The sequence below is a fragment of the Streptococcus mitis genome (assembly GCA_001560895.1).
In the GTDB taxonomy this organism is placed as follows: Bacteria; Bacillota; Bacilli; order Lactobacillales; family Streptococcaceae; genus Streptococcus; species Streptococcus mitis_Q.
Map to the genome: position 1 here is coordinate 1,009,729 of CP014326.1, position 115,343 is coordinate 1,125,071.

The following is a 115,343-nucleotide window of genomic DNA, read 5'->3' on the forward strand; positions in this document are numbered from 1 at the left end:
GCAGGCAAAAGACTTTCTAGAATGCAGTGGATATGAAGTAGACAGAAGCTTTTTCGGAAGTGAAGACGGCGAAGCGATTCTCTACAGAAAAAAAGGTGCCGAAGATTGGCATTTCTTGTGTTACTTAGACCCAATATTTTTAGAGATTGAAGATGTAGAGGGATATGTTAAAGAAGAGGTTGAAGAGATTCAATAGTCAACCAAAGTTCCTTGTGAGTATGGACCTTTGCTAGTAAAAGCGTCAAAACGTTGTAACGAACGGGGTTAAGAAAACCCTTGAGTGTAAGCCTTTTTCTTGTTTAGAGGGAAAGTATTAGAGTAACCGCTCATAATTTATATTAGATTTGATAACTTATTTGAGACAGATTTTACTTCTATAAATACTGTGAAAATTTTTTAATGCCAAAGATTTAAAGTTACTGTGTTAAAAATCCTCTCCATTTTTAAACTAATATATTATAAAAAGTAGTTGACACAAGTGTAACACCTGTGATAGAATTAACTAGAGGTGAAGAAAATGGCAACTGATAAAAATAGAATAATGATTAGCTTGGATGATAAAAATTTAGAGAAACTTGAAAATTTAGTAGAAGATGCTAGAGATAGAAGAGGAATGCGTTTAACAAAATCCCAAGTTATAGAATTACTCCTAAATACCGTTGATTATTTCGATGATATTATGGGAGCTATTTACTCAAAAAAATAACAGCAAAATTGCTATTATTTTTTTACAACAAGGTGCAACACTAGTGATATAGGAGTGATAAAATGGCTGTTTATATTAGACAAAGTAAAATGCCAAGTGAGGTTTCAATTAATAAATACAATGCTCAAGTAGGAGCTTACTTACAAGGAGAAGAAGTTGTTTTATATCAATCTTTTTCTGAAATAAAACAGTTAACAAGCGATGATACAGTTGTAGATTATATAACGGAGACCAGAGCATTATTAAAAATGATGGGGTTAAACGTTCCGGTTTACGACTATCCTATTGAGCTTAAAGAGTTTTATGGTCGAAAGATTTATGCAGGCGTTTTAGGAGAGATTGTAAATATACCTGATAATTGGGGAAAATTTATTAAACCTAAAGCTGGTTCAAAAGTCTTTACTGGAAGAGTTGTTAATGGTACTCGAGATTTGATAGGTATTGGTCTACCTTTCGACTATCCTATCTGGATTAGTGAAGTTGTAGAATTCATAGCAGAATGGCGGTGTTTTGTGTTAGATGGTCAAGTATTAGATGTTCGACCCTATACAGGTGATTATCATGCACAATTTGATCCTAGTGTAATTGATGAAGCCATATCATGTTGGAAAGATGCGCCAGTCGCTTATGGGCTAGATATCGGTGTTACTCGTGATGGCAGAACACTTGTTGTTGAAGTGAATGATGGTTATGCATTGGGAAATTATGGCCTATCTCCTTTAAACTCAATCAATTTTCATAAAGCTAGATGGAAAGAAATGGTAAAACCTTATTTTGAAAAAAATGATGTTTTTACTATGCCTAAAAATGAAAATATAAGTTTCTAAAAAGGAACAGAAGTAAATCTGTGCGTGACTGCAACAAGTAAGTTGCAGTTTTTTGTTTTGAATAATGATATAATAGGTTAAGAAAATAATGAAAGCGCTATATATTTGAAGATTGATTAGGAAAGCAGGAAGTATGGAAACCATCGATATGATTATTAAATCATCAACTGAATTTTATAACGATTTAAAAGCTGATGAACATAATAGATATCGTTCATAGGAGCATTGTTATTTACATTTTAAGACAGCTCGAAAACTATTGCATTTTGAATTATAACAAAGGAGTACTAACATGCCGAAATATACCGACGAAGATATTAGAAAATTAAATAAAATCACATTAAAAATTGCTGGTGATTATTTAGGTATAAGTTCACAGGCAGTTGCGATAGGTCTTAGAAACAATCTTCTTCCAATTGGTTTTGCTATTCATAACGAAGAAAGAGATAGACGTTTCACTGAGAGTTGGTCATATCATATTATCGCCGAAAGAATGATTTCATACAATCACGGTAAGCTATCAGAGATCCGTGTTGAAAATATTGAAACTAGTTTAGATAAAATTATAGAGGAATTTAACGGTTTAAAACAAGATTTACTTTTTATATTAAGCGAAAATGCAGAAGTGAATAATTAGAAGTTTTTGAATTTGCGTTTTCGCTTGGTAAATATAAAAACGGTGATGTAAAATATAAGGGTAAAGGTGTTTCAAATGAAGATGATAAAGACCTTTTCTAGAGAAGAACTCTATGAAGAAATCTGGGAGATAAGTGCGAAACAAGTTTCATTAAAATATGATTTAAGTTATTCTGACTTACTCAAGAAATGTAAAGAATTTGAAATTCCAATTCCAAAGGGTAGTTATTGGTATTGTAAGAATACTGGACAAGACTTAAGTGAACTTATCGTTCCATTACCACAAAATGACATAAATGAGATTCATATTGATAGAAAAAGTTTAAAGAACAGTAGAATTAAAGCTGCTAAACATAAAGAAGATAGTACGGAAGATAAAAAAGAAGATACTGTTAAACTTGATACAACTAGTATAAGAAGTTCACTATCATTCTTAGAGGACGATAAAATAGAGCGTATTATTGAAACAGTTTCAAATCTAAACCAGTCTCCAAATAAGAGATTACATAAATCTGTAGCTAATCTAAGGGATAAAATTGCAGAGTGGAATAAGAGGGAAAAAGCTGCTTCCTATCCTTACTTTGATTCTAGGCACAGATATAATGATTTAAAAGAACCTAAATTTGTAAAAATATTTCACTAAATTCTCTTCCTCGTTTATATCGCTTTTTGGATACACTAGTTACTGTAATTGAAAAAATCGGTGATAATGTAACTTCAAATTGGGATATTCAAATTGAAAAGGATATTGTTCGTTTTGAAGTTATAGAATCAACAGACAAAGTAAGTCATGAATTAACAAAAGAAGAAGCTAAAGAACTAGCAGAGTACAATGATAGCGTTAAGTTTAATAGATATGCTTTTAAACCAAGAATAAAGAAGTATGACTATATTCCAAATGGAAAATTTCGATTTAAGATAATAGATGGTAAATACATTAAAGATACTAAAGAATTCACACTTGAACAATCAATACCAGAAATAATTGTTTTAATTTACCAAGAGTATTATAAAGTTAAGAATTTACGACTTGAACGTGAAGAGAGAGAAAGACTATACGAAGAAGAACAAGAGCGAAAAAGAAAATTACAAAATAGAATCGAAGAAGAGAAGAAACGGACAATGTCTCTTCTTAATATGCTAGAAGATTTTCAAACAGCAAATGATTTAAGACTGATGGCTGATAAACTGGAGATAGTAGGGAAACTTAGTAAAGAGGAAATTGATTGGATGAGATCCAAAGCTGACTGGATCGACCCAATAGTTTCTTCAACAGACGAATTATTAGGAATCAGAAATCATGAAAATTCTAGAGAACAAAAAGAACAATATCTAAGTGAGAAAAGGTACTACTGGTAAATTTGTGTTTTTAGTTTTTACACATTTATTTTAAACGGCCATTTGATATAAGACAGTATATACACTCGTTAAAAAGTGTTATTTAAATGTTGATTCTATCATTTTCGTTCTATAATATATAAGTTTGCTAGCACCACATGTTGAGGCCGTATCACTGCTTGTACGAGCCAAGGAATCGGCGAGATAGAAGTAGATGCTACGCCCATGCGACACGGTGAGACCGAAGGTCGAGAAGGTGCCCTAGGGTATAGCTGTCGCAGAGTGAGGAGATTACGACGAAACGATACTGTAATAGCGAACCGCTGAATGTGTAAGCTTGTTTGTTAAATGTGGATAATCGTTCAAAGATCAGAAGGACTAGAGATGTATATGTTGGAATCATATTAAAATCCTTCTTAATAAAGATCTAGTCGCATTTGGGTCCTTAAAAGAAGGAAAAGAATTTGTATCTAAAATAACTGGATATACTCTAGAAAATGAAAATGATTTTGTTCAAGGTAATAAAGTAGAAATAACGAACATTTAGATGAAAGGTTTAGAGTAAACATGAGTCTCTTATTTGAAGAATTTAAAACCATTGGTTTCCATTTAAATCGAGTCGGAATTACACCGACACTGATGGGTTCTTTGGGATTGGAGTTTAGAACGAAAGAAAATTGGGGGCCGTCTGACATTGACATTCATGTGCCTGGTGATCCTAGAGGTTGGGAAGCACCTGATCATCTCAGAATTTATGACTGGGACAAGATAATGAAAGTGATGAAAGACTTAGGCTACGTCTTAATAGATATTCATGAGCATGAATTCCAAAAGGATAGAGTGAGTGTTGAATTTGGAAGTATCGATTCCTTACTTGATTTTGCAGGAGTTTCGGAATCGGATATAGGGCTTATTCACATTGAAGACATCACTTTTCGTCTTCCAAGTCTGGAGCAGTATCTAAGTATTTACAAAGCTTCTTCTCAAGACTCCTATCGAAATGATCACAATAACAATAAGGATTTTAAAAAGATCGAGTGGCTGGAAAGACATTTGTAAATTATCATATGAAAAGTAGTAAGTTGTAAGACTGGCAGCTATGTTATTTTTATCATCATTTTTATTGGTCATTTAATTTATACTATATTGGCTAGTAATAGAATTAGTAAAGAAAAGGATTTTAAATTTTAGATCAGCTTATCCATTATTGAAAGTAACGATTTGTTAATTAGGTGATTAATGTTAGAGAATTTTCAATTGTAATTTTAAGTGGAGTTATGAATGTCGTTTCTTTTGGAAGTAGTGATAATCTTTCCGTTCCACAGTATCATTTTAAAATGATTTTCATTACCTTTTGTTTATTAGTATAAAAGCAGAATATTACCACACGTCGAGTGTGTAAGTTTGTTAGAGAAACGCAGGTCTCACAAATGCATCATATCAAATGTGTAAGCTTGTTAGTGAAACGTAGCTAATCCTCAAAATAAAGAAATTAAAACTCCATTATTTTGAGATGACAACCTAAATTGGTTTTAAGGAGGTATTATATTGATAGAAAGCAGACCTGAGTTTGATAAAGTCACATCCTTTGATGAATTTAATAAATTCTATTGGTATCGGGATCGGGATGAACTTTCACAGATATGCAAGTCATTAGGGCTTGAATATATAGGTACAAAATAAGAACTCAATCATATTATTGAGCAGTACTTTAAGGGTAATTTGATTAAAAAATCATCAATAAAAAGGAAAAAGAAACAAGTAGAAGTCGTTGCCTTAGATACGCCCTTACTTGAATGTGGATTCTCCTTTAATACACACTTTAGAGAATATTTCGCAACTTTAACAGAGGTTTCCCCATTTAAATTTACTGCTGATATGGCGACTGCTTGGAGAAAAGTAAAAAAAGAACATGATTTGAATTTTACAATCCAAGATATGCTAAAAGTTTATTATGGAAATTCAGACTATGCCAAGTATGATCATTCGGTTTGTCAATGGAATCAATTTTTAAAGGATTTCTGTGCAGACGAAAATAGTCGTAACTACTCAAACAAGTTAAAAGTTGCATCTATTCTTTGGAAAGAAGTTAGAAATTCAAGTAATGAAAAAATTTATTCAAAAAATCTTTTGACTGAATATGCTGATAAAATAAAAGAGTATGGGAAGTAGAAAAATCAGTCTAAACCAATAGTTCACATGGAGGAATCTTATGCTTGGAGCAATTGTTGGAGATATTGTAGGTTCTGTTTACGAATGGAACAATATCAAAACGAAGGACTTTCCTTTATTTCGGAAAGACTGCTTTTTTACAGATGACACGGTTATGACCTGTGCTGTTGCAGAAGCGATTATGAATGGGGGACAAAAAGTCGACTTCATTGACGCGATGAAGAAATATGGCAGAATGTATCCGAATGCTGATTACGGTGATCGGTTTAATGCATGGCTAAACAGCGATAATCGTGAGCCTTATAATAGCTTTGGGAATGGATCAGCTATGCGTGTTTCTCCATGTGCTTGGGTCATGGACTGTAATGTCTATGAGAGAACTGGTACGTGGCCATCATCTAGAGGACTTGCGAGTCTTTCTGCAGAGGTAACTCATAATCATCCAGAAGGTGTCAAAGGTGCTATGGCTACAGCTGATTCTATCTTTCTGTGCCGTTTTTACTTTGGTGGTTATTGTAGAGAATATGAGCAACCAATTAATGACAATCATACAGAGTGTAAAAGACGGATTAAGGATTATATAGAGAAGACATATGGCTATAATCTATCTCAAACTTTAGATGAAATCCGTCCTAACTATCGTTTTAACGAAACATGTCAGGAAACTGTCCCTCAAGCCATTATCGCCTTTCTTGAGAGTACAGATTTCGAAGATGCGATAAGGAATGCCATTTCTCTTGGTGGCGATAGTGATACACTTGCTGCAATAACTGGTAGCATTGCAGAGGCAGGTTATGGTATTCCTGATTGGATCAAGGATAAGACCTACTCTTACTTGGATGAACCCTTAAAGGATGTAGTTATACGATGGGAAAATAGAATAAAAGCGTATCAATCTCCAGTACGTCAGATTTCTCTTTTCTGAGTTTTCATTGTATAATAGGGATACATTTAGTTTCATATAATGAAATATAAAGATTTCTAACGAAGATTAAGGAGAAAATTAATGGAAAAAGCAATGGTAATTATCAACCCTACCTCTGGTGGCGAGAAGGCTTTGAATTACAAAGATAAGCTGGAAAATAAAGCAAAAGAATACTTTGAGCACGTGGAAACCAAAATTACCGAAAAGGCGCTGGATGCAACACATTTTGCTGAGGAAGCTTCTAGTGAGCAGTACGATGCAGTGGTTGTGTTTGGTGGAGATGGGACTGTCAACGAAGTCATTTCGGGTATTGCTGAGAGAGACTACATTCCTAAGTTGGGTATTATCCCAGGCGGTACGGGTAACCTCATTACAAAACTGTTGGAAATCAATCAAGACATCGATGGCGCGATTGATGAACTCGATTTTAACTTAACCAATAAGATTGATATCGGTAAAGCGAATGACAATTATTTTGGTTATATCTTTAGTATCGGTTCTCTGCCTGAGGCGATTCACAATGTTGAAATCGAGGACAAGACAAAATTCGGTATTTTAGCCTATGCTGTAAACACCATGAAGTCTGTCATGACAGATCAGGTCTTTAACATTAAGGTTGAGACAGAAAATGGAAATTATATTGGTGAAGCGAGCCATGTTTTGGTTCTCTTGACAAATTACTTCGCTGACAAAAAAATCTTTGAAGAAAACAAGGACGGCTATGCCAATATTTTGATTCTGAAAGATGCGTCTCTATTCTCTAAATTATCCGTCATTCCTGATTTATTGAAAGGCGATGTTGTCGCAAATGATAATATCGAATATATCAAAGCGCGCAATATTAAAATCTCCTCTGATAGTGAATTGGAGTCAGACGTTGACGGCGATAAGTCAGATGACCTACCTGTAGAGATTAAGGTACTGGGCCAACATATTGAAGTATTTTCAAAACCGAAAGAGGAATAGTATATAGATAAAGCCTTTTTGAGGCTTTTTTGTATACTTAAAAAGATAGTTCTTTTAAAAATGGACTATTCTTGCAAATAGTTTACAAAAATAGTATACTGGATTTATTGTTTTTTTGAAAACGTTTGCGTAAAATTTAAATCAAAACTTTAGGAGACAAGTTAATGGAATTAAGTGCTATTTACCATAGGCCAGAGTCTGAGTTTGCCTATCTTTATAAGGATAAGAAACTTCATATTCGGATTCGAACTAAGAAAGGGGACATTAAAAGCATCAACTTGCATTACGGGGACCCTTTTATCTTTATGGAGGAGTTTTATCAAGATACAAAGGAAATGGTCAAGCTGACTTCCGACGCCTTATTTGACTATTGGCATGTTGAAGTTTCTGTTGACTTTGCGCGTATCCAGTATCTCTTTGAAGTCACAGATACAGAAGGCCAGAGCATTTTGTACGGCGATAAAGGCTGCGTGAAAAATTCTATAGAAAATCTTCATGCTATTGGAAATGGATTTAAACTACCTTATATTCATGAGATTGATGCCTGTCAGGTTCCCGACTGGGTTTCAAATACGGTATGGTATCAGATATTCCCTGAAAGATTTGCTAATGGAAATGCTCGATTAAACCCAGAAGGGACTTTAGATTGGGATTCATCTGTCACACCTAAGAGTGATGATTTCTTTGGTGGTGATTTACAGGGGATTATAGACCATCTGGATTATTTGCAAGACCTGGGCATTACTGGACTTTATCTTTGTCCTATCTTTGAATCTACGAGCAATCATAAGTACAATACGACAGATTACTTTGAAATTGACCGTCATTTTGGAGACAAGGAGACATTTCGGGATCTGGTCGAGCAAGCGCATCAGCGAGGTATGAAAATCATGCTGGATGCTGTCTTTAACCATATTGGTTCGCAATCTCCTCAATGGCAAGATGTTGTCCAAAATGGTGAACAGTCTGCTTACAAGGATTGGTTCCATATTCAACAATTCCCAGTGACGACTGAAAAGCTAGCCAATAAGAGAGAGTTACCCTATCATGCTTTTGGTTTCGAGGACTATATGCCTAAGCTAAATACAGCCAATCCAGAGATCAAGGATTATCTTTTAAAGGTTGCGACTTATTGGATTGAAGAGTTTGATATCGATGCTTGGCGTTTGGATGTGGCTAATGAGATTGACCATCAGTTCTGGAAGGATTTTCGCAAGGCAGTTTTAGCTAAAAAGCCTGATCTTTATATTTTAGGAGAAGTCTGGCATACGGCTCAGCCTTGGCTAAATGGAGATGAGTTCCATGCGGTCATGAATTATCCTTTATCTGATAGTATCAAGGACTATTTCTTACGAGGTGTTAAGAAAACGGATCAGTTCACCGATGAAATCAATGGGCAATCTATGTATTACAAGCAGCAGATTTCAGAAGTGATGTTTAATCTTCTAGATTCGCATGATACAGAACGTATTTTGTGGACGGCCAATGAAGACGCTCAACTGGTCAAGTCAGCCTTAGCCTTCCTCTTTTTACAAAAGGGAACACCGTGTATCTATTACGGAACAGAGTTATCCTTGACTGGAGGACCAGACCCAGATTGTCGTCGTTGTATGCCTTGGGAACGTGTATCAAGTGACAATGATATGCTGAACTTTATCAAGAAGCTAATCAAGATTCGCCAACATGCGTCAGCAACCATTCAGCACGGCATGTACAGCCTCCAAGAAATCAAAGCTGATGTACTAACCTTGCAATGGAATTACGATAACCAAGTCCTCAAAGCCATTTTCAACCAATCAAAAGAAGATTATCATTTACAAAAAGAAGCAGTTTCACTAGCAAGCAATTGCCAAGAATTGGAGAATCAGCTTGTCATCTCTCCAAAAGGATTTGTGATTTTTCATTAAAGAGCAATTATGAGCGACAGGAAAATTGTAGTATCGAGAGTATTTTATAAACAGACTATTTGTCGGCTTGCTACAATTGGTATATAATTTAACTTAAAGAAAATAGGAGGACTAATCGAATGGAATTAAAAGATTTTACAGAAAAAGAACAGGAAATGATTAAGAAGGGGCTGACTACGTCTAAGATTAGTGACAAGGAAACTGCTGAGAAGATTCTTGCACTCGTTCCACAAGACTTGATTAAGCGCATCCCATTTTTCGTCAGAAAACATGCTACGACACGTACGATTAAACGCATTTCAATTGAACATCCTGAACTCTACGCTGCAGCTCAAACAAGTGGTGAAATTCCAGAAAAAGAACGCGAGGAATTGTGTCAGATTATCACGACTATCTTTGAACAAAAGATGAATAAGCATAGTATTAAGTAGAGAATGAAGATATTTTTTATTGGCGGTCTAGGAAGCAATGTCTATCATAGCAAGGATTTTCTTCAAGAACTAGATTCACAGGTCTGTTTTCTAAATCCGTATGAAAGATTTTTTCAAAGCGAGTTAGATTTGAAATCATGGTTTAAAAATGAGATTGTGGAGGAAGAATCTATCTGTTTGATAGGCCATTCTCTTGGAGGAGATTTGGCTCGTTATCTCGCATCGGAATTTCATGAAGTGAAAAAACTGATTCTTTTGGATGGAGGCTATCTAGATTTAGATAAGATTTTACCTTTAGATACAGAGTTAGAGGAAGCTAAAAACTATATCGAATCTCAAGTTGTTTCGGACTTAGCTCTTCTTATTTCTAAAGAGAAATCTGAAGCAAAGCATTGGTCAGAAAATATGGAAGAAGCTGTAAGACAGTCTTATCACTGGAATGCGGAGTATAATAGATATGAGTTAGCTATAAATTCTGAAAATATAGAAGCGATTCTTCGACTACGGCGGAAAATCCAAGCTTTTAAGAGAGAAGTGGGGGATACCTTATTTATTAGTCCTCGCTATCCTAATGAAGCTAGATGGAGAGAGGAAGCCCTAAAAGAATTGCCAGACTATTTTGATACTATTTTTCTAGAGAACTTTGGCCATGAACTTTATACTGAAGCACCTAAAGAAATAGCTAGTCTAATTAATGAGTGGCTCTCTTGTTCTCATTGAGTTACTTATATTACTTGAAATGGTATAAGATTTAAATCTACAAGTCACTAAGTCTCATATAACAAAAAACGAACAGGCTCTTTTTCTGTCATTCAGAAGAGAACTTGTTCGTTTTTTCTTTTAAAACACGCGATATACGTATGGATTTTCTGGTTTATCGACTTTGGTAAAGCTGTCGATTTCCAAGGTTGGGAGATTTTGTTTGAGTTCTTTATGGTAGTGATTGATCAGTTTTCCTTTGGCTGTAATCCAGGTGTTATTTTCATACTGACGGGTATTTCCCTTAGTCAGCAATCCATACACACCGGAATCTGCGATACAGTGAATAATGCCGAAACGGAACAGAAATTGGCTATTGGCATGACTGGGGTCATTATAGACAAAGCCTGTGAACTGGACTGTCTTGCCCTCGAATTCATCTGGATAGTCGTAGATAGCCTCCATGACTTCCATATAGTTTTCATTCGTAATCTGAATGCTATCTTGGGACAAGTATTTATCCGCCGCTGTTCGCATTTCCTTTTCATAGGCTGTTTTTGAGAAATAAGAACTGGTATCTGGTTTCAAATATTGGCTTGTCGTCCCTTCACTGGTCTGAATGGCTTGATCCGTTCCTTCTGATAAGGGGAAATGATAGCCTTTGGCAGATACGGTCTGAGAATCCAAGCTAACAGTTGGGAAAGTTAAACCAACAACAATTGGAATTGCCAGAAGAGCAATACTTGTTACCTTCGCCAATCGGCTATTTAGATGACTGTGGATTTTGACTTGCTTCATCCAGATATACAATTGAACAATAGCCAATATAAAAGAAAGCACCATGGAAATATAGGCCAGATAGGAATAGTGCATGTTGATGTACTGGTTTAATTTGCCCGACAGATGGAGATAAATAGTCAGTTCAAAATAGCCAGCTAAAACTAAAAATCGAATCATAGGATGACTCCAATCAAGAGAGAATAGACTAAAACGACCAGAGTTACAATCGTTATGAAGTGACTGATAAATCGTGCTTTCAAGTAATTTTTCATCATGAGAATATTTTTAATATCCAGCATTGGGCCAATCACAAGAAAGGCCAGAACTGGTGCCAAACCGAAACTAGAAAGAAGAGACGCACCGATAAAGGCATCCGCCTCACTACAGAGTGAAAGAAGAAAGGCCAAAAGCATCAAGAGCAGGATGGCAAAAAGAGGGGTCGCACTGATAGAAGTCAAAATGCGTGTAGGAACGTAGACCTGTATAACAGAGGCAAAGAGACAGCCGAATACCAAATAACGCCCCGTATCAAAAAATTCATCAATGGCTTGCACAAAGACCTGAAAAACTTTTTTTGCAGGGCTAAAGTGAGAAAAATCATGCTCGTGACAAGCCAGACTATTTTCTTTTTGAATGGGTTCTTGCCAGAAAAATCCTAGAAAAATCCCAAGTATAACAGCCACAACAATGGATCCTAGAGCTCGTAACAGGGCGACATGGAAGGAGTTTCCAAAGGCAGAATAAGTCGCAAAAAGTACAATGGGATTGATAACAGGTGCTGTCACAAGAAAAGGAACGGCCGTGTAACTGGGAACCTTCTTTTCCAGAAAACGATTGATGATAGGGACAATCCCACATTCACAAGAGGGGAAAAGAATCCCAACGAAGGTCCCAAAAAAGATTCTCCCCCAACGATTTCGAGGGAGAAAATGATAAACTTTTTCAGGTGTGATATAGACCTCAATCAGCCCTGAGACAATACTTCCTATCAGCACGAAGGGGAGAGCTTCAATGATAATGGAGAGAAAAATAGCTCCAGTCTGAAGTACACTAGATGGGAGTTGTTGGAAAGCAGTCATCTAGTTTTTCTTTTCTGCTTTGGCTTTTTTCTCTTTGTCATCAGGGAAAGTGACTTGTTTCAAATCTGGGAGTTTAGCAAACTCTTCAAACATCTTGTCCAAGTCGTCTCGTTTTGTAAATTTTACAGCCATAGGTGTACCTCGATTCTAAATTCTACCTCTATTATACTATTATTTTGAGGAAAAGGGAAAAGTTAAAATTGAGTATCTAACGAATAATAGAGCTTGATAAAGCCTGATTAAGTCTGGTAGATTGAGAAAGTTTGACAAAAAAAGTAGATGGTGCTAGAATAACATTAACGAAAGATATTTGAGGGCAGAAAGGTTCCTGCCTCACCTTGAAAAAGGTATCTGAGATGCTGGGTACACCGACCAGCCAAATGTCCGTTATTTCAAAAGAGGGGCTTAAATGCCCCTTTTCTATTTAAAATTTCAAAATAGATTGCACCCACCGCAGGATCAGGCTTGCGGTTTTTTTATTTCGATAAAAATTAAAAAAGTCAGTGCGTTATTCCAGGACAGGAACATCTTCCAGAACTGGCTATTGTGTCTGATCCATTAAATACTTTTGATATCATGGCTTGGTTAAAAAAAGGCGGCAATGCTATATAAATAATACGTTATTTGCACCATAGAATATTGATATGAAGCAAATTTATTCTCCACATATTGTTTTTAAATACTGTAAGAGCTAATTTGAAACGATTAGCTTGTGGTATAATAGATTCATGGATAAAAAATATGAAAAAATCTCCCAGGATTTGGGAGTGACGTTAAAGCAAATCGATACCGTTCTAAGTTTGACAGCTGAAGGGGCGACAATTCCCTTCATCGCGCGTTACCGCAAGGACATGACTGGTAGTCTGGATGAGGTGGCGATTAAGGCCATTATCGACTTGGATAAAAGCTTGACTAACCTCAACGACCGTAAGGAAGCTGTCTTGGCTAAGATTCAAGAACAAGGCAAGTTGACCAAGGAATTGGAAGAGGCTATCTTAGCTGCTGAAAAATTAGCAGACGTAGAAGAACTCTATCTTCCTTATAAGGAAAAGCGTCGGACCAAGGCAACCATTGCCCGTGAAGCTGGGCTATTCCCACTTGCTCGTTTAATTTTGCAGAATGTAGCTGACTTAGAGAAAGAAGCTGAGAAGTTTGTTTGTGAAGGATTTGCGACAGGGAAGGAAGCTTTGGCTGGTGCAGTTGATATCTTGGTCGAAGCCTTATCGGAAGATGTGACACTGCGCGCTATGACTTATCAGGAGGTGTTGAGACACTCTAAACTTACTTCTCAAGTTAAGGATGAAAGCCTTGATGAAAAGCAGGTTTTTCAGATTTACTATGATTTTTCTGAGACAGTTGGAACTATGCAAGGTTATCGTACTTTGGCCCTCAATCGTGGGGAGAAGCTAGGGATTTTGAAAGTCGGTTTTGAACATGCTACGGACCGTATTCTAGCCTTCTTTGCTGCTCGTTTCAAGGTCAAAAATGCCTATATTGATGAAGTTGTCCAACAGTCAGTTAAGAAAAAGGTCTTGCCTGCTATCGAGCGACGCATTCGGACAGAATTAACTGAAAAGGCAGAGGAAGGGGCTATCCAACTCTTTTCTGATAATCTGCGCAATCTTCTCTTGGTTGCTCCGCTGAAAGGGCGCGTGGTTCTTGGATTTGACCCTGCCTTTCGTACAGGTGCCAAGCTAGCCGTTGTTGATGCAACTGGGAAAATGCTGACGACACAGGTTATTTATCCTGTCAAACCAGCATCTGCTCGCCAAATCGAAGAAGCCAAGAAAGATTTGGCATACTTGATTGGTCAATACGGCGTGGAAATTATTGCCATCGGAAATGGAACGGCTAGTCGTGAAAGTGAAGCCTTTGTGGCAGAAGTTCTTAAAAATTTTCCAGAAGTCAGCTATGTTATCGTCAATGAAAGTGGTGCTTCGGTCTATTCTGCCAGCGAACTTGCTCGTCAGGAGTTCCCAGACTTAACCGTTGAAAAGCGTTCTGCCATCTCTATCGCCCGTCGTTTGCAAGATCCCCTTGCTGAATTGGTCAAAATCGATCCTAAGTCAATTGGTGTTGGCCAATACCAGCATGATGTCAGTCAGAAGAAACTATCTGAAAGTCTGGACTTTGTCGTAGATACCGTGGTGAACCAAGTCGGTGTCAATATCAATACGGCCAGCCCAGCTCTTCTTTCCCATGTAGCTGGACTTAATAAAACCATTTCTGAAAATATTGTCAAATACCGTGAGGAAGAAGGAAAAATCACTTCACGCGCTCAAATCAAGAAAGTTCCTCGTCTGGGAGCCAAGGCTTTTGAGCAGGCTGCTGGTTTCCTTCGTATCCCTGAAAGTAGCAATATCCTTGATAATACAGGAGTTCATCCAGAAAATTATGCTGCCGTCAAGGAACTCTTCAAAATCTTGGATATCAAGGAACTGAACGAAGAGGCTCAAAGCAAACTCAAGTCGCTTTCAGTCAAGGAAATGGCGCAAGAGCTAGACCTTGGTCCTGAAACTCTTAAAGATATCATTGCAGATCTTCTCAAACCAGGTCGAGATTTCCGTGATTCCTTTGACGCACCTGTGCTTCGCCAAGATGTCCTAGATATTAAAGACTTAGTGGTTGGGCAGAAGCTAGAAGGAGTGGTGCGTAATGTCGTTGACTTCGGTGCCTTTGTTGATATCGGAATTCATGAGGACGGTTTGATTCACATATCCCATATGAGTCGCAAATTTATCAAACATCCCAGTCAAGTGGTGTCAGTTGGAGATTTGGTGACCGTTTGGGTTAAGAAAATCGATACTGAACGTGAAAAAGTCAATCTGTCGCTCCTGGCTCCAAATGAAACTGACTGATTACGTCAAGCAGGTTTCGCTAGAAGACTTCGGAAGACCTTTTATCCATCAAGCCCGGTGGAATTCTCGTCTACGTTCGACAGGTGGGCGATTTTTCCCTAAAGATGGGCATTTAGATTTTAACCCTAAGGTTTATCAAGAACTGGGTTTGGATGTTTTTAGGAAAATTGTCCGACATGAACTCTGTCATTATCACCTCTATTTTCAAGGGAAGGGCTATCAACACAAGGATCGGGATTTTAAGGAACTGTTGAAAGCAGTGGATGGGTTACGCTTTGTGCCACCCTTGCCCAATAGCAACTCCAAGCCAATCAAGCTTTATCGTTGTCAATCCTGCCAGCAAACTTATCATCGCAAACGAAGGATTGATACCAAACGCTATCGCTGTGGAATTTGTCTAGGCAAGTTGCTACTGATAAATCAGCCTGAGGACTGATGAAAGCCGAGCCTACCCGTGATATACTATGTCTAACCTAGCAGAAAGAGGAAATATCATGAACAGTAAATTTTATAAAATGAGACGAAATCGCATGATTTCAGGAGTTCTGGCAGGGTTGTCAGACAAGTGGAACTTTGATGTTACCCTTGTTCGTTTTCTATTTGCTATTTTTACAGTCGCAAACTTTGGACTTGGCGTGATTATCTATATTATACTAGCCTCTATCATGCCTACCAAGGAAGAAATCGAAGCAGAAATGTACGGAACAGGCCCACGTAAACGCAAAGAAGCCCAAGTCATTGACGATAATGAAGGATGGTTTTGGTGAGGTAGAAACAGTTATTTTACTGTTAGTCTATGAATTCGACTAATCTATTTTAAAACTTTTGAACCCTTGTATTTGCAAGGGTTTTCTTCTTGCCTTCTTTTTATGGTAAAATATTTCTGATAAAATATCTACATTTCCCCCAATCTTACAAAAATGTAAGATTAAAGTCTCTTTTGTAAGGTTAGGTTATGGCAAGCGGTCTTTTTTTGATGTAAACTAGACTCATAAAGAACAAAGGAGTAACATCATGAAACAAACCTTACATAAGAAAATAAGAAAACCAAGCCACAAAGATATCGAGCGTGTTCAGCTGGGATGCGCTATGATGCAAGCAACATTTCATTTGATGGGATATTAAGAAAGGAGATTCTCATGACACTTTTAGATGTAAAACACGTTCAAAAAATTTATAAAACACGTTTTCAGGGCAACCAAGTAGAAGCCCTCAAGGATATTCACTTTACCGTAGAAAAGGGCGACTACGTTGCTATCATGGGTGAGTCTGGTTCTGGTAAATCAACTCTTCTCAATATTCTAGCTATGCTGGATAAACCAAGTCGTGGGCAGGTTTACTTGAATGGAACTGACACCGCAACCATTAAAAATTCACAGGCTTCTAGCTTCCGTCGTGAAAAATTGGGATTTGTCTTCCAAGACTTTAACTTGCTAGATACTCTGTCTGTTAAGGACAATATCTTGCTTCCGCTTGTCTTGTCAAGAAGACCCATTACGGAAATGATGAAGAAATTGGTGGTGACAGCTGAGAATCTAGGCATCAACCAATTGCAAGAGAAGTACCCTTATGAGATTTCAGGTGGGCAGAAACAGCGTGTAGCAGTAGCCCGCGCCATCATCACAGAACCTGAAATTCTTCTTGCGGACGAACCGACAGGAGCTCTTGACTCCAAGTCATCTGCAGCCTTACTTGATGTCTTTGATGAAATCAATGAGCGCGGTCAAACCATTCTCATGGTAACCCACTCAACAGCAGCAGCTAGCAGAGCTAAACGTGTACTCTTTATCAAAGACGGCATTCTTTACAACCAAATCTACCGTGGAGAGAAGACAGAGCGTCAGATGTTCCAAGAAATCTCTGATACCTTGACTGTCATGGCAAGCGAGGTGAATTAGTATGTTTCGATTAACCAATAAGTTAGCGGTATCGAACTTGATTAAAAACCGAAAACTCTACTATCCTTTTGCGCTGGCTGTTCTCTTGGCAGTCACCGTCACCTATCTCTTTTACTCTCTAACCTTCAATCCCAAGATTTCGGAAATCCGTGGAGGTGAAACAATTCAAGCTACCCTTGGATTTGGTATGTTTGTCGTCACCCTTGCGTCAGCCATTATCGTCCTCTATGCCAATAGTTTTGTCATGAAAAACCGTTCCAAGGAACTGGGGATTTATGGCATGTTGGGCTTGGAGAAGCGTCATCTGATCGGTATGACCTTTAAAGAGTTGGTGCTATTTGGAATTCTAACTGTTGGAGCAGGAATCGGTATTGGAGCCTTGTTTGACAAGTTAATTTTCGCTTTCCTACTCAAACTGATGAAATTGAAGGTTGAACTGGTTTCTACCTTCCAGATGAAAGTTGTCATTACAGTACTTGTTGTCTTTGGCTTGATTTTTCTAGGGCTCATGTTCCTGAATGCCCTTCGAATCGCCCGTATGAATGCCCTCCAGCTTTCCCGTGAAAAAGCTAGTGGGGAGAAAAAAGGTCGTTTTCTACCTATTCAAACCATCCTTGGTTCCATTAGTTTAGGGATTGGCTATTATCTTGCCCTTACAGTAAAAGATCCCCTTACAGCCCTAACAACCTTTTTCCTAGCTGTTTTGCTGGTTATAATTGGCACCTATCTCTTGTTTAATGCAGGGATTACAGTCTTCCTACAAATTTTAAAGAAAAACAAAAAATACTATTACCAACCAAATAACCTTATCTCAGTGTCCAACTTGATTTTCCGTATGAAGAAAAATGCGGTTGGACTAGCAACTATCGCTATTTTGTCAACAATGGTCTTGGTAACCATGTCTGCAGCGACTAGTATTTTCAATGCCTCAGAAAGCTTTAAAAAAGTTCTAAATCCTCATGACTTTGGGGTTTCAGGGCAAAATGTTGAAAAAGAAGATTTGGACAAACTCTTAAGTCAGTTTGCAAGCGACAAAGGTTATAATATCAAAGAAAAAGAAGTTCTTCGTTACACTTACTTTGGTGTTGCGAACCAAGCAGGAAATAAGTTAACTATTTTTGAAAAAGGACAAAACCGTGTCCAACCCACAACAGTTTTCATGGTATTTGACCAAAAAGATTATGAAACTATGACTGGTCAAAAACTGTCTCTATCAGGAAATGAGGTCGGACTCTTTGCAAAGAATGAGGGAGTTAAAGAACAGAAAACTCTAACTCTGAATGATCATCAATTTTCTGTCAAAGAAGAATTTACTAAAGATTTCATTGTCAACCATGTCCCAAATCAGTTTAATATCTTGACTACTGATTACAATTACCTTGTTGTTCCTAATTTGCAAGCATTTTTGGATCAATTCCCAGATTCGGCTATCTATAATCAGTTTTACGGTGGCATGAATGTAAATGCCAGCGAAGAAGAACAACTCAAGGTTGCTGAAGAATATGAAAAATACCTCAATCAATTTAATGCTCAATTAAACACGGAAGGTAGCTATGTTTACGGTAGTAATCTATCAGATGCTAGTGCTCAGATGAGTGCCCTCTTTGGTGGTGTCTTCTTTATCGGTATTTTCCTATCCATTATCTTTATGATCGGAACTGTTCTGGTCATCTACTACAAACAAATTTCTGAAGGATATGAAGACCGTGAACGCTTTATTATCTTGCAGAAAGTCGGTTTGGATCAAAAGCAAATCAAGCAAACCATCAACAAACAGGTTTTAACTGTTTTCTTCCTTCCTTTGCTCTTTGCCTTCCTACATCTAGCCTTTGCCTACCATATGCTTAGCCTGATTCTAAAAGTGATAGGTGTACTGGATGCGACTATGATGTTGACAGTGACCTTGTCTATCTGCGCTATCTTCCTCATCGCCTATGTGCTGATTTTCATGATTACTTCAAGAAGTTATCGCAAGATTGTCCAAATGTAAAAAAAGATACCTCGACTTCAGAATCGAGGTATTTCTTGTGTTTTAAATGCTGAAAAGTTGTCCTAGCAGAAAGGTAACTCCCATGGTCAAGAGGCCAATAGCGAGATTCCGAATCATAGCTGTTTTGGTTGGGGCTTTTCCAAGTTTGGCACTAGTGTAACCAGTGAGAAGAAGGGCCACACCGACGATAAGGACGGTAGCAGGGATGCGGTATTCACTTGGGAAAATGGTCACTGACAGCATTGGTGGTAAGCTACCAAGGAAAAAAGCAACGAAGCTAGAAATGGCAGCGTGCCAAGGATTGGTAAACTCTTCATACTCAATCCCATATTTTTCCTCTACCAAAGCCTTGAGTGGATTTTTAAGAAAGGCCTTATTGGTCAAGAGTTGGGCAGAGGTTTCACATTCTCCATTTTGGATATAGGCAGCATAGAGGGATTTTTTGGCGAGTTCCATATCTTGGTCTAGCAAGAGTTGCTCACGCGCAACGGCCGCTTCCTCGGTATCTTTTTGAGTTGAAACGGATACATATTCTCCACCAGCCATTGAAAAGGCACCAGCTAAGATAGCTGCAAATCCTGATAAAAAGATAATCCAGATATTGGTCGTGGCACTGGCAACCCCGATAACCACACCAGCAATGGAAATAATCCCATCGTTTGCACCAAGAACACCCGCACGCAGGATATTTAAACGACCTGCAAAATTGGAATCAATTTCGTGATTTGTTTCTGACATATTATTCTCCTTTTTATCCAGTATAAAGGAAACAGATAATGAAATCAATCTTTTAAAAGTATCTGAAAAAAGTTGCACGATTTTAATGATATAAAAATGTCGACATCTTCTCTGATAGATGAAACACCGAAGATAAAGAGTATAGAATGGCATAAAAAATTTTAAATTAAATATGATAATCATTTTGTTCACTTTATAATCGTTTACAAGAGAATAATTAGTATTAAATCAAATAGAATCCAAATATTTTGCGAACTTTTTTATATTTTTTTCGTAAAATACTTTACAAGTTCTTAAAAACATGATATAGTAATAAAGCTTAGAAAATGAGATGATGTTTTCTAGCAAATATAAACCCGAGTAAAAAATGCCTACGGACAGGCAGGGTTGAATGCCGAAGCGTGGTTGAAAAACCACATTATTGATAGGGTTAAAAGCCTACTTTTATAAGTTGATGTTAGGATACTTGTCCTAATTCATAAATTTTTAGTGTGGTGAAAGCACACGTCATCTTGTGAAACGATCAATAAAGTACGTAATATTTGCTACTAGAGAGTTAGGAAACATCAGGAACAGACATACTCAAAAGAAACAAACATAAAAACGTCAGAAGATTGCAGAGCAGGTGAAAACCTGCTCTTTTTTCATGAGTCAACCTTTAGTTCCTTAGTTTTCATAAGGTCCTAAAAATATTGAAAGGAGTATGTCTTGAAGGAGTTAGATCAAAACCAAGCCCCAATTTATGAGGCCTTGGTGAAGTTACGCAAGAAAAGGATTGTTCCCTTTGATGTTCCAGGTCATAAGCGTGGACGAGGAAATCCAGAACTTGTTGAACTACTAGGAGAAAAATGTGTTGGAATTGATGTCAATTCGATGAAACCCTTGGATAATCTTGGTCACCCCATTTCGATTATTCGGGATGCAGAGGAGCTGGCTGCGAATGCTTTTGGAGCTAGCCATGCTTTTCTCATGATTGGTGGAACAACCTCATCGGTGCAGACTATGATTCTTTCCACCTGTAAGGCTGGAGATAAGATTATTCTGCCACGAAATGTCCACAAATCTGCTATTAATGCGCTGGTTCTATGTGGTGCCATTCCCATCTATATCGAGCTGAGTGTGGATCCTAAGATTGGTATCGCTTTAGGTCTTGAAAATGACCGAGTAGCCCAGGCCATAAAGGACCATCCAGATGCTAAGGCCATTTTGATTAACAATCCTACTTACTACGGAATCTGTTCAGACCTAAAGGGGTTGACAGAAGTGGCTCATGAAGCTGGTATGCTGGTTTTAGTAGATGAAGCCCACGGAGCGCATTTGCATTTTACTGATAAACTTCCAATTTCTGCTATGGATGCAGGGGCTGATATGGCAGCAGTTTCCATGCATAAGTCTGGTGGGAGTCTGACACAAAGTTCGCTTCTTTTAATCGGGGAGCAGATGAACCCTGAATACGTACGTCAGATTATCAATCTTACCCAGTCAACATCCGCCTCTTACTTATTGATGGCTAGTTTGGATATTTCGCGTCGCAACTTGGCTCTTCGTGGTAAAGAGTCGTTTGAGAAAGTCATTGAGCTATCCGAGTACGCTCGTCGTGAAATCAATGCCATAGGTGGCTACTATGCCTACTCAAAAGAGTTAATAGACGGAGTGTCCGTTTGCGATTTTGACGTGACCAAGTTGTCAGTTTACACTCAGGGTATTGGCTTAACAGGTATCGAGGTTTATGACCTCCTACGAGACGAATACGACATTCAGATTGAGTTTGGTGATATTGGCAATATCTTGGCCTATATTTCGATTGGTGACCGTATCCAAGACATCGAGCGCTTAGTCGGTGCTTTGGCTGATATCAAGAGACTCTATTCACGAGACGGGAAGGACTTGATAGCTGGAGAATATATCCAGCCCGAGTTAGTGCTGTCTCCACAAGAAGCCTTCTATTCAGAGAGAAAAAGTTTGTCTTTAGACGAATCTGTTGGACAAGTCTGTGGGGAATTTGTCATGTGCTATCCTCCAGGAATCCCTATTTTGGCTCCTGGAGAACGCATTACACGAGAAATTGTAGACTATATCCAATTTGCCAAGGAACGTGGTTGCTCCCTCCAAGGGACGGAAGATCCTGAGGTCAATCGCATCAACGTCATTAAGAGAAAGGAGAGCTAAATGGATTTATGGTTTTCTGAAGTTCATACTCCAGATGTGAAATTGTCCCTGAGAACAGCCAAGCAACTCTACGCTGGTAAAAGTGAATGGCAGGATATCGAAGTCTTGGATACGCCAGCTTTTGGTAAAATACTGATTTTAAATGGGCACGTCTTATTTTCAGATGCAGATGACTTTGTCTACAACGAAATGACAGTTCACGTTCCCATGGCTGTCCACCCAAATCCCAAGAAAGTCTTGGTTATTGGGGGTGGCGACGGAGGTGTTGCTCAAGTATTAACCCTCTATCCTGAACTGGAGCAAATCGATATTGTGGAACCAGATGAGATGTTGGTTGAGGTCTGTCGTGAGTATTTCCCAGACTTTGCCGCAGGGCTAGATGATCCTCGTGTTACCATTTACTACCAAAATGGGCTACGCTTTTTGCGAAACTGCGAAGATGATTACGATATTATCATCAACGATGCGACAGATCCCTTTGGACATACGGAAGGGCTCTTTACCAAGGAATTTTACGGCAATAGTTATCGAGCTCTAAAGGAAGATGGTATCATGATCTACCAGCATGGGAGTCCATTCTTTGACGAGGATGAGTCAGCTTGTCGAAGCATGCACCGTAAGGTCAATCAAGCCTTTCCAATCAGTCGGGTCTATCAGGCCCATATTCCAACCAGTCCAGCTGGCTATTGGTTGTTTGGATTTGCATCGAAAAAATACCACCCTGTCAAAGATTTTGACAAGGAAGGCTGGAAAAAACGTCAGCTTTTTACAGAATACTACACTGCAAACTTACATGTGGGAGCCTTTATGTTGCCCAAGTATGTTGAGGACATTTTAGAAGAAGAGGAAGGAAAAAAATGAGTCGTTTATTAGTTATTGGATGTGGGGGCGTTGCCCAAGTTGCTATTTCAAAGATTTGTCAGGATAGCGAAACGTTTAAAGAAATTATGATTGCTAGCCGTACCAAGTCAAAATGTGATGACTTGAAGGCTAAATTAGAAGGTAAAACAAGTACAAAGATTGAGACAGCTGCTCTTGATGCTGACAAGGTAGAAGAAGTGATTGCCTTGATTGAAAGCTACAAGCCAGAAGCCGTTTTGAACGTAGCGCTACCATACCAAGACTTGACTATTATGGATGCTTGTTTGGCTACAGGTGTCCACTATATCGACACAGCTAACTACGAGGCAGAGGATACAGAAGATCCTGAATGGCGTGCTATTTATGAGAAACGTTGTAAGGAACTTGGTTTTACAGCCTACTTTGACTACTCATGGCAATGGGCTTATCAAGAAAAATTCAAGGAAGCAGGCTTGACCGCTCTACTTGGTTCTGGTTTTGACCCAGGTGTGACTAGTGTCTTTTCAGCCTATGCCCTCAAACATTATTTTGATGAAATCCATTATATCGACATTTTGGACTGTAATGGTGGTGACCACGGTTATCCGTTTGCGACCAACTTTAACCCAGAAATTAATCTCCGTGAGGTTTCAGCACCAGGTTCTTACTGGGAAGATGGAAAATGGGTCGAAGTTGAAGCCATGTCTATCAAGCGTGAGTATGATTTTCCTCAGGTTGGACAAAAAGATATGTATCTCCTTCATCATGAAGAAATTGAATCATTGGCGAAAAATATTCCAGGTGTTAAACGGATTCGCTTCTTTATGACCTTTGGTCAATCTTATCTAACGCACATGAAATGCTTGGAAAACGTTGGTCTCCTTCGTACAGATGCTATTAACTTCAATGGACAAGACATTGTTCCGATTCAATTCTTAAAAGCCTTGCTTCCAGATCCAGCCAGCCTTGGGCCACGTACAGTTGGTAAAACCAATATTGGATGTATCTTTACAGGTGTCAAGGATGGTGTTGAAAAGACCATCTACATCTACAATGTCTGCGATCATCAGGAATGTTACACAGAAGTTGGTTCACAAGCTATTTCTTACACGACAGGCGTTCCAGCCATGATTGGGACAAAATTAGTCGTGAACGGTACTTGGAAACAAGCTGGAGTGTATAACCTTGAAGAATTGGATCCAGATCCATTCATGGAAGCTTTGAATGAGTATGGTTTGCCATGGGTTGTGGTTGAAAATCCACAAATGGTGGACTAATGAAGCTAGAACAAGTACCAACACCAGCCTATGTCATTGACTTGGCCAAGTTAGAAGCCAATTGCCGCATTCTACAATATGTTCAAGAAGAAGCTGGTTGCAAGGTTTTGCTTGCCCAGAAGGCGTATTCCCTTTATAAAACCTATCCCTTGATTAGCCAGTATCTCTCTGGTACAACAGCTAGTGGACTTTATGAAGCCAAATTGGCAAGGGAAGAATTTCCTGGTGAAGTTCATGTTTTTGCACCTGCTTTCAAGGATGCGGACTTGGAGGAATTGCTGGAGATAACAGACCATATCGTCTTTAACTCAGAGAGACAGTTGCGTAAACATGGGGCCCGTTGTCATGAAGCTGGTATCAGTGTCGGTCTACGCCTCAATCCTAAATGTTCAACGCAGGGTGACCACGCGCTCTATGACCCTTGTGCACCAGGCTCTCGTTTTGGAGTCACTCTAGACAAGATTCCGAGTGATTTGTTGGATTTGGTGGATGGACTTCATTTTCATACCCTTTGCGAGCAGGGAGCAGATGATTTACAGACAACTTTGAAAGCAGTAGAAGCGCAGTTTGGTTCCTACTTACATCAAGTCAAATGGCTCAATATGGGTGGTGGACATCATATTACAAGAGATGACTATGATGTGGACTTGTTGATTTCAGAAATCAAGCGTATCCGAGAAACTTATAATCTTGAAATCTATATCGAGCCAGGTGAAGCTATTGCGCTCAATGCGGGTTATCTAGCAACTGAGGTTTTGGATATTGTCGAAAACGGTATGGAGATTTTGGTTTTAGATGCCTCCGCGACCTGCCATATGCCTGATGTACTTGAGATGCCCTATCGTCCACCTTTGAGAAATGGCTTTGAGGCACAGGAAAAAGCCCATACCTATAGACTTTCTTCCAATACCTGCCTGACGGGTGATGTGATCGGCGATTATAGTTTTGAAAATCCAGTCCAAATCGGAGACAGACTTTATTTTGAAGATATGGCTATTTATTCCTTTGTCAAAAATAATACCTTCAACGGTATTGGGCTCCCAAGCCTCTATATCATGGATAAGAATGGAGATTGTGATTTGGTCAAAACTTTTGGTTATCAAGACTTTAAAGGGAGATTATCATGATAGAAACGCCAAAAAAATTAGGCTATCGCATGCCAGCAGAATATGACGCCCACCATGGTACCTTGATGATTTGGCCAACTCGACCAGGATCTTGGCCTTATCAAGGTAAGGCAGCCAAGAAGGCTTTTAGCCAGATTATCAAAACCATAGCAGAAGGGGAAAGAGTCTATCTTTTGGTAGAGCAAAATTACTTAGCTGAAGCCCAAGACTACCTTGGAGATAGCGTTGTTTATTTAGATATTCCGACCAATGATGCCTGGGCTCGAGATACAGGCCCAACCATTCTCGTCAATGATAAAAGAGAGAAATTGGCTGTCGATTGGGCTTTCAATGCTTGGGGCGGAGCTGTAGATGGTCTTTATCAAGATTATGAAGATGATGACCAAGTAGCTAGTCGTTTTGCTGAGGCCTTGGAAATGCCTGTTTATGATGCCAAACCTTTTGTCCTAGAAGGCGGAGCGATACATAGCGATGGTCAAGGAACGATTCTCGTGACTGAAAGTTGCTTGCTTAGTCCTGGCCGCAATCCTCACCTGACTAAAGAAGATATTGAAAAGACCTTACTAGAGAGCCTTGCTGCCGAAAAAGTTATCTGGCTTCCTTATGGTATTTATCAGGACGAAACCAATGAACATGTCGACAATGTTGCTGCCTTTGTTGGTCCTGCAGAGCTTGTTTTGGCTTGGACAGATGATCAAAACGATCCCCAGTATGCCATGTCAAAAGCAGATCTCGAACTCTTAGAACAGGAAACAGATGCAAAAGGTCGTCCCTTCACTATTCATAAATTGCCTATCCCTGCAGTTCGACAAGTTGTGACAGAAGAAGACCTACCAGGCTATTCCTACGAAGAAGGTGAAGAAGAGCGATACGCAGGTGAAAGACTTGCTGCTTCCTACGTCAATTTCTATATTGCTAACAAGGCAGTCTTGGTTCCCCAGTTTCAAGATAAAAATGACCAAGTGGCCTTGGAGATCCTCGGCAAGTGTTTCCCAGACCGTAAAGTTGTCGGAATACCAGCCAGAGATATTCTCTTAGGCGGTGGCAATATCCACTGTATCACCCAACAAATCCCAGAATAGGAGAAAAAGATGAGAAATGTAAGAGTTGCAGCCATTCAGATGCAATGTGCTAAGGATGTTGAAACGAATATTCAAACAGCTGAACGTTTAGTTCGACAAGCTGCTGATCAAGGAGCCCATATTATTCTCTTGCCCGAATTGTTTGAACGTCCCTATTTCTGTCAGGAGCGTCAGTATGACTACTACCAGTATGCTCAGTCGGTGGCAGAAAATACCGCTATTCAGCATTTTAAGGAGATTGCTAAGGAGTTGCAAGTTGTTTTACCAATCAGTTTCTATGAAAAAGATGGCAATGTTTTGTATAACTCTATCGCTGTCATTGATGCAGATGGGGAAGTGCTGGGCGTTTATCGAAAAACTCACATACCAGATGACCATTACTATCAAGAAAAGTTTTATTTCACACCTGGTAACACAGGCTTCAAGGTATGGGATACTCGCTATGCTAAGATTGGTATTGGTATCTGTTGGGATCAATGGTTCCCTGAAACAGCCCGTTGTCTTGCGTTAAATGGAGCAGAATTGCTCTTTTATCCAACAGCTATTGGCTCTGAGCCTATCCTAGATACGGACAGTTGTGGGCACTGGCAACGTACCATGCAAGGACATGCAGCAGCAAATATTGTTCCAGTTATTGCAGCCAATCGTTACGGTTTGGAAGAAGTAACTCCTAGCGAGGAAAATGGTGGACAGAGTTCCAGTCTTGACTTCTACGGCTCGTCCTTTATGACGGATGAAACAGGAGCTATTCTAGAGCGAGCTGAAAGACAAAGCGAAGCTGTTCTGTTAGCCACTTATGACCTTGACAAGGGAGCAAGCGAACGCCTGAACTGGGGTCTCTTTAGAGATAGAAGACCAGAAATGTATCAACGGATTACGGACTAGTAGGGGAGGAATGAGAGATTCATTGAGTATAACTTCTTATTAGCAACAGAAAAATACTATGTCATCTAGCAAGTAGATTTTGTATTTTAACTCTCTAAGGCTTTCTCGCGATTTTATGCGAGGAGCTTTTCTGTTTAAGCTTTATCAATAAAATATGCTATAATATCCACACCTCCCCCAGCAGTCCAATCTGTTAAATTGTGGAGCGAACTGCTTTTTGCTCGCTCCTTTTATATTTCGCCGATAAAGCGGTAATGTAGCTCGATTGGCACTTGACGATTTTTACCTAGTCCAGTTGGCTGGTGGACAACAATTTTGTCGATTAACTCGTTTACTAACTGTGTTGATATCGTTTCGACGTTGGTATACTGGCGAATAATTCGCATAAATCTGTCTATATTTTCTGTGGACTCTATCTGATTAGTTAAAATAGTTTGGAGTTCCTTAATTTGCTGATTGAGTTCAGTTTGTTCGGATTCATAATTGTCTGCTAATTTCTGAAATCGCTCATCGCTTATACCGTTAAGAAGTTGCTTTTCATAGAGTTTCTGCAGGATTATGTCAGTCTCTGTGTAACGTTTTGAGCTTGCTTTAGTTGTTTCTGTAAGCTATTTTGTTTCTTGTTTTCTCGAATATCGAAGCGAGATTTTAATTCCTCGAGCAACTTTTCTTCATCGAAATGGATGGCAGAGACCAGTTGCTGAAACTCATTTAAAATTAGCTCCTATAAAATTTCCTTTCGAAGATAGTGGGAGCCTGAACAAGTATCACCTACTCGATAGTAGTAGTGGCACTTGTAGTGGTCTAGATTGACATCATCTTTTTGTTGCGGACAAAAGCTCAACTTATGTCCATTTTCACAAAAGACGAGACCAGTGAAAATATTTTCATGCCCAGATTTATCTTTCCAGTTATGCCTCGGTTGAATGCGTTTATGTCCAAGCATTTTTCTTGTTAAAGCAAAATCTTCTTTCGAATTAATCGCCTCATGCCTGTCTGGAAAAATCAACCAATCCTCTCGAGGTCGTAGCCGATCATTCCACTGTTTGTAAGAAATCTTGGCTGTCATGAGATTGATAGTCGCTCCAGTGTATTCCTCTTTTTCGAGAATCTGATAAATCATCTGATTTTTCCAAAAATAAGGGTCACTTTCTAAAATGCGATAATTTGAAATCCCGAGTTTTTTCTCGTAGTTGGCTGGAGTCAGAATTTTATCCTTCCTTAATCCTCTTGCAATTTCTACCAAAGGCTTTCCTGAGAGGTATTCTTCAAAAATTCGCTTCACAATTTGACTAGCATATTCGTCCACTAGCCACTCTTTACGGTTGCCTGGATTGTTGAGATAGCCGTACAGGGCAATCCAACCAATCTTTTCGCCAGTCTTAGCTTTGGTGTACTTGGAGAGCTTTATTTTTTCGCTACACTGCAAGCTATACCAGTTATTAAAAAGTGAAACAAGCGGAGTCAAATATGCGTCTTGCGAATTGCGTTTCGAGCTATCCAGATTTTCATTTAAGGAAATAAAGCGGATATTTTTTGGACGGGAAAGTAATTTCAGTGAACTGCCCAGATAAGAGGTAGTCTCAACTGAGACGGCTTAAATCTTTTACTACAAAATTTGCAACTGCCAGACTCGACAAGGTTTAAAGCCTTTTGAAAGTCTGGGCGTTGAGAATTCGAACCCGAAAATCCATCGTCCAGAAAGAAGTACGGATTGATTAAACCTTCACGTTCCACAACCGGAGCTAAAATTTGCTTTTGGCTAGAGATGGAATTGCTTTCTCCTTCGTTAGCGTCTTCGGCGGATAAACTCCAAGTGGAGGTTTATTTTCCGGACCCTCATGCCCCATGGCAGCGTGGAACAAATGAAAATACAAATGGCTTATTACGAGAATACTTTCCTAAAGGAAGTGATTTGACAGATGTGGAGGAGACCGTCATTCAAGAGTGGGAGGATAAATTAAATCATAGATCAAGGGAATGTCTTAACTGGAAAACTCCTTATGAAGTATTTTATGATAAAATTGTACACTTAATTTGACAATTCAAGCTCAAAAAATTGCCTTCAATATGCTATAATATAGCTAAAATATAAATCCGAAGAGAGCTCTCTTTCTTAGTTATAAATATAACTAAGGAATTCTATTAGCTCCTTTTATGAAAAAAGTTGAGAGGATGACCAAGGTTATGAAGCAAGAGCTAGAGCGACTACTATCGCAGAAGGAAGAATTTTTAGTAGAGGGCGCACTAAACAAGAATAAACTGGCAGAACTGGCAAGACAGTATGATTCTATGTTACTCAATCTTTTGATGAGTGAGCCTACTATTTCAAACCACTTTTTCAGCATACTTAAAGAAGGTATCTTGGTTTTCAAAAAAGATACTTTTCTGCAGTTCCTCAATAATAAGGAGTTTTTGCCTGATAGCTTTACGACATACAAGACCAAGATTGGGCTTGCGACTAGTGATAATCGCTACTTGTCAGAAAATAATGAAGTTGTCCTCAATTTTCCTTATAAAGACTGTGTATTAGAAGGCGGGCAGATCAAGAACGATGCCAAACGTCAGGAGATTTTCTTTAACGAAACCCTTGCGCCAACGGAAATCAATCGCCTGTTGGATGATAAAGTGCTAACCAATTTTAAACGATTTGACGCCGATGGCGAGCATGAGGCGACAGAGTTTAAAGACACGGACAACCTGATTATTAAGGGGAATAATCTCATTGCTCTACATAGTTTGAAAAAGCGTTTTGCTGGCAAAATCAAGTTGATTTATATTGACCCTCCTTATAATACAGGCAGTGATAGTTTTGGGTATAATGACAGTTTTAATCATTCAACTTGGTTGACTTTTATGAAAAACCGACTTGAAGTTGCTAGGGAATTATTGTCGAAAGAGGGGGCAATATATGTTTCGATTGACGATAAAGAACAAGCCTATCTCAGAGTTTTGATGGATGAAATATTTGGAAAAGAAAACTTCTTAACTCAATTTAACTTTCAAGTTCGATATGCTGATAAGGCCATTGCAACAGAAACAATGTCATTTAAGCCGTTGATTGAATATACCCTTATGTATGCTAAAGACGCAACTCAGTTTGAAGCTATACAACCTACCGTTCCATATACCGATGATAAGTTTATGTGGCAAATTCAAGAATTAGAGTCAGGTAGAATGGAGGAAATTGCTGGTAATAAGGTTGAGATATTCGAGAAAGGGCAATGGAGTCTTAAAGAAGTGGAGCCGAATATGAATGCCTTAAAAGAAACGTGGATTTCGGGCTCTATTTATTCAAAGATGAGTTATGGTCAAGTCTATCAATCTATTGTCGAACCTCGTGTTGACATAGATGGTAATGGTGCACTGTATAAGATTTATGGACGTGGTGATGATGGTTTAGGGTACAGATACTATACCAATCCTCAAAAAGCAGGGGCATCTCGTGGAAAGATGTTTTCAGGAATGCCACTGGAGCGAAAAGAACAAATTTTGAATGGAGAGGCGGTAAAATTGTTGCCGATTGTTAACTTTGCTGATTTTGCAGGGGACTATGGCAATATTCGCCATGAGGGAGGTGTAGCACTGAATAGTGGAAAGAAACCTGAAAAACTATTGAAAACGCTACTAGATTATACAACCCGTGAGGGGGATATCATTTTAGATTTCTTCGGTGGTTCAGGTTCGACTGCTGCTACTGCACATAAAATGAAAAGACAGTATATTAGTATCGAACAAATGGATTATATCGAAGATAAAATCGTTACACGTTTAAACAATGTTATTCGAGGAGATTCGACAGGCGTTTCCAAAGATGTCAACTGGCAAGGCGGTGGTTCATTCGTTTATGCAGAATTGAAAAATGATGCTCAAGATTTTAAAGAGTCGATTTTGAAAGCAACCACGACCGAGGAATTGCTTGAATTATTCAATAAGGCAAAAACGTCATCCTTCCTTTCTTACCGTGTTGACCCTAAAAAATTGAAAGAAGCTGAGTTTAAAGAGTTGAGTTTGGCAGAACAAAAGCAGGTCTTGTCAGAACTTATCGATAATAATAACCTTTATGTTAATTATAGTGATATAGAGGATAGTAGCTTTGCTATCTCTTCACAAGAAAAAGCTCTTAACCGAGCCTTTTACGGGGAGGAGTAATCATGGAATTTCTATACGAAATCTATAACATGGCAAGTGCAAATGGTTTTATTGACTTCAAGGAAAATGTTCCAACTGAACTTGAGAAAAATCTCAAATACCCTCTTCGTGCCTACCAGAAGGAAGCCTTGGGGCGGTATTTACATTACAAGGAAGATACCAAAAATCGCTTGAGTCCCGAGCATGTCCTCTACAATATGGCGACAGGATCGGGCAAGACTCTTCTTATGGCCAGTCTCATTCTTGAAAAATATCAACAGGGGGAGCGCAACTTCATTTTCTTTGTAAATAATGAGAATATCTTGACGAAAACCCGTGATAACTTTTTGACAGCTGGAGCAAGCAAGTATCTCTTTGCAGAGAAAATCGTGCTCAATAATCAAGTTGTGCCTGTACGAGAGGTAACCGATTTTTCGGATAGTAATCCGAATGCTATTAACATTGTCTTTACGACTATTCAAAAGCTCCACCAAGATTTAAATACACCTAGAGAAAATCGCTTGTCTTATGAGCAGTTCGAAGATATTTCAGTTGTGCTTTTAGCCGACGAAGCTCACCACCTTAACGCAGGGCTAAACGCTGGCGAGAAAAAGGATAACACCAGCTGGACATCAACTATTGAAAACATTCAGAAGACGGCTAAAAAGTCTAGCCTATTAGAATTTACGGCGACCATTGACTTGAGCAATAAGGACATTGCCCAGAAGTACGAAAAGCATTTGCTTTATAAGTACGACCTGAAAGAGTTTCGTTTGGACAAGTATTCCAAGGATGTTCTTTTTCATCTGGTGGATAGTGATGCGTCGGCACGTATGCTTCAAGCTATTCTCATTAGCCAGTTCCGAAAGAAAATCGCTCTAAAAAACGGCATCAACTTGAAACCTCTGGTCATGTTCAAATCACAGAAGATTGCAGAGAGCAAGGGGAATCTGGATAGTTTTTTGGATTTGCTGACAAATCTAAGTGTTCAACAAATTGTCGCTCAGCGTGAGTTAGTCCAAGATGGCATTTTGAAACAAGCTTTTGACTTTTTTGATCAATCAGGGTTATCAGACCAAGATTTGATAGCAGAGCTACAAGAAGATTTTCGTCTCGAACGCCTGCTCTTGATTGATGGGAAAAATAAAACTAGCAATAGCTTGCTGGAATTGAATACACTTGAAAATCCTGAAAATGAGATTCGAGCGATTTTTGCTGTAGATATGCTCAACGAGGGCTGGGACGTACTGAATCTCTTCGATATTGTCCGTCTCTATGACACTCGTGATGGGAAAGTAACCAAGAATGGCTTTGTGGCGGGTTCAACGACTAACGCCGAAAAGCAATTGATTGGGCGTGGCGCTCGCTATTATCCATTTGTCTTTGGCGACAATCTAGATGAGAAATTCACTCGAAAATTCGATGAAAATGAGCTTCATGAACTGCGTGTCATTGAACAACTTCACTATCACTCTGCTAACAATCCAAGCTACATTTCCGAACTCAAGCAAGGCCTGCGTGAGTCTGGTATTTACGATGACCAAAATTTGGTAGAGCGTGAACTGCGACTGAAAGACAGTTTTAAGAAAACTCGCACTTATACGGACGGGCTTGTTTGGATGAATAAGCGTTTAAGTCGAAAAGAGCTGGTTGAAAAGCAGCAGCTATCTTTCTTGGATGATTCCATCATTCCGACTCGTTTTGAGGTGAGCTTGCCAACGCAGTCCAGCCGTGATATTAGTGCTTTTGAGGGAGATGATTTTGCTTTAGTGTCAGAAAATATCGTTAGCTTGCCGTACAAGTTTGGCAAGAAGATTGAACCACATATTGTTCGAGCTGCCATCAATCGAAATAAAGCCTATACCTTCGAAAACCTCATAAAGGTATTTCCTGGTTTGGCAAGCCTTGATGGTTTTATCACGATGTTACAAAACATTGACTTGATTATCGAGGGAGACAAAAAGTCGGTTGATAAACTGAGTCAAGAACACAAACTTTTTATCGTTGAAAAACTCTTACACTATATCGAAAAAGACTTGGTGGCACTTGAAGAACGATTTTATGGCTCAAATGAGTTTACGGCTTATAAGATTCAAGATTTGTTTGAAGAGAATATCAAGCGGAAATTCACAGTTAATCAGCAAAGCGATGCAGAGTTCGGATTGTCTCAGAAAAACCGCACAGAAACCCAGTATTTCGAAGATTTGGATACTTTTGATTGGTATGCTTATAATGACAACTTTGGAACTGACGAAGAAAAGATGCTAGTTCGAGTTATTAAGGAGCTGATGGCAGACTTGGAAGAAAAGTGGGAAGATATTTACCTACTTCGCAATGAAAAAGCTGTTAAGATTTATAACTTTGAAGATGGGCGTGCTTTCGAGCCAGACTTTCTGATGTTTGCGAATGATAAGAAAACGGGTAACGTCTCATGGCAGATTTTTATCGAACCAAAGGGTGGACAGTTCTTAGATAGCGACAATACTTTTGAGAATAGCAAGGAAGGCTGGAAACAGAAATTCCTTCGACAAATATCTGAACGAGATAAAGCTAGAACCCTGGTGGATGACGATCGTTACCGTATCATTGGCTTGCCGTTTTATAATCATGCGGTGAGCGAGGAGTTGGTGAAGGAAGCGTTGAGAGGATTGTAAATAATGGGTGAGATAGTTATATGATTTCAAGGATTGTTCTACAAAATTTCAAACGATTTACTTCTACGGAAATTTTATGCAATGGCGGTAAAAATATTTTTATCGGCGAAAATGGCGCAGGAAAATCAACGCTTCTCCAAGCCATTGGACTAGTGTTAAGCGGTAGTCATTCTCAAATTGAAAAAGTTAGCTTTGCTAGTCTAATGAACTCAACAGCTGTTTCGAAATTTTTAGCCGAAAAAGGGAATTTTAAACAACTTCCAGAGACCTTTATTGAGTTATATTTTGATGAGAATAATCCAGAAATAGCAGCAAATTACAAAATTGAAGGCGTTCATAATTCAAAAAAGATAAAGGCGTATGGAATTTGTCTGAAAATCACTCCCAATTCTGATTACCGTCAAGAAATTCAGGAAATTCTAACGGGCAACGCTTGGAACGTCTTTCCGTATGAATTTTACAAAGTTGAGTTTTTGACGTTTGCTGGAGAGTCGTACTTTTCTCACTCTAAGCCGTTCAAATTTTTGTATAGTACCGTTAACACAAGCTTGATAGATACAAATCAAGAAACTCGGAAAAGAATTGATGAGGTCTATTTGAGCTCTATTAATGAAACGAATCGAGCTAAGGTTAATAATAAATATAGAGAATCCTCACTTTCATTTATAAACGCTCTACGAGATGATAATTTAATAGAGTCAGTGGATTCGGAATTTACGCTACACTTCGAAGAATCTGAGAGAACTTTCAGAGACACTATTTCTGCTGCAAAAAACGGAGTGGATATTAAAAATCTCGGTCAAGGCGAAAAGGTGCTACTGGGTGTAGAAAACTCTTATAAATCTTTAAAAGATAGGGTTAAAATATTATTGATTGAAGAACCTGAAAATCATTTGAGCTACCTAAATTTACAAAAACTAGTAAATACACTAAGCGAGGATACGAATGTTCAGGTATTTATCGGTACACACTCAAATATAATAACCTCAAGACTTGGCGTTGACAATTTAATATTTGTTAACGAGGGTCAGACTTCGAAAGTTACTGATTTAAGCCCTGATACAGTTAAATTTTTCAAAAAATCAACAAACCAAAATCTTTTGAATTTTATTCTGTCTAAAAAAGTTATCTTAGTAGAAGGAAACGCTGAGTATATTTTGATGGAAAAGTTTTTCGAAATTATTCACTCTGAGGATGCGTCGAATTGCGATGTAGCTATTATCTCTGTCGACGGCTTAAGCTTTAAGAGATATTTAGAAATCACAAAAGGTTTTAGTGATAAAAAAGTTGCAGTAATTACAGATAATGATGGTGACTATCAATCGAAAGTGCTGGATAGGTATTCGGAGTATGATAGTTATGACAACATTAAGGTGTTCTCTGACAGCATCGACCTCAACCGTACGTTTGAGGTGTGTCTATATAATAAAAATTCAGATTTAATAGATTCTTTAGGCATCGCCCTTACTGATAACATTCAAGAATTTATGCTTCGAGAAAAAGCAGAGTTTGCGCTCAGACTATTAACAAAATTTAATGATAATGATTCATTACAGGAATCATTCAATATTCCAGATTATATTAAAGAGGCTATAGAATGGGTGAAAAACGATTAATTCATGCGGTTGCTGGAAGCGGAAAAACAAGAACGATAATTGAAAAAGTACAACCTGAAAAACGGAATCTGATTATAACATATACAGAAAATAATCAGGAAGTTCTAAAAGATAGACTTTGTGAGAAGTATGGGAACATTCCAGAAAATACTCATATTTTTGGAGTATTCGAATTTCTCTATAATTTTTGTCTAGTTCCTTACTTAGGTAGACGACCAAAGGGAATCATTTTTGATTACCAAAAAACGAACCAATTTGATAATAGTTCCGTAAGCAAAGATGGACGAATTATTCACAATCAACTCTCAAACTCTCTACTAAAGGGAGAGTTGACTATAAACAGAAAGAATGTTACATTCGATAATAGTTATCTGGATAGAATTGATAAATTTTTTGATTATGTATTTATCGATGAATGTCAAGATTTTGAGTCTGACGACTTCAAATGGATGCTTAGTTTGTCGGAGCTAAAAGCCGATGTATTTCTTTTAGGGGATTTTTATCAAAAAACATTCAGTACATCAAAAAGAGGGAACACAGGAAAAGGAATTCATTCAGATATAGACAGGTGGCTAGGAGAGATTTCTAAGGCTGGGTTCGAAATTGATACAGATACTTTATCTCATAGCCATAGATGTCCGACTGTTGTCTGTAACTTTATCTCGTCAAGATTAAGTGTATCTATCCGCTCTTGTTCGGAAGAGGTGGGTAGCATTGTAGAGTGTTTTGATGATAATGCTGCTATCAAAGAAATTATGGAGAATGACGCCATTTTAAAGTTATTTTACCAAAATTCCTCCACTTATAAATGCTTCAGTCAGAATTGGGGAGAGAGTAAAGGAGGAGAATTTTTAGATGTGTGCATTGTTTTAAATAAAAAAACACTTGACTCTTTTCATAAGCAACCTCTTTTAGAGCTAGCACCTTCTACTAAATCAAAATTCTATGTTGCATGTACTCGAGCTAAAAGAAACCTATATTTCATACCTGAAGCTAGTGTCTCATATTACAAAAAATAACTTTCGCACCGCCATTCGCTCCGAGTGGTTTGAGAATGAGCGACAACGCCCGACACAACGCTATCTTTCAAGCAAACCATCAGGTGACTTACTGCGTATTCTTCTTTCTTTTCGTCAGCTTTGAACTGATTTAATAATCGAAGTCGGCCGAGAGAACTCTCATAAATTTAAGCAGGAACCACATTAAGGTTTCTGCTTTTTCTTCATGCTGAACATTCGTCGACTTTTTTATCAACCAATACGAAAATGAAAATCTTTCAGAGGGCAAAATTATCGAATGGAGTGAAGTCGCCAAGTTGATGGAATTGCCACGCCTTCTAGAAGAAAACACTTTTACAGAAAACTGCAGAATTGTTTTTCGCATAAGCTACCGAGTTAAAATTTGGAATACGTGGGAACTGTTTTTCGAATTCGAAACACTTCTGTCTAATATGTTAAACCTTTTTGAAGCTATGGCAAACGCCAAAACCGAGAATGAAATGGAAATGTTGGCGGATGAGTTGAGGGTTCAAAAGTTGAAAATTACCAGCGAAATTTTGGGGTAAGATAACTGTTGTAAATAAATTATAGGAGACAATGTTATGGAAAAGTTCAACCAAAACAAGAATTTCGAAAATGAAATTCAGCCAACCCCCAGAACTCGAACAGCGAACGGTGACGCCGTTTCGAGGGATGGCGGAATTATTCAATCAAGAGCGTTTCGAAATTTTGGTTCCACTCACGCCAGAAGACAACATATTTTATGAGTGTTCTTTTGCGGATGCAAAACAGACAGAGCTGTATTTCGAAAAATCTTGCCGTGCGGAAAAGCAAGATGATTTTAATTTCTGGGTCAATTTGTTAAACCGTGAAATGTTGTATGTTTGGAATATGGGATTGCGGTCTGCGGAAAAATAATCGAAACAACTGAACAGCACGCAAAAACACGCTTTTAGGGCGTGTTTTTGGTTGGGTTATAAATTGATGTGCTGGCTAATTAATGGTTCTGCCTACAATTTCAACTTCTTGTTCATTGAGATGGTTTAGCAAAATCCTAAAGTTGAAATCATCTGCATCGTCAAGTTGATGGTAAAGATTCTGTGCTGTTTCGAAATTTTTGAACTGGAAGGTGTATTCGAGTGTTTGTCCGCCACTTAATTTGTGCCGAACTTTGAAGTTTTCTTCTTTGAAAATACCTTTATAATCAAGGTCGAAATTCGAAAATATCCCAAATTCTACAGTGTTGCCAATTTCGATCTCTAGTCAGGTTTGGCGGTAAACTTCTTGCACCTTTTCGAAGGCTGGTGTGGCGGCTTTGTTTTGAGCATGAAACTTTCCGAGTTCATAGCTAACTCTCAACAGTTCACGTAGTTTCCAGACCGACACATCGTGAAAATCTTGGCTGTCCGATTTTGCCGTTCCAAGGTGGATATTCCGCCGATTTGTTTTACTATTTGCGAAAGAACTTCATCCGTTTCGGAGTTTTCATCTTCTGAGTTGTATATTTCACGAATCTGTTCTTCGAGATTTTGTGGGCCTGGGAACTGCGTCTCAAACTCACAAGCTTCGTAGTCGCTTTTGAATGTTTCCATCTGATTTTCCTTTAGGTTAAAGGGTCAAGGGTAAAATTAAAAGCCCCGAATTGGGCTTTTGGTGGGTTATGGACGGTGATTAGTTATCTGTTATTTTGGACTGCTGTCTGAGGTGTGGTATAATAGTTGCAGAAAGGTTGGTATTTATGGCTAGAATATTGGTTATTGAAGACAATAGTGACATTCAAGAAATTTTACGAACACTTCTTACTGAGGAGCATGAGGTGATTCAAGCCTTTTCTGGTACAGAAGGAATCATGCGTTTTGACCAAGGTGGAATTGACCTAGTTTTGCTAGATATCATGCTTCCTGGGAAAAATGGGGATCAGGTTTTAAAAGCCATTAGGGAAGAAAGTCAAACTCCAGTCATTATGCTGACAGCCTTGAGCGATAAGAAGTTAATCAGCCAATACCTCTTAGACGGTGCCAATGATTACATAGTGAAACCTTTTGATTTGGACGAAGTCTTTGCCAGAGTTACTGTTCAGTTACGCCAAAGTGTAGAAAAACAGCCTATGGAAATAGTAAAAACTGAACATCTGCCACAAAACTTGAAAAATATCCAGTTTGATGCAGAAAGTTTTGAAATCAAAAATAGTCAGGAAACGATTCGCCTTGCCAAGAAAGAATGCTTGATTCTCCAAACTCTCCTTAAACACCCTAAGAAAATTTTTACAAAAGAAGAGCTTTATGAATTGGTCTGGGAGGAGAGCTATCTACCTGGAGATAATACCCTCAATACGCATTTGAGTAATCTTCGTAAAAAATTAAACCAGCTTGACCCAAATCAAGAATATATTGAAACCATCTGGGGAGTTGGGGTAAGATTAAAAGGAGACAAGCAATGACCTACATGATAATCTTTGTTCTACTGGTACTCCTACTTATTTTATCGATTTCCTTGATTCGCTACCACCTAGCACTTAAAAACTTGAGTCAACAAATCGAAGACAAGATTCTTACGGGGAGTATGAAAAGAGTCGGAGTCAGCATTTTTTCCAAACATTTTTTACATCTCTACCAGCAGATTGAAAATCTATTTCAGGAAGTAGAACAATCTCGGTTGGTTATGAAAAGGGAAAAGCAGACTCTGGATATGGCCATCAGCAATATCGCCCATGATATTCGGACCCCTCTGACCATCGCTTCAGGCTACACCCAACAATTGATAAAGTCTCCTGAGAACAAAGCAGAAACCTTACAAAAAATAGCCCAGCATCTTGATTTAGTTTCCAAACGTTTGGAGGCTCTCCTAGAATATCGTCGTTTGATGGAAGGAGCTGTCAAACCGAAACTGGAAGAAGTGGAGCTTTCAACTTTTATCACCAAGAAGACTCTTGCTTATTATGATGTTTTTCAGGCGGCAAATATCACGCTTGATTTTAAGGTCGAAGCTGGTTTGAAAATAAGGACTGATGAAGACTTACTGGATCGAATTTTACAAAATCTGCTTGGGAATGTCCTCAAACATGGCAAGGAAGAAGCACGTCTATCTTTGAGAAAGGAAAAGGAACAGCTTGTCCTAGAGATTGCAAACCTTGTCAAACAGCCCATCAAAAAAATAGAAAATCTCAGCAACCGTTTTTATTCTGAAAATCTATCTGATACGGAAGAATCCTCTGGTTTAGGTCTTTATATCACTGAGGAATTATGCCATCTTCTTGGTTTAGAGATGAAACTAAGCACAGATGGACAGTGGTTGTCGGTTTTCATTTATTTTTAACGAAATAATACTCAATGAAAATCAAAGAGCAAACTAGGAAGCTAGCCGCAGGCTGTACTTGAGTACGGCAAGGCGACGTTGACGCGGTTTGAATTTGATTTTTGAAGAGTAGAAACCTCCTCTGTAGGCTAGAGGAGGTTTCTTTTTATAGACTTTTCTTTTTGAAAACTGCTAGTCCACCTAGATTAAAGATTACAATAACAGCTAAGGTAACTATAAGTGTATAGAAAATGGATTCACTATTAGCAGTCATAGCATAGAAAAACTGCAATGATAAATATGGCAAAATTTTGATACTTGGGAAGATAAGCATTGGCATAGAAAGCAAGATAGAGCTGACCAAATAGCCAATAAATACTGCAAGATAAGAATGACTAACATAGAGGATGAAGGAAACAATAGAAAGCCAAGCAAGGAGGCAAAGCAATTGAAGGAAAATGGTTATCAGTAGATTACCAATAAAGCCATCAGGCATGGTTCCAAATCCATTTAAGATAGTTGCTGGAATAAAGGCAATCACAAGGCTGATGATAACTTGCAAGAGTGCAATACAAGTCAATACAAAGGCTTTGGCAAGGAAAAACTCGGTACGAGAGACACCCACTGTTAAATTATTTTTATAGAGTTTGCCGATTAAATCAACTCCAAGAACGAGGCAGGCTAGAACTATGCAGAGAAAAACGAGGTTTGAACCTTGACTAGATGCGTTAATCAGGGCTTGTACACCGTCCCAGCCATGGGTTGGAATATCTGGTTCTTCTGTCTGGATTGCCATCAGATGGCCAGTAGCTCCAAAAATAGCCCCCATTAACATGAGTAAAAAGAGAATGAATTCTGTAATCCAGAATCCTTTGGAACGGAAAAGACGGTAAAAGTCTGCTTGAATGGTATGTATCATGATTTTTCTCCTATTGGACCAATTGAGTGAAGTATTCTTCTAGGTTTTGACGGGCATAGTAAATCTCGTCAATGGCAACATCTGCCAAGGTTAATTCTTTGAGAATCTGTTTGACATCTTGTTCCTGACCAAAGATATGGATTTCATTTTCTGGATTAACAACCTTGAACTGGAGCTGGATTTGTTCTTTCAATACTTGACAAGCTTTCTCTTGATCAGCTGTCTTAAGAACAATGTAATCCTCACTTAGTGTTTCAAATTCAGCTTTACTGATTTCACGGATAATCTTTCCTTGATCTAAAATACCAAAACGATTGGCTAGGAGATAGAGTTCTGACAAGATATGGCTAGAGATGAGAATGGTGATCCCTTTTTCTTGATTGAGCCGTTGAATCATCAGACGAAATTCTTTGATACCGATTGGGTCGAGACCGTTGATAGGTTCATCTAAGATTAGGAAATCTGGTTTGGATAGGAGGGCAATGGCGATACCAAGTCTTTGTTTCATTCCTAGCGAGAAATCACGAAAGACTTTTTTACCTGTATCTGACAAGCCTACATAGTCCAGCGTTTCTCGAATGACTTGATCAGCATTTGGAACATGACGAATCATACAGTAATATTTCAGGTTTTGATAGGCTGTTAAGTGATTATGAGCTACAGGTGATTCGATAACTGAACCTACTCGAGATAGAGACTTGCTCCATTCATTTTCCGAATGGCTAGAGAAGAGGGAAACTGTTCCTTTATCCGCAAAGAGTAGCTGCGTAATGATTTTTATCAAAGTGGTCTTCCCAGCTCCGTTCTTCCCGATAAGTCCATAAATATCTCCCTCTCTTATCGTTAGATGAAGATCCTGAAGGATAGCTTGTTTGTCGAAGTTTTTGGACAATCCATGAATGTCAAGTACTGTTTTCATGATTCTCTCCTTTTGATTTATTTTGATAACTTTAGTATAAAGCATAGAAATCAAAGAAAGCTCAAGGATTTCTAAAGAGTTTCTAAAGTTTTAGGAATTCTTAAATATCAAAACCCAGTTGACATGAACTGGGCTTCTTAATTATAAAATATATTTCTCAATGGCACGCGCAACGCCGTCTTCTTCGTTGCTTGCTGTAACGGCATCCGCAAGAGATTTGACATAATCGCTGGCATTTCCCATTGCAATTCCAAGCCCTGCAAATTGGAGCATTTCAATATCGTTATTGGCATCGCCCATAGCCATAATTTCTGAGGAATCAATCTTCAGAATCTCTGCCAGTCGTGAAAGAGCGGTAGCCTTTGTCGTTCCAAGTGGCATGGCTTCATAAATGACAGGCTGCGAACGAACACCACTGAATCGTTGACAGAGTTCTGTAGCAAAACGCTCTTCAAAATCGTCTGTTTGCTCCTCTGTACCTAAAAACATACCTTGGAACATACGATACTTGCCACTGGTAGCTTCCTCAAGGGAAATTTCAGTCAGGTCTGAAAAGACTAGGTCGGCATCATTTTGGATGACTTGATTGGGCTTGCCACCGAGGACAAAATAATGTTCCTCATCAAAAAGAGTCAACTGAACATCACTTTTTTCAGCTAGATCATAGAGGTATTCGATATCAGCTGGACTAAGTTCTTGCCAGTCAACCAAACTCCAATCGCTAGTCTGGTGGGTTGAGCAACCGTTGTTAACAATCACATACTCATTCTGGAGGTCAAGCCCCAGTTTTTTGTAGTAGGGGAGGACACCGAAAAGTGGACGACCCGTACAGAGGACCAGTTTGACACCTTTTTCAATGGCTTGGTGAATAGCAGTAATGTGAGCTTGCGGGATTTCCTTGGCTTCATTAAGGAGGGTTCCATCCATATCCAAGGCTAGTAGTTTAATCATAGGTCTTCCTTCTTTATCTTTTGGTATTATTATAGCATATAGACTATAAAATGTCTGACAGAATTGTAACATTTCACTTTCCTTTTCTTGAAAAACAAAATAAATTCTTATATAATATGTATACTTAATATTTAAGGAGAAATAATGTCAAAGTATCACTTTAATTCAATTTACAAAAATGATGAAACAGAGTCTACAGGTCTTCTTTTCATTAAAGTTTACAACAAGTGGGAAAGTAATTTAAAAAGAGTTTTGAAATCGGTTGGCCTCACTTTGCCTCAATTTATCGTTTTAACCTCGCTCTTGTTTTTGAATAATAGAGAGGAATATGTAACGCAAGTTGATATTGCTCGGTTCACTGGTATGGATGTCATGACGGTTTCCCAGATTGTTAGACTACTGGAGAAGAAGGACTACATTAGACGTGATCAACATCCAAAGGATAGTCGGGCAAAACTGGTCTCAGTGACGAAGTCTGGCGCGGAGAAGGTCAATCAAGCCCTACCCTTAGTAGAAGGGATTGATGAAAAATTTTTTGAAAAACTTTCTAACGATAGAGAAAGTTTTAATCGCATGTTAGCAGTGTTGGAGGATAAAAATGCCTAGATATTGGGTTGGAGTTGTTTCAAAGAACCATGTTTTAAGAGGAGTTGAAGGGAATTTTTGTCAGGTCTGTCATGGAAAGGGCGGCCCCTTAAACCGTATGAAAAAAGGAGACTACCTTTTATACTATAGCCCAAAATACGATATGAATGGTCAAGATAAGTTACAGGCTTTTGTGGCCGTAGGTAAAATTATAGATGACAAAGCCTATCAAGTAGAGCAATTTGAAGGTTTCTTTCCCTTTAGACGAAATGTCGAGTATTATCTACCAGTCAAAGATTGTTCCATAGAAATAGCCAGACAACATCCTGAATGGAGAGACTATACTTCTCGACTTCGTTATGGACATTTTGAAGTTTCCAAAGACTTTTTCCTCTATATCTTTCATCATATGAAAGTGGATGATGAAGTATGATTGATTTGCTAGTTAAATGATTATCAACTAGAATTTTGGATTTGGACTGTGAAGCGAACTTTGCTATAATAGAGTAAGAAACTTTGATAAACCAAACGAGGCAGAGATGAAAATACTTTATACGGATATTCGGACTTCTTTGACAGAAATCTTGACCAGAGAGGCGGAAGAGCTGGTTGCTACTGGTAAGCGGGTTTTCTACATTGCTCCCAACTCTCTTTCATTTGAAAAGGAACGCGCCGTGCTGGAATGCTTGTCCCAGCAGGCTTCTTTTGCGATTACCGTCACGCGCTTTGTGCAGATGGCTCGTTATCTGGTCTTGAATGACTTGCCTGCTAAGACCAGTCTTGATGATATCGGTCTTGGGATGGCCTTTTACAAGTGCCTTGCCGAACTTGATCCCAAGGATTTACGTGTTTATGGTGCGATTAAGCAGGATCCTCAATTCATCCAGCAGTTGATTGATCTTTATCACGAGATGACCAAAGCTCAAATGAGTTTTTTGGACTTGGAGAGTTTGACGGATGAGGACAAGAGAGCCGATTTACTCTTGATTTTTGAGAAAGTAACGGCCTATCTCAATCAAGGCCAGTTAGCTCAGGGAAGTCAGCTGTCCCATTTGATTGAGGCTATTGAGAATGACAAAGTAAGTAGTGATTTTACTCAAATCTCTTTGGTCATTGATGGATTTACCCGTTTTTCTGCCGAGGAAGAGCGAATTGTGGACCTACTTCACGGCAAGGGTGTTGAGATTGTCATTGGAGCCTATGCTAGTAATAAAGCTTATACCAGTCCCTTTAGCGAGGGCAATCTCTATCAAGCTAGTGTGGAGTTTCTCCATCATCTAGCCTCTAAATACCAAACTCCTGCTCTGGATTGTTCTCAAACTCATGAGCAGATGGATAGTTTTGACAAGGCCTCTCGTTTGCTGGAGTCTTCTTATGATTTTTCAGAACTCACATTGGATGTAGATGATAAGGACCGTGAAAACTTACAAATCTGGTCTTGCTTGACACAAAAGGAGGAGTTGGAGTTAGTAGCCCGTAGCATCCGTCAGAAATTACATGCCAATCCAGACCTGAGTTACAAGCATTTCCGTATTCTCTTAGGTGATGTGCCTTCTTATCAATTATCTCTAAAAACGATTTTTGACCAGTATCAGATTTCTTTCTATCTTGGTAGAAGCGAATCCATGGCGCATCATCCCTTGACTCAGTTTGTCGAGTCTATTTTAGCTTTAAAACGCTATCGTTTCCGTCAGGAAGATTTGATTAATCTCCTCAGAACTGGTTTATATACCGACCTTAATCAGTCTGATATTGATGCTTTTGAGCAATATATCCGCTATCTTGGCATCAATGGCTTACCAGCCTTTCAGCAAACCTTCACCAAATCCCACCATGGAAAATTTGATTTAGGGCGTTTAAATGCTCTTCGTCTGCGTATTTTAACACCTCTTGAAACTCTTTTTGCTAGCCGAAAACAAAAGGTTGAAAATCTCTTGCAAAAGTGGAACTCTTTTCTAAAAGAAGGTGCTGTGACCAAGCAGTTACAAGATTTGACAGCCACTATGGAAACTGTAGAACAGGAAAGACAAGCCGAAGTTTGGAAGGCTTTCTGTCATGTTTTAGAACAATTTGCGACCGTTTTTGCTGGTTCGCAAGTTAATCTAGAAGACTTCCTTGCCTTGCTTTATTCTGGGATGAGTCTATCTCAGTATCGCACCATTCCAGCAACAGTAGACACTGTTCTGGTGCAGAGTTACGATTTGATTGCACCACTGACTGCTGACTTTGTCTACGCCATTGGATTGACTCAGGATCATTTACCAAAAATTGCGCAAAATACCAGTCTTTTGACAGATGAAGAAAGGCAAAACCTAAACCAAGCGACAGAGGAAGGGGCACAATTACTGATTGCCAGCAGTGAAAATCTCAAGAAAAATCGCTACACTATGCTTTCCTTGGTCAATTCTGCTCGCAAGCAGTTGGTCTTGTCAGCTCCAAGCCTTTTTAACGAAAGTGAAAGCAAGGAATCTGCCTATCTTCAAGAGCTGGTCCATTTTGGATTTAGTCGAAAAGAGAAGAGAATGAATCAAAAAGGGCTGTCTAAGGAAGATATGGGGTCATATCATAGTCTTTTGTCTAGTCTGGTTGCCTATCACCAGCAGGGTGATACGAGTGATAGGGAGCAAGATTTGACCTTTGTCAAGGTTCTGGCGCGTGTCATGGGTAAAAAACTAGAACAGCAAGGTCTGGAAAATCCAGCCCTCCCAACCAGTCCAAGCAGTAAGCAGTTGACCAAGGATACCTTACAGGCTCTCTATCCAGCTGACAAGGAATTTTACCTGTCTACGTCTGGTTTGACGGAGTTTTACCGAAACCAATACAGTTATTTCCTCCGCTACGTGTTAGGCTTGCAGGAGGAATTACGTCTGCGTCCTGATGCCCGCAGTCACGGAAATTTCTTGCATCGCATTTTTGAACGTGCCTTGCAGTTGTCTGACGAAGATTCCTTTGACCAACGTCTAGAACAAGCTATCCAAGAAACCAGTCAAGAACGCGAATTTGAGGCTATTTATCAGGAAAGTTTGGAAGCCCAGTTTACCAAGGAAGTCCTACTTGATATAGCTTGGACGACTGGACATATTCTCCGCCATAATCCAGTTATTGAAACCATCAAAGAAGAAGCAAATTTTGGTGGAAAAGAGCAAGCCTTTATTCAATTGGATAACGGTCGCAGTGTCTTTGTACGAGGCAAGGTTGACCGCATTGACCGATTGAAAGCTGATGGAGCGATAGGAGTAGTAGACTACAAGTCTAGTCTAACTCAGTTCCAATTTCCTCATTTCTTTAATGGGCTCAATTCCCAGTTGCCAACCTATCTAGCTGCCTTAAAAAGAGAAGGGGAGCAGAACTTTTTTGGTGCCATGTACTTGGAAATGGCTGAGCCTGTCCAATCTTTGATGGCCGTTAAAAGTCTAGCAGGTGCAGTAGTAGAAGCTAGCAAGTCAATGAAATATCAAGGGATCTTTTTAGAAAAAGAAAGCAGTCATTTGGGCGAATTTTACAATAAAAACAAGGCTAATCAGCTGACAGATGAGGAATTTCAGCTCCTACTGGACTACAATGCCCATCTTTACAAGAAAGCGGCTGAGAAGATTTTAGAAGGCCAGTTTGCTATCAATCCTTATACTGAAAATGGCAGAAGTATTGCCCCATATGTTCAGCAACATCAAGCCATCACAGGATTTGAAGCCAATTACCACTTGGGCCAAGCCCGTTTTCTAGAAAAGTTGGACTTGGCTGATGGCAAGCGTCTGGTCGGAGAAAAACTCAAGCAAGCTTGGTTTGAAAAAATAAGAGAGGAGTTGAATCGATGAAGCCTATTCCCTTTTTAAGTGAGGAGGAGATTCAAAAACTGCAAGAAGCAGAAGCGCATTCGAGCAAGGAACAAAAGAAAACTGCCGAGCAAATTGAAGCTATCTACACTTCTGGTCAGAATATTCTCGTTTCAGCGTCGGCTGGTTCTGGTAAAACCTTTGTCATGGCCGAGCGTATTCTGGACCAATTAGCGCGTGGAGTGGAAATCAGTCAACTCTTTATCTCAACCTTTACCGTTAAGGCTGCCACAGAGCTTAAAGAACGTTTAGAGAAAAAAATCAGCCAACAAATCCAAGAAATGGATGATGTCGAGCTCAAACAACACTTGGGCCGCCAGTTGGCAGACCTACCCAACGCTGCCATCGGAACCATGGACTCTTTTACACAAAAATTTCTTGGCAAACATGGCTATCTGCTTGATATTGCGCCTAATTTCCGTATTTTACAAAACCAAAGCGAGCAACTTCTTTTAAAAAATGAAGTCTTTCATGAGGTATTTGAAGCCCATTATCAAGGTAAACAGAAAGAGACCTTTAGCCATTTGCTGAAAAACTTTGCAGGACGTGGCAAGGATGAACGTGGTCTGCGCCAGCAGGTCTATAAAATCTATGACTTCCTCCAATCCACCAGTAATCCTCAAAAGTGGCTGAGTGAATCTTTCCTCAAAGGCTTTGAAAAGGCTGATTTTACCAGTGAAAAAGAAAAACTGACTGAGCAAATCCAGCAAGCCCTTTGGGATTTGGAAAGTTTCTTCCGTTATCATCTGGATAATGATGCCAAGGAGTTTCCAAAGGCCGCTTATCTAGAGAATGTTCAGTTGATTTTAGATGAAATTGGCTCCCTAAATCAGGAATCCGATAGTCAGGCTTATCAGGCAGTGCTTGCGCGTGTTGTCGCCATTTCGAAAGAAAAAAACGGTCGGGCTCTGACGAATGCCAGTCGTAAGGCTGATTTGAAGCCCCTGGCGGATGCCTACAACGAAGAAAGAAAGGTCCAGTTTGCTAAACTAGGACAACTGTCAGACCAGGTAACCATTCTCGACTATCAAGAACGTTATCATCAAGACACCTGGGAACTAGCTAAGACCTTCCAAACTTTCATGAGTGATTTTGTGGAGGCTTATCGTCAGCGAAAACGTCAGGAAAATGCCTTTGAATTCGCTGATATCAGCCATTACACTATTGAGATTTTAGAGAATTTCCCGCAAGTTCGTGAGGCTTATCAAGAACGTTTCCACGAAGTCATGGTCGATGAGTATCAGGACACCAACCACATTCAAGAACGGATGTTGGAATTGCTGTCTAATGGCCACAATCGCTTTATGGTGGGGGATATCAAGCAGTCTATCTACCGTTTCCGTCAGGCAGATCCGCAGATTTTTAATGAAAAATTCCAACGCTATGCGCAAAATCCTCAAGAAGGAAAGCTCATTCTGCTCAAGGAAAATTTCCGTAGCAGTTCAGAAGTGCTGTCAGCAACCAATGATGTATTTGAACGGCTCATGGACCAAGAGGTCGGAGAAATCAACTATGACAGCATGCACCAGCTTGTCTTTGCTAATACCAAACTGACTCCCAATCCAGACAACAAGGCGGAATTTCTCCTCTACGATAAGGACGACAGCGAGCAAGAGGAAGAAGAGAGCCAAGCAGAAACGAAATTAACAGGTGAAATGCGCCTGGTCATCAAGGAAATACTTAAACTCCATCAGGAAAAAGGTGTTTCTTTTAAGGAAATTTCCCTTTTGACTTCCAGCCGCAGCCGTAATGATCAAATTCTCCTTGCCTTATCTGAATACGGGATACCTGTCAAAACCGACGGCGAGCAAAACAATTATCTCCAATCCTTAGAAGTACAAGTCATGCTGGACACCCTGCGTGTCATTCATAATCCCCTGCAAGACTATGCCTTGGTTGCCCTTATGAAGTCTCCTATGTTTGGCTTTGATGAGGATGAGTTAGCACGTTTATCTCTTCAGAAAGCAGAGGATAAAGTCCACGAAAATCTATATGAGAAACTGGCCAATGCTCAAAAACAGTCAACAAGCCAGAAAAAATTGATCCACACAGCTTTAGCTGAAAAACTAAATCAATTCATGAATATCTTGGATTCTTGGCGTCTGTATGCCAAAACCCACTCCCTCTATGACCTGATTTGGAAGATTTACAACGACCGTTTTTACTACGATTATGTTGGGGCTTTGCCAAATGGCCCTGCTAGACAGGCCAATCTCTATGCCCTAGCTCTGCGAGCTGACCAGTTTGAAAAGAGCAATTTCAAAGGTTTGTCGCGTTTTATTCGTATGATTGACCAAGTCCTAGAAGCCCAGCACGATCTTGCGAGCGTGGCTGTCGCACCGCCAAAAGACGCGGTAGAGCTCATGACTATTCACAAGAGTAAAGGGTTGGAGTTCCCTTACGTCTTTATCCTCAATATGGATCAAGATTTCAACAAACAAGACAGCATGTCAGAAGTCATTCTCAGCCGTAAAAATGGACTAGGTGTCAAGTATATTGCCAAGATGGAGACAGGAGCAGTGGAAGCTCACTATCCTAAAAGCATCAAACTCTCCATTCCTAGCCTAACTTATATACAGAATGAAGAGGAATTACAACTGGCAAGCTACTCAGAGCAGATGCGTCTACTGTATGTTGCCATGACGCGGGCTGAGAAAAAGCTCTATCTTGTCGGCAAGGGATCTCGTGAAAAGCTGGAATCCAAGGAATACCCAGCAGCTAAAAATGGGAAACTAAATAGCAATACCAGACTGCAAGCCAAGAATTTCCAAGATTGGCTTTGGGCTATCAGTAAAGTATTTGCCAAGGATCATCTCAACTTTAGCTATCGTTTTGTTGGTGAAGATCAGTTGACTAGAGAAAGCGTCGGAGAATTGGAAACCAAGAGTCCTCTCCAAGATAGCTCCCAAGCTGACAACCGCCAGTCTGAAACCATCAAAGAAGCCCTGGAAATGCTGAAAGAGGTGGAAATCTATAATACTCTTCACCGCGCAGCTATTGAATTGCCAAGTGTTCAAACCCCAAGTCAAATCAAGAAATTTTACGAACCAGTTATGGATATGGAAGGTGTCGAGATTGCAGGTCAAGGCCAGTCAGTAGACAAGAAAATCAGCTTTGATTTGCCAGATTTTTCAAGCAGAGAAAAGATAACAGGAGCTGAGATTGGTAGTGCTACCCACGAACTCATGCAGAGAATGGACCTCAGTCAGAGACCAACACTTGCTAGCCTGACAGAAACTCTCAAACAAGTTCAAACCAGCCCAGCTGTCAGAGACAAGATCAATCTTGCTAAAATTCTTGCTTTCTTTGACACAGCACTCGGTCAGGAAATTCTTGCTAATACCAACCATCTCTACCGTGAGCAACCTTTCTCCATGCTCAAACGAGATCAAAAGAGTCAGGAAGACTTCGTTGTCCGTGGTATCCTTGATGGCTATCTCCTTTACGAAGATAAAATTGTTCTGTTCGACTATAAGACAGACCGCTATGATGAACCAAGTCAACTCGTAGACCGCTATCGTGGTCAATTAGCCCTATACGAAGAGGCTTTATCCCGATCCTATTCGATTGAAAATATTGAAAAATACTTGATTTTACTGGGTAAAGAAGAGGTTCAAGTTGTAAAAGTATAATCTAGAAAGGAGACATCATGACACTTACAGTTAGAAAATCCCTGCACGATGCGGTTTTACAGGCTTCAAAATCTGATACTTGGGAACAAGCTACCAAGGAATGGAATGAAGTTTCCTTGATTTTTAACGGTATTGGCCGTAGCAATTGTGTCTGTGGGAATGCCATCAAATACGCCTACGAACTCTTTAACGGTGTCACAGGACAACGCCTCTTTCCGATTGGTAGCGATTGTGTTCGGCATTTTCATCGATTGACCCTTGACCAGCAACTAGAAGAGGAAGAAAAATTACTCAGAAAGGTCGAAAATCTGACCAGAAAAGCCCAGAAAAAGGAAAAAATCAAGCTTAACAAAAGTGACTTTGACGAGCGTCTTCTCAAATGGCTCTGGGAAAAAGGTGTTTTTAAACCTAATCGTGGAAATCAGTTCTCACCTGAGAGAGACTACCAACTCTTCCTAGAAATCTTTCAAGGAGGAAGTTGGACCAAGGCAGAACCTAAGAAGAAGGCGCGTATGGAGGAAGTTCTTGAAAAGTGTATCAAACCCTTTTTACTTGGAAAACCAGATGACCAACTCTACCTTGTCAAGTTAGGAAAGGAGAAAATTGATTACGAACAGGAACTCCGTATCCAAGCAGAGAAAGAGCGCAAGAAGAGGGATAAAATCGCCAAGCAATATGCAGACAATCTGGTTCTAGCTATGGGCCCAGCAGAGCGTGCCTATCAAGATTATTTTGGTTTTACAGAAACCCTGACTCAAGAAGAACGCAAGTGGGAGAAAATTCTTTTTGGTAAAAATCGGACAGAACGGGCTATCAAGGCCAAACAATACCAAAAAGAGTTGGAAAAAGACCAACGAATTGCCAGTCAGGATCCAATTGAGAGAAAGCAGAAGCAGACCTGGCTTCTCAATTCCTATTTTCGTGAGCTTCCTGAAGAAAAATCCCGATTTGCTCGGCTTTTATTAGAATATCGAAAAAGTGGTGAAGTACCCTTTTCAACCGCATACCTGTCAGATCCTCTCATCGACTTTTTCTATAAAATGAAAGCTTTTGAGTTTGAAATCGCACCAGAACAAGTCCGAGATTTTCTAAAAGAAAGCCTTCAGACAGATCATCTCTCCTCAGCACAAGAAAGCTGGATAGAAGGCATTCTCCTCAACTGCCTCAAACCATTTTTAGAACGATTATTGATATAAGTAACACCTACCGTGGAAATGCCATGGTAGGTTTTCTTTTATGAAAAAAGATAATAGGGAATTGCAAACATTACTACTTGGTATTTTATATATAAAACAAAGTATGAAAACGTAACGCAATTTTAAGACTTTTTGGTAAATTAAGAGTATAATTAAAGTATGTTACCTTTTTATAAGATAACAAGCTAATATAATAAAGTTTGCCTTACATATTTTTAAAATTTATTTCAAGGAGGAATAATGGAAAAGTATTTTGGTGAAAAACAGCAGCGTTTTTCATTTAGAAAATTATCAGTAGGACTTGTATCTGCAACGATTTCAAGTTTATTTTTTGTGTCTGTATTAGCTAGTTCAGCTGTAGAGGCTCAAGAGACTAAAGGTGTTCACTATAAATATGTGACAGAGTCAGAACTATCATCAGAAGAAAAGAAGCAGCTTGTCTATGACATTCCGACATACATGGAGAATGATGATGAGACTTATTATCTTGTTTATAAATTAAATTCCCAAAATCAACTGGGAGAATTGCCAAATACTGGAAGTAAGAATGAGATGCAAGCCCTAGTTACTGGTGCTAGCTTAGCTGCTCTGGGAATTTTAATTTTTGCCGTTTCTAAGAAAAAAGTTAAGAATAAAACGGTATTACATTTAGTATTGGTTGCAGGAATAGGAAATGGTGTCTTAGTTTCAGCTCATGCTTTAGAAAATAATTTCTTACTGAATTACAATACTGACTATGAACTAACCTCAGGAGAAAAATTACCTCTTCCTAAAACCATTTCAGGTTACACTTATATTGGATATATCAAAGAGGGAAACATGACTTCTGAATCTAAAGTAAGTAATCAAGAGAAATCAGTATCTAGTCCAACAAATCAACAAAAGGTAGATTATAGTGTTACACCGAATTTTGTAGAAAATCCATCAACAGCACAAGCTATTCAGGAACAAACATCTGTTTCTTCAACTAAGCCGACAGAAGTTCAAGTAGTTGAAAAAACTCTCTCTGCAGAATTAACCAATCCAAGAAAAGAAGAGAAACAATCTTCAAATTCTGCCGTTGTAAGCGCAAAAGGCGAACCTGCAATCCAATCTGCCTTACCAAAAGCAGTTGTAACCGATAAAGGCGAACCTGCAACCCAACCTGCCTTACCAGAAGCTGTAGTAAGTGACAAAGGCGAGCCTGCAGTTCAACCAGAGCTTCCCGAAGCAGTTGTAACTGACAAAGGCGAACCTGCAACCCAACCCGCTTTACCAGAAGCTGTGGTAAGTGACAAAGGCGAGCCTGCAGTCCAACCAGAATTGCCAGAAGCTGTTGTAAGTGATAAAGGTGAACCAGAAGTTCACCCAGAGTTGCCAGAAGCAGTTGTAAGCGCCAAAGGTGAACCGGCAGTCCAACCTGAATTGCCAGAAGCTGTTGTTACTGATAAAGGCGAACCTGCAGTCCAACCCGCCTTACCAGAAGCTGTTGTAACCGACAAAGGCGAGCCTGCAGTTCAACCAGAGTTGCCAGAAGCTGTAGTAACCGACAAAGGCGAACCTGCAATTCAGCCAGAGTTACCAGAAGCTGTAGTAACTGACAAAGTCAAACCCGCAGTTCAACCAGAGTTACCAGAGGCAGTCGTAACTGACAAAGGGGAACCTGCAGTCCAACCAGCGTTGCCAGAGGCTGTAATAAGTGACAAAGGCGAACCTGCAATCCAATCTGCCTTACCAAAAGCAGTTGTAACCGATAAAGGCGAACCTGCAACCCAACCTGCCTTACCAGAAGCTGTAGTAAGTGACAAAGGCGAGCCTGCAGTTCAACCAGAGTTGCCAGAAGCTGTTATAACCGATAAAGGTGAACCTGCAGTTCAGCCAGAGTTACCAGAAGCAGTTGTAACCGACAAAGGGGAACCTGCAGTCCAACCCGTCTTACCAGATGCTGTAGTAAGTGACAAAGGGGAGCCTGCAGTTCAGCCAGAATTGCCAGAAGCTGTTGTTACTGACAAAGGTGAACCTGAAGTTCAGCCAGAATTGCCAGAAGCTGTTGTTACTGACAAAGGTGAGCCTGAAGTTCAACCTGAATTGCCAGAAGCTGTAGTAACCGACAAAGGCGAATCTGCTGTCCAACCAGCGTTACCAGAAGCCGTTGTAACCGATAAAGGCGAACCTGCAATTCAGCCAGAGTTACCAGAAGCAGTAGTAAGTGACAAAGGTGAGCCTGCAATCCAACCTGCGTTACCAGAAGCTGTTGTGAGTGACAAAGGTGAGCCTGAACAGGTAGCCCCACTTCCAGAATACACTGGTGATATTAATCAAGTAAAGCCAGATATTCCGACTGAAAAAACAAAAGAGCAGGATCCAGAAAAAACACTCGAATTAAGAAATGTTTCGGATATTGAGTTGTACAGCCAGACGAATGGGACTTATAAACAACATATTTCATTGGATGGAATTCCAAAGAATACGGATAATTACTTTGTCAAGGTAAAATCTTCGGCATTTAAAGATGTCTATCTGCCAGTCGCCTCAATAACTGAAGCAGAAAGAAATGGTCAACCAGTTTATAAAATCACAGCCAAAGCTGAGAAACTCAAGCAAGAGCAGAACAATAAATATGTCGACCATTTCACCTTCTACCTCGATAAGAAGGCTACAGAGGAAAAGACAAACTTTACTTCCTTTAGTAATCTGGTCAAAGCTATAAACCAAAATCTCTCTGGAACCTATCATTTAGCGGCCAGCCTGAATGCTAACGAAGTGGAGCTTAGTCCTGATGATAAATCCTATATCAAGGGAACCTTTACTGGTCAGTTGATTGGAGAAAAAGATGGTAAGAAGTATGCTATTTATAACTTGAAAAAACCTCTGTTTGAAAACTTGAGTGGTGCTACAGTAGAAAAACTAAGTCTAAAAAATGTTGCTATTTCAGGGAAAAATGATATTGCTTCACTGGCAAATGAAGCTACGAATGGCACAAAGATTAAACAAGTTCATGTCGATGGTGTTCTGGCTGGAGAACGTGGTATCGGTGGTTTGTTGGTTAAGGCAGACCAATCAAGCATCACAGAGAGTAGTTTCAAGGGAAGAATTGTCAATACCTATGAAACAACTGCTGCCTACAATATCGGTGGCCTGGTCGGTCACTTGACAGGAAACAAAGCTTCACTGACTAAATCAAAAGCGACAGTAGCCATTTCATCCAACACCAATAGTTCAGATCAGACTGTTGGTGGGCTAGCAGGTCTAGTAGATCAAGATGCGCATATACAAGATAGCTATGCTGAAGGTGATATCAACAATGTCAAGCACTTTGGTAGAGTCGCGGGTGTGGCTGGATATTTGTGGGATCGAAAAACGAATGAGGAACAGCATGCAGGAAGATTGACCAATGTTCTCAGCGATGTTAATGTAACCAACGGGAATGCCATTACCGGTTACCACTACAATGGAATGAAGGTGAAGGACACATTCAGCAGCAAGGCGAACAGAGTATACAATGTCACCTTGGTTAGGGATGAAGTCATCAGCAAAGAATCCTTTGAAGAAAGAGGAACGATGCTAGATGCTTCTGAAGTGACGAATAAAAAAGCAGAAATCAATCCTCTCACTCCTCCAACAGTGGAGCCCCTTTCAACAAGTGGTAGTAAAGAAAGTGATTTTTCTAAGGTGAAGCATTATCAAGCTAAGCGTGCTTTGGTTTATAAGAACATTGAAAAATTGTTACCTTTCTATAACAAGGCGACCATCGTGAAATACGGAAATCTGGTCAAGGAGAATAGTCTCTTATATCAAAAAGAACTCTTGTCCGCAGTTATGATGAAGGATGACCAAGTAATCACAGATATTGTTTCCAACAAACAGACTGCAAACAAACTCTTACTTCACTATCAGGACCATTCATCTGAAAAATTTGATCTCAAGTATCAGAATGATTTTGCCAAGCTAGCAGAATATAGTTTAGGGGATACAGGACTCCTCTACACTCCAAATCAATTCTTGTATGACCAAGACTCTATCATTAAGCAGGTCTTACCTGACTTACAAAAGGTTAACTATAAGTCAGATGCTATCAGAAAGACACTTGGTATTTCTCCAGAAGTTAAGTTAACCGAGCTCTATTTAGAAGACCAGTTCGCCAAAACAAAACAAAATCTGGGAGACATCTTGAAAAAACTCTTGTCAGCAGATGCCGGTCTAGCTAGCGATAACTCAGTCACCAGAGGCTATCTTGTAGATAAAATCAAGAACAATAAGGAAGCCTTGCTACTCGGTTTAACTTATTTAGAACGTTGGTATAACTTTAGCTATGGTCAGGTGAATGTCAAAGATCTAGTTATGTATCATCCGGACTTCTTTGGTAAAGGAAATACTTCACCACTAGATACTCTGATTGAGTTAGGTAAATCTGGCTTTAACAATCTTCTTGCTAAAAACAATGTTGATACTTATGCTATCAGTCTTGCCAGCCATCATGGAACGACAGATTTGTTTAGCACGCTTGAAACTTACCGCAAAGTCTTTCTACCAAATACAAGCAACAATGACTGGTTTAAATCACAGACCAAGGCTTACATCGTCGAAGAAAAATCTAATATCGAAGAGGTTAAAACAAAGCAAGGACAGGCTGGTACCAAGTATTCTATCGGTGTCTACGACCGTATCACTAGTGCCACATGGAAATACCGCAATATGGTACTACCTCTACTTACCCTTCCTGAAAAATCTGTATTTGTCATCTCGACCATGTCTAGTCTAGGATTTGGAGCTTATGATCGCTACCGCAACAGCGATTATAAGGCTGGAGATGAACTCAATAAGTTTGTTGAAGATAATGCGCGTGAAACAGCCAAACGTCAGCGAGATCACTATGATTATTGGTATCGCATTTTAGATAAAGAAGGACGAGAAAAACTCTATCGTACAATTCTACTTTATGATGCCTATAAGTTTGGAGATGATAGAACCTCTGGAAAAGCTACAGTTGAGGCTCAGTTTGATAGTACCAATCCGGCGATGAAGAATTTCTTTGGTCCAGTGGGTAATAAAGTAGTTCACAATCATCATGGTGCTTATGCAACTGGAGATGGCGTTTACTATATGTCCTATCGTATGTTAGATAAGGATGGAGCCATTACTTATACTCATGAGATGACCCATGATTCAGATCAGGATATTTACCTTGGTGGCTATGGTCGAAGAAGTGGCTTGGGACCTGAGTTCTTCGCAAAAGGCTTATTGCAAGCTCCTGACCAACCAAGTGATGCAACTATTACCATCAACTCTATCTTGAAACATAAAATATCAGATAGTACAGAAGGCCAGCGATTACAAGTACTTGATCCAACTACAAGATTTAATAACGCAGCAGATCTTCAGAACTACGTCCACAATATGTTTGATGTCGTTTACATGTTGGAATATCTCGAAGGGCAATCTATCGTGAAACAGTTAGATGCTTATCAGAAAATGACGGCCCTGAGAAAAATCGAGAATAAATACGTAAAAGATCCTGCAGATGGAAATGATGTTTACGCTACTAACGTTGTACAAAATCTGACAGAAGAAGATGCCAAAAAATTGACTACTTTTGATAGTTTGATTACAAATAATATCTTGTCAGCTCGTGAATATAAGTCTGGGGAATATGAACGAAATGGCTACTATACGATTAAACTCTTTGCCCCAATCTATTCGGCTCTGAGCAGCAAGGGAACTCCGGGTGATTTGATGGGACGTAGAATAGCTTATGAACTTCTGGCTGCCAAAGGCTTTAAGGATGGAATGGTACCATATATCTCAAATCAATATGAAAAAGATGCAAAAACGGCGGGAAGTAAGATTAAGTCTTATGGTAAAGAAGTAGGTTTAGTTACAGATGAACTTGTCCTTCAAAAAGTATTTAACGGTCAATATAAAACTTGGGCAGAATTCAAGACAGCTATGTATCAAGAACGTGTGAAGCAGTTTGGGAACTTGAAGCAGGTTACCTTCAACGATCCAACTAAATCTTGGGCAAGTTTTGCAAGAAAGACGATTCATAGTGTAGAAGAACTGCAGCGATTAATGGACGAAGCTGTCCGTAAGGATGCAGATGAGAATCGTTATTCTTGGGACAACTATAATCCAGAATATGATAGTGCAGTTCATAAGTTAAAGAGAGCAGTGTTTAAGGCCTATCTAAATCAAACTGATGATTTTAGAAGTTCAATTTTTAAGAATAAAAAATAGTGTTTACTATTAGTAAATAAAATTAAAGAAGGTGATTACGATTGTCATTATTTAAAAAAGAACGGTTTTCGATACGAAAAATCTGTGGGATTGTTGGTTCGGTGTTACTCGGAAGTGTCTTGGTTGCACCGTCAGTCATCCATGCTTCTACCTATCATTACATTGAAAAAAGCGCTCTTACACAAGAAGAACAAACTAAGATTAAAGCAGGAATTCCTACTGATAATGAAGCAAGTTATGCTCTTATTTATCAGCAGGAAGCTCTTCCTGCAACAGGTTCATCGACTTCTGTGCTTACAGCTTTAGGTCTATTAGCTGTTGGTAGTTTAGTCCTTTTGGTTTATAAAAAGAAAAAAGTTAGTAGTTTGTTCTTAGTTACTACTATCGGACTGATTAGTCTTTCTAGTATGCAAGCTCTCGATATAAGCAATCCTTTGAAAGCTCCAAGTAATGAAGGAGTAGTTCAAATTGCTGGATATCGTTATATTGGATACTTACCCCTTGATGATGATACAATTTCAGAAATTCAACATAAGGATGAGGGGACAAAGAATGTTCTAGTATCTGAAACTCAGGAAAGTATCCCTAATGAAGCGCCTAAAGCAGACAAACCAGAGTACACTGCTCCAGTAGGTACAGTTCCAGATGAGGCTCCTAAGGTAGAGAAACCAGAACATACAGCACCAGTTGGTGGTAATCTGGTTGAGCCTGAAGTTCATGAAAAACCAGAATATACTGAACCGATAGGCACAGTGCCTGACGAAGCGCCTAAAGCAGACAAACCTGAGTACACTGATCCTGTGGGTATGGTTCCTGACGAAGCGCCTAAAGCAGACAAACCTGAGTACACTGATCCTGTGGGTATGGTTCCTGACGAAGCGCCTAAAGCTGAGAAACCAGAGTACACTCAACCTGTGGGTACAGTGCCTGACGAAGCGCCTAAGGCTGAGAAACCAGAGTACACTCAACCTGTGGGTACAGTGCCTGACGAAGCACCTAAAGCTGAGAAGTCAGAGTACACTGCTCCAGTAGGCACAGTCCCTGACGTTGCTCCTAAGTATGAGAAGCCAGCATACACTGAGCCTGTAGGTATGGCTCCAGACGAAGCACCTAAAGCAGAGAAACCAGAATATACAGCACCAGTTGGTGCTAATCTGGTAGAACCTGAGGTTCAACCAGCCTTACCCGAAGCAGTTGTGACTGAAAAAGGAGAACCAGAAGTTCAACCAGTCTTACCAGAAGCTGTTGTAACTGAAAAAGGTGAGCCGGAAGTTCAACCGACATTACCAGAAGCAGTTGTGACTGAAAAAGGGGAACCAGAAGTTCAGCCAGCCTTACCCGAAGCAGTTGTGACTGACAAAGGGGAACCAGAAGTTCAGCCAGCCTTACCCGAAGCAGTTGTGACTGACAAAGGGGAACCAGAAGTTCAGCCAGCCTTACCCGAAGCAGTTGTGACTGACAAAGGGGAACCAGAAGTTCAACCAGCCTTACCCGAAGCTGTTGTAACTGATAAAGGTGATCCAGAAGTTCATGAAAAACCAGCATACACTGAACCGGTAGGCACAGTTCCAGAAGAAGCACCCAAGTCCGAGAAGTCAGAATACACGGAATCTGTAGGTACAACAGGAGTAGATGAAACAGGAAACTTAATTGATCCGCCGGTTATTGAAATCTCAGAGTATACCGATCCACTAGCTACAGTTCCTGACGTTGCTCCAGAGAGAGAAGAGCTTCCTGCCTTACATACTGATATTCGTACAGAGACTATTCCTAAAACTATCACAGAAGAATCTGATTCTAGCAAATTTATAGGTGATGATTCTATTAAACAAGTTGGTGAGGATGGCGAACGTCAAATTGTTACTAGCTATGAAGAGTTACATGGCAAAAAAATCAGTGACCCAGTTGAAACAGTAACTATTTTGAAAGAAATGAAGCCTGAAATTCTTGTAAAAGGTACCAAAGAAAAGCCCAAAGAAAAAATGGCTCCTGTTTTGACTCTGACCACTGTATCTAAGGATGTTTTAGCTAAGTCTGCTACAATTAACTACAATCTAGAAAATCAAGACAATGCTACAATTACACGCATTGTAGCGACCATCAAAGAAGGTGGAAAAATTGTAAAAACGCTTGATTTAAAAACCGATAACTTATCTCAAGTATTAGAGAACTTAGACTATTACAAAGATTATACGATTTCAACCACTATGACTTATGATGTAGGTAAGGGTGCAGAAGTATCGACTTTGGAAGATAAACCTTTACGCTTAGATTTAAAGAAAGTTGAGTTGAAAGATATTGCAAATACCAGTCTCGTACAAGTAAACGAAAGCGGTGTCGAAAGCGATAGTAATCATTTAACCTCTCTTCCAAGTAATGTTAACAACTATTACTTAAAAGTAACCTCCAGAGAAAACAAAGTGACTCGTTTAGCAATTGACAAGATTGAAGAGGTCATTGAGGAAGGTAAGCAGCTTTACAAGATAATGGCAAAAGCACCTGACTTAGTTCAACGTGATAAAGACGGTAAGTTAAGAGACACTTACACTTATTATCTTGAAAAACCGAGGGCTACCGAGGATAAGGTTTATTACAACTTCCATGATTTAGCAAAAGACATGCAAGCAAATCCTACCGGTGAGTTTAAACTTGGTGCAGATTTGAATGCAGTTAACGTTAAGCCAGCAGGTAAAGCTTATGTTATGGCTAAGTTTAGAGGTACTTTATCAAGTGTAGAGAATCATCAGTACACGATTCATAACTTAGAAAGACCTTTGTTTAATGATGCTGAAGGTGCTACACTCAAAAACTTTAACTTAGGTAATGTAAATATAAACATGCCTTGGGCTGATAAAGTTGCACCTATTGGTAATATGTTTAAGAAGTCTACACTTGAGAATATCAAAGTAGTAGGTTCAGTAACAGGAAATAACGATGTAACCGGTGCTGTTAATAAGTTAGACGAAGCTAATATGCGCAATGTAGCTTTTATTGGCAAGATTAATAGTCTTGGAGATAAAGGCTGGTGGTCTGGTGGACTTGTCAGCGAAAGTTGGATAAGTAACGTTGATAAAGCTTACGTTGATGCTAAGATTAGTGCCAATAAATCTAAATATGGTGGTTTAATTGGTAAACTAGATCATGGTATTGACTCGATGACAGTAGGTAAAAAAGGATTTCTCCGAAATGCTGTAATAAAAGGTACTATGAATTTGATTCAGCATGGCGAAAGTGGAGGTGTAATTCATAACAACTTTAACTGGGGTGTCATTGAAGACGTCGTAACAATGCTTAAAGTAAATAATGGTGAAATTGTCTATGGTTCACCAGCCTTGAATGATAATGACCAATATTTTGGATTAGATAATATCAAACGTGTAAATTATGTAAATGGTGTTGCAAGTGGTTTATCTTCCTACAAGCATTCAAATCGTATTACTGGTATCTCTCAAGCCGAAGCAGACGCCAAAATCGCTAATATGGGGATTACTGCGAATACCTTCGCTATTCAAGATCCAGTTGTAAACAAGTTAAATCGTATCGTTGATAGAGATTCTGAATATAAAGCGATTCAGGACTACCAAGAAACAAGAAACCTAGCTTATCGAAATTTGGAAAAACTGCAGCCATTTTATAATAAGGAGTGGATTGTAAACCAAGGGAATAAGTTAACAGATGAGTCCAATCTTGTTAAGAAAACCGTTCTGTCTGTAACGGGTATGAAATCAGGGCAGTTTGTAACTGATTTATCGGATATTGATAAGATTATGGTTCACTATGCTGATGGTACAAAAGAAGAGTTAGCTGTAACTGCTAAAACGGACTCTAAAGTAGCTCAAGTAAAAGAGTATGATGTGGCAGGTCAAAACATTGTCTATACTCCAAATATGGTTATGAAGAATCGTAACCAGTTAGCAAGCGGTATTAAAGAGAAGTTAGCTAGTGTTACCTTACTTTCAGATGAAGTTCGTAGCTTGATGGATCAGCGTGATAAACCTTGGAAGAACACACCAGATAAGAAAACTGAGTATATTAAAGGCTTGTATTTAGAAGAAAGTTTTGAAGAAGTAAAAGGAAACTTAGAAAAACTTGTTAGTCAGATTTTAGAAAATGAAGATCATCAGTTAAACGGTGGGGAAGTAGTCGAGCGTGCTTTACTTAAGAAAGTTGAAGATAACAAAGCAAAAATTATGATGGGACTGACTTATCTCAATCGTTACTATGATATCAAATATGGTGATTTAAGTATCAAGGATATCATGATGTTCAAACCGGACTTCTATGGTAAGACACCAAGTGTACTAGACCGTTTGATTCAAATTGGGTCAAGAGAGCATTTCTTAAAAGGAGATCGTACACAAGATGCCTACAAAGAAGTGATTGCTGGTGCAACTGGTAAAGGTGATTTACGTAGCTTCTTAGACTATAACATGCGTTTGTTTACAGAAGATAAAGATTTGAATGACTGGTTTATTCATTCTGCGAAAAACGTTTATGTAGTAGAACCTGAAACAAGTACAGAAGCCTTTAAAGATAAGCGTCACCGTGTATTTGATGGTTTAAATAATGATATTCACGGTCGTATGATTTTACCATTGCTCAATTTGAAGAAAGCTCATATATTTATGATTTCTACCTATAACACTTTAGCTTATAGTTCATTTGAGAGATATGGTAAAAATACAGAGGAAGCGAGAGAGTCTTTAAAACCTAAGATTAATTTAGTAGCAAAAGCACAACAAAGATACCTAGACTTTTGGTCTCGTTTAGCTCTTCCGAGTGTACGTGATAAACTCCTTAAGAGTCAAAATATGGTACCGACTCCTGTGTGGGACAGTCAGTGGTATGACGGCATTCCCGATGCAAATCGTCAAGGTTATGGACGAGGTGGTGCAGTGGTATCTCCTATTCGTGAGCTATTCGGCCCGACTGATCGTTGGCATCAAGTAAATGGCGCTATGGGGGCGATGGCTAAGATTTATGGCGACCCGTATAAAGACGATCAAGTGTATTTCATGGTTACGAAAATGTTAGACGACTTTGGTATTTCAGCCTTCACCCATGAAACGACTCACGTTAACGATAGAATGGTTTACTACGGAGGTCATAGACACCGTGAAGGTACTGATTTAGAAGCCTTCGCTCAAGGTATGTTACAAACTCCTGATAAGTCTACTCCAAATAGTGAATATGGTGCGCTCGGTATCAATATGGCTTATGAGCGTAAAAATGATGGAGAGCAACTTTATAACTATGACCCAGCTAAGTTAGACAGTCGAGACAAGATTGATAGTTATATGAAAAACTACAATGAGTCTATGATGATGTTGGATTACTTAGAAGCTACTGCTGTTATTAAGCAAAAGTTATCTGATAACTCTAAGTGGTTCAAGAAGATGGATAAAGAGTGGCGCACCAATGCGGATAGAAACCGTTTAATTGGAGAACCACACCAGTGGGACAAATTGCGTGACTTGACGGAAGAAGAGAAGAAATTACCAATTGATAGCATTGACAAGTTGGTAGATAATAACTTTGTAACTCTTCATGGTATGCCAAATAACGGTCGCTTCCGTACGGAAGGTTTTGATAGTGCTTATCAAACTGTCAATATGATGGCAGGTATCTTTGGCGGGAATACGAGTCGAAGCACTGTAGGTTCTATTTCCTTTAAACACAATACTTTCCGTATGTGGGGTTACTATGGTTATGAAAATGGCTTTATCCCTTATGTTTCTAACAAGTTAAAAGGTGATGCCAACAGAGAAAATAAAGGGCTTTTAGGTGATGATTTCATTATCAAGAAAGTTTCTAATAATCAATTCCAAAACCTCGAAGAGTGGAAGAAACATTGGTATCATGAAGTGTATGCGAAAGCACAGAAAGGCTTTGTTGAGATTGAAGTAGACGGTTCTAAGATTTCAACTTACGCTCAACTTCAAAACTTATTTAACACTGCTGTTGAGAAAGACTTGAAAGAAGGTGGTTTCAAGCATACCGAAGGTCTCAAGTGGAAAGTTTACAAGAAGTTGTTACAAAACACAGACGGTTTCTTAAATCCGTTGTTTAAAATATAAAGGGGACAAGTTTTTTGATCCCTATGAAAAGTGGCTCTTTGTCAACTGTAGTGGGTTGAAGAAAAGCTAAGCTCGAGAAAGGACAAATTTCGTCCTTTCTTTTTTGATATTCAGAGCGATAAAAATCCGTTTTTTGAAGTTTTCAAAGTTCCGAAAACCAAAGGCATTGCGTTTGATAAGTTTGATGAGATTATTGGTTGCTTCTAATTTGGCATTAGAATAGGGTAACTGAAGGGCATTGACGATTTTCTCTTTGTCCTTTAGAAAGGTTTTAAAGACAGTCTTAAAAAGAGGATGAACTTTCTTTAGATTTTCCTCAATGAGTCCGAAAAATTTCTCCGGTTCCTTATTCTGAAAGTGAAAAAGCAAGAGTTGATAGAGATGATAGTGGTGTTTCAAGTCTTCTGAATAGCTCAAAAGCTTGTCAATAATCTCTTTATTGGTTAAGTGCATGCGAAAAGTAGGGCGATAAAATCGCTTATCACTCAGTTTACGGCTATCCTGTTGAATGAGTTTCCAGTAGCGCTTGATAGCCTTATATTCATGAGATTTTCGCTCAAATTGCTTCATGATTTGGACACGAACACGACTCATAGCACGGCTAAGATGTTGTACAATGTGGAAGCGATCTAGAACGATTTTGGCATACGGAAAAAGATGTTTAGCCAAGTCATAGTAAGGACTAAACATATCCATAGTAATGATTTTCACCTGACAACGAACAGAGCGATTGTAGCGCAGAAAATGATTTCTTATGATAGTTTGTGTTCTACCCTCAAGAACAGTGATAATATTGAGCTTATCAAAATCTTGAGCAATGAAACTCATCTTTCCCTTAGTGAAGGCATATTCGTCCCAGGACATAATCTCAGGGAGGTAAGAAAAATCAGACTTAAAACAGAAGTCATTGAGCTTGCGAATAACAGTTGAAGTTGAAATAGACAGCTGACGGGCAATATCGGTCATAGAAGTCTTCTCAATTAGCTTCTGGGCAATCTTTTGGTTGATGATACGAGGGATTTGGTGATTCTTCTTGACGAGAGAAGTCTCAGCTACCATCATTTTCGAGCAATGATAGCACTTGAATCGACGTTTTCTAAGGAGAATTCTAGTAGGCATACCAGTCGTTTCAAGGTAAGGAACCTTAGACGGTTTTTGGAAGTCATATTTCTTCATTTGACTTCCACACTCAGGACAAGATGGAGCGTCGTAGTCCAGTTTAGCGATGATTTCCTTGTGGGTATTCCTATTAATGACATCCATAATTTGGATATTTGGGTCTTTAATGTCTAGTAATTTTGTGATAAAATGTAATTGTTCCATAGGATTCTTTCTAATGATGGTTTGGTTGCTTTTCATTATAGATCTTATGGGACTTTTTTTCTACAACAAAATAGGCTCCATAATATCCATAGGGGATTTACCCACTACAAATATTATAGAGCCTGAAAAGTCATCATTTGATGGCTTTTTTCTATTCAGGGAGCTTGAAGGGCTATAGAAGTCATGATATAATATAAAGTAGATTTCTGTATTATAAAACAAAAATTGTTTGAACATCATTCATTTTATGTTCAAGCGATAGTAAAATAAAATAGGGGCTCTAAACCCTTGATACGAAAGGAAAAAAACTCAATGGCTACTATTCAATGGTTGGTCTAGAAGATTTAAAATAATAAAACATTGTGAAGTAGAATAAATGCTTAAAACCCTTGAAATACAAGGGTTTTTGTTGGTTTATATTTTAATTCTTCACATTGTTATATGTGCTTGATTGAGCAATAATCATCAATAAAAACATTTTTTTGGTGTTGAGTTTGGTGTTCAAATATTTATTATGTTACGGAAAGGAATTTCACAATCTTTCCGTTTTTTTATTTTCTGGAGGAAAAATGACAAAAGAATTACAATCATCACGCTATATTGTCATTTCATTTTTAGTACGTGAAATGGGAATAGATATTGTTGAGGCCATCTCTCTTATGGCTGAATTGGAAAAAAGTGGCTTGGTTCAATTGGAATCAAGCGGAGATTTTATATTTAAAGAACTTGGAGGAGCGTTATGAAACGAATTACCGCAAATCAATACCAAACTTCAGAACGGTATTACAAATTACCTAAAATTCTTTTTGAGGAAGAGAAATATATGGATATGAAACTAGAAGTAAAGGTGGCTTATTCTATTTTAAAAGATCGTTTAGAATTATCTCTCAGTCGTGGTTGGATAGATGAAGAAGGCGCGGTCTATTTAGTATTTTCTAATTCTAAACTGATGAAGCTGTTAGGTTGTTCGAAGTCAAAACTACTATCAATCAAAAAAGTTCTTAAAGAATATGACTTAATTGATGAAGTCCAACAGTCTTCAAGTGAGAAAGGGAGACTAGCTAATAAGATTTATTTAGGGGAGTTGTCTTCTACCCCAGTAGCTAGTTCGAACAGGCCTAGTGTTAAAAAAAGACTAGGGCAGGATGAAAATGAAACGGCCCCCGTCTCTTATTCAGCCCCTAGTGAGACTGAAGTTAGTGAGACTAAATATAGTGAGACTGATTCTTTATTTACGGAGGATGAGGAGTATAGGAATTCTCAACCTATTTTGAGAAGAAAAGTAGAAAAGGTCACAAAATATGATCGAGATTATATTTGGGGATTGGTACAAGATCAATTTAGACGAGAGGGTTTTTCTGAAACAGCCAGTGAAATTGCTATGACTGATTTTGAGAGAATCTATCAGTATGCTCTAGATAATGTTCGCTTTGTTAGACGTGCGGAAGTGCTTGCTGAATTTGTTTTTAATGGCTTGTATTCCGTTTGGAACAACCGTGTTAGAAAAGGAGGTGGTTAAATGTCGCCAATCGAGTGGATATTAGTTATGCTCATTGTCATTTCAAGTGGAGTGACAGTTCTGACAATGATAGTCGATAAGAAAGGGGTGATCAAGAAATGAGATTTATTGATTTATTTTCAGGTATCGGTGGCTTTCGACTTGGAATGGAAAGTGTCGGACACGAATGTATTGGATTTTGTGAGATTGATAAATTTGCTAGGAAATCTTATAAGTCCATTTTTCAAACGGAAGGAGAAATAGAATTTCATGACATACGAGATGTTTCAGATGACGAATTTAAAAAACTTAGAGGGAAAGTCGATGTCATCTGTGGGGGATTCCCTTGTCAAGCATTTTCAATCGCAGGAAGACGATTGGGATTTGAAGATACTAGAGGAACTTTGTTCTTTGAAATTGCTCGAGCGACCAAACAAATCCAACCACGTTTTCTTTTTCTTGAAAATGTTAAAGGCCTACTCAATCACGATAAGGGACGGACGTTTACCACAATTCTTACCACACTTGATGAGTTGGGGTTTGATGTTGAGTGGCAGGTGCTTAACAGTAAGGATTTTGGCGTTCCCCAAAACAGAGAGAGGGTGTTTATTATCGGACATTCTAGAAAGAAAGGTACCAGACTCCTATTTCCTTTCAGACGAGAAGGTCAAGCAACTAACCCTGAGACTTTGAAAGCACTAGGGAATTTAAATCCATCAAGAAGTGGAATGAGTGGTAAAGTCTATTATTCAGAAGGTCTTGCGCCAACCTTAGTTCGTGGAAAAGGAGAAGGATTTAAAGTTGCGATTCCTTGTATGACACCAGACAGATTAGAAAAAAGACAAAATGGTAGACGTTTCAAGGATAATCAAGAGCCAATGTTTACTTTAAATACTCAGGATCGCCATGGTATTGTCGTTGTTGGAGATTTACCAACTAGCTTTAAGGAAACTGGTCGCGTCTATGGAAGTGAGGGGCTATCTCCAACACTGACTACGATGCAAGGTGGAGATAAAATCCCCAAAATACTGATTCCAGAACCAATCCAATTTCTAAAAGTCCGAGAGGCAACGAAAAAAGGATATGCTCAAGCAGAAATAGGAGATTCAATCAATTTGGAAAGACCAAGTTCTCAGTATCGTCGTGGTAGAGTTGGCAAAGGTATAGCTAATACGTTAACAACTAGTGGTCAAATGGGAGTAGTAGTGGCTAGCTATGAAGGAGAAGATAAGCAAGTTTACCATGTTGCTGGTATTTTAATAAATGGACAATTTTACCGTCTGAGGATACGACGAATCACTCCTAAAGAGTGTTTTCGCTTGCAGGGTTTTCCTGATTGGGCTTTTGAAGCTGCTAGAAAAGTCTCTAGTAATAGTCAGCTTTATAAACAAGCTGGTAATAGTGTAACCGTTCCTGTGATTGCTGCAATCGCAAAGAAATTAAAAGAAATAGAGGAAAAAGATGAAAGCGTTAAATAAAGAGTCAATACTATATTGTGATGAATTAGAAACAGAATTACATGATGCAGAAATGATGCAGTTGGATGAACAAATATTTTTGATGCCCAATTATCCATGTGAGTTTGAAGTGACATTTTTAGATTATTACCATAAAAAACACAATTACCCACTATTTTATGAATCCTATCTTCAAAACATTATGGAATTCCTTGAAAGTCAGGATATAAAGAACGGAGCTGATGCCTTTGTAGATGATAATCATAATCTTGTTTTTGTTTTATATGGGCAAGGCTATCGAGCCGAGGGAAAAGAGGGAATACTTACAACCCAAGTAACTGTAAAAGCTTATGATGAAGATAAGAAACCGATTAACTTCGCAAATTTATTAGATTCCTTAATAGTCTCAGAATATCAAATGGAACCGAATCTTTGGGAGGTCTCCCATGATTGATCTCTATCTAAGTAAAAATAGCCAAAGAAATCAACTTCTTTTAGACTTCTTTCAAAAATATGGTATCGAGGTATCTTGTCATTCAGTTTCTGAAATGACAAAGGACAAATTAATTGAGATGATGAGTTATTCTTCAGATTGTTTTGAGTTTTTATCTCCCAATTTATTGCGATTTAAGAACCGTGACAATCTAAGATTAACGGATTTCGTTGAGATGATTTTAAAAAATCCTGAACTAACCATTAGACTTCCTCTTGCGGTTTCAAATAAGCGAGTTTATCCAAATCTGAATCTAGAGGAGGCTAGAGCTTTATTGCCCAGAGATACGAAACAATTGATTTACATGACACAAACACATTATTTATCAAGTTAAAGGAGAAGCAATATGGCTGAACGATTTTGGGAGAACTTGTCCATTATTTTGGCTGAAAGAAATATCAGCTGGATTGAGTTAACCAGAAAAATGTTTGCGGGAGAGTTTCACTATCCAAGTGAATTGAATCGTTTGTATCAAAAGATTCGTCACTACAAGATGGAACAACGAATGCCTCAAAGTCCATGGGTAGAAAGGATTGTGCAGGTATTAGATTTAGATTATGAAGATTTATTTCGGAGGTAACTATGAAAAGAATAATTCCAGTTTATATATTCCAACAAGTAAATGTCCTATTGGTTTCCTTATACTTACTGAAATTGCTTTGTATTGGTGAGTTAACTATACTAGAGATTCTCTATGGTGCGTCACTCATTTCTTTTTTATGGATGTATGGTCAACGAAAACAAGTGGTCAAGGTCAATATGAAAACTAGGATGAAATGGCTTGGTATTGGATTCGTTAGTCTACTGATTATAAGTCTATGTTTTAGTCTGATTCATGCTCAAGGAACCACGAATCAAGCAAACTTAATTGGGCTTCAACATCAAGTTCCTTGGTTTTCATTTTTATTGTTCTTAATCAATGCGAGTATGGTTGAAGAATTTTTGTATCGAGAAATTTTATGGAACTTGGTCAGAAAATTAGATATTCGAGTTGCTTTGACAAGCGTTTTGTTCGCTTTAGCTCATCATCCAGGAACCATTCTAGCTTGGTGTTTGTATGTTTCCTTGGGAATGTTTTTAGGGATGGTACGCTATAAATCGGACTTATGGGGCAGTATGGGACTACATTTGGTGTGGAACCTACTAGTTTATAGTTTGCTGATTTTTTAGACCAAATTAGCTTGTTTTAGGGAAATGAAATGCTAACGTTATGTAACAATGTTAGTCTTTTATTTCAAACTCTTTGATGAATATGAATTTAGCTCGACAGAAAAATAAGAAATGTGATAAAAATTTCAACTACTCTTATCTATAATAAAGCTACCTGTTCTTTGAAAATTGAATCCACTCCGTCTTGATTAGCGTGCCTGTGTAAGTAGGGACTGAGAGTATTTCCCTGTGAAGGGCAACTGGCACAAGACGTGTGTGAGAATTTTCTAACAGACACGGAGTTTATCGTTACCAGACTTAAACGATGCGACAAACTAGATAAAGGAGTTAATCATGAAGGTAGTAAACTTGTATGATTTGAAACAAATGGGAAATAAAGGTGGTTGTACCATCCAATTGATCCATCATTTTCCTTTTGGTATGGGCTTAGGACATCTCAAAAAAGACTACATTGAATTTAAACGTGTTGGTATCTTTGATGGGAAAGCAGTAGAAGTTACTCTTCGAGAACCTTATTCGAGAGATCTACTGCAGGTTGTCAAGTCTATTAAGCAACGTCAGAAATTGATTGCTTATCGTTATAAAGAAGGAAAGCTGCTATTTGTTAAGAAGGAGGCCTCAGATGTCCTCTGAACAACAGGAACGAATGGCAGTTCAATATGCAGAGCGTAGTCTTTTATTTACTGTAAAAAGTCTCTTAAAAATTCTAGAATGGTCTAGACGTCAGGCTTTAGCACAGGATTCTGCCTATAAGATAGGAGTACAGAAATTAGAAGAATTGCTACAATCTCCTTATTCGATTGATACGATTAATCTGAAAAAAGATTTCTTAGACAAACCAATTGATATAGAGAAATTTAAAGCTTTTTTAGAAAAAGAAGAGATTCCTTTAGCCATCGCTTGGCAAGGGGATTCTCTACATTTCTACACGAAAGACCGTTCGATTCTAGACAATCATTTAGACCATCTGTTAGAAAAAATGGTTAATGATCCAGAGAAATTAGCTGATTTTACCATGGATAAGTCATTAGACGATGCTATTGATGAAGCTAAATCCCAAATAACCTTTAGACAAGAAGGAGCCGTCAAACAGAAAGAGATGGTGAGATGATGTACAGTGGAAAGAAATTCCTACTATTCTCACTGTTAGGTATCTTACTAGGCTATCTTTTTCATCGTTTGACGCTTTTGTATGATTCCTATACTGGAAATAGCTTAGATAAATGGACTCATCTTCTAATGGAAGGTCAAGATGAAATTCTTCAGTCGCCATGGAATGTTTCCTTTACTGGAAAATCAAGTGCTTTTTTTCTACTAGGCTTTGTGATGATGTTGCTGGTTTATCTCTATTTAGAGACTGGTAAAAAACAATACCGAGAAGGTGTAGAATACGGGAGCGCCCGTTTTGGAACTCTAAAAGAAAAGAAGCTCTTTTACGGTAAGGAATTTTCTCATGATACGATCTTAGCACAAGATGTTCGTCTGACATTATTAGATAAAAAACCAGCCCAATATGATAGGAATAAGAATATTGCGGTGATTGGAGGTTCAGGAAGTGGGAAGACATTTCGCTTTGTGAAACCCAATCTGATTCAAATGAATAGTTCTAATATTGTAGTGGATCCTAAAGATCACTTGGCCGAGAAAACAGGCAAACTCTTTTTAGAACATGGCTACCAAGTAAAGGTGTTAGATTTAGTCAATATGAAGAACTCAGATGGCTTCAATCCTTTTCGCTATATAGAGACAGAAAATGATTTGAATCGCATGCTGACGGTTTATTTCAATAATACCAAAGGCTCTGGCTCCCGTAGTGATCCATTTTGGGATGAAGCTTCTATGACTTTGGTACGAGCTTTAGCCTCCTACTTGGTCGATTTCTATAACCCACCTAAAACAAGAGAACAGCTCATAGAAGAAAGTCGTTTAAGTCAAAAGGAATACCAAAACTTGTTGAAACGTCAAAAAAAAGAAGTGGAAGAGCGAAAAAAACGAGGGCGTTATCCAAGTTTTGCTGAAATCTCAAAACTCATTAAACACTTATCCAAGGGTGAAAACCAAGAAAAAAGTGTCTTAGAAATTCTATTTGAAAATTATGCTAAAAAGTATGGGACTGAAAATTTTACCATGCGAAATTGGGCAGATTTCCAAAATTATAAGGATAAGACTCTGGATTCTGTTGTTGCTGTAACCACTGCTAAATTTGCCCTCTTCAATATACAAAGTGTTATGGATTTGACCAAAAGAGATACCCTTGATATGAAGACATGGGGCAAGGAAAAATCAATGGTTTACTTAGTTATCCCAGATAACGATAGTACCTTTCGCTTTCTTTCAGCCCTCTTTTTTTCAACCGTATTTCAAACCCTAACAAGACAAGCAGATATTGATTTTAAGGGACAATTACCTCTTCATGTGAGAGTTTACTTAGATGAGTTCGCAAATATCGGAGAAATCCCAGATTTTGCTGAACAAACCTCAACAGTCCGTTCTCGGAATATGAGTCTCGTTCCTATTCTACAAAATATTGCCCAACTTCAAGGGCTCTATAAAGAAAAAGAAGCTTGGAAAACCATTTTGGGGAACTGTGATAGCTTAGTCTACTTAGGTGGTAATGATGAAGATACCTTTAAATTTATGAGTGGATTACTCGGTAAACAAACCATTGATGTTCGAAATACTAGTCGTTCCTTTGGCCAGACAGGTTCAGGATCCCTTTCTCATCAAAAGATTGCTCGTGATTTAATGACACCTGATGAAGTCGGAAATATGAAACGGCATGAATGCTTGGTTCGAATTGCCAATATGCCTGTCTTTAAAAGTAAAAAGTACAATTCCATTAAGCATCCAAACTGGAAGTACCTAGCCAATCAAGAAACCGATGAACGGTGGTGGAACTATCAAATCAATCCTTTGAATCAAAGACAAGAAAATCATCTTGAAGGCCTTAGAATTCGTGATTTAACTTTTGAATCTAGTTTAAAATAAAAATAGAAAAGAGGAAATAGATGATTACGCATTTTAAAGGTTTTGTTTATGGAGTAGACGCAAGTGCTATGTTTGCACAAGCTATGTCTTTGTTACAGAAGGGATTGATTGCGGTTGGTGCCTTTCTCGTTGTTGTGGGGATTGTCAACCTTGCAACCAACATTAAAGATGGTGGACCAGGTGTTCGGAATGCCATTCTTGAAATTGTCGGTGGAGTTATGGTCGGGGCTGCTGGAGCCTTTGTAACTCAGATTTCAATTTAGGAGGATAAACAATGACATGAATCTTAGTTTAGTCTCACCCTTTGTTTACCTTGCATCTGAAAAAATATCAGCTGAAAATTTATTTGAAGGATTTAATGTAGATTTACAATCTACGGTAGATCTGATTAAATCTCTATCTAGCTACAATCCAACAGTTTGGACTTATATGTCTAGTATTACTAAAAGTGTCATGCAGCCTCTTGGAGTTGCGATTTTATCAGTTGTTCTCATCTTAGAATTTTCGAAGATGGCAAAGAAAATTGCTAACTCTGGTGGAGCGATGACCTTTGAAGCATTAGCACCGATGTTGATTAGTTATATTATGGTTGCAGTTGTAATTACCAACACTACCGTCATTGTAGAAGCCATCATTGGGATTGCGAGTCATGCCATTGAACAAGTGGCCTCGATTGTGGCTCACGGTGGGGCAAAGTATGATACAATCTCTGGATTAAAAGGGTCAGGATTTATTGGCCGGATGATTGTGGGCTTTTTCGCCCTCCTCATTTGGCTAGTTCGGATAGTAAGTGCAGCCATGGTCAATCTTTTGGTATCTATTCGATTTATTCAACTCTACCTTATGATCCCATTTGCCCCTCTTACGATTCCAACATTTTTAAGTGATGAGTGGAAGTCTATTGGTATTGGCTATTTAAAAAATATTATGGTCTATGCGGTACAAGGGGTTCTTATTTTTCTGATTGTTTCTCTTGTTCCTTTGTTTGAATCTGCTGGGAAAATAGCTGTTTCAAATGGTGCAGGAGTCCTGCAATCTCTTGCGATTATGTTTGGTAGTTTAATACAAGCTATCTTACTGATTATTGCCCTCGTTGGTTCTCAACGTACGGCTCGCTCAATCTTAGGTATGTAATTAGATAAAGGCTAGGAAGTGATTGCTTCTTAGCCTTTTTAGAAAGGAAAGTCATGAATACACGTGTCTTTAAAGACATCTCAAAATACCAACACAGGGCTTGGTTAGGTTTCACTACAAGACAAATCATCTTTGTTTTACCAGCCTTTATTGTCACAATTATTGTTTTGGGCTTGAATCTCTTTTTCTGGCAATTTGGAGATTGGTTTGTTTACGGTTTTGTGTTTGCCTTTACCATCCCCCTCATGCTTTTTGGAGTCTATAAACCCAATGATTTATATTTTGAACATTATTTGAAATACCGTCTACATTTTGAATTAACGGTTCCCCTACGCACAATTACAGGAAAGAAAGGATCTGAACATGAAAAGAAAATCAAATACATTAAAGAAACAAAAAACTTCAATGACTAATAAAAAGGAAAAAGTTAAAGATAAAAAAGAGGAAGTGTTACCATCAACGGCTAATACTCTTGCCTATCAAGCCCTGTACCAAAATGGTCTAATGCAGGTAAAAGAAGATTATTTCTCACAAAGCTACTTACTTGGGGACGTCAATTACCAAACTGTTGGTTTAGAAGATAAGGGCGCAATCATTGAGAAGTATTCTGATTTGATTAACTCTTTAGACGACCAAACCAACTTCCAATTGACTATCTTTAACAAAAGATTGAATTTAGAAAAATTCAGACAAAGTGTTTTGTATGAGGAAAAAGAAGATGGGTATGATACCTATCGTAAAGAATTGAATCGGATGATGAATCAGAATTTAGACAGTGGCGAAAATAACTTTTCGGCTGTTAAACTGATTAGCTTTGGTAGAAAGGATTCTAATCCCAAACAAGCCTATCGTTCCTTGTCCCAAATAGGAGAATATTTCAAGAGTGGTTTCTCAGAAATTGATGCACGTTTTGAATCCTTGGCTGGAGAAGACCGTGTCAACTTGTTGGCCGATATGCTTAGAGGAGAACACCATCTTCCTTTTTCTTACCGTGATTTAACCAGATCTGGTCAGACAACTCGTCACTTTATAGCTCCTAATCTCTTGGATTTTAAAAACAAGAATTACCTACAAATCAATGACCGCTTATTACAGATTGTCTATGTGAGAGACTATGGTATGGAATTAGGGGATCAGTTTATTCGAGACCTCATGCAAGGAGATTTGGAATTGATTGTGAGCCTCCATGCTCAAAGTTCGACCAAGGCAGATGCCATGAAGAAACTACGAACAAAGAAGACCTTGATGGAATCCCAAAAGATTGGGGAACAACAAAAACTTGCTCGTACAGGTATCTATTTGGAAAAAGTAGGTCATGTATTAGAAAGCAATATCGATGAAGCTGAGGAACTCTTAAAAACCATGACAGAGACAGGAGATAAACTATTTCAAACGGTCTTCTTGATTGGGGTTTTTGGTCAGGATGAAGAAGAACTCAAACAAGCTTTAGACACTATCCAACAAGTGGCCGGCTCTAATGACCTAATGATTGATAAACTTCCATATATGCAAGAAGCAGCCTTTAATAGTTTGCTGCCATTTGGTTGTGATTTTTTAGAGGGAGTATCACGGAGTTTATTAACGTCCAATGTAGCAGTGAACTCTCCATGGACTTCAGTAGACTTACAAGACCGTAGTGGAAAATATTACGGTATCAATCAAATCTCAAGTAATATTATTACCATTGATCGAAGCCTATTAAATACACCATCTGGTCTGATTTTAGGAACATCTGGAGCTGGGAAAGGGATGGCAACCAAGCATGAAATTATCACGACCAAAATCAAGGAATCTGGTGAAAATACAGAAATTATCATCGTGGATCCAGAAGCAGAATATAGTGTCATTGGCCGGGCTTTTGGGGGAGAAATGATTGATATTGCGCCTGATTCCCAAACCTATCTCAATGTCCTTGACTTGTCTGAAGAAAATATGGATGAAGATCCTGTAAAGGTAAAATCAGAATTTCTTTTATCCTTTATCGGCAAGTTATTGGATAGAAAAATGGATGGAAGAGAAAAATCGATTATCGACCGAGTCACCAGACTCACCTATCAGTCTTTTAAAGAACCTTCTTTGGAAGAATGGGTCTTTGTCTTGAGTCAACAACCAGAAGAAGAAGCGCAGAATTTGGCACTTGATATGGAACTGTATGTCGAAGGTTCTCTTGATATTTTTTCTCATAAAACAAACATTCAGACAGGATCCAATTTCTTAATCTATAATGTTAAAAAGTTAGGAGATGAGCTGAAACAAATCGCCCTTATGGTGGTTTTTGATCAGATATGGAATCGTGTTGTTCGGAACCAAAAATTAGGGAAGAAGACCTGGATTTATTTTGATGAAATGCAGCTTCTCTTATTAGATAAATATGCCAGTGATTTCTTCTTTAAATTGTGGAGTCGTGTCAGAAAATATGGAGCCAGTCCGACTGGAATAACTCAAAACGTCGAAACCTTATTGTTAGATCCAAATGGTAGACGGATTATTGCAAATAGTGAATTTATGATTCTCCTCAAGCAAGCAAAAAATGATAGAGAAGAACTGGTTCAACTCTTAGGCTTGTCAAAAGAACTTGAAAAATACCTAGTCAATCCAGAAAAAGGGGCAGGACTGATAAAAGCTGGTTCCGTTGTCGTTCCCTTTAAAAATAAGATTCCTCAAGGTACTCAATTGTTTGATATTATGAGTACGGATCCTGATAAAATGGCTTCTAACTAAGGGGAAGTATAATGAAGGATAAAAGAGAAATCATACGTGCCCGAAAGGCATTTAGAAGAAGTCTAAAAGATGAGAAGAAATTCTTGAAACAAGGAAAGAAGGAGGTGAGGAAACAGAAAAAAGATTCCTCTGTACTGGATGAAAAAGTATGGAAAAAAGAGATAAAAGAAAAGCTAGAGGAGATGAGAGAAGCTTCAAAGGAGAGAGTAAAACAAGCAAATGAAGACTACAATCATATTCTTCAAAATAGTCCTCCATCTCTTTTGAATCGAAAAGAATTAAGAGACAGACGGTTGCCTCATGCTAGGAAACGATTGAAAATAGCCAAGAAGCAATTTAAGGAAGCCAAGGTAGAAGCAAAAGAAGAAAGAAAAGAGAGTCGTAAAGAAAGAAAAAACAATCAAAAATTTCTCTACGGTCAGGAATCGAAACAAAAATCTAATTTTTTCTTTCAAGGGAAGAGTTTAGAAGAATTAAAAGCTAAGAAAGAAGTCAAGGCTGCTAAAGAAAATTTAAAATCTACTAAACAAGCCTATAAGTCCAAAAAAGTCAGTAGGAAAGCCAAAACTTTTCTTTATGTCCTTGGACGTGAAGGTGGAGAGTTAGCTTCAGAAAATGAAGATTTAGAAGGCTATCGCACACTTCAAGAGACCATTAGAAAAGGGAAACGCTACAGTCGGCTTTCTTATAACCTTGGAAAAGCTAGTGTCAAAACAGGACAAGCAACAGGTCGTTTTACCAAGAAAAGACTGACCAACACAAAAGAGCGATACCATCATTTTAAGGCTGGAAAAGGATGGAAACTAGCGAAAGATAATCCAAGTTCCTTTAAAAATCGGTATCGAAAATTAAAGAAACAAGGTCTTACTAGTGTCCGAAATATCTATCAAAAACTAAAAGCAGCCTTTTCCTTCTTTACATTTGCGGCTGGGAATCCTATAACATGGATAGTAGGAGGATTAGTTTTTCTTCTCTTACTTATGATGAGCTTCTTTTTAGGATTTTCATCTGCTAGTTTGATTCAACAAGATGAATTTGAATTAACAAAAGCTTATACCCACCTAACTTGGGAAGACGCAGAACATACTCGTACAAATGACAAAGGCATTACCTATTACACAAAAGTTGATGATGTGATGGGGTATATGAACTTTAAATTCCATGACTATGAGTTACACAAACCAGTTCACTTATTTAGTTCAGAAACTTACAAGGATTATCTATCTACTTTGTGGCATGATTTAAACGATGGGGAAGATTTGAAATCCATGCAAGACCTTTATGAAACTCCTAAGTATAAACTCTCGAAAGATGATCAAGAGGAAATGAAGGAACTAAAAGAAGAAGGTGTGTATGCTTCCATGCAGGAATTGGACAATCCATTTGAGGGGAAAAGCAACGAAGATAGTCTAACCATGACTTATCGTTATGGATACTATGATTTAGACGGAAAACCTACTCTTCAGGAGTACATTCTACTAGAAGCCAAGGCTCACCAAACGATTGTCGCACCAATGGATGGGTTAGTATCTTTAGATGGTGACAATGTAATTCTCACTAATGGAAAAGGAGAGAATGAGAGTCGTTTAACCTTGTATTCTATTCATAATGGCCGTGCGATTGAGGGGACAAGAGTCCTAACAGGTGATATTATTGGTGAAACACCAGACGATACAGGTTTGAAAGTTTCCTATCAAAAGTATAAGAACAAGAAAGACAAATTGGTGTATGTCAATCCGCAATTTTATTTTCCAAAAGTCATTCAACTTCAGACCACTATCTTACCTGCCATTGGTCAGTTTGGTGGAGATGAGTTTGAACGAGCAAAACATATTTATGAGTTTTTGAAATCTCAAGGGGCTAGTCCCCAAGCCATTGCGGCTATTTTAGGAAATTGGTCAGTAGAGTCTTCTATTAATCCAAAACGTGCTGAAGGAGATTATTTATCTCCTCCAGTTGGCGCTACCGATTCCTCATGGGATGATGAAAGCTGGTTAGCGATAGGAGGACCAGCCATTTATAGTGGTGCTTATCCTAATATCCTTCATAGAGGTTTGGGATTAGGGCAATGGACAGATACTGCAGATGGTTCAATACGTCATACAGCCTTGTTAAATTATGCACGCACCCAAAATAAGAAATGGTATGATTTAGACCTACAACTTGACTTTATGCTTCATGGAGATAGTCCTTACTATCAAAGTTGGTTAAAGGATTTCTTTGGAAATTCGGGCAGTGCAGCCAATCTCGCCCAACTCTTTCTGACCTATTGGGAGGGAAATTCTGGTGACAAACTACTGGAAAGACAAACCAGAGCAACGGAATGGTATTACCAAATTGAAAAAGGCTTCAGCCAAACAAATGGAGGACAGGCAAAAAGTGACCCGCAATCCCTTGAAGGGGTTCGTGGGGACTTGTATGAGCATTCTGTTCCTGGTGGTGGAGATGGTATGGCCTATGCCTATGGACAATGTACATGGGGTGTTGCGGCTCGTATGAACCAGTTAGGCTTAAAATTAAAAGGTAGAAATGGAGAAAAGATTTCAATCATTAATACCATGGGAAATGGTCAGGACTGGGTTGCGACAGCTTCAAGTCTTGGTGGGGAAACTGGCTCTACACCAAGAGCAGGTGCCATTGTTTCTTTTGTGGGAGGTACACATGGCACACCAGCCATCTACGGTCATGTGGCTTTTGTTGAGAAAGTATATGATGACGGTTCTTTCCTTGTGTCTGAAACCAACTATGGGGGCAACCCTAACTATACCTTTAGAAAAATCTCTCAAGCAGATAGTGCCATCAGTTTTGCTTATACGACCAAATAGAAGAGTTTACACTTGAAATTGTAGCTATTTAAAGATACAATATGTCTATAAATGAGTGGTCGGCTCATGGTCAATCTGATAGTAATCTTGGACATAAGGGCCAAGCGGTGGCGGACACCAGAACAAAATCCGATAGCAATCTTGGACGTACGGGCCAAGCGGTGGCAGACACCAGAATAAACCGACTGATTAGGTGGCTTACAGGTTCAGTAAGTCATCTTTTTTATTTGAAACAAAGTATAAATTTCTAATTATCTTTTTATATTTTCTTAAATGCTCGTAAAGCCTTATTCTATGTGCTTTCGAGTATTTTTACTGTAGGAAGATACTTCACGTTTCTTTGCATATTTCCTCATGTCTTAGCTGTCAGAAGTGGTAAATAAGTAGTAAATTCATTTGTACTACTAAGCAACAAGACGCTCCTGTTGCTTCTCTTTATTCAAGCGTTTCATTTCTGCCATTGCAGAATCGAATGTTGCATGTGCGTAATAGTTCAGCGTCATGGCTATATTAGCATGTCCCATAATGTACTGTAATGCCTTTGGATTCATTCCTGCATTTGCATAGTTGGTACAGAATGTATGTCGCAAACTATGTGGAGTGATGTGTGGCAATTTATCCTCGTTATACTTATTGTATTTCTTAACAAGACCTTTCATCATGCCGTTGTAATCACTTGCCACTTTTGGATAGTTCTTTCTATTAAGAAAGAGGAAATCACTATATCCATCAATCTCAACACGCTTATCATTCTTTCGATTCGCTAACACTCGCTTAAATGCTTGATAGGCTTCTTCAACCATAGGAACTTGACGTTCGCCACTTTTGGTCTTTGGTGTTTCAATGTAGTACCCAATTTCAGTATCTCTCAATAGCTGATGGTCTATATTGACAAGACGATTCTCAAAATCTAAATCTGGAAGTGTCAAACCACCAAACTCTGAAATACGAAGACCTGTTTTTAAGAGTATCAGAATTTCATCATAATTTTTGCTGTAGGTTTTATCAGCTTTTGCAAAGGCTAACAGTTTTTCTTCCTGTTCTTCTGTTAGTACGGTCTTAGGGACAGTATCATCATCAAGAACTGCTTTCAGTTGAAAGTCAAATGGATTCTTCCGAACACAATCATCTTGTATAGCAATATAGAATGAAGCCTTTAAAGAACGTTTGTAGTTATTGATGGTTTGATAAGCATAACCATTTTCACTCATTCTAATAGCCCATTCTTTAGCGTCTGATGGCTTAATACTGTCAATACTTCTTACACCTAACTTGTCTTTCTTCAAAATATCCATAAGATATTTGCGTCCAGTTTCAGTGTTTTTTCTAACCTTTGGTCTTTGAGCGTTCTGTTTTGCGTAAAGCTGGCAGAGTGTCATTTTCTTTCCTACAACATCAATACCATCATGAATGTCTTTCTGTAACTCTGCGATTTTCTCTCTAAGTGAGATACAATCACGCTTTCCTGCTGGTACTCGGTCTGTAGCCACAAGTTTCCACGAGTAAACAAATTGCGGTTCTCCAAATGAATCTATATATTTGTATAAGTATCTTCCGTCTTTTCGTTGGCTCTCTCCAGTCTTTAAGATTCGACCTTTATTGTCACGTCTTTTTTCTGACATGGCATTTGCTCCTTTCCTTTATGGAAAGAGCCTTGATACGACTTAATACTATTTTATCATATACAAGACCCTTTGGCGACGCTAGATTGCGTCCAATGTATCTATAATTTTTTCAAATTGTTTTCGTTTAATCTGAATACGATTGCCATTCATAATCAGCCAATTTGCATTTTTATTTTCCTCTGCCAAGCGTCGTAGCTTGTTTTCGCCAATACGAAAATATTTTGACGCTTCTTCAATGGTTAGGGTATAACGTTCCCAAATAGGAATGTCAGTCTGCTTCATAAAATCCTCCTTTCCAAATCACTTATTTGGATTTCATAAAAGTTGTTTTACCAGCAATCGAACAGCTTTAGCAAAGCTCACGGGAGTTCCACCCCTGCATGGTTCTCATGTAGCCATACTCATTGCCTGCGACGGTTTTATCACGCTCGGACTATTGACTGTATGGGAGTATCATTATCACGATAAGAATGTCGTTGCAGGCAATCCTGCTAAAGATTGCTTCTCGGATCACTAACATGAATCGCTCGCTATCTTTATAAGATAGGTCATGGCGGTTAGTTCCGTTGGCTCTTTTCTTATCGAAACGTATTCGATTACTTTTATTCAGTTTTCAAAGAACAATGGCTCGTTAGCCTATCAAAACACATTGAAAGCTCAATATGCTTTGGTGGAATAACAAACCTCCCTGTTCGGGAAGCGTGGAATGGTTTAGCACGCTTCCACGAAAGGAGAGAGGATATTACTTAATTTCAAATGACAAAATCTTTGTAATCAGTCTGGTTTCCATTCTTCCACGTAAGACTTCATCAACGACCATACTTTGATTGCCATATTCATCTTTCATAAGTCGTAGGGAACGCTTCGTTATGTACCCTCTGTAATGATGTAGAATCTGGTTAATCGCTTCGGTATCGCCATCTGTTGCCTTTACAATGAGAGGAAAGGGAATCATAGGATATTGTGTTTTCATTCTTCAAATTCCTCCATAAACTTTTTAATTAAGGCTAGTCCACTGGTTCTATGCCGATAGACAGTAGAACGGTTCAATTTCAACAGGTCTGCAATTTCTGAATCGCTCATGTCCATAAAGTAAAACAGCAGTAGAATTTCACGTTTCTTGTCTGGCAACTCACGTAATGCTTCACTCAACAAATCATTTTCAACGCCTACTGATAACCCATTGAGTGTAAAAATCTGAAAGTCAGTTGAATAGTTATCTGTTGTCGCAAACTGGCTAACAAGATAATCGCCAACATCCGAAAAGGACACCTCACGCTTTGCAATCCTTGAAAGATAAAGCATATAATTCTTTCGCTCGTCTTCCATAGCACGTTTACAGATATAGTCAAACTGATTTTCTATTGTGGTCTGAAAAAAAGATGGTTTCATGTTTCTCACCCCCTTTCTGTCTAGGAAAGGAAGTGAGCCTTGCTCGTTTATCTCCTTTCACTCTTAGTCCCAATGTGAAAGGGGGATTTGTTGCATTACTGATAAATAAACTTTGTAAAAAAGTTCTGAATAGCCAAAAAAGCATATAAACAGATTTATTTCTCTGTTTACATGCTTCTGTTATTCTATCTATATGATTTATAAAACCACATTGGTGGACGTACTTATCTATTGCAGATAGACGACTTTTTTTGACAAGAACCCAATGTAAGGAAATTTATTGTATATGATGTACTTCATGGCGACGTTGACCTCCAACAAACCGCCATTTGGAAGTAAGATACAATATTTTAACAGCGTAAATAGCACTACCATATAACGGTTTTTTTTATTGGCGTTTAGTAGTGCTTTTTATTAAATATAAACCTATAAACCATATAACACGTTTTTCTATACCTGTTTTTAATTCAGTAGGAACAATAAAATGTATAGAGGTGGTCTACTATGCGTAAAAAAGAAGATAAATATGATTTTAGAGCCTTTGGTTTAGCCATTAAAGAAGCTCGATTGAAACGAGGTTTAACTCGTGAACAAGTGGGAGCATTGATTGAAATTGACCCACGGTACTTAACTAATATTGAAAATAAAGGGCAACACCCCAGCATACAAGTTCTTTATGACCTTGTATCGTTACTTCATGTTTCCGTTGATGAATTTTTCTTACCTGCTAATAACTTGGTAAAAAGCACCCGACGATTACAGATAGAGAAATACATGGATAGCTTTACAGACAAAGAACTATCCTTAATGGAATCTTTAGCCAGCGGTATCAACGAAGCAAGAAACATCGAAGACTAATTAAAAGAATCCATACATAACGGAAAGAGCCGATAAAATGAGATTGTATTAATCTCATTTTATCGGCTCTGCGTCTTTGCGTCTGGCTCTGTAATCACAGTTACTTTGAACTGCTTTATTTCAATTAAATTTTCTTGTCTGCATTTCGGACAATAGAGGGGGAATTTTTTTAATTCAGTATCTTCCCTTATCTTTAATCGTGTTTTATTTCCACATACAGGACATGTTGAGGCGGTAAGTTTGCTAGTCAAGGAGTAAAACGACGAAGATTAGCATTTACTTCCGCCCATGCGATAGCTGTCCGTGATTGACAAGTGCTAGCACGCAGACAGAACGGAGATAGCGAACCGCTGAGTGTGTCGCTCTGCTCGTAAAAGCTTAGAAACCTTTGAACGAAAGGGATAATGAAAGCCTTGATTGCAAGGCTTTTTGCTTTATGGTGGGTAAGTATCAGAGTGAGAAAATTTTTGGAATGAGTAGAAGTGATAGCTAGAAATTATCAGTTTCTATTTCCATTTACCCTGTGGGTACGTGTTTGTTTCCATTGACAAGGAGTTTGTGGGAATAGAAATGTACCCACCTTGTTTGAATCAAGTGAAGTGTAGTTGAAGGAAATCTGTTGAAAGCAATACTTCATTTTACCGAATAAGTAATAATTTAGGCAACTTCAAATCGATTAAAAAAAACTATTTTAAAGGTTAAGAGTAGACAAAAATTGTCCACTCTTTTTTGCAAACTCAATTTATCAATAAATGAAATGAGGGAATGTAAAATGAAATATTTTGAGGTTGAGTTAGAAAATCCTGATGAATTTTTAAAACTACAAACAGAAGATTTTGTGAAAGCTAATCGCTTGCTACTAAGGAAGATAATCCAGAGCGTTACAGTCTATGAAGAAAACTTCGTCATATCCTTTAAATCTGGCATCGAATTGGAAGTATGAGTCTCATTCCATAACTTTTATATTGAACATATCATCTTGTTGTGTTATACTATAAATTGATATAAACAAAGATGTAGGAGGAACCGAAACTATGACAGCCTCAATGCGTTTAAGATAAGCTGGCAATAAAAAAAGCAGAATCTATACCCGATGATAGGCTTTTTTGTTGTGCTTATTTATACGATATTGAGCATTCATTAGTTACGGTGAGGATATTGGTTATTTAACTATACCTTTATTTAACTATGTCTTTAATATGAATGTTTCCAAATTGTATGTATGCAGACCAAAAGCCACATTGTGGGGTTTGGCCTGCATTTTTTATTGCCTAGAATGCTATTCAAAATAGAAATTCAAGCAAAATAATATGCAGGAGATAATATAAATGGAAAAATACAACAATTGGAAACGAAAATTTTATGCAATATGGGCAGGGCAAGCAGTATCATTAATCACTAGTGCCATCCTGCAAATGGCGATTATTTTTTACCTTACAGAAAAAACAGGATCTGCGATGGTCTTGTCTATGGCTTCATTAGTAGGTTTTTTACCCTATGCGATTTTGGGACCTGCCATTGGTGTGCTAGTGGATCGTCATGATAGGAAGAAGATAATGATTGGTGCCGATTTAATTATCGCAGCAGCTGGTGCAGTGCTTGCTATTGTTGCATTCTGTATGGAGCTACCTGTCTGGATGATTATGATAGTATTGTTTATCCGTAGCATTGGAACAGCTTTTCATACCCCAGCACTCAATGCGGTTACACCACTTTTAGTACCAGAAGAACAGCTAACGAAATGCGCAGGCTATAGTCAGTCTTTGCAGTCTATAAGCTATATTGTTAGTCCGGCAGTTGCAGCACTCTTATACTCCGTTTGGGATTTAAATGCTATTATTGCCATCGACGTATTGGGTGCTGTGATTGCATCTATTACGGTAGCAATTGTACGTATACCTAAGCTGGGTAATCAAGTGCAAAGTTTAGAACCAAATTTCATAAGGGAGATGAAAGAAGGAGTTGTGGTTCTGAGACAAAACAAAGGATTGTTTGCCTTATTACTCTTAGGAACACTATATACTTTTGTTTATATGCCAATCAATGCACTATTTCCTTTAATAAGCATGGAACACTTTAATGGAACGCCTGTGCATATTTCTATTACGGAAATTTCCTTTGCATTTGGGATGCTAGCAGGAGGCTTATTATTAGGAAGATTAGGGGGCTTCGAAAAGCATGTATTACTAATAACAAGTTCATTTTTTATAATGGGGACCAGTTTAGCCGTTTCGGGAATACTTCCTCCAAATGGATTTGTAATATTCGTAGTTTGCTGTGCAATAATGGGGCTTTCGGTGCCATTTTATAGCGGTGTGCAAACAGCTCTTTTTCAGGAGAAAATTAAGCCTGAATATTTAGGACGTGTATTTTCTTTGATCGGAAGTATCATGTCACTTGCTATGCCAATTGGGTTAATTCTTTCTGGATTCTTTGCTGATAAAATCGGTGTAAATCATTGGTTTTTACTATCAGGTATTTTAATTATTGGCATTGCTATAGTTTGCCAAATGATAACTGAGGTTAGAAAATTAGATTTAAAATAAACAATATTGGAGGAATATTTATGTATCTTATTTTCATGTAACTCTTCCTGCTAAAATCGCAGGGTTTTCCCTGCATACAAGCAAATGAAAGCATGCGATTATAGACAGGAGGAAATGTTATGGAATTAATATTAAAAGCAAAAGACATTCGTGTGGAATTCAAAGGACGCGATGTTTTAGATATAAATGAATTAGAAGTATATGATTATGACCGTATTGGTTTAGTAGGAGCAAATGGTGCTGGAAAAAGCACTTTACTCAGGGTACTTTTAGGAGAATTAACTCCCCCAGGATGTAAAATGAATCGTCTGGGTGAACTTGCCTATATTCCCCAGTTGGACGAAGTAACTCTGCAGGAGGAAAAAGATTTTGCACTTGTAGGCAAGCTAGGTGTTGAGCAATTAAATATACAGACTATGAGCGGTGGTGAAGAAACAAGGCTTAAAATAGCACAGGCCTTATCGGCACAGGTTCATGGTATTTTAGCGGATGAACCTACGAGCCATTTAGACCGTGAAGGAATTGATTTTCTAATAGGACAGCTAAAATATTTTACAGGTGCACTGTTAGTTATTAGCCATGACCGCTATTTTCTTGATGAAATAGTAGATAAAATATGGGAACTGAAAGATGGCAAAATCACTGAGTATTGGGGAAACTATTCTGATTATCTTCGTCAGAAAGAGGAAGAACGTAAGAGCCAAGCTGCAGAATACGAACAATTTATTGCGGAACGTGCCCGATTGGAAAGGGCTGCGGAGGAAAAGCGAAAACAGGCTCGTAAAATAGAACAGAAGGCAAAAGGTTCTTCAAAGAAAAAAAGTACTGAAGACGGAGGGCGTTTAGCTCATCAAAAATCAATAGGAAGTAAGGAAAAAAAGATGTATAATGCTGCTAAAACCCTAGAGCACAGGATTGCGGCCTTAGGAAAAGTAGAAGCTCCGGAAGGCATTCGCAGAATTCGTTTCAGGCAAAGTAAAGCATTGGAGCTCCATAATCCATACCCTATAGTCGGTGCAGAAATTAATAAAGTATTTGGGGATAAGGCTCTGTTTGAAAATGCATCTTTTCAAATTCCGTTAGGAGCAAAAGTGGCGTTAACTGGTGGTAATGGAATCGGAAAAACAACTTTAATCCAAATGATCTTAAACCATGAAGAAGGAATTTCTATTTCGCCTAAGGCAAAAATAGGTTACTTTGCACAGAATGGTTACAAGTACAACAGTAATCAGAATGTTATGGAGTTTATGCAGAAGGATTGTGACTACAATATATCAGAAATTCGTTCAGTGCTAGCATCTATGGGGTTCAAACAGAACGATATTGGAAAAAGTTTATCTGTTTTAAGCGGTGGAGAAATTATAAAATTGTTGCTTGCTAAAATGCTCATGGGTAGATATAACATCCTAATAATGGATGAACCCAGTAACTTCCTTGACATACCAAGTTTAGAGGCTTTGGAAATACTAATGAAGGAGTACACCGGAACTATCGTGTTTATCACCCACGATAAACGATTACTCGAAAATGTAGCAGATGTAGTTTATGAAATTAGAGATAAGAAAATAAATCTGAAACATTAAATTTAAGGTAGTCGCTGGTCAGTATAGTCTGTTCTGGTTGGCGACTCCATTGTTAAAGAGTATAAAGACTTTAGATTTTATGAATATTAAAAATAGGAACAGTCAATTGAACTGCTCCTATTTTTCTGCTAAATATATTGTAGTTTTCTTATATGTATAATGATAGATTAGCGGATTCTCATCTACGGTACTTACTTCAAATATGAAGAAGTGATCGCGGTTATCTCTGGACTTTTCCTTATTGAGGACAAAGTAATTCTTACGTGAAGTCGCCATTGTTTTTAGGATATCATCAGTTAGGAAGGTCAATGGAATATTCATGTTAGAGTAGCGGTAGAAGTCACGTTCAAAATCTTGGTAGCTCTCGCTATAATAGTCCATTTGTAGGTGATTACGCTGAAACTCAAGCTGATTCATAGAGCACCTCCTCGACAAGTTCAATACTAATAATGTCTTTTAATTTCAAATTGATGTGACCTGTTGTAGTTTTTATCAAAATGAAATCTTTGGTCAGACTTGGTATTGTTCCAGTGTAGGAAACACGCTTGTTTTTTTCAATCACTTGAATGCGTGTGCGTAGCTGCCCGGCGTATACTTGACTGAGGAGTAATAATTTCTTCTCTAGTGATAAGTCAGACATGTACGTTACTTTGTTTGTATCATCAGAGAGTGCTGATGCATGTTCAGATAGGAAAAAGCCCATCCATTTTTGCATCTTTGTATCCTGGTACTCTCTTGCTGATTGAAATGGTAAATATGAACGGTCAATCATATCAAATCCTTTCTATGCAGAGGCAAGGGTATTTTTATCAAATTGAATCGTAAAACCTTGAATTCCCCCACCTGTGTAACATTCTTTAAAGCGATTGATTACCTCAGTATAGATTATCACAGATGAGCTTGTTGGCTTAATGCTAAATGTAAATTCCAATGGTAATCGGTTTTCAGATTTAGCATGTACTAGTCGTATCGATATTTCAGTTGTTTTGAGTTTTCTCTGACGAAGTTTTGAAGTTGCTGTTTCAACGATTCCATGTAAAAATCTTTCAAGCATTTCAATATCATTACATCCTTTGCTACGGATTTCTGAAAATTGTACTGTATTTTTTTCTTGTTTCATTTTAATCCCTCCAATCCACCCGCGGAATGACCACCGATAAGTTTACTGCGTTCAATATTTCTGGAACCTTCAGTTAGGACGGTTCCTTTTTGTATGGCTAAAAAACCAAACTGTTCTCTGACAACATCAATAGCTGTCTGAAGTCTATTATCTTTTTCAATTTGTTCTACATCATCAAAGAGTGATAGTAGAGTATAGCTTTCATCTACGAAGCCACTATAAGATACACCAATTTGTCTCACTGCACCAGAGGTGTATTTTTTCGGAATAATACAAGTACATGACTCACCATTGTTTTGGGGAGATTTGCGGGTTCAATTTTATTCTGAGCATTTATAGATTTTTTCATCTCAGTCCTAGAATAGCCAATATGAATAGAAACGACAGTAGTCAATACTAGGGCTACTGTTCCGTTCCACAGTATCATTTAAAAATCATTTTCACACCCTTTCGTCTATTAGTATAGAAGAAAGCTCTCAGCACACAATATCCACTTGTAGTTTATAATAACTATCTCCTCCTTTACACTTTAATTCAAATCTTTATTAAAAAAGGCTATGTCACAACAAACAGTTGATAAATAGCCATTTTTATAGGGGAGTATCAGAACTCCCCTACAAACTGTTATTTGCAGTTATCTATACTCATTTGGAATTTCGATATGAAGTGTCTCACACAATAACTTCACATCATGTGCATCATTTTCATCAAACTCGTATCCCAGATGGAACATTACTTGACTATATGGTTCAATACAGGAAACCTCTATTTCCTCAATTCTTCCTTTACCCGAAAAAGTTTCTACCGGAAAACAATCCCCATCATAAAGAATTTCACCTTCGTCCGTATATTCAAAACAATGCAAATCAATAATTCTGTTTTTCAAATCTTCCCATACAGTATGGTTCAATGTTGTATATTCCATCTTAATCTCATAAAAGCCATTAGCTTTCATTATTTCTATAAAGTTCTGATAATCGTTCTTTTCTACAAAAATGTCAATATCATTATGGGCTCTTGACTGATATCCAAGAAGAGCATCTACACCCCAGCCACCATCAAGAAAGACTTTAATCTCCGCATCTATTGCAAATTGAAGAATCTGTTTTACATCTGTTATATTGACCATCTTATCATCTCCACAAATTCTAATTAGGCGACCAGAGGAACTGCTGGTCTGTTTGATAAATCTCTGCATTTAGCAGTTTTCAATGTTGCCAAAACGAAAGTTAAGAAGATGTTCCTTTTCTCTATGTCGCTTTCTTTGGCGTAATTTACAAGGTTATTCCACACAAGATAGTTGTTCAGATACTTGGTAGAAACACCGTTAAAGCCACGCATAAACCTCTTTAGCTGGCTATGGTAGCTATTGATATGTTGGATATTATAAATGCCTTTCTTGGCTTTGCCAGTCTTTAACTGCACAAGGTCAATGCCATTGGCATTTGTAAATCTCACATAGGAGTTCATCTTGTCCGTAACAAGAGTGGAATTGGTCTTAATCCTACCATCATAAATATGATGTAAATCTCTTGTAGAAACTCTACCAGTATTCGTAATCTTGGAGATAGACAAGCCATTCCTATTAACCGCACAAGGAACACATACCTTTTCTTGGGACAAGCCTCTGATATGTGTAGAATGACCACGCTTATGAGCCTTGCGTGGCATAGCAAATGTCTTACTCTTGCTATGATTGCCCTTGTACGAGATGGCGAAAAAAGTTTCGTCAGCCTCAATAATGCCGTCAAGGGTAACATCGTCTGCCATATTCTGAAGTGCATCCAAAATCTTGTGTCTCCAAAGGAATGCGGTGTTTCTGTGAATCCCACAAGCAACAGCAGTCTTACGAATGGATAAGCCATTCATCATACAATCAATGTACTGCTCCCACACGGACAAGTCTTTTCTTGTACCAGACACAATGGAGTTCGTAGCAATCACGAAGGACTTGCCACAATCCTTACATACATATCGCTGTGTGCCATCTTTACGATGACCATTGCGAACCACATGGATACAGCCACAAAGAGGGCATACACGACCATTTGCAAAGCGTTCCTTTGCTACGAAATCTTCAATATTCAAAGACTTTACAAAGGCAGGACTTAAAAGCATTGTTTTAAGGCTTTCCTGCTCTGCGACAGTCAACTTACCGATAATATCTAATGCGTCTTTGATAGTAGGCATATCCAATTACCTCCTTCGGTGGTACTGTTTCTTACTATTATTATACGCTATTTCTCGTCAAAAATCAACCATTTGTTGTGACAGAGCCTTAAAAAATATTTCATCTTATTTAACAAGAAACCATATTTATATAACAACATAAAATACACTAAGTTATTTTATTGAACATATATCGTACTTTATCTATCCGACTATTTGGACGACGGGGCTGGCAAACAGGTTCACCGGTAGTAACATGGTACCCTTTTAACTCTGTTAAACAAACACTACGTCCATTTGTAAAGAAAGTTAAATCACTACGATATTCTTGAATACACCGAGCAGGGATTTCTCCACTAAGAATGACCTCATTATTTTTCAATTGAGTGTCTACGATGTTCGCACAATATTTAGGAGCATCGGTGTATGCTCGTGAAAGATATTCCTGTGGCGCATAAATTTTAAAACTAAGATATGGCTCTAACAATTCTGTTCCAGCTTTTTTTAAGACTTGTTCCAATACAATAGGAGCAAGCATCCGAAAATCTGCTGGGGTACTAACAGGGCTATAGTATAAGCCATACTTAAAACAGATTTTACAGTCCGTCACATTCCAACCATACAATCCTTGTTCACAGCCATAGCGTATCCCCTCCATAACTGCATTTTGAAACGATTGATTTAAGTATCCAAGAGAAACCGAGCTCTCATACTGTACTCCGCTCCCTAATGGAAGCTGTGCTACAGATAGACCAATGGAAGCCCAGAAAGGATTCGGTGGAACTTCGATGTGAATGGTATACTCTGCTTTTTTTAACGGTCTTTCCATATAAATGACTGTAGGCTCTTTTATTTCTATCTCCACATGATACTTTTCTTGCAGCAGAGCACAAGTCACTTCCATTTGTACTTTCCCTAAGAAAGAAAGTATGATTTCATGTGTCGCAGAATCCACATAATATCGCAGAAGCGGGTCACTGTCGGAGATTTCTAAAAGTGCATCAAGTAACATTTCCCTTTGTTGAGGTTTGCTCGGTTCAACAGTCGTTTGCAGCAGAGGGAGGGGATTTTCAATTCTCTCTCTCTGTGGCAATAGCTTTGTATCTCCAAGAACACTATTTAACTTCAAAAACTCATTCTGCAAAATAACAATTTCCCCGGAATAAGCTCTATCAATCTTACATAATTCACCATTTATTGAAGTATACATTTCTGTAACTTTTATTTTTTCTTTTTCTGATACTCTAACCGAATCTCGTAAATGTAGTACTCCACTATAAAGGCGTATATATGCAAGACGTTGTCTTTTTTTTGTATATTCAATTTTGAAAACATTTCCGCAAAGTTCAGACGGACCTCGATGTGTTGATGAATAAAATTTATTAGTAATAACTTCTATAAGGTTATCAATCCCTATATTGTTTTTTGCACTTCCGTGATAAACAGGGAACAGAGAACAATTCTGAAATCTTATGCTTTCCTCTTGTTCGAGTTCCAATGCTTCTAATGATTTACCGGACATATATTTCTCTAAAAGGTCATCGTTTCCCTCTATTACCGTATCCCATTGTTCAGATTCGGTAAAGTTCGTCACACACATATTAGGATACAGTTCTACCTTCTGTTTGATTACAATTTCGGCAGAAAGTTTCTCTTTAATATCCTGATAAACCGTTGATAAATCAATTCCATTTTGGTCAATCTTATTGATAAAAAAGATTGTGGGAATCCCCATTTTCCTAAGTGCATGAAATAATATACGAGTTTGTGCTTGTACGCCATCTTTTGCAGAAATCAGTAGAATTGCCCCATCTAAAACTGATAATGAACGATATACTTCTGCTAAGAAATCCATATGTCCTGGCGTGTCTATGATGTTCACCTTCGTATTTTCCCACTGAAAAGAGGTTATTCCTGTCTGAATTGTAATTCCTCTCTGACGTTCTAAAAGCGTATTATCCGTCCTCGTTGTACCTTTGTCCACGCTTCCTAATTCTGTAATCGCTCCACTGTTATATAATAAGCTTTCTGTTAAGGTAGTTTTTCCTGCATCAACATGAGCTAAAACTCCAATATTAATAATTTTCATGTGATTTTCCTCCATTCAAAAACCCAAAAGGGCATAAAAATCCCAGTGATAAATACTTTTATCACTGGGATTTTTATGCATAACCATAGGTATACAAAGCATACAGATATTCTCTGGATACTTTAGAATCACATGATAAAGGTATTCTTAAACTGGGTACAAAAAACTAAGCCCTCCTAAAAAAGGACATCTAATTATTTGTTCCCGCTATCAAATTGACAGTTTATTTAAGAATACCTTGCCGCATATTTATTAACTCCTTTTAAATAGATACTTAAATAATAGCACGTAAGAGCATATTTGTCAAGGAATCTCCAATTTTTTATCAAAGAGAGTACGTGATTACAAAATAGCTGTAATAATGTACCAATATTTGTTATTCTATAATCTTCCAATTACTCCCGTTCTTTTCAAGTACCAAATCAAATTGAGATACCTGCGTTGCTTTGGTCTGCTGGTCGATATACTCCACTGTCAGCGATACCGTGACTTGATTATCCTTACGATTGTGAATAGGATTTACCAGTTCTTGAAAGATGTACTCTTTTCCGATTGGTTTTAATATCCCGTCATTCACATAGTAGGAAAGTTCACTGGCTGTCGCTGTAGGATAGAGCTTGAAGAACGTCGTTAAAAACTCATTGATTTCATTGGTTGTAATGGAATCAACCGTCCCCTCACTTTCAATGGCTTTTGGTTTATAACTTGATTTCTTAGGTATGTTGGTAATGGTCGGATTCTTAACCAGTACCATATTTCCAGAACCATCTACATAGACACTCACTATATAAGCAGAGTGGACGGTCTTTGTATTTTCTCCCTCTGTAATGAGCTGGTCTACACTGTAGGTTACATTAAACTCATTGTCGCCAGTTGGCTCTACCGTCCATATCTGAAATCCTCTTACAGAAGACGATACAGGAATATCTTTGCGTACTGTATCAACATTGAGAGCTTGAAGTTCATCTGTCAGATAGCCTTTTAGACTTTCCATTCGATTATCAATGGACTTATCGGATTGCTCCCATGAATAGTAGACTTTCGCAAAGTTCTCTACAAAATTTTCTACATGATGAGTATCAACGTATTCCTTTTCTATGATAGTTGTTTCGTGAATAGTATGAGTATCTATAGCTGTAAAGTGCTTGAATATCGCAAAGCTGAAACTAAGCCCTAAAAGTACCCACAAGGCAATCACAACCTTTTTATGAGGATTGACCTTATAGACACGAGGTTTCTTTTCCTTTGGTATCTGTTTTTCTTTATTCTGATTTTTTCTAAATTTCATCATTAAATCTTCCTTTCTCATTGTTTGATTCGTCCTGCTCCCACTAAATGCTGTTGCCAGTAGGGGCTTGTTAAGTCGGCATAACCGATTGGGTCGCCTGCATGAAACATACGGTTATTGCCAAGGTATATCCCAACATGAGTAATATAAGAGCCAGCGTTATAGGTAGAATGAAAGAAAACCAAATCGCCAGCTTGTGCTTCCGATAGTGGGATATGCTGGGTCACATCATATTGCTGTTGTGCGGTTCGTGGTAAGTTAATTCCAGCTTTTCCATACGTCCATTGTGTCAGTCCGCTACAATCAAAAGAAGTAGTCGGGGAAGCTCCACCGTAAACGTATCGCCAGCCCTCATATTTCAGTGCTTCGTCCATGATGGCTTGTACCGTATCATCATCAAACTCTGTTGTGACAAGATACTGCGTTACCAGTTGCACATAAAACATATTGCCATAGTTGTATCGCCAGCCCCCATTGATAGGTATGGCTATGGGATTGGGGTAAGACACTTTTTCGCCACCTGAATACTCTTTTGAGAAACTTTGAGCCAGTTCAAAGGTATATTTATTTCCACGATTAGCCACATACCCTAAGAAACCACCACCATAATTGTAGGACTGGATAACCGATTCTAAATCTACACTGAGCCTTTCGCTACTGGCTAATAATTCACTGAAATACTTCACACCTTGCTTAATGGATTCTTCTGTACTCAATGAATTAGGTGGAAGACCGAGGGATTCCGAGGACTGCATAACATCTTCCGCAGTACCGCCCGATTCCACCTGTATAATCGCAAGAAGTATGTTGACATATTCTTCAACGCCATATTCTTTGGCATATTTTTCTACCATAGGCTTATGAGCCAGCACTTCTGCGGAAACATTCACACCTCCATAATGAATATTGGAAATTCCGCTGTCCTGTTCATCTGAAAATAAAATGGCAACAAACAGAAGCAGTGAGAAGACCATCAAGAATAATCCAGAACCACCAATCACTAAAGTTTTCAACTTCATGGTTTCTTACCGACTTTCTTAATGGTGGCGGTTTTGATTGGTGGTCTACTTCTTGTATTTTGTAGTGGTACTCTTTGAACAGTAGACGGACGTTCTTTTGTGATTGGACGTTGTGAAGTTCTATCTGCTGTAGTGGTTGAAGTTGCTGGCTTTTGAACGGTTTTTTCTTGAACGGTATTGCCTTGGCGTTCCACTTTTGGACTTGAAAAATCGGACTTAACTGCTGGACGCTCTTGTTTGGCTTGTTGAGATTCCTTATATGAAGTCTGAATATTAGACTGTTTTGAGGTCTGTTCATCATGATATTGTTCTTGTCTTGTAGTCGGTCTTTCATGAACAGAAGAAGCAGGCTGTTTTTTCTGTTTGACCTGTTCCATTTCAGAGCGACGCTTCGCAATGGTTTTTCGCCTTTGTTCCTGCTGTTCCTTGCGTCCACTGGCTCTGTCCGCTTTGGTTTGAGAAATACTACTGGTTAAATCACGGACATTCTCTTTTACTTTGGATTTTCCTTGATATACTGCATATCTTGCATTGGTCGGCAAATCTTTAACCTGTTCTTTCAAACCACTAGCAGTGTCTACCATTCTGTCTTTGGTATCAGCTACTGTACCGATGGTTTGACCGATACGTTTTCCAAGTGTTGATTTTTCCTTTCCGTCTGGTCGGGAGTGATCTGCTTGTGTCCTTGCAGAACTCCCCGAACCCGACTGTCCTTTTTTACCTGTAACAATGGCAGACCCAGCCCCTAGAGTAGTCATGGAACGTCCAAGTTTCCGCTGTAGACGGTGCATGTGAGCGTGCATAAGCATACGAGGTTTTCTCATCACACGACTTCCCACACTTTGAGAATCGTTACTCTGTAGAGAAAACATACTCATTAAATCGCCCAGCTTGAAGTAGATTCCTGCAAAGGTCACAATCTGTAGAAAAGCAATCAAAAAGAACGGATAACCAGCCGATAAGGTATAGAGCATGGTTGAAATACTAAATGCTGTCGTAATAATCAATGTGATTCCAGCTCGTGTCAAAATGGTATTAAAGAGCTTTGTTATGGCTCGTTTTGACATACCATCAAATGATGGAATCATGCTTAAAATAAAGCTCACAGGCAGAAACATAGCATAGATGATAAAAAGTACCTGCGAGAAAATCATGATTCCTGTTAATAGGAATACAAATATGGAAATCCCAATATTGAAGACAAATAGGAAGAAGACTGTACCTAAACGGTTAATGGTCTTTGTAATGGTTAGATTGGTATTGCTTCTGTCTTCAATTTCTTCCGCAACAATTTTTTCTCTGTCTTCGCCATTGTTGGAATCTGGGCTGGTGGAGAGCAGGCTTTCCACACGGTCAATACCGATACTTTCAATGTCTGAACTGTTGTATTGAAGCAGTAGCCACGGTTGCTGAACCTGTATGGAAAACAGGCTATCTCTGATTAAGTCCACGCTGTCCTTGCCTTGACTATCGGAATGGGGCATGACAATCTTCGTGCCAAGTGATAAACTGGCATTACTGATGTCTGATGAAAAGTCATTGATTTTTTTAATGTAGTCGGGAGCGTAGGCAATAAAGGAAGCCGATAGGATAAACACCAGCACAAAATTCATAATGGCATGAATTGCCTTTGTGGTTTCTCTCTTTATCAGTCCCGTATAGGCAACATAAACCCCAAGAACCAAAATCAAGAGTAAGAGGAATCCAACATAGAAACCCTCTGTTGAAAATCCGTTTGCACTCACACCAGCTAAGGTCTGCATATTCTTACCAATGGAATCTGCTGTAGCGGAAATGAAGTCTAAGGAATAGGCTTCCTGTACTAAGTAACCTGTCGCATTGGAAACATACAAACTGATTGTCCAAATAAAATTGGTAATGGCATATAGTCCATACATGACCTGTTTTCCAATCCCGTCCGACCAGTTCCACGGAAGCCAGCCCCAGCTATTATCCACATAAAAATCCAGTTGATAGTTTTCAAGTGGGTATCGGCTGTATTCATTTGCCACATTGACCGTATCATCTACCAAGCCCGCAGCTTGAACCACCGTTCCCAGCATGGCTAAAAGAAAAATGGCAATCACAAGTGTGAAAGCCACTGTCATTGCCACTTTACCTAGACGTTTCAGCGTCCAGTTTGATTTTATTCTGTTTACTATTGATGGTTTCACATTTACACCTCTTTTCGCACAGGTGGTCTGGTATCAAAGGCATGGAGCAGTTCTTCAAATACAGGGTGGAACTGTATCACACCGACACGACCATATAAATCACTGATAAGGCATTGCCCGTTTTCCAAATCACGCAATCGCTTCTGATTGTTTTCGTCCTCTGGGTCTACACCAAAAAAGGCTAAGGTCTTTTTAATCTCGTTAAGGTCAGTGGAACGAAATGCAAATTTTAAGCCGAGGTTATTTTTCAGTTTTTCATCTAAGAGGTCGTCTGTATTTTGGGTCACGAAATATACCCCAGCGTTCATAGCACGACCAGCCCGAACCAGCTTCATAGATAGTGTTTTTCCTTGTGCTACCTGTAAAAAGCTCCATGCTTCGTCTAAATCTACAATCTTGAAAATGCTTCGGTCTGTATGGATAAAGTCTAAAGCAAAGGTACTAATGACAATCAGCATAGCAACGGATAAAAGCTCCATAGTGGTATATTCCTCAAAGGAAGTTTCCTTGTCGGGAAGTACCAAGTCCGCAACCTGTATAATGTTCAGTTGTTTTTCTAAGCTGATAGACTGCTCCACATAACCATTACTGAATAATAAATGTGCAAAGTCATAGTCTGTAAAACTTTCGATATGGTCGGCTATACTGGTACTTAGTGGCGTATTCTCAACCCGTAATTCCTCAATCACTTTCATCAACCCTCGTACTTCACTATTGGTTACTGCACGAATGGCTTTTCTAAGGATTGGGAAGCGTTCCCCATCACGAGAGGAAATCCCCGTAAGGAATGTCAGAATATCAATAGCCAGTGATTCAGAATCTTTGGGATTTTTCATAATCACATAAGGGTCAAGTAAGCCTTTGTTTTTCTCATCAGAAGTCAGAGTGACGATATTGATTTCATGGGAAATCTCTGGCAAGGTTTCTTTCCATCTGCCACGTTCTGCTTTTGAGTCTACAATCACTGCTTGTGCCCCATAAAGCACCGCATAATAGACGATAAGGTTATTCGCAAAGGATTTACCACCACCCAGCGAACCAACAAAAGCCGACGCTAACGCATTGGTTACTGAACCCTTAACCCCTTGACTGGCAAGAGCAGGTTTCAGATAGACATTGCGTCCAGTATCTAAGCTGTAGCCAACATAAATCCCCTCATTTTCCCCCAGCATTTGAGTAGCACCAAAACCTAAACCAGCGAGGAAATCAGAGGTCACGTATTGAATATAATCATTCATATAACGCTTGCTGGCAGGTAAAAATTCTTCATGTAAGCCGAGCATATCCCCAAATGGTCGTACCAGTTTTACGCTTAAATCGTCATAAAAATCTTTCACTTCATTACAACGACGTTTGAGTTCGTCAAGATCATTTGCTGATACCCTTACCACATAAGACAGCTTGTACATAGATTCCTTGCTTTGGTCTAAATTGGTTTCCAGCTCATTCACACTTTCCAGAGCTTCCGCCACATTGGAGCTGGTTTCATTATCACTTTGCCAAGCGTGGTTATCCAAGTCTTTCAGTTCTTTCTTTTTATTGCGGACAGTAGATAGGGCTTTACGATTCGCTACAATTTCCACATTCATTGACGTATCAATCGGGAATGTAAATTGCTGTTGCTGGTAGTAGAAGATTTCAGAGGACGGGAAGTCCAGTTCTCCGACAATGCTGTTAATGGTAAAGTAAGCTACATAGACGGTTTCATCTTCCTGCTGGATTTTCAAATATCGCTGTTTTTCTTCCACCAAACAGCGAGTAGGCTTAATCAAGTCATAGTATTTAATCAGCGTTTCATTATCCAGCTTTTTCTTTGATAGATGGTACTCATACTCTTCATAGGCAGTGCCTGTCTGTCCGTAAAGGTGTTCAATCAGATAGCCGAAGTCGTCCTTATCTAACCTGCGGATTTTGAAACGACGAGAGATTTTATTTTCTAAGAGCTTTTCCATCTTCTGAAAACGCAGGATTTCATCATTACTCATACTAACAAAATCGCCCATCAGCTTATGGTTCACATCATAGACAAAATCAGACAAAGCATTTTTTGCTTCAACGGTAAGACTTTTCATAGAAAACTCCTGATCGTTGAGAAGCAACTTAAAGCCGATAAAGAAACGGTAGTTCACTTGATTTTCGCCAATCATGGATATTAAAGCGTCTGTCTGTTGGTCGATTTTGTCATAGGCAACCGCTTTGAGCTTGCCAGTGACTTCATTTTTGGAACGCTCTTGTGCAGAACGTATGCTGGATTCTGTACTGATTTGTAAAGCATGAATTTTGCCATCACGATTTTGTGCGATAAGCTGTCTGAAAGAATCATGCACTTGTATTTTCTGTTCTGGACTTAGAAATGAGTAATTGTAAGGAACAAGCTCATAGTAAGCATAACATTCCCCGTCTTTATTCCAGACGAGATTGTTTTCAATGTATTTAATTGGATATGCCATAAAATTCACTCCTAACTGCTGTAATGGCTTCTTGTGGCTGGTTTCTGCCAAGCGTTACTTTTTTTCCTGCATAGGTCAGCTTTGGTCGCAGTGCATAAGCAATGACAGACTTCAAAAATCCATAAGGCTTTTTACCATCAAAAGTTTTTGTAGACATAAACCATGTGAAAGCCACAGGAATCCCAAAGTATTTGAGAAATGCTCCCTCTATCATGGAAAGAGGGGGCAAGTTGCCAAGTATCATCACTGCAAAGAGTGACACGACAAACCATGTCATTTGCGTAAAGGTTATGGGAAACGGAAGTCTAAAATCATTGATAGAATACAGTACCTTTTCCACAGACCAGATACTGGTATAGCTTCGTATTTTCTTCATGTAATCAATCCTTTCATAAAAAATAGGGGTAGCTGATTGAGCCACCCCGTAAAATAGAAAATCTGCCAGTAGTAATGTACCGACAGATTTAATAGACGATTTCAAAAATCCCATGATTGGTTGAGATAAACGTTCCTGAAAGGTCTAAATCCCGACCATAGGCTTGATAATCAATATAGTTTTGAAGACTAGCTGGTACTTCGCCTAAAGCACCCGTTTCTTCAATGTAGTAGCGTGCCACGTCATACATATCATCACAATCGGAATGAATGATAATATCCTCTTGATGTTCGCTTAGTTCTTCAATGCTTGAAAAATGAGTGAGCAGAGCAGATAGCTCCGATTGTAATTCTTCGGGTAATTCCGATACCATTTCCCATAGTCGATTGAGTTCGCCAATGGAAGTGTATTCGTCAACCGTAAAGGGTAACTCGTAGTCATGAATGGCGTATTCCTCATATTCATCATTCAAGCCGATTTTCTCTTTGACTTCCTCAAAGTCAATGGGAAAGGTAAACCACGCACCGACCAATTCGCCCTCATTGTATTTGCCTAAATTCGCAATATAGACTTGCATATCGTCCATATATTCACGTCCTTTCTTTGTAGAGATTCAAAAATCCCTACCGCACTTCGTTTGGTGTACCATTCCTTTGCGGAACATAAGAAAACCACTTATATTCCACAAAAGAACGGTTTTATTTAAGCACCAATAATGCGATTGAATAGCTCTAGTAAAATGTCTTTTACTCCAGCAGCGTTGAAGACTAAGCCAACCGCAATAATCGCAATAATTAAAAAGCCAATCAGTTTGCTAAACTCACGCTTGAAGCCAAGATACAAGCCAATCACAACGATTGCTAAAAGCACCAGTGATTGAGCGTTTGATAGAAACCAGTTATAAAGGTTTTGTCCAAAATTCATAAAAATGTTCTCCTCTCTATATTCAATGAATTTGTATTTGAGTTATTTTTTTGTTGTTATCACGTCCTGTTCTTTTACTGACTGTTGCTTCAAAATCTGCTTGTGTCGGTCTGTCAGTTTCGCATGGTCGAGAATGTCTTTTACAACCTGCGTCTGGTTGATTTCATCAAGTTTAATCGCAACCTTTAAGGTCGGGGCAACTTGATGAGATAGCCAGTTCAGCGTCCTTTGGAAGGAGTAAGGCTCTGGTTTTGTGGTTAGTTTTAATCGTTCACGATTGTTCCCAATAAACCAAGCCCATTCTTCATTCAGTTTCCAATCAGAACGAGGTTTGGAATCGTCTTTATCTACAAAACGGATATACCGATTGATAATTTTAAAGGCGGTATGCTCTGGATTGTCATAGACGAGTAAATCACGGACTGCATAATAGGCACGCTCATTTTTCAATCGAATCTCAAAACGGTTTTTTACTTCTGCGTCTTCAATGGGAATATCATTTTTCTTGTACTGCTCGTAGTCCTTTTCATAGATACAGAAATAAACTTCACTTTGTAATGAACCGATATAGAGGGTGTTTCCCATACATTCCTTTTCCTCTTTGCGTACCAGTTCGCCACTGCGATAGCTTTTAAAACTGCGGAAGACGGAGATACATTCTTCCTGTTGGCACTTTTCAGTGAGTACAGGGATATTCAAAATCCCTGTCTTATCGTTAATGGCAAGGTCAAGGCGTTTCATCACACCGCCAGCCACCAAAACGTCCATAAAGAACTCATACCAGCTTCTTTGTTGTGCCAGAAGATAGCTTTCAAATTGTCTGCACCCACGACCTTTCAATTCCACCAGAACTCCTTTGTCCAGTTCATGGGAGCAAAGGACGAATATGTCGCCTAAAGCATAATGCTCTGAATAAGAATAGAAACCATAGTCCTCATGAAGAAAATAGGACAGTTTCAGTTGTAAGATGTTTTCGACCACCTGCTGTACGTCTGTTGTCGGAAAGCGAATCCTTACATAATCAAACAGCATTTCAAGGGGAGCGTCGGGATTGAAGCGTTCCAGAGCTTCCCAAAGGGACTGCTGTAAATCCTCTGATGGCTTGACTTTTCCTGTTTCAATATCGCTTAGATACTGCCTTGTAATACCAGTCGCAACAGCTAAACGGTTTTGAGATAGTCCATAAGCCAAGCGTTTTTCTTTTAAATGCTGTAACCAAGTTTGTTCATTCAGTAAAAATCCCTCCAATCAAAAAAGCGTATGTCAACTTTTAAAGCCCATTTGACATACGCTGAAATTTTGTAAATCCCTTGTAACCAAAGGATTTTCTAATGTTTTTTTGACTGTTTCCTGTCGATTTGTACCCCCCTGTTAGATACGGGGGGTTAAGTGCTGGCGTGGCTATTGCCACACCAGCCAGCAAGATCAGTCCACACCTGCGACTTCCGCTTCGCACGTCGCCTGCGTGGACTGTCTGCTGTTGGATAACTTTTTAATTTCCTCCAAGAAATCATATCCTTTTGGTACAAGGGGAGTATAAAACTCTGATATGACACTTGTTCCTACATCAACATAGCCACGACCTTTGATTCGCTTTAAGAAGAAATCCTTTTGTACGTCACTGCCAAACATCATGCCATAGCCCATTTCAGACATACGACCTAAAGCCACTCTGAAATTAAACTGATCACGGATTCCGTCGCCTAAATATTTTGCGTCTGGACGTTGACAAGCCAGTATTAGAAAGAAGCCAGCTTGACGACCTAACATGACAATCTGTTTCAGCTTATTCATAACTGCGGTGTTTTCTTTTGTTCCCAGCATTTCCATGAAAGCGACGTATTCATCAAAGATTAAGAAGTGTGCCGGGAGACCTAAGTAAGCATAATTTTTGCCAGTCTTATAGTTCTTCATCTGCTTCATTTCCTCACTACGTTTCATCATTTCTTCATAGAATGTTTCAATGCAAGAAAGCAAGTCTTCTTTTCTATAGTAGACATTTGCCATCACAGAACCTAAGTCCGCAAGGTCAGCATTTTTCGGGTCAAGAATATACAGTTTTGAATCTGTATGAAGCAAGGCTTCAATCAGTGTCAGTATAAAGTAAGTTTTACCGCCACCTGTACCACCAGCAATCAACATATGAGGGAGCTTATCATATTCCCACCATACGTTTTTCATTAAGCGAAGTTTACCATCTTTAGCTTCTACTTCATCAATAGAAATACGACTGGCTATGGTGTCATAGAGCAAAGTATATTCCACATAGGAATCCTTTAACTCTTTATCCGTCAGCTCACAGTACAAGCCACTCTCTAATTTCTTTTCCAAGTGTAAGAGTTGGTCTTGATATTTTCCCAGCGTGATTTCCACCCGTATCTGTATCAAGCCATTTTTAAGTCGATAATACATTTTAGGGAAGTAGGTTATCTTTTTTGTACGACCAGCACTATCTTTAAAGAAACCCTCTGTTTTGACCTGTTCAGATTCATACCACTTGTTTTCAAGTATCATCTTTGCCAGTTTTTGACGGTGGTAAAGTTGTTTAACCGTATCATAGCGAACCCGTTTGAATACAAACGCTACCAGCAAGCAGATAAGAATTGCGACACTGAAACTGATAATTAAATAGGGAATGTCAATCTTATCTGCTTGTGATAGGTTAAAATCCTGCCAGTTGATCTGCTGGATTGTCTTCACATGAAACAGTCCGACAACCAGCAGGAAAACAGGCAGGAGTGACGCTATCGTAAAATGAAAGACTAAATCTTTACCAGATGGGCGAATCCTTTTACCACGCTGTCTCATGCGAAAAAGTCTCCTTTCTACCTAGCGACTATTTGTCTTGTGTCGGTTCTTTCTTTGCTTGTGGTTGAGCTTTGAATGAACTAGAATCCTTTGTCAGCACAATATCGTCTGCCTTGATATACCAGTCAACATCTGCTCCTTGATAGGTGGCAGTAGCAACGGTGTCCGCAATGGGATTGATAAGTTCCACCCGTGCGTTATAATCAAACTCTTTCAAAGGCACGCTGGCAGGAATACTTACTTGAATCATGCGTCCTTGTCCTTTGGATTTTAAGTCATAGGTACGTTCCTTGATTTCATCTGAAACCGACCCGTCTTCATTTTGGATTCTCACTTCACGACGTAGAGCAGAGAATTTCAATTCTCCAAAAGTCGTGTCTTTATCTAATACAATGCCATTTGCTAATCTCATCATTTTTCCTCTCTTTCTTTATTCTTTTATCATGTCGTCAGCATGTAAAAGGTAATTTGTAAAACCACGAGTGCCGATTTTGTAGCCCTCTGCGGTAATACGTGGATTGACTAACTTCACACGTTCCTCAAAGCCGAAATGTTTTTCGCCAGCTTCAGCAGGAAGCACCACCACAATATCATCTGCTCTTTGAACATCAGAATAGAGATTATAGCTTCTTGATAAGACAGTTAGCCGTCCGTTGATTCTTCGCTGAACGACTTTATCCTCGCCAGCAAATTCTAAATTGCCGAATGTTTTTTCCATGTTGGGAATCACAAATTTAAGTTCCATATTTTTACCTATCCTTTCTTTTTTATTGGCTGAATGAATGTTTGATGGTCTTAAAGAGTGGGGAACGACCTTTTGATTCTTGATTTTTTGTTTTCATAAGTTCACTTCCTTTCAAAATCGGGTAAAAAAATAGACACCTCATTTTTTGAAGTGTCTACCTATTAAATATTCAAATTTTATTGGAAGTATCTTTATATCTTCACTTTTCAAGGATAAATCGTCGTATCAAAGCTCATTCATAAGTAGTAAATTAGTAGTAAATTGAGTGGTTTTGACCTTGATAAAGTGTGATAAGTCCAGTTTTTATGCGGATAACTAGATTTTTATGCTATTTTTATATAAAAAATATTCAAGCAGGAGAATTCCAGATTGCTATTGCTGGTCCAAGTTTTCTACAAAGTGAAATCATAAGTATTGAAAATATGTTACCTTTAAGTGGATCATCTGTAGAAATTAACTCTCCGGCTTTTTCAACTGGTTTAACGGAATTAGATAAACAACAAGAACTTTCTGAAATTTCTATGTATCTAGATATATCTGGTATGGTAGCATCATCTCATGAAATGGCAATGTTAAGTATCTTAAACTCGATGTTAACTGGTATTAAAGATTCATTATTAGGCCATAAGTTAAGGACACAAAAGCAATGGATATATAGTATTGTATCATACCCAATATTTTATAGTAATATGACTTTACTAAAAATAGTAACTATAACACCTACAATCTATAAGAAAAAATTGATTAAAACACTGGAGAACAATCTTGTTAATGAATCCGATTTATCTGATGAACTATTATTTTATAAGGCTAAAAAAAGAGTAATCAATGAATTGTACATAAATTGTGAAGTTAATAAAAATGAATATTTAAAAACAATTTGTAGAGAAAAATTATTTGATATTCCAAGTTGGGATAGTATTGCTGAAGAGCTGGAATTGATTTCTTTAGATGAATTAAAAAGTTTTTCAAAAAAAGCAATTATTCAAAATAGGAATTACCACATTGTAATAAAATGATAATATTTTTTTTGTAGTAATCTTTATAATTTTTGTATAATGTTTTATTGAATAATTCAAAAATTTTTAAAGCATCTTCTATTTTTAAAATTGATTTTTGATTATGATGAAATTTAAGTTCAAAAAATCCTTCTAAATACAAAAGAATAGTTTGTTCAAAAAAATCTGTGGAATTAGATAATATATTCTTAGTAGCTTGTTCTAAAAATAAAGCTTCCTCATATAAGCTGTTTTCAATCATAATAAGAAGTGAATTAAGAAGTAATTGAACGAGAGCTTGTTTATTTCTAGGTATAGAACTATACAACTTTCCTTTTTTAAGCGCCTCTTTGGCATATCTAAATAATAAATTTGGTAATATTGCTCGACAACAATTTCCAAGAATAAGAATTTCGTAATATCCCCAGTTTTCAACAGAAAATAAATAATTAGTAAGATAAGAGGTGTCTTGATTACTCAATTGATGAGTATTATCAATTCCATAGATAATACTTTCAATGAAAATAGCGTTTAACTTATGATAATGAGATTTGGTTTCTCTAAACAGTTCCATCTCTTTACTTACCATATTAAGTAATGATTTGATTTCTTGATTGTATGCAGCCTGTTGAACTAAGCGTATCAAGGTATTGAAGTCTGAAGGCTGATAATTATTACATGAAAGCAAAAACTCCTCTAGTGTTACACCTATTTTTTCAAGTAGATATAATAATTTAAAAAATGAGATTTCTGTCTCTCCTAATTCAAATCTAGATATTTGAGACTTTGAAATTTCTGCACCTGCTAATGAAGAAATAGAAATACCTTTTCCTTCTCGTATTTTTCTATAAGTTTCACCTATAATCATATTTATCTCCATTTACCATAAAAAATCATTAGAAAGCGTGACAGATTATGAAAAAATACTATCAAATTTTTTTATTACTATTTGATATTATCATTATTATTGGATTATATCAATAACATTAATGAGTCTGGGTAAAAACTCAATTTCAGGAGTAAATGAAATGAATATTCCCATAATAAAACGCATTATATCAAGTTTTTTGGACAGCCTTTGTTCGAAAATTATTTTAACTCATAGTTGATGATTCCATAAATTGAAAAGTTTTATACTTAGCATTAAAATGCTCAATTTTAATACGTATTACAAGTATCTCTATTAAACTTCTTATCCTCTTCAGTCAATAGATGCTTTTTAGAATTTTTAACAGGAATGAAGGTTATATTATGAATATTCATAATGCATAAATAATCCAAATACAGAAAATCAAGTGATTGCTCTGGCAAACTTGACCTATCCTTTCTTAAAAAGAGTAAAATCATGTGTATGACCTTCTTAAAAAACTAATTAGCAGGCATGAAGTGGTGTTAAATCGAGTATGATTTGTGTCTTCATGGTGTGTCTCTTTTTTCCTGAATAATTTTACTTTGGTTTCTTTTAGGACGTTGAAATAGGACTTTCTATGACATCAATAGCTATAGTGACACTTGCTGCTTTTAAGTTGTCTAAGGCAAATAGACCTGAAGAACGAAGAGTATCTTCTACCAATATTATCGTTCGGTGACTGTCGCTAATCCAAGACCAAAATCAAAAGCTAGGAGACGTAGAGTTGGTCAATAGAATAAATAACGCAAGTTTAGCATCAACTGTTTTTATAGACTTAGCGTTTTTGGACGTCCTCCTTTATAGTGTTTGGTTTTATAAGCTTTATTTAGACAGGATATCTTCGTTGGGAAGGTGTCCTTTTTTACACTAATAAATAATTTAAAGTTCTCAGAAGTTAGTTGCATGATCTTTTGTAAATAGTTTTCTTAACTATAGTATAGCATAGTACAGTATGCATTTTATTTTTTTCCAATAAGTCTATTATACTTCAAAGACAGCTAGTTTTATTTTTTTCTCTGAACTGTACGATTTTGCGCCTGAAATGTAGGAATTACCTTTTGTTGTGATGTGATAAAACTTACAAGTTCTTTTTGTTATTCTTGACCTAGTTTTTATAGAAAGAAGGTCTAAGATGTTAAATAAAGTCAAAACTAAAGCCTTAATTAGTGTTGGAGCAGTGGCTGCAACTAGCTTTATTCTCATGATGGGATATACTGCTGGTCAACATTCTACTGCTAAACAAAGTCGCAAAGAAATCGAATTGGCTGCAGCTAAACTTGTAGAGGACAAACAAGCAGAAGATAAAGCCAGCATTTTGTCATCGGATACTGTAAAAGAATTTTTGACTCAGTACTATACGAAAGAAAAGCTCGGTGAAAATAATACACGTATTCAACCTTATATGACTGAATCGGCTTATTCTCAAGAATTGTCAAGTCAAAATGATGCCATGAACCAAGTGTATAAGGATTATATTTTGGATTATCATTTTGAAAAAGCTGATATCTTTGTCAATCAGACTACGAATCAAGCTATTGCCATGGTCTCTTATAATGTAACCTATGTATCTGATTTAAAGAATGCCAACCAATCAAAGACTAATCAGACAGAAACAAGAACAGTTAAGTTATCCTATTCTAAACTACCTGGTAAGTTATTGGTCAACCAAGTACAGGTTTGGAAATCTGGATTAGATGATTTGGATAAGGCCACTCCCAAAACTTTGGAAGAATCCTCATCTGTTCCATCATTGCCAAATACTACGACAAAATGATGATATTACATGGAAATAGAAGAATGTAAGCAAATTTCAATTCTTGATGTAGCAAGTCGTTTAGGTATCTCCTTTAAACAAGTTTCTAGCAGTGTCTATGAACATCCTGAACACGATTCATTCCGGATTTTTTCGAATACAAATACTTTTAAATGGTTTTCAAGAGATATTCAAGGTGATGTCATTGATTTTGTTCGACTTGTTAAGGGAATTTCCTTTAAAAAAGCTCTAGCATTTCTTTCTGAAGAACCTTTTCAAAAAGAAGCTGTTCAAGAAAAAAGAGAGAGACCATTTTATTATCCTTTAAATAGAATAGAAGATTCTAACTGTAGTCTGGCCAGATATTACTTAACAGAATGTAGAGGAATTTCAGAAGAAATCGTACAAAAGATGATTCAACAAGGTTTGATAGCACAAGCCAGTTGGAAAACAAATGAAACTGTTGAACCTGTTATTGTTTTAAAAAGTTTTGATCATCGTCACAAACTGCAGGCAGCAAGCTTACAAGGGATTTATAAGAATCATTCTCTTCCAAGAGAGAGGTTGAAAACGATTCTAAAAGGAAGCCATGGACATGTTGGAATATCCTTTGATATTGGTCACCCCAATAGACTGGTCTTTTGTGAATCGTTCATCGACTTGATGAGCTATTACGAGCTACATCAACAAAGTCTATCAGATGTTCGTTTGGTATCTATGGAGGGATTAAAAAGGTCTGTTGTCGCTTATCAAACTTTACGACTGATAGCTGAAGAAAATCAGAAATTGGAATTCTTAGATACAGTAATACCTTCAAAGTTATTGCCTTTAATCAATACAATTCGTGATACCACCAGCTATTTTGATAATCATCCTGATTTATTGACACTGGCAGTAGATTGTGATGATGCAGGTAAAGATTTTTCTGATAAGTTATCTCAATCAGGATTGCCTGTTTTACTGGATTTACCTGATAATGAATCTGGGAAAGAAAAACGAGACTGGAACGATATTCTTCGAGAAAAGAAATCAGATTTACAATTTATGCTTGAGACTGTAAAAGAGACATTTGGAAATCCACCAGTAAGACAAACTTCTCAATGTTTAGAATTGTGATAACAAAATCAAGATGTTTTAGCTAATATTAGTATGAAGGAGGATCGTATATGACCATAATCGAACGCTTAGAAGAAAAGGTCACTAGGCAAGAGAGTAAGGTAGCAAGAGAAACAGAAAAACTAGCTGCTTACAAAGAGCAACTAGAGACAGCGATGTTTGCGACGTTCAAAAGGCGTCAAAGCATTAGTCACATGAGTTTTGAAGAAGCTCTTGACCATGCCTTTGGTAAAGAAAGACAATTCGATGATTCTGAATTTAGAAAGGATGAAATGAGTGAATGACAAAAGATTGGAATTTTAATCAACCATTAGAAAGTAAATCAGAAAATCAAGAAGATCCAGATAAAATTGCGGCCTTATTTGGAAATCATCAAGGAGGTAATGATGTAAATTATGAAGCAGCTTTTCAAAAGAGAAAACAAGCCCCTGTGACGGAATCAAATCCTAGTTCTAAACCCAAAGTTACAGAGGTTAGAACAGGAAAAGAGACAGATATCACTACAAGTTATCAGCAACATCTTAAAAGACTGATTGCAGATAACAATAGCGATATTCAAAGTAGTCAAAAGAAAATTGAAGAGCTACATACGTTGATTGACACAAAGAATAAAGACAATAAGAAATTGCAGTCCATTTATGATGCGATTTCCGAATTACACTAAGCAGTCCTGATAGGCTGCTTTTTTTGAGAGGTTATAGATGTTTACAACATTTTTTAAGAAAAATCACGACAATAGTGATATATTTAAAAAGCTGATTCATAGACTATCTGATATGTCTTCCCAAGATCTTGAAAAAATAGACCGACTGCTAGATATCATTTTCACTCCAGATCAAGGATCAGAACAACTAAAAACAGAATCAACTTACAGAGAAGAAACTTTGGACGACACATTAAAGGAAGCTAAGAATCAACTTCATAAGGAACAATTGGAGAAGAATTTAGAGAGGTTTAGGAAAAACAGTCAATAACGCACCAATTTTGGTGCGTTATACTTTTTTATGCTATAATTGAATTATAAAAATAAAGGAGTTTGCCATGATTGGAAAGAACATAAAATCCTTACGTAAAACACATGACTTAACACAACCCGAATTTGCACGAATTATAGGAATTTCTCGAAATAGCTTGAGTCGTTATGAAAATGGAACGAGTTCAGTCTCTACCGAATTAATAGACATCATTTGTCAGAAGTTTAATGTATCTTATGTCGATATTGTAGGAGAAGATAAAATGCTCAATCCTGTTGAAGACTATGAATTGACTTTAAAAATTGAAATTGTGAAAGAAAGAGGTGCTAATCTTTTATCTCGACTCTATCGTTATCAAGATAGTCAGGGAATTAGCATTGATGATGAATCTAATCCTTGGATTTTAATGAGTGATGATCTATCTGACTTGATTCATACGAATATCTATTTAGTAGAAACTTTTGATGAAATAGAGAGATATAGCGGCTATTTGGATGGAATTGAACGTATGTTAGAGATATCTGAAAAACGGATGGTAGCCTAGTGGAAATCCAAGATTATACTGACAGTGAATTCAAACATGCTCTAGCGCGGAACCTTCGCTCACTGACAAGAGGAAAAAAGTCCAGTAAGCAGCCTATAGCGATTTTGCTCGGAGGGCAAAGTGGTGCCGGTAAAACTACAATTCATCGGATTAAACAGAAAGAATTTCAAGGAAATATTGTTATCATAGATGGCGATAGTTTTCGTTCTCAGCATCCACGCTATTTAGAACTGCAGCAAGAATATGGTAAAGACAGTGTAGAATACACCAAAGATTTTGCAGGAAAAATGGTAGAGTCTTTAGTAACAAAATTGAGTAGTTTGGGATACAATCTTTTGATAGAGGGAACTTTACGAACAGTTGATGTTCCAAAGAAAACAGCACAACTCTTGAAAAATCAGGGATATGAAGTACAATTAGCCTTGATTGCGACAAAGCCCGAATTGTCCTATCTGAGCACCCTTATCCGATACGAAGAACTGTACGCTATCAATCCAAATCAAGCACGCGCAACTCCAAAAGAACATCATGATTTCATTGTAAATCATCTAGTTGATAATACACGACAATTGGAAGAACTAGCTATCTTTGAAAGAATTCAAATTTACCAACGAGATAGAGGTTGTGTATATGATGCAAAAGAAAATACAACTTCAGCGGCAGATGTTCTTCAAGAGTTACTGTTTGGGGAGTGGAGTCAAGTAGAGAAGGATATGCTTAAATCTGGAGAAGAAAGATTGAAAGATTTAACTAATTGAAATGGTTGTTAGATCTTGAGTTTTAAAATAAAGCCTATTAAAAATTGCTATCTCTTAGATTATGGTAAAAAAATGGCTTTTAATTAAACTAACAAAGTGAGTATAAATAAAAGTAATAAATCTCACCGTCATTCTTTTTTAAATTAATCGTTGTTCTCAAAATATTTCCAATTTATCGGACTTTTTGTACTAGTCTTATACTTTTTAGTTAATTCTATCTGGCCTATAGTATTGAAAATAATTTGTAGACTTGGCAATGAGAATTCGTTACAGTTTAGTAGAGCCGACGTATTCCGAACATCATTTACGGCGGTGTGAAAGGTGATATAAATAATATTATATCTATTGATATTCAAAATCGTTTCCTCACTCAGATTCTTTTATAATCGAGAATATATTAATAAAATCTATTTTTGTATTTAATATTAAAACATCGTAAAATATAGTAATTCTACAAAAAGAAAGGAAAAATAAAATGACTACAACTAAAAATCCCTGGAATCAATTATCTAACGTCGATATAAATGGAGAGCAAGCTATTCTTGCTACCGAAGATGTTGAACTAATCAAAAAATACACCTCTACAAAACACTACAAAAATCTAAAAGATGATATCTACCGTTTACAATTAGGTTTTTGTCCGCAACAATTTGTGGGGGATATTCAAAATGCTGATATCATTGTTTTATCTAAAAATCCTGGCTACACCCCTGAATTTAAAACACTTTATGACCACGATAAAAACTACCAAAAGACTCTTTTAAATAATCTACAGCTAAAAGGAAACCTCTATTTTCATGCTTTTGACCTAGATACGAATGAATTTGGTTACTGGGCTAAAAAGTTTAAAGTATGGTTTGATGATGTAGACAATTTACAGGATTTAAAAGAAAAGCTTCCTTGGTTTTCAAAACACGTTGCTTTAGCTGAATATTTTCCATATTACTCTACTAAGTACGATGATAAATTAAATGATTTTATAAGCAAAGAAGGTTATTTCCCAACACAAAAGTTTTTATTCAATTTAATTAGAGAACGTGTTTTGGATGACAATGATCCTGTAATCATTATCATCACACGATCTTACAATAAGTGGTACGATGCAATTCCTCAATTAAAAGAGTATAAAAATTGTTATGAAACGAGTAATCCTAGTAATCCTTCTTTAAAACCTGAGAATTTATTAAAAGTCAAACGATATTCTGCTAAAAAAGAGGTTGAAAAAGTATTAGAAGATTCATTGAAAAAGCTAGTGCATAAATAAAACAGTCTCTTTTTAATGCTATCGTAAATACTGTATTGTGTAGTTATTAGTAAACCTATATATTGTCCCCAAATTTATTTAGATTATTCTCTAGGATTTTACTTGATTTTAAAGAAAATATAGTTTAACATATAAATAGTTCAGAATCAGAATGAAGGTAGAATAAGAGGATTATTTTAATTAATTTTTAATAGTATGGAGCAGAACTTTTATAATATATTTAAATAGGAGTAAAAAAATGAATTATCAAAAATTAAATGATATTACTGGTGCTACCAAAAATGAAAAAGATAAATACTATGTTTACGGACTCTATGAAGAAGGTAAGCAACTACCTTTCTATATTGGTAAAGGAGAGGGAACTCGCCTAATATCACATATCGATGAAGCGCTTACAGAGATAAATCAAGAAGAAAACATACAAATTAGTAAAAAAATTCAAATTATTAGAAAACATAAGGGCAAAATTATACCTGTAATCATTTAAAGCACCCATTAGTTCAACAAACGAAAATTGGATAAAGTGGGATATTTTTAAAATATATATATTTATGTTACAGTAATATTGACTTTTAAAAAAGGATTGATTCTAATGAAGAAAGCAGACAAGTAAGCCTCCTAAATTCACTTTAGATAAAAATTTAGGAGGCATATCAAATGAACTTTAATAAAATTGATTTAGACAATTGGAAGAGAAAAGAGATATTTAATCATTATTTGAACCAACAAACGACTTTTAGTATAACCACAGAAATTGATATTAGTGTTTTATACCGAAACATAAAACAAGAAGGATATAAATTTTACCCTGCATTTATTTTCTTAGTGACAAGGGTGATAAACTCAAATACAGCTTTTAGAACTGGTTACAATAGCGACGGAGAGTTAGGTTATTGGGATAAGTTAGAGCCACTTTATACAATTTTTGATGGTGTATCTAAAACATTCTCTGGTATTTGGACTCCTGTAAAGAATGACTTCAAAGAGTTTTATGATTTATACCTTTCTGATGTAGAGAAATATAATGGTTCGGGGAAATTGTTTCCCAAAACACCTATACCTGAAAATGCTTTTTCTCTTTCTATTATTCCATGGACTTCATTTACTGGGTTTAACTTAAATATCAATAATAATAGTAATTACCTTCTACCCATTATTACAGCAGGAAAATTCATTAATAAAGGTAATTCAATATATTTACCGCTATCTTTACAGGTACATCATTCTGTTTGTGATGGTTATCATGCAGGATTGTTTATGAACTCTATTCAGGAATTGTCAGATAGGCCTAATGACTGGCTTTTATAATATGAGATAATGCCGACTGTACTTTTTACAGTCGGTTTTCTAATGTCACTAACCTGCCCCGTTAGTTGAAGAAGGTTTTTATATTACAGCTCCAGATCCATATCCTTCTTTTTCTGAACCGACTTCTCCTTTTTCGCTTCTTTATTCCAATTGCTTTATTGACGTTGAGCCTCGGAACCCTTAACAATCCCAAAACTTGTCGAATGGTCGGCTTAATAGCTCACGCTATGCCGACATTCGTCTGCAAGTTTAGTTAAGGGTTCTTCTCAACGCACAATAAATTTTCTCGGCATAAATGCGTGGTCTAATTTTTATTTTTAATAACCTTGATAGCAAAAAATGCCATTCCAATACAAAACCACATACCTATAATCGATAACCACATAACAGTCATAAAACCACTCCTTTTTAACAAACTTTATCACAAGAAATATTTAAATTTTAAATGCCTTTATTTTGAATTTTAAGGGGCATTTTAAAGATTTAGGGGTAAATCATATAGTTTTATGCCTAAAAACCTACAGAAGCTTTTAAAAAGCAAATATGAGCCAAATAAATATATTCTAATTCTACAAACAAAAATTTGAGCAAATTC

Annotated in this window: 100 protein-coding genes and 4 pseudogenes (1 of these 104 running past the window's edge); 69 read left to right on the forward strand and 35 right to left on the reverse strand. The window is 38.0% G+C overall.

Annotation, left to right across the window (positions count from 1 at the left end; genetic code table 11):
• From AXK38_04925 to AXK38_04980, 12 genes and pseudogenes are all read left to right on the forward strand, one after another.
• Window positions 1-196 carry the 3' end of a hypothetical protein gene (locus tag AXK38_04925; protein AMH88625.1) on the forward strand. It extends 371 nt beyond the left edge of the window, so the window shows 196 of its 567 coding nt (coding positions 372-567); its start codon lies beyond the left edge, outside the window; it ends in the stop codon at window positions 194-196.
• 321 nt (window positions 197-517) lie between these two features.
• Entirely contained in the window at window positions 518-706 is a 189-nt protein-coding gene (locus AXK38_04930) for a CopG family transcriptional regulator (protein ID AMH88626.1), read from the forward strand.
• Window positions 707-768: 62 nt separating this feature from the next.
• Entirely contained in the window at window positions 769-1,533 is a 765-nt protein-coding gene (locus AXK38_04935; GenBank protein AMH88627.1) for a hypothetical protein, read from the forward strand.
• Between the two features lie 292 nt (window positions 1,534-1,825).
• Window positions 1,826-2,170 (forward strand): hypothetical protein, encoded by a 345-nt coding sequence (locus AXK38_04940; protein AMH88628.1) that lies wholly within the window; start codon window positions 1,826-1,828, stop codon window positions 2,168-2,170.
• A 75-nt stretch (window positions 2,171-2,245) separates the two neighbouring features.
• Window positions 2,246-3,528: pseudogene (locus AXK38_04945) on the forward strand (cellulose synthase).
• Window positions 3,529-4,074: 546 nt separating this feature from the next.
• Window positions 4,075-4,566, forward strand: a complete 492-nt coding sequence (locus AXK38_04950) for a phosphoribosylanthranilate isomerase (protein ID AMH88629.1) — start codon at window positions 4,075-4,077, stop codon at window positions 4,564-4,566.
• 489 nt (window positions 4,567-5,055) lie between these two features.
• Window positions 5,056-5,679, forward strand: a pseudogene (locus AXK38_04955) (hypothetical protein).
• Between the two features lie 40 nt (window positions 5,680-5,719).
• Window positions 5,720-6,604, forward strand: coding sequence for an ADP-ribosylglycohydrolase (locus AXK38_04960; protein AMH88630.1), 885 nt, complete (start codon window positions 5,720-5,722; stop codon window positions 6,602-6,604).
• A gap of 81 nt (window positions 6,605-6,685) precedes the next feature.
• Complete coding sequence (locus tag AXK38_04965; GenBank protein ID AMH88631.1) at window positions 6,686-7,570, forward strand: lipid kinase; 885 nt, start codon at window positions 6,686-6,688, stop codon at window positions 7,568-7,570.
• A 164-nt stretch (window positions 7,571-7,734) separates the two neighbouring features.
• Complete coding sequence (locus AXK38_04970) at window positions 7,735-9,477, forward strand: alpha-glycosidase (GenBank protein AMH88632.1); 1,743 nt, start codon at window positions 7,735-7,737, stop codon at window positions 9,475-9,477.
• 119 nt (window positions 9,478-9,596) lie between these two features.
• Entirely contained in the window at window positions 9,597-9,908 is a 312-nt protein-coding gene (locus AXK38_04975) for a hypothetical protein (protein ID AMH88633.1), read from the forward strand.
• Between the two features lie 3 nt (window positions 9,909-9,911).
• Window positions 9,912-10,628, forward strand: coding sequence for an alpha/beta hydrolase (locus AXK38_04980; protein AMH88634.1), 717 nt, complete (start codon window positions 9,912-9,914; stop codon window positions 10,626-10,628).
• A 120-nt stretch (window positions 10,629-10,748) separates the two neighbouring features.
• On the opposite strand, the gene AXK38_04985 is transcribed toward AXK38_04980, so the two are convergent.
• From AXK38_04985 to AXK38_04995, 3 genes are read right to left on the reverse strand one after another with little or no spacing between them, the layout of a single operon-like run.
• Entirely contained in the window at window positions 10,749-11,564 is an 816-nt protein-coding gene (locus tag AXK38_04985) for a phosphate ABC transporter substrate-binding protein (GenBank protein AMH88635.1), read from the reverse strand.
• Window positions 11,561-12,466, reverse strand: a complete 906-nt coding sequence (locus AXK38_04990; protein ID AMH88636.1) for a hypothetical protein — start codon at window positions 12,464-12,466, stop codon at window positions 11,561-11,563. Before AXK38_04990 ends, AXK38_04985 begins: the two co-directional genes overlap by 4 nt.
• On the reverse strand, window positions 12,467-12,598 hold the full coding sequence (locus AXK38_04995; GenBank protein ID AMH88637.1) for a hypothetical protein: 132 nt from the start codon (window positions 12,596-12,598) through the stop codon (window positions 12,467-12,469).
• Between the two features lie 596 nt (window positions 12,599-13,194).
• Here AXK38_04995 and AXK38_05000 point away from each other — a divergent pair.
• The 5 genes from AXK38_05000 (at window position 13,195) to AXK38_05020 (ending at window position 19,212) form a co-directional block, all read left to right on the forward strand.
• Window positions 13,195-15,324 carry an RNA-binding transcriptional accessory protein gene (locus tag AXK38_05000; GenBank protein ID AMH88638.1) on the forward strand — a complete coding sequence of 710 codons (2,130 nt, stop codon included), beginning with the start codon at window positions 13,195-13,197 and terminating at the stop codon, window positions 15,322-15,324.
• Window positions 15,311-15,760 (forward strand): SprT family protein, encoded by a 450-nt coding sequence (locus AXK38_05005; protein AMH88639.1) that lies wholly within the window; start codon window positions 15,311-15,313, stop codon window positions 15,758-15,760. The genes AXK38_05000 and AXK38_05005 overlap by 14 nt, the downstream gene beginning before the upstream one ends.
• 58 nt (window positions 15,761-15,818) lie before the next feature.
• Window positions 15,819-16,091: a hypothetical protein gene (locus AXK38_05010; GenBank protein ID AMH88640.1), complete on the forward strand. Its 273-nt coding sequence runs from the start codon at window positions 15,819-15,821 to the stop codon at window positions 16,089-16,091.
• A 372-nt stretch (window positions 16,092-16,463) separates the two neighbouring features.
• The gene (locus AXK38_05015) at window positions 16,464-17,222 is read left to right on the forward strand and encodes a bacteriocin ABC transporter ATP-binding protein (protein ID AMH88641.1); all 759 of its coding nucleotides are present in this window, start codon (window positions 16,464-16,466) and stop codon (window positions 17,220-17,222) included.
• Between the two features lies 1 nt (window position 17,223).
• A complete protein-coding gene (locus tag AXK38_05020; protein ID AMH88642.1) occupies window positions 17,224-19,212 on the forward strand; it encodes a peptide ABC transporter permease in 1,989 nt (662 codons plus the stop codon).
• A gap of 42 nt (window positions 19,213-19,254) precedes the next feature.
• Here AXK38_05020 and AXK38_05025 read toward each other — a convergent pair whose 3' ends face one another.
• Window positions 19,255-19,950 (reverse strand): hypothetical protein, encoded by a 696-nt coding sequence (locus tag AXK38_05025; protein AMH88643.1) that lies wholly within the window; start codon window positions 19,948-19,950, stop codon window positions 19,255-19,257.
• Between the two features lie 708 nt (window positions 19,951-20,658).
• Between AXK38_05025 and AXK38_05030 the strand changes: the two genes are divergently transcribed.
• The 6 genes from AXK38_05030 to AXK38_05055 are packed head-to-tail and all read left to right on the forward strand — an operon-like array spanning window position 20,659 to window position 27,330.
• Complete coding sequence (locus AXK38_05030) at window positions 20,659-22,119, forward strand: arginine decarboxylase (GenBank protein ID AMH88644.1); 1,461 nt, start codon at window positions 20,659-20,661, stop codon at window positions 22,117-22,119.
• The gene (locus AXK38_05035) at window positions 22,120-22,980 is read left to right on the forward strand and encodes a spermidine synthase (protein AMH88645.1); all 861 of its coding nucleotides are present in this window, start codon (window positions 22,120-22,122) and stop codon (window positions 22,978-22,980) included.
• On the forward strand, window positions 22,977-24,236 hold the full coding sequence (locus AXK38_05040; protein AMH88646.1) for a saccharopine dehydrogenase: 1,260 nt from the start codon (window positions 22,977-22,979) through the stop codon (window positions 24,234-24,236). The genes AXK38_05035 and AXK38_05040 overlap by 4 nt, the downstream gene beginning before the upstream one ends.
• Window positions 24,236-25,363 (forward strand): carboxynorspermidine decarboxylase, encoded by a 1,128-nt coding sequence (locus tag AXK38_05045; protein ID AMH88647.1) that lies wholly within the window; start codon window positions 24,236-24,238, stop codon window positions 25,361-25,363. The genes AXK38_05040 and AXK38_05045 overlap by 1 nt, the downstream gene beginning before the upstream one ends.
• The gene (locus AXK38_05050; protein AMH88648.1) at window positions 25,360-26,445 is read left to right on the forward strand and encodes an agmatine deiminase; all 1,086 of its coding nucleotides are present in this window, start codon (window positions 25,360-25,362) and stop codon (window positions 26,443-26,445) included. Before AXK38_05045 ends, AXK38_05050 begins: the two co-directional genes overlap by 4 nt.
• 9 nt (window positions 26,446-26,454) lie before the next feature.
• A complete protein-coding gene (locus AXK38_05055; protein AMH88649.1) occupies window positions 26,455-27,330 on the forward strand; it encodes an N-carbamoylputrescine amidase in 876 nt (291 codons plus the stop codon).
• A 230-nt stretch (window positions 27,331-27,560) separates the two neighbouring features.
• On the opposite strand, the pseudogene AXK38_05060 reads toward AXK38_05055, so the two are convergent.
• Window positions 27,561-29,100, reverse strand: a pseudogene (locus AXK38_05060) (recombinase).
• Between AXK38_05060 and AXK38_05065 the strand changes: the two are divergent.
• From AXK38_05065 to AXK38_05095, 7 genes are all read left to right on the forward strand, one after another.
• The gene (locus tag AXK38_05065; GenBank protein AMH89637.1) at window positions 29,099-29,371 is read left to right on the forward strand and encodes a transposase; all 273 of its coding nucleotides are present in this window, start codon (window positions 29,099-29,101) and stop codon (window positions 29,369-29,371) included. The pseudogene AXK38_05060 and the gene AXK38_05065 sit on opposite strands and share 2 nt — an antisense overlap.
• Window positions 29,372-29,517: 146 nt before the next feature.
• Window positions 29,518-31,482 (forward strand): restriction endonuclease subunit M, encoded by a 1,965-nt coding sequence (locus tag AXK38_05070; protein ID AMH89638.1) that lies wholly within the window; start codon window positions 29,518-29,520, stop codon window positions 31,480-31,482.
• Between the two features lie 2 nt (window positions 31,483-31,484).
• A complete protein-coding gene (locus tag AXK38_05075; protein ID AMH88650.1) occupies window positions 31,485-34,115 on the forward strand; it encodes a restriction endonuclease in 2,631 nt (876 codons plus the stop codon).
• Between the two features lie 20 nt (window positions 34,116-34,135).
• Window positions 34,136-35,731: an ATP-dependent endonuclease gene (locus AXK38_05080; GenBank protein AMH88651.1), complete on the forward strand. Its 1,596-nt coding sequence runs from the start codon at window positions 34,136-34,138 to the stop codon at window positions 35,729-35,731.
• On the forward strand, window positions 35,713-36,750 hold the full coding sequence (locus tag AXK38_05085) for an RNA helicase (GenBank protein AMH88652.1): 1,038 nt from the start codon (window positions 35,713-35,715) through the stop codon (window positions 36,748-36,750). Before AXK38_05080 ends, AXK38_05085 begins: the two co-directional genes overlap by 19 nt.
• A 299-nt stretch (window positions 36,751-37,049) precedes the next feature.
• Complete coding sequence (locus AXK38_05090; protein ID AMH88653.1) at window positions 37,050-37,295, forward strand: hypothetical protein; 246 nt, start codon at window positions 37,050-37,052, stop codon at window positions 37,293-37,295.
• Between the two features lie 31 nt (window positions 37,296-37,326).
• Window positions 37,327-37,647, forward strand: coding sequence for a hypothetical protein (locus AXK38_05095; GenBank protein ID AMH88654.1), 321 nt, complete (start codon window positions 37,327-37,329; stop codon window positions 37,645-37,647).
• A 437-nt stretch (window positions 37,648-38,084) separates the two neighbouring features.
• Here AXK38_05095 and AXK38_05100 read toward each other — a convergent pair whose 3' ends face one another.
• On the reverse strand, window positions 38,085-38,321 hold the full coding sequence (locus AXK38_05100) for a hypothetical protein (protein AMH88655.1): 237 nt from the start codon (window positions 38,319-38,321) through the stop codon (window positions 38,085-38,087).
• A 146-nt stretch (window positions 38,322-38,467) separates the two neighbouring features.
• Here AXK38_05100 and AXK38_05105 point away from each other — a divergent pair, with 146 nt between their 5' ends.
• Together AXK38_05105 and AXK38_05110 are read left to right on the forward strand one after the other, a co-directional pair.
• Entirely contained in the window at window positions 38,468-39,169 is a 702-nt protein-coding gene (locus AXK38_05105; protein ID AMH88656.1) for a two-component system response regulator, read from the forward strand.
• Window positions 39,166-40,044, forward strand: coding sequence for a histidine kinase (locus AXK38_05110; protein ID AMH88657.1), 879 nt, complete (start codon window positions 39,166-39,168; stop codon window positions 40,042-40,044). The genes AXK38_05105 and AXK38_05110 overlap by 4 nt, the downstream gene beginning before the upstream one ends.
• A 145-nt stretch (window positions 40,045-40,189) precedes the next feature.
• On the opposite strand, the gene AXK38_05115 is transcribed toward AXK38_05110, so the two are convergent.
• The 3 genes from AXK38_05115 to AXK38_05125 form a co-directional block, all read right to left on the reverse strand.
• Complete coding sequence (locus AXK38_05115; protein AMH88658.1) at window positions 40,190-40,942, reverse strand: hypothetical protein; 753 nt, start codon at window positions 40,940-40,942, stop codon at window positions 40,190-40,192.
• A 10-nt stretch (window positions 40,943-40,952) separates the two neighbouring features.
• The gene (locus tag AXK38_05120; protein ID AMH88659.1) at window positions 40,953-41,861 is read right to left on the reverse strand and encodes an ABC transporter; all 909 of its coding nucleotides are present in this window, start codon (window positions 41,859-41,861) and stop codon (window positions 40,953-40,955) included.
• A 141-nt stretch (window positions 41,862-42,002) separates the two neighbouring features.
• On the reverse strand, window positions 42,003-42,812 hold the full coding sequence (locus AXK38_05125; protein ID AMH88660.1) for a haloacid dehalogenase: 810 nt from the start codon (window positions 42,810-42,812) through the stop codon (window positions 42,003-42,005).
• A 144-nt stretch (window positions 42,813-42,956) separates the two neighbouring features.
• Between AXK38_05125 and AXK38_05130 the strand changes: the two genes are divergently transcribed.
• The 7 genes from AXK38_05130 to AXK38_05160 all read left to right on the forward strand — a co-directional run bounded on the left by AXK38_05130 (window position 42,957) and on the right by AXK38_05160 (window position 64,348).
• A complete protein-coding gene (locus tag AXK38_05130; protein AMH88661.1) occupies window positions 42,957-43,418 on the forward strand; it encodes a MarR family transcriptional regulator in 462 nt (153 codons plus the stop codon).
• Window positions 43,411-43,830, forward strand: a complete 420-nt coding sequence (locus tag AXK38_05135) for a hypothetical protein (GenBank protein ID AMH88662.1) — start codon at window positions 43,411-43,413, stop codon at window positions 43,828-43,830. The genes AXK38_05130 and AXK38_05135 overlap by 8 nt, the downstream gene beginning before the upstream one ends.
• A gap of 106 nt (window positions 43,831-43,936) precedes the next feature.
• Window positions 43,937-47,212, forward strand: a complete 3,276-nt coding sequence (locus AXK38_05140; GenBank protein AMH88663.1) for an ATP-dependent helicase — start codon at window positions 43,937-43,939, stop codon at window positions 47,210-47,212.
• Window positions 47,209-50,862, forward strand: coding sequence for an ATP-dependent helicase (locus AXK38_05145; protein AMH88664.1), 3,654 nt, complete (start codon window positions 47,209-47,211; stop codon window positions 50,860-50,862). Before AXK38_05140 ends, AXK38_05145 begins: the two co-directional genes overlap by 4 nt.
• 17 nt (window positions 50,863-50,879) lie before the next feature.
• On the forward strand, window positions 50,880-52,058 hold the full coding sequence (locus AXK38_05150) for a hypothetical protein (GenBank protein AMH88665.1): 1,179 nt from the start codon (window positions 50,880-50,882) through the stop codon (window positions 52,056-52,058).
• Window positions 52,059-52,298: 240 nt separating this feature from the next.
• On the forward strand, window positions 52,299-58,271 hold the full coding sequence (locus AXK38_05155; protein ID AMH88666.1) for a peptidase: 5,973 nt from the start codon (window positions 52,299-52,301) through the stop codon (window positions 58,269-58,271).
• 41 nt (window positions 58,272-58,312) lie between these two features.
• The gene (locus tag AXK38_05160; GenBank protein AMH88667.1) at window positions 58,313-64,348 is read left to right on the forward strand and encodes a metalloendopeptidase; all 6,036 of its coding nucleotides are present in this window, start codon (window positions 58,313-58,315) and stop codon (window positions 64,346-64,348) included.
• Window positions 64,349-64,414: 66 nt separating this feature from the next.
• Here the strand turns inward: AXK38_05160 and AXK38_05165 are convergent, their stop codons facing one another.
• A complete protein-coding gene (locus AXK38_05165; protein ID AMH89639.1) occupies window positions 64,415-65,671 on the reverse strand; it encodes a transposase in 1,257 nt (418 codons plus the stop codon).
• 739 nt (window positions 65,672-66,410) lie between these two features.
• On the opposite strand from AXK38_05165, the gene AXK38_05170 reads away from it, so the two are divergent.
• The 15 genes from AXK38_05170 to AXK38_05240 all read left to right on the forward strand — a co-directional run bounded on the left by AXK38_05170 (window position 66,411) and on the right by AXK38_05240 (window position 80,208).
• Window positions 66,411-67,190 carry a replication initiator protein gene (locus AXK38_05170; GenBank protein ID AMH88668.1) on the forward strand — a complete coding sequence of 260 codons (780 nt, stop codon included), beginning with the start codon at window positions 66,411-66,413 and terminating at the stop codon, window positions 67,188-67,190.
• A gap of 98 nt (window positions 67,191-67,288) precedes the next feature.
• Window positions 67,289-68,647, forward strand: coding sequence for a DNA cytosine methyltransferase (locus AXK38_05175; protein AMH88669.1), 1,359 nt, complete (start codon window positions 67,289-67,291; stop codon window positions 68,645-68,647).
• The gene (locus tag AXK38_05180; protein ID AMH88670.1) at window positions 68,631-69,080 is read left to right on the forward strand and encodes a hypothetical protein; all 450 of its coding nucleotides are present in this window, start codon (window positions 68,631-68,633) and stop codon (window positions 69,078-69,080) included. Before AXK38_05175 ends, AXK38_05180 begins: the two co-directional genes overlap by 17 nt.
• Window positions 69,073-69,453, forward strand: coding sequence for an arsenate reductase (locus AXK38_05185; GenBank protein AMH88671.1), 381 nt, complete (start codon window positions 69,073-69,075; stop codon window positions 69,451-69,453). Before AXK38_05180 ends, AXK38_05185 begins: the two co-directional genes overlap by 8 nt.
• A gap of 12 nt (window positions 69,454-69,465) precedes the next feature.
• Complete coding sequence (locus AXK38_05190) at window positions 69,466-69,699, forward strand: hypothetical protein (protein ID AMH88672.1); 234 nt, start codon at window positions 69,466-69,468, stop codon at window positions 69,697-69,699.
• Between the two features lie 2 nt (window positions 69,700-69,701).
• The gene (locus AXK38_05195) at window positions 69,702-70,289 is read left to right on the forward strand and encodes a CAAX protease (protein ID AMH88673.1); all 588 of its coding nucleotides are present in this window, start codon (window positions 69,702-69,704) and stop codon (window positions 70,287-70,289) included.
• 333 nt (window positions 70,290-70,622) lie between these two features.
• Window positions 70,623-70,922 (forward strand): hypothetical protein, encoded by a 300-nt coding sequence (locus AXK38_05200; GenBank protein AMH88674.1) that lies wholly within the window; start codon window positions 70,623-70,625, stop codon window positions 70,920-70,922.
• Window positions 70,912-71,400 (forward strand): hypothetical protein, encoded by a 489-nt coding sequence (locus tag AXK38_05205; protein ID AMH88675.1) that lies wholly within the window; start codon window positions 70,912-70,914, stop codon window positions 71,398-71,400. The genes AXK38_05200 and AXK38_05205 overlap by 11 nt, the downstream gene beginning before the upstream one ends.
• On the forward strand, window positions 71,400-73,277 hold the full coding sequence (locus tag AXK38_05210) for a conjugal transfer protein TraG (GenBank protein ID AMH89640.1): 1,878 nt from the start codon (window positions 71,400-71,402) through the stop codon (window positions 73,275-73,277). The genes AXK38_05205 and AXK38_05210 overlap by 1 nt, the downstream gene beginning before the upstream one ends.
• A 20-nt stretch (window positions 73,278-73,297) precedes the next feature.
• Window positions 73,298-73,540 (forward strand): hypothetical protein, encoded by a 243-nt coding sequence (locus AXK38_05215; protein AMH88676.1) that lies wholly within the window; start codon window positions 73,298-73,300, stop codon window positions 73,538-73,540.
• Window positions 73,541-73,556: 16 nt separating this feature from the next.
• Window positions 73,557-74,411 (forward strand): conjugal transfer protein TrbL, encoded by an 855-nt coding sequence (locus AXK38_05220; GenBank protein ID AMH88677.1) that lies wholly within the window; start codon window positions 73,557-73,559, stop codon window positions 74,409-74,411.
• A gap of 53 nt (window positions 74,412-74,464) precedes the next feature.
• Window positions 74,465-74,824, forward strand: coding sequence for a hypothetical protein (locus AXK38_05225; GenBank protein AMH88678.1), 360 nt, complete (start codon window positions 74,465-74,467; stop codon window positions 74,822-74,824).
• Window positions 74,817-77,132, forward strand: a complete 2,316-nt coding sequence (locus tag AXK38_05230; GenBank protein AMH89641.1) for an AAA family ATPase — start codon at window positions 74,817-74,819, stop codon at window positions 77,130-77,132. The genes AXK38_05225 and AXK38_05230 overlap by 8 nt, the downstream gene beginning before the upstream one ends.
• Window positions 77,133-77,143: 11 nt before the next feature.
• The gene (locus AXK38_05235) at window positions 77,144-79,957 is read left to right on the forward strand and encodes an amidase (protein AMH88679.1); all 2,814 of its coding nucleotides are present in this window, start codon (window positions 77,144-77,146) and stop codon (window positions 79,955-79,957) included.
• Window positions 79,958-79,998: 41 nt separating this feature from the next.
• On the forward strand, window positions 79,999-80,208 hold the full coding sequence (locus AXK38_05240; GenBank protein AMH88680.1) for a hypothetical protein: 210 nt from the start codon (window positions 79,999-80,001) through the stop codon (window positions 80,206-80,208).
• Between the two features lie 153 nt (window positions 80,209-80,361).
• Here the strand turns inward: AXK38_05240 and AXK38_05245 are convergent, their stop codons facing one another.
• From AXK38_05245 to AXK38_05260, 4 genes are all read right to left on the reverse strand, one after another.
• Complete coding sequence (locus tag AXK38_05245; protein ID AMH88681.1) at window positions 80,362-81,579, reverse strand: integrase; 1,218 nt, start codon at window positions 81,577-81,579, stop codon at window positions 80,362-80,364.
• Window positions 81,580-81,660: 81 nt separating this feature from the next.
• On the reverse strand, window positions 81,661-81,864 hold the full coding sequence (locus tag AXK38_05250) for an excisionase (GenBank protein ID AMH88682.1): 204 nt from the start codon (window positions 81,862-81,864) through the stop codon (window positions 81,661-81,663).
• 460 nt (window positions 81,865-82,324) lie between these two features.
• Window positions 82,325-82,555: a hypothetical protein gene (locus AXK38_05255; protein AMH88683.1), complete on the reverse strand. Its 231-nt coding sequence runs from the start codon at window positions 82,553-82,555 to the stop codon at window positions 82,325-82,327.
• Complete coding sequence (locus AXK38_05260; protein AMH88684.1) at window positions 82,552-82,974, reverse strand: DNA-binding protein; 423 nt, start codon at window positions 82,972-82,974, stop codon at window positions 82,552-82,554. Before AXK38_05260 ends, AXK38_05255 begins: the two co-directional genes overlap by 4 nt.
• Before the next feature lie 504 nt (window positions 82,975-83,478).
• Between AXK38_05260 and AXK38_05265 the strand changes: the two genes are divergently transcribed.
• The 4 genes from AXK38_05265 (at window position 83,479) to AXK38_05280 (ending at window position 87,961) form a co-directional block, all read left to right on the forward strand.
• Window positions 83,479-83,832 carry a DNA-binding protein gene (locus AXK38_05265; GenBank protein ID AMH88685.1) on the forward strand — a complete coding sequence of 118 codons (354 nt, stop codon included), beginning with the start codon at window positions 83,479-83,481 and terminating at the stop codon, window positions 83,830-83,832.
• 772 nt (window positions 83,833-84,604) lie between these two features.
• Entirely contained in the window at window positions 84,605-84,775 is a 171-nt protein-coding gene (locus AXK38_05270) for a DNA recombinase (GenBank protein AMH88686.1), read from the forward strand.
• 385 nt (window positions 84,776-85,160) lie between these two features.
• Window positions 85,161-86,378: an MFS transporter gene (locus tag AXK38_05275; GenBank protein AMH88687.1), complete on the forward strand. Its 1,218-nt coding sequence runs from the start codon at window positions 85,161-85,163 to the stop codon at window positions 86,376-86,378.
• Window positions 86,379-86,497: 119 nt separating this feature from the next.
• Window positions 86,498-87,961 carry an ABC transporter gene (locus AXK38_05280; protein ID AMH88688.1) on the forward strand — a complete coding sequence of 488 codons (1,464 nt, stop codon included), beginning with the start codon at window positions 86,498-86,500 and terminating at the stop codon, window positions 87,959-87,961.
• A 117-nt stretch (window positions 87,962-88,078) separates the two neighbouring features.
• Here AXK38_05280 and AXK38_05285 read toward each other — a convergent pair whose 3' ends face one another.
• The 19 genes from AXK38_05285 to AXK38_05375 all read right to left on the reverse strand — a co-directional run bounded on the left by AXK38_05285 (window position 88,079) and on the right by AXK38_05375 (window position 105,123).
• Window positions 88,079-88,378 (reverse strand): hypothetical protein, encoded by a 300-nt coding sequence (locus AXK38_05285; protein ID AMH88689.1) that lies wholly within the window; start codon window positions 88,376-88,378, stop codon window positions 88,079-88,081.
• Window positions 88,365-88,733, reverse strand: coding sequence for a hypothetical protein (locus AXK38_05290; GenBank protein ID AMH88690.1), 369 nt, complete (start codon window positions 88,731-88,733; stop codon window positions 88,365-88,367). Before AXK38_05290 ends, AXK38_05285 begins: the two co-directional genes overlap by 14 nt.
• A 12-nt stretch (window positions 88,734-88,745) precedes the next feature.
• Window positions 88,746-89,081 carry an imsC-like protein gene (locus AXK38_05295; GenBank protein AMH88691.1) on the reverse strand — a complete coding sequence of 112 codons (336 nt, stop codon included), beginning with the start codon at window positions 89,079-89,081 and terminating at the stop codon, window positions 88,746-88,748.
• Complete coding sequence (locus tag AXK38_05300) at window positions 89,078-89,323, reverse strand: hypothetical protein (GenBank protein ID AMH88692.1); 246 nt, start codon at window positions 89,321-89,323, stop codon at window positions 89,078-89,080. The genes AXK38_05295 and AXK38_05300 overlap by 4 nt, the downstream gene beginning before the upstream one ends.
• A complete protein-coding gene (locus AXK38_05305; GenBank protein AMH88693.1) occupies window positions 89,320-89,508 on the reverse strand; it encodes a type VI secretion protein ImpB in 189 nt (62 codons plus the stop codon). The genes AXK38_05300 and AXK38_05305 overlap by 4 nt, the downstream gene beginning before the upstream one ends.
• Before the next feature lie 207 nt (window positions 89,509-89,715).
• Window positions 89,716-90,210, reverse strand: a complete 495-nt coding sequence (locus AXK38_05310) for an aminoglycoside nucleotidyltransferase (GenBank protein AMH88694.1) — start codon at window positions 90,208-90,210, stop codon at window positions 89,716-89,718.
• A 23-nt stretch (window positions 90,211-90,233) separates the two neighbouring features.
• On the reverse strand, window positions 90,234-91,271 hold the full coding sequence (locus tag AXK38_05315; GenBank protein AMH88695.1) for a transposase: 1,038 nt from the start codon (window positions 91,269-91,271) through the stop codon (window positions 90,234-90,236).
• Between the two features lie 148 nt (window positions 91,272-91,419).
• Window positions 91,420-93,339 carry a tetracycline resistance protein tetM gene (locus tag AXK38_05320; protein AMH88696.1) on the reverse strand — a complete coding sequence of 640 codons (1,920 nt, stop codon included), beginning with the start codon at window positions 93,337-93,339 and terminating at the stop codon, window positions 91,420-91,422.
• A gap of 376 nt (window positions 93,340-93,715) precedes the next feature.
• Window positions 93,716-94,648, reverse strand: a complete 933-nt coding sequence (locus AXK38_05325) for a conjugal transfer protein (protein AMH88697.1) — start codon at window positions 94,646-94,648, stop codon at window positions 93,716-93,718.
• On the reverse strand, window positions 94,645-95,646 hold the full coding sequence (locus AXK38_05330) for a peptidase P60 (GenBank protein AMH88698.1): 1,002 nt from the start codon (window positions 95,644-95,646) through the stop codon (window positions 94,645-94,647). The genes AXK38_05325 and AXK38_05330 overlap by 4 nt, the downstream gene beginning before the upstream one ends.
• On the reverse strand, window positions 95,643-97,820 hold the full coding sequence (locus AXK38_05335) for a hypothetical protein (GenBank protein AMH88699.1): 2,178 nt from the start codon (window positions 97,818-97,820) through the stop codon (window positions 95,643-95,645). Before AXK38_05335 ends, AXK38_05330 begins: the two co-directional genes overlap by 4 nt.
• A gap of 2 nt (window positions 97,821-97,822) precedes the next feature.
• Complete coding sequence (locus AXK38_05340) at window positions 97,823-100,270, reverse strand: ATP/GTP-binding protein (GenBank protein ID AMH88700.1); 2,448 nt, start codon at window positions 100,268-100,270, stop codon at window positions 97,823-97,825.
• Window positions 100,254-100,760, reverse strand: a complete 507-nt coding sequence (locus AXK38_05345) for a hypothetical protein (GenBank protein ID AMH88701.1) — start codon at window positions 100,758-100,760, stop codon at window positions 100,254-100,256. The genes AXK38_05340 and AXK38_05345 overlap by 17 nt, the downstream gene beginning before the upstream one ends.
• Window positions 100,735-101,232, reverse strand: a complete 498-nt coding sequence (locus AXK38_05350; GenBank protein ID AMH88702.1) for an antirestriction protein ArdA — start codon at window positions 101,230-101,232, stop codon at window positions 100,735-100,737. Before AXK38_05350 ends, AXK38_05345 begins: the two co-directional genes overlap by 26 nt.
• 116 nt (window positions 101,233-101,348) lie before the next feature.
• Entirely contained in the window at window positions 101,349-101,570 is a 222-nt protein-coding gene (locus AXK38_05355; GenBank protein ID AMH88703.1) for a hypothetical protein, read from the reverse strand.
• Between the two features lie 42 nt (window positions 101,571-101,612).
• Window positions 101,613-102,818: a Cro/Cl family transcriptional regulator gene (locus AXK38_05360; protein ID AMH88704.1), complete on the reverse strand. Its 1,206-nt coding sequence runs from the start codon at window positions 102,816-102,818 to the stop codon at window positions 101,613-101,615.
• 177 nt (window positions 102,819-102,995) lie between these two features.
• Window positions 102,996-104,378 carry a cell division protein FtsK gene (locus AXK38_05365; protein ID AMH88705.1) on the reverse strand — a complete coding sequence of 461 codons (1,383 nt, stop codon included), beginning with the start codon at window positions 104,376-104,378 and terminating at the stop codon, window positions 102,996-102,998.
• Between the two features lie 28 nt (window positions 104,379-104,406).
• The gene (locus AXK38_05370) at window positions 104,407-104,793 is read right to left on the reverse strand and encodes a conjugal transfer protein (GenBank protein ID AMH88706.1); all 387 of its coding nucleotides are present in this window, start codon (window positions 104,791-104,793) and stop codon (window positions 104,407-104,409) included.
• A gap of 15 nt (window positions 104,794-104,808) precedes the next feature.
• Window positions 104,809-105,123 carry a conjugal transfer protein gene (locus AXK38_05375; GenBank protein ID AMH88707.1) on the reverse strand — a complete coding sequence of 105 codons (315 nt, stop codon included), beginning with the start codon at window positions 105,121-105,123 and terminating at the stop codon, window positions 104,809-104,811.
• A gap of 305 nt (window positions 105,124-105,428) precedes the next feature.
• On the opposite strand from AXK38_05375, the gene AXK38_05380 reads away from it, so the two are divergent.
• On the forward strand, window positions 105,429-106,142 hold the full coding sequence (locus AXK38_05380; GenBank protein AMH88708.1) for a hypothetical protein: 714 nt from the start codon (window positions 105,429-105,431) through the stop codon (window positions 106,140-106,142).
• On the opposite strand, the gene AXK38_05385 is transcribed toward AXK38_05380, so the two are convergent.
• Window positions 106,105-106,989 carry a MutR family transcriptional regulator gene (locus AXK38_05385; GenBank protein ID AMH88709.1) on the reverse strand — a complete coding sequence of 295 codons (885 nt, stop codon included), beginning with the start codon at window positions 106,987-106,989 and terminating at the stop codon, window positions 106,105-106,107. The two genes, AXK38_05380 and AXK38_05385, sit on opposite strands and share 38 nt — an antisense overlap.
• A 226-nt stretch (window positions 106,990-107,215) precedes the next feature.
• A pseudogene (locus AXK38_05390) lies at window positions 107,216-107,442 on the reverse strand (hypothetical protein).
• Window positions 107,443-108,163: 721 nt separating this feature from the next.
• Here AXK38_05390 and AXK38_05395 point away from each other — a divergent pair.
• From AXK38_05395 to AXK38_05440, 10 genes are all read left to right on the forward strand, one after another.
• The gene (locus tag AXK38_05395) at window positions 108,164-108,805 is read left to right on the forward strand and encodes a peptidylprolyl isomerase (protein AMH88710.1); all 642 of its coding nucleotides are present in this window, start codon (window positions 108,164-108,166) and stop codon (window positions 108,803-108,805) included.
• A 9-nt stretch (window positions 108,806-108,814) separates the two neighbouring features.
• The gene (locus tag AXK38_05400) at window positions 108,815-109,900 is read left to right on the forward strand and encodes a DNA primase (protein AMH88711.1); all 1,086 of its coding nucleotides are present in this window, start codon (window positions 108,815-108,817) and stop codon (window positions 109,898-109,900) included.
• Between the two features lie 50 nt (window positions 109,901-109,950).
• Complete coding sequence (locus AXK38_05405) at window positions 109,951-110,184, forward strand: hypothetical protein (protein AMH88712.1); 234 nt, start codon at window positions 109,951-109,953, stop codon at window positions 110,182-110,184.
• A complete protein-coding gene (locus tag AXK38_05410) occupies window positions 110,181-110,564 on the forward strand; it encodes a chemotaxis protein (GenBank protein ID AMH88713.1) in 384 nt (127 codons plus the stop codon). The genes AXK38_05405 and AXK38_05410 overlap by 4 nt, the downstream gene beginning before the upstream one ends.
• A gap of 37 nt (window positions 110,565-110,601) precedes the next feature.
• Complete coding sequence (locus AXK38_05415; protein AMH88714.1) at window positions 110,602-110,874, forward strand: hypothetical protein; 273 nt, start codon at window positions 110,602-110,604, stop codon at window positions 110,872-110,874.
• Between the two features lie 67 nt (window positions 110,875-110,941).
• Window positions 110,942-111,418, forward strand: a complete 477-nt coding sequence (locus AXK38_05420) for an antitoxin (protein AMH88715.1) — start codon at window positions 110,942-110,944, stop codon at window positions 111,416-111,418.
• A complete protein-coding gene (locus tag AXK38_05425; protein ID AMH88716.1) occupies window positions 111,418-112,176 on the forward strand; it encodes a toxin PezT in 759 nt (252 codons plus the stop codon). Before AXK38_05420 ends, AXK38_05425 begins: the two co-directional genes overlap by 1 nt.
• A gap of 475 nt (window positions 112,177-112,651) precedes the next feature.
• On the forward strand, window positions 112,652-113,440 hold the full coding sequence (locus AXK38_05430; GenBank protein ID AMH88717.1) for a hypothetical protein: 789 nt from the start codon (window positions 112,652-112,654) through the stop codon (window positions 113,438-113,440).
• A 238-nt stretch (window positions 113,441-113,678) separates the two neighbouring features.
• A complete protein-coding gene (locus AXK38_05435; protein AMH88718.1) occupies window positions 113,679-113,927 on the forward strand; it encodes a hypothetical protein in 249 nt (82 codons plus the stop codon).
• Between the two features lie 170 nt (window positions 113,928-114,097).
• Window positions 114,098-114,748 (forward strand): chloramphenicol acetyltransferase, encoded by a 651-nt coding sequence (locus AXK38_05440; protein ID AMH88719.1) that lies wholly within the window; start codon window positions 114,098-114,100, stop codon window positions 114,746-114,748.
• The last annotated feature ends 595 nt before the right edge of the window (window positions 114,749-115,343 follow it).

What these genes read in the sequence shown, in the direction of transcription:
- AXK38_04930 (AMH88626.1), top strand. Translation starts at nt 518, where the DNA reads ATGGCAACTGATAAAAATAGAATAATGATTAGCTTGGATGATAAAAAT.
- AXK38_04935 (AMH88627.1), top strand. Translation starts at nt 769, where the DNA reads ATGGCTGTTTATATTAGACAAAGTAAAATGCCAAGTGAGGTTTCAATT.
- AXK38_04940 (AMH88628.1), top strand. Translation starts at nt 1,826, where the DNA reads ATGCCGAAATATACCGACGAAGATATTAGAAAATTAAATAAAATCACA.
- AXK38_04950 (AMH88629.1), top strand. Translation starts at nt 4,075, where the DNA reads ATGAGTCTCTTATTTGAAGAATTTAAAACCATTGGTTTCCATTTAAAT.
- AXK38_04960 (AMH88630.1), top strand. Translation starts at nt 5,720, where the DNA reads ATGCTTGGAGCAATTGTTGGAGATATTGTAGGTTCTGTTTACGAATGG.
- AXK38_04965 (AMH88631.1), top strand. Translation starts at nt 6,686, where the DNA reads ATGGAAAAAGCAATGGTAATTATCAACCCTACCTCTGGTGGCGAGAAG.
- AXK38_04970 (AMH88632.1), top strand. Translation starts at nt 7,735, where the DNA reads ATGGAATTAAGTGCTATTTACCATAGGCCAGAGTCTGAGTTTGCCTAT.
- AXK38_04975 (AMH88633.1), top strand. Translation starts at nt 9,597, where the DNA reads ATGGAATTAAAAGATTTTACAGAAAAAGAACAGGAAATGATTAAGAAG.
- AXK38_04980 (AMH88634.1), top strand. Translation starts at nt 9,912, where the DNA reads ATGAAGATATTTTTTATTGGCGGTCTAGGAAGCAATGTCTATCATAGC.
- AXK38_04985 (AMH88635.1), bottom strand. Translation starts at nt 11,564, where the DNA reads ATGATTCGATTTTTAGTTTTAGCTGGCTATTTTGAACTGACTATTTAT.
- AXK38_04990 (AMH88636.1), bottom strand. Translation starts at nt 12,466, where the DNA reads ATGACTGCTTTCCAACAACTCCCATCTAGTGTACTTCAGACTGGAGCT.
- AXK38_04995 (AMH88637.1), bottom strand. Translation starts at nt 12,598, where the DNA reads ATGGCTGTAAAATTTACAAAACGAGACGACTTGGACAAGATGTTTGAA.
- AXK38_05000 (AMH88638.1), top strand. Translation starts at nt 13,195, where the DNA reads ATGGATAAAAAATATGAAAAAATCTCCCAGGATTTGGGAGTGACGTTA.
- AXK38_05005 (AMH88639.1), top strand. Translation starts at nt 15,311, where the DNA reads ATGAAACTGACTGATTACGTCAAGCAGGTTTCGCTAGAAGACTTCGGA.
- AXK38_05010 (AMH88640.1), top strand. Translation starts at nt 15,819, where the DNA reads ATGAACAGTAAATTTTATAAAATGAGACGAAATCGCATGATTTCAGGA.
- AXK38_05015 (AMH88641.1), top strand. Translation starts at nt 16,464, where the DNA reads ATGACACTTTTAGATGTAAAACACGTTCAAAAAATTTATAAAACACGT.
- AXK38_05020 (AMH88642.1), top strand. Translation starts at nt 17,224, where the DNA reads ATGTTTCGATTAACCAATAAGTTAGCGGTATCGAACTTGATTAAAAAC.
- AXK38_05025 (AMH88643.1), bottom strand. Translation starts at nt 19,950, where the DNA reads ATGTCAGAAACAAATCACGAAATTGATTCCAATTTTGCAGGTCGTTTA.
- AXK38_05035 (AMH88645.1), top strand. Translation starts at nt 22,120, where the DNA reads ATGGATTTATGGTTTTCTGAAGTTCATACTCCAGATGTGAAATTGTCC.
- AXK38_05040 (AMH88646.1), top strand. Translation starts at nt 22,977, where the DNA reads ATGAGTCGTTTATTAGTTATTGGATGTGGGGGCGTTGCCCAAGTTGCT.
- AXK38_05045 (AMH88647.1), top strand. Translation starts at nt 24,236, where the DNA reads ATGAAGCTAGAACAAGTACCAACACCAGCCTATGTCATTGACTTGGCC.
- AXK38_05050 (AMH88648.1), top strand. Translation starts at nt 25,360, where the DNA reads ATGATAGAAACGCCAAAAAAATTAGGCTATCGCATGCCAGCAGAATAT.
- AXK38_05055 (AMH88649.1), top strand. Translation starts at nt 26,455, where the DNA reads ATGAGAAATGTAAGAGTTGCAGCCATTCAGATGCAATGTGCTAAGGAT.
- AXK38_05065 (AMH89637.1), top strand. Translation starts at nt 29,099, where the DNA reads ATGGAATTGCTTTCTCCTTCGTTAGCGTCTTCGGCGGATAAACTCCAA.
- AXK38_05070 (AMH89638.1), top strand. Translation starts at nt 29,518, where the DNA reads ATGAAGCAAGAGCTAGAGCGACTACTATCGCAGAAGGAAGAATTTTTA.
- AXK38_05075 (AMH88650.1), top strand. Translation starts at nt 31,485, where the DNA reads ATGGAATTTCTATACGAAATCTATAACATGGCAAGTGCAAATGGTTTT.
- AXK38_05080 (AMH88651.1), top strand. Translation starts at nt 34,136, where the DNA reads ATGATTTCAAGGATTGTTCTACAAAATTTCAAACGATTTACTTCTACG.
- AXK38_05085 (AMH88652.1), top strand. Translation starts at nt 35,713, where the DNA reads ATGGGTGAAAAACGATTAATTCATGCGGTTGCTGGAAGCGGAAAAACA.
- AXK38_05090 (AMH88653.1), top strand. Translation starts at nt 37,050, where the DNA reads ATGGAATTGCCACGCCTTCTAGAAGAAAACACTTTTACAGAAAACTGC.
- AXK38_05095 (AMH88654.1), top strand. Translation starts at nt 37,327, where the DNA reads ATGTTATGGAAAAGTTCAACCAAAACAAGAATTTCGAAAATGAAATTC.
- AXK38_05100 (AMH88655.1), bottom strand. Translation starts at nt 38,321, where the DNA reads ATGGAAACATTCAAAAGCGACTACGAAGCTTGTGAGTTTGAGACGCAG.
- AXK38_05105 (AMH88656.1), top strand. Translation starts at nt 38,468, where the DNA reads ATGGCTAGAATATTGGTTATTGAAGACAATAGTGACATTCAAGAAATT.
- AXK38_05110 (AMH88657.1), top strand. Translation starts at nt 39,166, where the DNA reads ATGACCTACATGATAATCTTTGTTCTACTGGTACTCCTACTTATTTTA.
- AXK38_05115 (AMH88658.1), bottom strand. Translation starts at nt 40,942, where the DNA reads ATGATACATACCATTCAAGCAGACTTTTACCGTCTTTTCCGTTCCAAA.
- AXK38_05120 (AMH88659.1), bottom strand. Translation starts at nt 41,861, where the DNA reads ATGAAAACAGTACTTGACATTCATGGATTGTCCAAAAACTTCGACAAA.
- AXK38_05125 (AMH88660.1), bottom strand. Translation starts at nt 42,812, where the DNA reads ATGATTAAACTACTAGCCTTGGATATGGATGGAACCCTCCTTAATGAA.
- AXK38_05130 (AMH88661.1), top strand. Translation starts at nt 42,957, where the DNA reads ATGTCAAAGTATCACTTTAATTCAATTTACAAAAATGATGAAACAGAG.
- AXK38_05135 (AMH88662.1), top strand. Translation starts at nt 43,411, where the DNA reads ATGCCTAGATATTGGGTTGGAGTTGTTTCAAAGAACCATGTTTTAAGA.
- AXK38_05140 (AMH88663.1), top strand. Translation starts at nt 43,937, where the DNA reads ATGAAAATACTTTATACGGATATTCGGACTTCTTTGACAGAAATCTTG.
- AXK38_05145 (AMH88664.1), top strand. Translation starts at nt 47,209, where the DNA reads ATGAAGCCTATTCCCTTTTTAAGTGAGGAGGAGATTCAAAAACTGCAA.
- AXK38_05150 (AMH88665.1), top strand. Translation starts at nt 50,880, where the DNA reads ATGACACTTACAGTTAGAAAATCCCTGCACGATGCGGTTTTACAGGCT.
- AXK38_05155 (AMH88666.1), top strand. Translation starts at nt 52,299, where the DNA reads ATGGAAAAGTATTTTGGTGAAAAACAGCAGCGTTTTTCATTTAGAAAA.
- AXK38_05165 (AMH89639.1), bottom strand. Translation starts at nt 65,671, where the DNA reads ATGGAACAATTACATTTTATCACAAAATTACTAGACATTAAAGACCCA.
- AXK38_05170 (AMH88668.1), top strand. Translation starts at nt 66,411, where the DNA reads ATGAAACGAATTACCGCAAATCAATACCAAACTTCAGAACGGTATTAC.
- AXK38_05175 (AMH88669.1), top strand. Translation starts at nt 67,289, where the DNA reads ATGAGATTTATTGATTTATTTTCAGGTATCGGTGGCTTTCGACTTGGA.
- AXK38_05180 (AMH88670.1), top strand. Translation starts at nt 68,631, where the DNA reads ATGAAAGCGTTAAATAAAGAGTCAATACTATATTGTGATGAATTAGAA.
- AXK38_05185 (AMH88671.1), top strand. Translation starts at nt 69,073, where the DNA reads ATGATTGATCTCTATCTAAGTAAAAATAGCCAAAGAAATCAACTTCTT.
- AXK38_05190 (AMH88672.1), top strand. Translation starts at nt 69,466, where the DNA reads ATGGCTGAACGATTTTGGGAGAACTTGTCCATTATTTTGGCTGAAAGA.
- AXK38_05195 (AMH88673.1), top strand. Translation starts at nt 69,702, where the DNA reads ATGAAAAGAATAATTCCAGTTTATATATTCCAACAAGTAAATGTCCTA.
- AXK38_05200 (AMH88674.1), top strand. Translation starts at nt 70,623, where the DNA reads ATGAAGGTAGTAAACTTGTATGATTTGAAACAAATGGGAAATAAAGGT.
- AXK38_05205 (AMH88675.1), top strand. Translation starts at nt 70,912, where the DNA reads ATGTCCTCTGAACAACAGGAACGAATGGCAGTTCAATATGCAGAGCGT.
- AXK38_05210 (AMH89640.1), top strand. Translation starts at nt 71,400, where the DNA reads ATGTACAGTGGAAAGAAATTCCTACTATTCTCACTGTTAGGTATCTTA.
- AXK38_05215 (AMH88676.1), top strand. Translation starts at nt 73,298, where the DNA reads ATGATTACGCATTTTAAAGGTTTTGTTTATGGAGTAGACGCAAGTGCT.
- AXK38_05220 (AMH88677.1), top strand. Translation starts at nt 73,557, where the DNA reads ATGAATCTTAGTTTAGTCTCACCCTTTGTTTACCTTGCATCTGAAAAA.
- AXK38_05225 (AMH88678.1), top strand. Translation starts at nt 74,465, where the DNA reads ATGAATACACGTGTCTTTAAAGACATCTCAAAATACCAACACAGGGCT.
- AXK38_05230 (AMH89641.1), top strand. Translation starts at nt 74,817, where the DNA reads ATGACTAATAAAAAGGAAAAAGTTAAAGATAAAAAAGAGGAAGTGTTA.
- AXK38_05235 (AMH88679.1), top strand. Translation starts at nt 77,144, where the DNA reads ATGAAGGATAAAAGAGAAATCATACGTGCCCGAAAGGCATTTAGAAGA.
- AXK38_05240 (AMH88680.1), top strand. Translation starts at nt 79,999, where the DNA reads ATGTCTATAAATGAGTGGTCGGCTCATGGTCAATCTGATAGTAATCTT.
- AXK38_05245 (AMH88681.1), bottom strand. Translation starts at nt 81,579, where the DNA reads ATGTCAGAAAAAAGACGTGACAATAAAGGTCGAATCTTAAAGACTGGA.
- AXK38_05250 (AMH88682.1), bottom strand. Translation starts at nt 81,864, where the DNA reads ATGAAGCAGACTGACATTCCTATTTGGGAACGTTATACCCTAACCATT.
- AXK38_05255 (AMH88683.1), bottom strand. Translation starts at nt 82,555, where the DNA reads ATGAAAACACAATATCCTATGATTCCCTTTCCTCTCATTGTAAAGGCA.
- AXK38_05260 (AMH88684.1), bottom strand. Translation starts at nt 82,974, where the DNA reads ATGAAACCATCTTTTTTTCAGACCACAATAGAAAATCAGTTTGACTAT.
- AXK38_05265 (AMH88685.1), top strand. Translation starts at nt 83,479, where the DNA reads ATGCGTAAAAAAGAAGATAAATATGATTTTAGAGCCTTTGGTTTAGCC.
- AXK38_05270 (AMH88686.1), top strand. Translation starts at nt 84,605, where the DNA reads ATGAAATATTTTGAGGTTGAGTTAGAAAATCCTGATGAATTTTTAAAA.
- AXK38_05275 (AMH88687.1), top strand. Translation starts at nt 85,161, where the DNA reads ATGGAAAAATACAACAATTGGAAACGAAAATTTTATGCAATATGGGCA.
- AXK38_05280 (AMH88688.1), top strand. Translation starts at nt 86,498, where the DNA reads ATGGAATTAATATTAAAAGCAAAAGACATTCGTGTGGAATTCAAAGGA.
- AXK38_05285 (AMH88689.1), bottom strand. Translation starts at nt 88,378, where the DNA reads ATGAATCAGCTTGAGTTTCAGCGTAATCACCTACAAATGGACTATTAT.
- AXK38_05290 (AMH88690.1), bottom strand. Translation starts at nt 88,733, where the DNA reads ATGATTGACCGTTCATATTTACCATTTCAATCAGCAAGAGAGTACCAG.
- AXK38_05295 (AMH88691.1), bottom strand. Translation starts at nt 89,081, where the DNA reads ATGAAACAAGAAAAAAATACAGTACAATTTTCAGAAATCCGTAGCAAA.
- AXK38_05305 (AMH88693.1), bottom strand. Translation starts at nt 89,508, where the DNA reads ATGATACTGTGGAACGGAACAGTAGCCCTAGTATTGACTACTGTCGTT.
- AXK38_05310 (AMH88694.1), bottom strand. Translation starts at nt 90,210, where the DNA reads ATGGTCAATATAACAGATGTAAAACAGATTCTTCAATTTGCAATAGAT.
- AXK38_05315 (AMH88695.1), bottom strand. Translation starts at nt 91,271, where the DNA reads ATGCCTACTATCAAAGACGCATTAGATATTATCGGTAAGTTGACTGTC.
- AXK38_05320 (AMH88696.1), bottom strand. Translation starts at nt 93,339, where the DNA reads ATGAAAATTATTAATATTGGAGTTTTAGCTCATGTTGATGCAGGAAAA.
- AXK38_05325 (AMH88697.1), bottom strand. Translation starts at nt 94,648, where the DNA reads ATGAGAAAGGAAGATTTAATGATGAAATTTAGAAAAAATCAGAATAAA.
- AXK38_05330 (AMH88698.1), bottom strand. Translation starts at nt 95,646, where the DNA reads ATGAAGTTGAAAACTTTAGTGATTGGTGGTTCTGGATTATTCTTGATG.
- AXK38_05340 (AMH88700.1), bottom strand. Translation starts at nt 100,270, where the DNA reads ATGGCATATCCAATTAAATACATTGAAAACAATCTCGTCTGGAATAAA.
- AXK38_05345 (AMH88701.1), bottom strand. Translation starts at nt 100,760, where the DNA reads ATGGGATTTTTGAAATCGTCTATTAAATCTGTCGGTACATTACTACTG.
- AXK38_05350 (AMH88702.1), bottom strand. Translation starts at nt 101,232, where the DNA reads ATGGACGATATGCAAGTCTATATTGCGAATTTAGGCAAATACAATGAG.
- AXK38_05355 (AMH88703.1), bottom strand. Translation starts at nt 101,570, where the DNA reads ATGAATTTTGGACAAAACCTTTATAACTGGTTTCTATCAAACGCTCAA.
- AXK38_05365 (AMH88705.1), bottom strand. Translation starts at nt 104,378, where the DNA reads ATGAGACAGCGTGGTAAAAGGATTCGCCCATCTGGTAAAGATTTAGTC.
- AXK38_05370 (AMH88706.1), bottom strand. Translation starts at nt 104,793, where the DNA reads ATGATGAGATTAGCAAATGGCATTGTATTAGATAAAGACACGACTTTT.
- AXK38_05375 (AMH88707.1), bottom strand. Translation starts at nt 105,123, where the DNA reads ATGGAACTTAAATTTGTGATTCCCAACATGGAAAAAACATTCGGCAAT.
- AXK38_05380 (AMH88708.1), top strand. Translation starts at nt 105,429, where the DNA reads ATGCGGATAACTAGATTTTTATGCTATTTTTATATAAAAAATATTCAA.
- AXK38_05385 (AMH88709.1), bottom strand. Translation starts at nt 106,989, where the DNA reads ATGATTATAGGTGAAACTTATAGAAAAATACGAGAAGGAAAAGGTATT.
- AXK38_05395 (AMH88710.1), top strand. Translation starts at nt 108,164, where the DNA reads ATGTTAAATAAAGTCAAAACTAAAGCCTTAATTAGTGTTGGAGCAGTG.
- AXK38_05400 (AMH88711.1), top strand. Translation starts at nt 108,815, where the DNA reads ATGGAAATAGAAGAATGTAAGCAAATTTCAATTCTTGATGTAGCAAGT.
- AXK38_05405 (AMH88712.1), top strand. Translation starts at nt 109,951, where the DNA reads ATGACCATAATCGAACGCTTAGAAGAAAAGGTCACTAGGCAAGAGAGT.
- AXK38_05410 (AMH88713.1), top strand. Translation starts at nt 110,181, where the DNA reads ATGACAAAAGATTGGAATTTTAATCAACCATTAGAAAGTAAATCAGAA.
- AXK38_05415 (AMH88714.1), top strand. Translation starts at nt 110,602, where the DNA reads ATGTTTACAACATTTTTTAAGAAAAATCACGACAATAGTGATATATTT.
- AXK38_05420 (AMH88715.1), top strand. Translation starts at nt 110,942, where the DNA reads ATGATTGGAAAGAACATAAAATCCTTACGTAAAACACATGACTTAACA.
- AXK38_05430 (AMH88717.1), top strand. Translation starts at nt 112,652, where the DNA reads ATGACTACAACTAAAAATCCCTGGAATCAATTATCTAACGTCGATATA.
- AXK38_05435 (AMH88718.1), top strand. Translation starts at nt 113,679, where the DNA reads ATGAATTATCAAAAATTAAATGATATTACTGGTGCTACCAAAAATGAA.
- AXK38_05440 (AMH88719.1), top strand. Translation starts at nt 114,098, where the DNA reads ATGAACTTTAATAAAATTGATTTAGACAATTGGAAGAGAAAAGAGATA.